This is a genomic window from Mycobacterium sp. NPDC004974 (genome assembly GCF_053600815.1).
Genome location: NZ_JBSGAQ010000001.1, coordinates 743,695 through 858,684, shown reverse-complemented (window position 1 = coordinate 858,684; position 114,990 = coordinate 743,695). Strand labels below are relative to the sequence as shown.

The following is a 114,990-nucleotide window of genomic DNA, read 5'->3' as shown; positions in this document are numbered from 1 at the left end:
TGGCCGAGGCGGCCCAGGCCCACACCGACCTGCAGGGCCGCAAGACCGTCGGCTCGATCGTGCTGGTGCCCTAGGCCGCACCCGGCGACCGCCGATTTCTACATCAGGGCTGCGGATCCGACGGCGGTTTCAAGGGACCGATCGACAGCCCTGATGTAGAAATCAGGCTCGACGCACAGGTCCCCTAAGCCGGCTCGGCGTCGGGGAACGTCCAGGAACCGTCGAGGATCTCGGGCCTCGGCCGGTACAGCCGCACGATGTAGTTCCAGCCCTCGGTGATCGGCAGCAGGTTGGCCGCGTCGCCCCCGCCGAACTGCACCGTGGTGGAGCCGTCGGCGTCCCTGACCGCGGTGACGTTGTTCAGCGAGTAGGCGTTCTGCGGGTTCGCAGTGAAGTAGCCGTCCTTGTTGTAGACCGTCACCGACCAGAACCCGTCCACCGGGACGTCTTTCACGGTCAGGCGGTGCACGGTGGTGCCGTCGTTGCGGGCCGGCACCACTGTGAGATAGAACGCATCGCGTGCGGGATTGCCGCCCCAGGCGAACGCCGAGCCGATCAGATGCCGGACCGGCTCCACTTCGTACTTGGGGCCGAACATTCCCCTGGTGTCGGCCACGGTGGTGGACAACGCGATGAGTGCATCGCGAACCGTCTTCTGACTGACCGGATCCCACTGCGGGATCTCGAAGAATCCCGGCTCGGCCTGCGAGACGGTGATCGCGTCCTGCAACGCATGCACCGCGGCCAGGTCCGCGGTATCGCCCGGATCGACCAGGGTGCGCACCGCCGCGATCGCGTAGCGGGTGTCGACGGAGTCGCGGCTGAACGTCACCTCGCCCGGCGCGTAGGCCACATTGGTGGTGTAGTGGTCCTCGCTGATGATCTGCAGCGACATGAACCGGCCCGCGTTCTCGGGCAGCGTGATGGTGACCGGCCCGCCGTCGAGATCGAACACCGCCGCGGAATAGAGCGTGTCCCGGTTCTGCCGGATGACGAGCTGGTGGTCGATGGGGGTCAGCTCGCGGTTGTGGAAGAACTTTCCGAAACCACCGTCCTTGACGGCATTGGCGAAGTACAGGTCGGATTCGGCACGCGCGAAGTTGTCAGGGCTCACCAGTTCGGTCATGCCCACAACGCTGCCACACCAACGGTGTCGGGGGCAGCTGGACCGGATAAGCGATGGCGCCTAGTGACCGAAGATCGTCGGCAGCGCGAGTGCCGAGTCGATTGCCAGCGCGCAGAACACCACGGCCAGGTAGTTGTTCGACTGAAGGAACAACCGCAGCGGCTTCACCGGCTCGCCGCGCTTCACCCCGGAGTACAGCTGGTGGGCCATCACCAGGAACCAGGCGCCTGCCAGCAGGGCCACGGCTCCGTAGAGCCATCCGGTGGCCAGTGCGAGCACCAGCGTGGTGAGCACCGTCACCCAGGTGTAGATCAAGATCTGGCGGGTGACCTCGCGCTCGGTGGCCACGGCGGGCAGCATGGGCACCCCGGCCGCCTTGTAGTCGTCCTTGTAACGCATCGCCAGCGCCCAGGTGTGCGGCGGTGTCCAGAAGAAGATGATCAGGAACATCACCAATGCGGGCCACTGGATGGTGCCGGTCACCGCGGACCAGCCGATCATCACCGGCATGCACCCGGCTGCCCCGCCCCACACCACGTTTTGTGAGGTGCGGCGTTTGAGCAGCAACGTGTAGACGAAGACATAGAACGCGATCGTGGCGACTGCCAGCACACCGGACAGCAGATTCGATGTCCACGTCAGCCAGCAGAACGCCGTCACCGACAGCACGAGTCCGAAGATCAACGCGTGCCGCGTGGGCACGGACGCCTGGGCCAGCGGCCGGCGCGCGGTCCGCTTCATCACCTTGTCGATGTCGGCGTCGGCCACACAGTTGAGCGTGTTGGCGCCGGCAGCGGCGAGCATGCCACCGATCAGAGTGTTGAGGATCAGCAGCGGGTCAACGGTGCCTCGGTCCGCCAGCAACATCGCCGGAATGGTGGTGACCAGCAACAACTCGATCACACGCGGCTTGGTCAAAGCCAGATACGACAGGAAGGTGGACCGTATTCGGCTAGGCGCCCCATGAATGAGCCGGCGCTCGCGAATGCTCACGCAAATAACTCCTCGGGTGGCGTCACGCGGCTTCTACTACACACGATGGTAGACCGCCGCCCGAGTGGCTCGGCACTGCAGGGTCCGTTCCGGGGCAACAACGGGGTAAACGACCGGGTATCGGTGTGAGAACCAGTCTGCATCCGATGAGTCCGCCCCACTAGGGTGTTTGTCGTAGCAGCATGGCAACTGCGCGCACGTGCCGGCAGATAGATGACGAGGAAGTGAGCTTAGTGACCACCGCCGAAGAGATCACCGCTCTCACCCAGCCCAACCACCCAGATGACTGGACCGAACTCGACAGCGTTGCCGTCGACACCGTCCGGGTGCTCGCGGCTGACGCGGTGCAGAAGGTCGGCAACGGCCACCCGGGAACAGCGATGAGCCTGGCTCCCCTCGCTTACACGCTGTTCCAGCGGCAGCTTCGCCACGATCCCAGCGACACCGAGTGGATCGGCCGCGACCGTTTCGTCCTGTCCTGCGGGCATTCCAGCCTGACCCTGTACCTGCAGCTCTACCTCGGCGGGTTCGGCCTGGAGCTGGCCGACATCGAGGCACTGCGCACGTGGGGTTCGCTGACCCCCGGCCATCCCGAGTACCACCACACCAAGGGTGTGGAGATCACCACCGGTCCGCTCGGCCAGGGGCTGGCGTCGGCGGTCGGAATGGCCATGGCGGCTCGCTACGAGCGCGGCCTGTTCGATCCCGACACCGCGCCGGGCGAGAGCCCGTTCGACCACTACATCTACGTGGTGGCCTCGGACGGTGACATGGAGGAGGGCGTCACCAGCGAAGCGTCGTCACTCGCGGGCACCCAGCAGCTCGGCAATCTCATCGTGTTCTGGGATGACAACAAGATCTCCATCGAGCACAACACCGACATCGCGCTGAGCGAGGATGTGCCCGCGCGCTACCGCGCCTACGGCTGGCACGTCCAGGAGGTCGAGGGCGGCGAGAACGTCGTGGGGATCGAACAGGCGATCGCCGAGGCCAAGAAGGTCACCGACAAGCCCTCGTTCATCGCACTGCGGACCATCATCGGCTACCCCGCCCCCACCAAGATGAACACCGGTGGCGTGCACGGCTCGGCGCTGGGCGCCGACGAGGTGGCAGCCACCAAGAAGATCCTGGGCTTCGACCCTGACAAGAGCTTCGACGTGCGCGACGACGTGATCGCCCACACCCGTGAGCTGGTCACCCGCGGCAAGCAGGCGCACGCCGACTGGCAGCTGACCTTCGATGCCTGGGCCGAGCGTGAGCCCGAGCGCAAGGAGCTGCTGGACCGGCTGCAGGCGCAGAAGCTCCCCGAGGGCTGGGACGCCGACCTGCCGCACTGGGAGCTCGATTCCAAGCCGGTGGCCACCCGCGCCGCTTCCGGGGCCGTGCTGGCCGCCGTCGGGCAGACGCTGCCCGAGCTGTGGGGTGGTTCGGCCGATCTCGCCGGTAGCAACAACACCACGATCAAGGGCGCGAACTCGTTTGGGCCGCCGTCGATCTCGACCGAGGACTGGAATGCGACCTGGTACGGCCGCACCCTGCACTTCGGAATCCGCGAGCACGCGATGGGTGCCATCCTGTCCGGCATCGTGCTGCACGGCCCGACCCGCCCGTACGGTGGAACATTCCTCCAGTTCTCGGATTACATGCGGCCGGCCGTGCGTTTGGCCTCATTGATGAACATCGATCCGATCTACGTGTGGACGCATGATTCGATCGGTCTCGGCGAGGACGGCCCGACGCACCAGCCGATCGAGCACCTGGCGGCGTTGCGCGCGATCCCCAACCTGTCGGTGGTCCGCCCGGGTGATCCGAACGAAACTGCCTACGCGTGGAAGACCGTGCTGGAGCGCACCGCCAGCACCGGCCCGGTGGGGTTGATCCTGACCCGCCAGGGCGTCCCGGTGATCGAGGGAACCAGCGCCGATGGTGTGGCCCGCGGTGGCTACGTGCTCGGTGGAACCCCCGACGAGAACCCTGACGTGGTGATCATCGCCACGGGGTCCGAGCTCCAGCTTGCCGTCGCAGCGCAGAAGCTGTTGGCGGACAAGGAGATCAACGCCAGCGTGGTGTCGATGCCATGTGTCGAGTGGTTCGAATCGCAGCCCAAGGAGTACCGCGATTCAGTGCTGCCGCCGGCGGTTTCGGCCCGGGTGGCGGTCGAGGCCGGGGTGGCGCAGAGTTGGTACAGACTGGTCGGAGACACCGGCGAGATCGTTTCGATCGAGCATTACGGCGCCTCGGCCGACGACAAGACGCTGTTCCGTGAGTTCGGTTTCACCCCCGAGGCTGTGGCGGCCGCGGCGGAACGATCCCTAGACAACTGACAGACGACTGGCAGGAGAAGGCGAATATGACTCAGAACCCGAACCTCGCGGCGCTGAGTGCCGCGGGTGTATCCGTCTGGCTCGACGATCTGTCGCGCGAGCGGCTGCAGACCGGCAATCTGCAGAATCTGATCGATACCCGCAGCGTCGTGGGGGTGACCACCAACCCGTCGATCTTCCAGGCTGCGCTGTCGAAGGGCACCGCCTACGACGCTCAGGTCTCCGAACTCGCCGAGCAGGGCGCCGACGTCGACGACACCATCCGCACCGTCACCACCGACGACGTCCGCAACGCGTGCGACGTCCTGGCCAAGCAGTACGAGGCCTCCAACGGCGTCGACGGCCGGGTGTCGATCGAGGTCGACCCGCGGCTGGCCCACGACACCGACAAGACGATCCTGCAGGCGATCGACCTGTGGAAGATCGTCGACCGGCCCAACCTGTTGATCAAGATCCCCGCGACCCTTGCCGGCCTGCCCGCCATCACCGCGGTGATCGCGGAAGGCATCTCGGTCAACGTCACGCTGATCTTCTCGGTCGAGCGGCACCGCGCTGTCATGGACGCCTACCTGGCCGGCCTGGAGGCAGCCAAGGAAGCCGGCCACGATCTGTCCAAGATCCACTCGGTCGCATCGTTCTTCGTGTCCCGGGTGGACACCGAGATCGACAACCGGCTCGAGAAGATCGGCTCCGACGAGGCTTTGGCCCTGCGGGGCAAGGCCGGGGTGGCCAACTCGCGCCTGGCCTACGCGGCCTATGAGGAAGTCTTCGGCGGTGAGCGCTTCGCGGCGCTCAAGGGCGACGGCGCCCGTGTGCAGCGCGTGCTGTGGGCGTCCACCGGCGTCAAGAACCCGGAGTACTCCGACACGATGTATGTCACCGAGTTGGTCGCACCGCACACCGTGAACACCTTGCCGGAGAAGACGCTGGAAGCGGTCGCCGACCACGGCAAGATCACCGGCGACACCATCAGCGGGACCGCGGCGGCATCACAGGAAACCTTCGACAAACTCAGCGCCGTCGGCATCGACCTGGTCGATGTGTTCAAGGTGCTCGAAGACGAGGGTGTGGACAAGTTCGAAAAGTCGTGGCAGGAACTGCTCGACGCGACACAGGGCCAACTCGACGCCGCCAAGAAATGAGCCCGGCCAGCGGCAGGCCCGAAACCGCCTGGCGTAACCCGTTGCGGGACAAGCGCGACAAGCGCATGCCCCGCATCGCGGGGCCGTGCGCGGTGGTGATCTTCGGCGTCACCGGTGATCTGGCCCGCAAGAAGTTGATGCCGGCCATCTACGATCTGGCCAATCGCGGTTTGCTGCCACCCAGCTTCGCGCTGGTGGGCTTCGCCCGCCGCGATTGGGCGGACGAGGATTTCGGCAAGGTCGTCTACGACGCGGTCAAACAGCACGCCCGAACGCCGTTCCGCCAGGAGGTCTGGGATCGCCTGGCCGAGGGATTCCGGTTCGTACAGGGCACTTTCGACGATGACGCCTCGTTCGAACGACTCAAGGACACCCTGCACAAACTCGATGTCGAACGCGGCACCAGCGGTAATCACGCGTTCTACCTGTCGATCCCGCCGAAGGCGTTCCCCCAGGTCTGCGAACAGCTGTCGAAGTCCGGTTTGGCGGACAAGCCGGAGGGCAGCTGGAGCCGGGTGGTCATCGAAAAGCCGTTCGGTCACGACCTCAAGAGCGCCGAGGAACTCAACGCGGTGGTCAACAGCGTGTTCCCGGAGTCGTCGGTGTTCCGCATCGACCACTATCTGGGCAAGGAGACCGTCCAGAACCTCCTGGCACTGCGCTTCGCCAACGAGATGTTCGAGCCGGTGTTGAACTCGCACTATGTCGACAGCGTGCAGATCACGATGGCTGAGGACATCGGCCTCGGCGGGCGCGGCGGCTACTACGACGGTGTCGGTGCCGCCCGAGACGTCATCCAGAACCATCTGCTGCAGCTGCTGGCGCTGACCGCGATGGAGGAGCCGGTGAGTTTCTCCCCCGCCGAGCTACAGGCCGAGAAGATCAAGGTGCTCTCGGCGACCCGGCTCGCCGAGCCGCTGGACGAGACCACTTCCCGGGGACAGTACGTCGCGGGCTGGCAGGGCGGCGAGAAAGTAGTCGGTCTGCTGGACGAGGAAGGCTTCTCGAAGACATCGACCACTGAGACGTTCGCAGCCATCACCCTGGATGTGGACACTCGCCGCTGGGCCGGCGTGCCGTTCTATCTGCGCACCGGAAAACGCTTGGGCCGCAGAGTCACCGAGATCGCGCTGTTGTTCAAGCGTGCGCCACACCTGCCGTTCGATGCCACGATGACCGATGAGCTCGGCCAGAACGCACTCGTGATACGGGTGCAACCGGACGAAGGAATCACCCTGCGTTTCGGGTCCAAGGTTCCCGGCCACATCATGGAGGTCCGCGATGTCAGCATGGACTTCTCGTATGGCTCGGCCTTCGCCGAGGAGTCACCGGAGGCCTACGAACGCCTGATCCTCGATGTCCTGCTGGGCGAGCCATCGCTGTTCCCGGTCAACGCCGAGGTCGAATTGTGCTGGAAGATTCTGGATCCCGCACTGGAGTACTGGGCTACGCACGGTAAGCCCGATTCGTACGAGTCCGGAACGTGGGGCCCCGATTCGGCGTTCGAGATGTTGCGTCGGTCGGGCCGGGAATGGAGGCGGCCGTAATGATCGTCGATCTGCCCGAGACCAATACCGGGGCGATCAACAAGAAGATCGTCGCTCTGCGTGAGGAGGGCGGTGCGATCACCCTCGGTCGGGTGCTGACGCTGGTCATCGCCCCCGATACCGAATCGGTGCTCGAGGAGTCGATCGAGGCGGCCAACTGGGCCAGCCGTGAGCATCCGTGCCGCGTGATCGTGGTGATTCCCGGAGACCGATTGACCACCGAGGCCCGACTGGATGCTCAGCTGCGGGTGGGCCGCGACGCCGGCGCCAACGAGGTGGTGGTGCTGCGATTGTCTGGTCCACTGGCCAACCACGCCAGCAGTGTGGTGACGCCGTTCCTGCTGCCCGACACCCCGGTGGTGACCTGGTGGCCCGACCTCGCGCCCGCCGTCCCCGCACAGGATCCTCTGGGCAAGTTGGCGATTCGCCGGATCACCGACGCCACCAACGGCAGTGATCCGCTGGCCTGCATCAAGAGCAGGCTCCACGGCTATACCGCCGGTGACACCGATCTGGCCTGGAGCCGCGTCACCTACTGGCGGGCCTTGCTGGCCGCGGCGATCGACCAGCCGCCGCACGAACCCATCACCTCCGCGCTGGTGTCCGGACTCAAAGACGAACCCGCACTTGACATCCTGGCCGGCTGGTTGGCCAACCGGATCGACGGACCCGTGACCCGGACGACCGGCGAACTGAAGGTGGAGCTGACCAGGCCAAGTGAAACCGTCACCCTGGTACGTCCGCAGACCGGCGTCACCGCCGTACTGAGCCGTACCGGCAAGCCGGATGCGTTGGTGCCGCTGGCCCGCCGCGAGGCCAAGGAGTGCCTGGCCGAGGATCTACGCCGCCTCGACGCCGACGAAATCTACTACGACGCCCTCACGGGCATCGACAAGGTGAGTTATGTCTGAACGCATCATCGAGACCTACGCCGACGCAGGAGAATTGGCGAAAGCGGCGGGTGCGAGGCTCGTCGGGGCGATCACCTCGGCCATCGCCACGCGCGGGGCGGCGGACATCGTGTTGACCGGCGGCACCGTCGGTATCGCGTTGCTGCGCCATGTCGCCGGGGCCGAGATCGAATGGTCGAACGTCCAGCTGTACTGGGGCGACGACCGCTACGTGCCGCAGGGCGATGCCGAACGTAACGACCAGCAGGCGCACGATGCGCTGTTGGAGAGCATCAACATTCCGCCGGCGAATGTGCACCGGATGGCCACCAGCGACGGCTTGTTTGGTGACGCCATCGACGATGCCGCCGCCGCATACGAACAGGAGCTGCCGGCCCAGTTCGATGTACACCTGCTGGGTATGGGTGGTGAAGGGCACATCAACTCGTTGTTCCCGGATACCCCGGCGGTGCGCGAGACCACCCGGTTGGTGGTCGCGGTGACGGACTCCCCCAAGCCGCCACCCCGCCGAATCAGCCTGACCCTGCCCGCGATTCGACGGTCTCGCGAGGTCTGGCTGGTGGTGTCCGGCGAGGCGAAGGCCGACGCGGTCGCCGCCGCGGTCGGCGGTGCGGATCCGGTCGATATTCCCGCCGCCGGCGCCATCGGTCAGGAGAAGACCATCTGGCTGCTCGACGAGGCTGCGGCCGGCAAGCTCTGAGCCGACCGCCTAGTCATCCGCGGCACCGCCGTGCCGCTCGCTCGTCGCGTCCGCCAAGGCCTCGGCATAACCGGCCAGATAATCGGCCACCACGCGGTTGGGGGTGACCCGGTCGGCCGCACCGGCCGACCGGGCTCGGTGTTCGCAGAATTGCCGCACAATCATTCAGACGCGGTTCGTCCACGTTTGGTTCCCTACCGGCCATACTTGCTGGCATGGCAGACAAAGGAGACGGCCCTGCCCGCCCGAACTCCGGACGGCAGCGAATACGAACCTTGACGCAGGCCGCGCTCAACGCCGACATGACGGTGGAACAGGTCGACACCCTGCTCACCGATCTGAGCAGCACACTGGTCGACCTCAACAAGACGACCGGGGGCCTGGATGCCACCCTGGACCGGTTCAACGACACCATCACCCGCATCGATGAACTCGCGCCCCGCCTCATCGGCGTCGTCGAACGTCTGGAGTCGATCGTGGACCGCGTCGAAGCCATCGTCGAGATCGGAGAAGCGGTGATGTCGCCGCTGGCAGCGACGGAGAGCGCGGTGCGCGGGATGATCAGCCGGGTCCGCAAGAGCACAGGTCTGTAGGTCCGGCCCGTTCGGCACCTCCGTTACAGTGGTTGCCATGGGTGCCGAATTCGATCGCGCAGACGCACATTCCGTGCGCGTCGCTGCGTCGTTCGCACCTAGTTTGCTGGCGTCGATCTGGAACCGGGCCCGTCTGGCGCCGCTGAAGAGGATCTCGGGTTAGCTCCGCTGCCCATTTGATCCCTGCTATCAGCTTCGAGGCGTCATGAAGCCGTCCCTATACGCCGTTGCGGCGTCGCTCTACCTGACCGAATACACCCTCTACTCCAACTCGTCGTCTGCTGTGCTGTTGAACTCAGCGGTTGCCGACCAGTTCGGCATCCCGTTCTCACAGGCCGCTTACATCGGTGTGGCATTCCTGGCCGGATTCTGTCTGGCGTTGCTGCCCGCGGGCGTGCTCTCGCACCGCTGCCGGCCCAAGCCCGCGTTCTTCGCCAGTTCGGCGGCGCTGGCCGTGCTAGGTATCGCGGCCGGTCTCAGTCCCGAGTTCTGGGTCCTCATCGCGTTGCGGTTCTTGCAGGGCATCGCCTCGGCTGTGCTCGCACCTCAGATCTTTCGGATCATCCGGGCGCAGTTCTATCCGGACCACCATTCGGCCGTCCTGGGCGCCTGGGGCCTGGTGGTGTCGGCATCTGCCTTGTGCTCACCACTGATCACCGCACTGCTCAACGATCTGTGGGGTTGGCGCTCGTTTCCGTACGAGACCGTGGTGACCACCATCGTGGCGATGGTGCTGCTGGGCCTGGCACCGGGGTACCCGGCTTCGCCCGAAGAGGGCGCCACGACTGACCGGGAGACGATCCCGGTCGTCGGCCTCGCCGTGGTGCAGTTGGCGATCTTCCTGGCGATCGGCTGGTCCACCACGCTGAACACCAAGGTGGTCCTGCTCTCGGTGGCGATGCTGCTCGGGCTTGCCGTGATCGTCCTGCGCGGCCGGTCACAGCCGCGCGTGCTGTCGGCAAGCCTGGTCGTGGTCTTCGTGGCCGGCATCGCGACGAACGTGTTCACGCTGTCGGTGGTGTATGTCCTGCAACAGGTGCGAGGGCTGAATTCCTATGGCTCAGCACTGTTTCTGTTGCCGATGGCGTTCTTCGCCGGGCTGATCCCGATGTTGGGGTTCGGCAGGCCCGGGGACAATCGGAAGAGCACCCGTCTCGTGTGTGTCGGCTCGGCATTCCTGATCGTGGCCGGGCTGAGCCTGACCGCACAGCTACTACTGGTCAGTGCGGCGCTGATGGGCGCCGCGATGGGATTCCTGTGGAGTTCGTTGGCCAGTAACGTGCTGACCAATTCGACGCACATCCCGTTCGATTCCAGCCTGTACCACTATCTTCGGGCGTTGGGCGCCGCGATCGGGGTGGCAGCGGGAGCGACGATGGTCGACGGCCTTGGCCCCACACTGTTCGGCGGGACGGCCGTGCTGGTGACGGTGACCGGGCTGGTCGCGACGCTGGCGGCCTTCTCTGCCTGGCGGGCAACACAATTGGCACGGGTGCGATGATGCGCGCCCTCACGTTCGGCTGGCCGACTCACCAGCTCACCGACGATCCGCGACTGGCGTACAACAGCATCTCGAAAACGTACTGCCGGCTGATCTATGAGAGCCTGCTCGACATCGACCCCGGCACCGGGAAACTGTTGCCGTGGCTGGCCACCTCGTGGAACTACCGCGACCCGCTCACCCTCGACCTGAGGATCCGGCCCGATAGGCGTTTCTCCGACGGAACACCGCTCACACCCGAGGCGGTGGCGCAGAGCTTCTCGGGCATCACTGCCCTGAAACAGGTTTCACCGCTGCCCGCTGCCGTCACGATGCTCACCGGACTCGACCGTATCGAGGCCGGGACCGGCACGGTGACATTTCACTTCGTGCGCCACAACGCGGCGTTCCTACGGTCGCTGGCCGGCGTGAACCTGGCGATCCGCAAGGCCCCCGGCTTGGGCACCGGCCGGTGGCGGTCGATCGAGGGTGGGGTGACGGACGGATCTCGCCGGTTGATTTTCCGCAAGGCCGACACCGGTGACCTGCACGCCGGGTTGACCGATGGCTACGTCGTCGCCGAACTCCACAACCCGGGCATCAGTTACGGGTTGTGTCCCAACGCATCCCGCGGCCCGCTCACCGACAACAGGATCCGGCGTGCACTGTCGTTGTTGATCGATCGTCAAGCACTGCGTCCGATCCTGGACGCCGCCGGGTACACGGTCGCGTCCTCGGTACTCACGCCGACGGCTGACTGCTACCGCGACTGCTCGGCCGAACTCGCCTACGACCCGGCGACCGCCCACCGACTACTCGCGACGACAGGCGCGCAGCGGCTGTCGTTCGACGTGGTGTTCAACAGCACCTTCTCCCCCGTCGACGCCGCAATTCTCACCGCGGTCGCCGCACAGTGGAAGCAACACGGCATCGAGCTCACCCTTGCCCATGTCGACTTCCCCGAATTGCGCAGCCGCCAGCAGTCCGGCGACTACGACTTCCGGTTCTTCTATTTCACGGGCAGTGACCCCGATCTGTTGCGATACCAGTTCGCCGTCGGCCAGCGGAACATGAACCGCCGCGCCCGGCCCGACGACCTCGACACACTGCTCGACGCCCAGCTCACCTGCACGGATCCCGACGCCCGACGGGCAATGGTGCACGACATCCAGGGTCGGATCCTCGCGGGCGGCCTGTGGCTGCCGCTCTGCAATGTCCGCACCGTCACCAGCTATCGGCCCGGCGCGCTGTCCGGTGTCCACCTCGACGCCGAGGCCCTGGCCCGAATCCCCTGAACCTGAAAGGCACATCATGGATATCGCCATCGTCGGCGCCGGCCTCGGTGGACTCGCCGCCGCCGTGGCCCTGCAGCACCACGGCCATCGTCCCGTCGTGTTCGACAAGACCCGTGAACTCGGCGAGGTCGGCGGCCCGCTGGGCATCTCACCGCAGACCCTGAGACTGCTGGACCAGTGGAACATCGTCGACGCCTTCAACGAGATTTCCTCGGCCACAAAGTACTTCGAGAACCGCGATCAGCAGGGGCGGGTCGAGAAGATCACCGATTACGCCGCGACACCCGAGGCAGGCGGGGAACACGGCCGATTCGGATACGCCGACGCCGAGGTGTCCCCACGCACCGTGCACCGCGCCGATCTGCACAGTCTGCTGGTGTCGACGGTGGGATCGGAGAATGTCCGGCTCAGCCACGAACTCGCCGGCATCATCGAGCGTGACGATCACGTCGACCTCAGCTTCAGCAACGGTGAGGTGCAGCGGGCCGGTTTGGTGATCGCGGCCGACGGCCTGCGCTCCAGAGTCCGGAAGATGTTCAGCACCGACGACATTCACTACTGCGGTTCGGTGATCTTCCGGGCCGTCAGCCCGGCCGAATGCCTCGATGCCCCCAATGACCGGCTCCGGTCCTGGCATTCCGCGGACTACGCCAAACACGTCATCTCCATGCCGGTGCGGGCCGGCCGACAGGTGGCGGTCGACGCCACGCTCGGCGTGGACGAGCCGCCCCTGCACTTGTGGTCGGCCCAGGCCGATCTGCAGGCACTGGCCCGCCAGTTCGACGAATTCGATCCGGCGATCGGGCGGATGCTGCGTGCCGCGACGAGCCCGGTCTACATGCACCCGGTGTACGACCGAGATCCGATCGACCGGTGGACCAGCGCACGGGTGGCGCTACTCGGGGACGCAGCCCACCCGATGACGCCGTTCGGCGGCCAGGGTGCCAACCAGGCCATCCAGGATGCCGCCGAGCTGGCCGCCCAGGTCGCCACTGCGCGCGACGGCGACTTCGCTCAGGCACTGCGGTGTTATCAGCGCGTCAGAACGGAGCAGACCGCCGAGATCCAGCGTGCCGCACGGAGTTACGCCGACCGCAGGGCCACCGTATCGCTCCGGCTCACCGACATCCTGGTGGGATAGCCACCGTTCAGCCACCGTTGCCGCAGCAACAAGTTCAGCCGCTGTTGCGCAACGCGGTCGCCAGACCGCTCATCGTGAGCAGGATTCCGCGCTGCACCAGTTCGTCGGTGTCCCCCGCGCGGAACCTGCGCAGCAGCTCGACCTGAAGATGATTCAGCGGTTCGAGGTACGGGAACCGGTTGAACACCGAGCGGGCCAACGCCGGGTTGTCGGCCAGCAGGTCGTCCTGACCGGTGATCAGTTTGTACATGGCGATGGTGCGATCATGTTCGGCGACGATCTTGTCGAATACCCGGGCCCGCAGTTCTGCGTCGTCGACCAACTCGGAATACCGTGCCGCCAGGCCCATATCCGACTTGGACAGCACCTGCGCCATGTTCGACAGCACGGTGCGGAAAAACGGCCAACGCTCGTAGAGGTCCTGCAGCACGGCGACTCGGGTCTCGTCGTCGCCGATCCATTGTTCGAACGCCGTGCCGGTGCCGTACCAGCCGGGCAGCATCACCCGGGACTGGCTCCAGGCCAGCACCCACGGGATGGCCCGCAGGTCGGCTATCGAGGTGGTCGGTTTGCGTGAGCTGGGGCGACTGCCGATGTTGAGCGCACCGATCTCGCTGACCGGTGTCGACGCCTTGAAGTACTCTACGAATCCCGGTGTCTCATGGACCAATTCGGCGTACGACCGCTGCGCCAGGGCGGCCAGTTCATCCAGCACCTGATACGCCGGCTCGGCTTTGTCACCCAACCCCTCGACGTCGAGCAAGGTGGATTCCAGCGTCGCGGCCAACAGTGTCTCCAAGTTGCGGTGCGCGATCCGCGGCTCCGCGTACTTCGCCGCGATCACCTCGCCCTGCTCGGTGATCCGCAACGACCCCTTCACCGCGCCGGGCGGCTGAGCCAGAATCGCGTCGTAGCTGGGTCCGCCACCACGGCCCACGGTGCCGCCCCGACCGTGGAACAGGCGCAACCGAATCCCGGTCTTGCGCGCGGCTTCGACGAGGTCCAACTCGGCGCGGTACAGGGCCCAGTTCGCCGCCAGGTAGCCGCCGTCCTTGTTGGAGTCCGAGTACCCCAGCATCACTTCCTGGTGCTGCCCGCGCGCGGAGACGATGCTGCGGTAGACCGGCAGCGCGAGCGCCTCCTGCAGGATGGAGGACCCCCGCTGGAGGTCGTCGATGGTTTCGAACAGCGGCACGATCCCGACCGGCGCGTACACGTCATCGCCATGGGCCGCGCCCGAGACGTCGAGCAGCCCTGCCTCTTTGAGCAAAATTGCGGCTTCGAGCAGATCGGACACCGACTGGCACATCGAGATGATGTAGTTGGGCACGGACTGCGGACCGAACACGCTGACCGCGCGCGCAGCGGCACCGACGATGTCGAGTTCTTTGCGAGCCAACTCGGACAGCTCGGCACCTTCCCCGATCAACGGTCGACGGGTCGAGATTTCCCCCGCGAGCAGTTCCACCCGCTGAGATTCGGGCAGCGAGGCGTAGTCGGGATGCACTCCGGCCCAGGCCAACAACTCGGCGACCACCTGCTCGTGCACCTCGGAGTTCTGCCTCATGTCCAGGCCGCACAGGTGAAAACCGAAGACCCGCACCGCTTCCCGCAGCCGAGCCAGCCGATCGTCGGCCAGCACCGCGCTGCCGTTGACACGCAGCGAGGCGTCCACCGCGTCAAGGTCGGCCAGGAACTCCTCCGGGGTGCGGTAGGGCTGGAGGCCGAGGTCGAGCTCGTGTTCGGGCTGCTCGTCGAGGATTTCGCGGCCGGTGGCGGTCAGGCGGGCATGGATCACCCGAAGTGCCCGTCGGTAGGGCTCGTCGGCGCGGGCCGGCTCGTGGCAGGCATTGGCCAGCGCTGTGAGCCGGTCGCTGACCGTGACCAGCCGCGCCGACATCGACAGCTCTTCTTCCAAAGCGGTGATCTCGGTGAAGTAATGCGCGAACGCCACGTGGGCGGCACGCCCGGTGGCCAGGCGCACCACACCCGCATCGACATTGGGATTGCCGTCCCGGTCTCCGCCGATCCAGCTCCCCGGCCGAAGGATCGGCTGCTCCAACAGGTGCGCCTCGGGCCAGCGGGCCTGCAACGCGGCCCGCACCTCGGCGTTGACCTGCGGGATGACCTCGAAGAACGCGGCCGGGTAGTACCGCAGGCCGGTTTCGATCTCGTCGGAGATCTTGAGTCTGGACAACCGGACGAGGGCGGTCTGCCACAGCGTGAGGATGTGGCGGCGCAACTCGATCTCGATGTCGCGGCCGTCGGCGGTACGGGTCTGTCCGTGCAGGCGCAGCCGCATCAATTCGGTGATCCGATGCTGGGTGTCGAACACGGTCCGTCGCCGGGTTTCGGTCGGGTGTGCAGTGATCACCGGTGCGACCAGTGCGCCGCTCAACGCATGGGCGACGGTGGCGGAATCAAGGCCGACGGACGAGATCGCCTGATCGAGCTTGCGATACGTCGCGGCCAGACTGCTGTCCTGCGGCGGCTCGCCGGCCGCCTCGTGCAGCGCCCGGCGGCGCTCCCGGTGGATGTCCTCGGCGACATTGGCCAGCAGGGCGAAGTGGGTGAACGCCCGGATGACCGGGATGGCCTGGCGTATGTCGATGCCGGTGAACAGATCGGCGAGTTCGGCCCGGTCGATTTCCGAGCGCCGAACGCGGAAGGATTCCACCCGGGCCCGCTCGACCAGGTCGAAGACGTCGGCACCGTTCTGTTCGCGCACGGTGTCACCGAGAATCGCACCGAGCAGCCGGATATCCTCGCGCATCGGCTCGGTGGCCTCGCGACCCACCGGGGTGCGCTGAACCGCACCGATCGGATCGAGCGCTGCGTCCAGGTGTCCACTCTCCGCCATGTGGTCAAGTATCGACGGCGCGGTTTGGCCCCGCATGCCAAGACGACCCCGGGCGCAATCACCCAGCAGTGGATGTCACGATCGCCCCCGGCGCCCGTAACGTCGTTGAAGCCGGGACCGATCCCGACGCACCGGCGTCTACCATGGCCCGGTGCTGGTCAGCCTCATCTCGTTCATCGGGGCGGCAGTCGTCGTGGTGCTGCTGCCCGGGCCGGACACTCTGGTGGTGGTGCGCAGTCTGGTGCGCGGCGGCATCCGGAGCGGGGTGCTGACGTCACTGGGTGTGCTGTGCGGTCTGGTGGTCTGGGTAGGCGCGGCCGCCATCGGACTGGCCGCACTGCTGCGGGCCAGCGAGATCGGCTACGAGGTACTCAAGGTCGCCGGCGCCTGCTACCTGGTGTGGATGGGTGTGCAGTCACTGCGCTCATTGCGGCAGACGGTGACCGAGATGACCGAGCCGGGACCCGAGCGAATTGGCTTGATGCGGTCCGGCTTCACGGCCGGGTTCCTCACCGACATCCTCAACCCCAAGGTCGGGGTGTTCTTCCTGAGCTTCCTGCCGGGATTCGTGCCGCACGGCTATCCGGTGGGCTGGGCCACGCTTGCGCTGGGCGGGATCTTCATCGTGCTGACCGCGTTCTACTGCGCCGGCCTGGTGGCCGCCTCCGGCACCATCGCGGGCTGGATGCAGACGCCGCGGATACGCCGGCGGCTGGACGCCCTAACCGGGCTGGTACTCGTCGGATTCGGAGTGCGTCTCGCGACGGAGGCGTGATCCGCGGCGCCGCGGGCCAGCGGTACCTGCTCTTCAGAAGTGCTCCCCACACTCGCTCGTGCTCATATGAGCAAAGTTATGCGCATATGTTGACGGGCTCACTTCTCCGTTCCTAACGTGATCGTCGTCATGCGCGGCACCAAGTACCGACGCGCACAGCTAGGAGGAACAGTGAGACTCGCAAAAGCCTCGGGAATCGCGCTCGCAGCCGCAATGGCCGTAGCGTTCTCCGCGTGTTCAGTACCGGGTGACAACGCCGCCCAGGGCACGAACGCCGTGGTCGACGGACCGGTCAAGATCGGCTTCAGCCAGGCAACCCAGCAGAGCCCCTTCTACGTCGCGCTCACAGATGCGGCCAAGGCCGAGGCTCAAGCGCAGGGCAACGAGTTCTTCTACGCCGATGCCAACGGCGATGTGACAAAGCAGAACAACGACGTCCAGGATCTGATCACCCGTGGGATCAACGTTCTAGTGATCAATCCGGTCGATCCGAAGGGCGTGACGCCTTCCCTGGCGGCTGCCAAGGCTGCGGGCATCAAGGTCGTCACCGTCGACCGGCCGGTCGAATCGGGCGCCGCGGCGTTTGTCGGCCGCGACAACAAAGCGATGGGCCAGCTCGTCGGCAAGGCAGCCGTTGACTCACTCGGGCCGGCCGGGGGCAAGATCATCCAGATTCAGGGCGACGCGGGTGGCGCGGTGGCGCGCGACCGCGGCGAAGGATTCAAGGCGGCGGTATCGGGCCAGCCCAACATCGCCATCGTCGATGGTCCGTATGCCGACTACACCAGGTCCAAAGCCGTCACCGCCATGCAGGACCTCCTGCAAGCCCATCCCGATCTCAAGGCCGTCTACGCCCAGAACGACGATATGGCGCTGGGCGCCCTGCAGGTGCTCACCGAGAACCACCGCACCGACGTCAAGGTTTTCGGCGTGGACGGCCTGATGGAGGCGGTGCACGCCATCGCAACCGGCGATCAATACATCGCCACCGCACTCAATGACCCCAATGCCGAAGGCCAGCGGGCCATCCAGACCGCGGTCAAGGCCGCCCGTGGAGAGTCGGTTCCCGAATTCGTCGATGCCGGAACGGGTCTGGTGAACAAGTCCAACGCGCAAGCGCTGGAAGGTGGAACAACTTTCGCCGCCGCCAAATAGCGCGTCGAGTTCCAGTCAGTCGTGACAACACACAAGGAGACAACGTCGATGACAATCGAGGCCCCCGCACCGACCAGTCGGTCAGTGTCACCGGCCCTGCCCGAGACGATGACCGCGGCGGTGATGTACGCGCCGGGCGACATCCGGGTCGAGCAGGCGCCGGTACCCAAACCCGGACCCGGTGAAGTGCTGCTCAAAGTGGCGGCCTGCGGAGTGTGCGGGTCCGACATCCCCAGGATGCTGCGCAACGGCGGATATGTCATGCCCATCATCTGCGGGCACGAGTTCTCCGGCTGGGTGGCCGAACTCGGCGAAGGCGTAGACGGATTCGGCGTCGGCGAACTGGTATCGGTCCCCCCACTGATCCCCTGCCGCAGCTGCGACTTCTGCGCCAAGGGCGCGTTCGGGCTCTGCGAGAACTACGACTACTTCGGCAGTAGATCCGATGGCGCCTACGCTCAGTACGTCGTCAGCCCGGTCGGAAACCTCCTGAAACTGCCCGCGGGCATCGATCCCCGCGCAGCCGCCATGCTGGACCCGGCCGCCATCGCGCTGCACGGACTGTGGAAGACCAACCTACGGGCCGGCCACCGCGTCCTCGTCATCGGCGCTGGGCCGATCGGGCTCTTCGCCGTTCAATGGGCAAAGCTGCACGGCGCCAGCCAGATCGTGGCGGTCGACCTCAGCGAGGAGAAGGCAGCCATGGCACGTGAAGCCGGCGCCACTCACGCGGTACAAGGCGTCGAGGAGGCCCGAGCCCTCGGTGGCCGGGGCTTCGACATCGTGCTCGAGTCCGCCGGTGTTCCCGCGACGGCCGATATGGCGGCGAATCTGACCGGCCCGCACGGACACGCGGTCTTCGTCGGCATCCCGCACGCACCCGTCACGCTGGACAAGGACACCTTCAACCGGTTCATGCGGCTGGAGACCAGCCTCCACGGCTCGTGGAACTCCTTCTCGGCGCCATTCCCCGGCGACGAGTGGCGCACCTCGGCTCGGATGCTGGCCGAAGGAAAACTCAAGTGGGAGTTCATGATCACCCACGAACTGCCGCTGTCGGCATTACCGGAGATGATGCAGCAACTGGGCGACCGCTCGGTCTTCTCCTCAAAAGTGCTGTTCCTGCCCAACAAGGACTGAATCATGGGAATCCTTCTGACGATCGATCTCGGCACCGAGGGCGCACGCATCGGCGCATTCACCGAGGACGGCACCCCACTGGGCACGGCGCACCGCCCCTACTCGACCCACCACCCCCGTCCGGGGTGGGCAGAGCAGGATCCGCGAGACTGGTGGGCCGCGATCACCGCCGCGACTCGTCAGCTGCTGGACAGTGAACCGTGCCGGGCGGCCGGCCAGGTCATCTCGATCGCCGCGTCGACCACCGCCTCAACGGTGGCGGTGGTCGACGCGGCGGGAACACCGCTCCGTCCGGCCATCCTGTGGATGGACGCCCGCGGCGCCGCGGAGTCGGAGCGGACCGCGCAACTGAGCGGGCAGTATCCGATCCTCGAGTGGTCCGGAGGATCCGACGCCTCGGAATGGCTACTGCCAAAGGCGATGTGGCTCAAAAAGCACGATCCGGATGCCTACCGGTCTGCCGCACGCATCGTGGAGGCCGTCGACTACCTGACCTTCCGACTCACCGGCCGATGGGTCGGTTCGCAGATGAACGCCGTCTGCAAGTACAACTACGACGCCCTCGCCGGGCGTTTCCCCGCCGAGCTCTATGCCGCGCTGGGAATGGAGGATCTGATCGCCAAACTGCCTGATGAGATCGTCGCCATAGGCGGTGTCGCGGGCACTCTCACCGACAGCGCCGCAGCCGATCTCGCCATCTCGGGCGCACCGGTCGTCGCCGTCGGCGGCATCGATGCGCACGTGTCCCTGCTGGCCTGCGGGGGCAAAACGGATGGACTGGTCTCCATCGTGTCCGGCACATCCTCGGCCATCGTCACCGAAGTGGACCGGCCGACCACCTCCAACGAGGTGTGGGGCCCGTATCCGAATGCGTTGACCCACAATAAGTGGCTGGTCGAGGGCGGCCAGGTGACCAGCGGTTCGGTACTCAAATGGACCGGGGAATCCATCATGGGGGTGCCCCGCGACGACCTGTCGGCATTGATCGACCAGGCCGCCACGGTCGACCCGGCAGCCCACGGTCTGCGGGCCCTCGACTACTTCATGGGCAACCGCACCCCGCACCGCGAGGCCCGGTTGCGCGGGGCCGTGGTCGGGCTGACGCTCGGCACCACGAAGGCCGAACTGTACCGGGCGATGGTCGAGGCGGTCGCCTGTGGCACCCGGAGCGTGATCGAGTCATTCGAACGTTCCGGGGTGCCCTGCGCGCGCCTGGTCTTCTCCGGCGGTATCGAGCGAAACTCGTTGTGGCAGAAGGTCACAATCGATGTGCTCGGACGGCCCGCCGAACTGGTGATCGGCGAGAACCTCACCCTCCGGGCCTGCGCGGTGATCGCGGCGACCGCCGCCGGGATCGTTCCCAGCTTGAGCGCGGGCTCGCAACTGTTCGCCCCCCGAGTACGACTGCTGGAACCCGATCCCAAGCGAATAGCGGTGTACGAGCAGACCTTTGGCGACTATCAGCGGTTGACCGCCGCGCTGCGCCCGTTCATGTGTGACACCGCTGACCGCGATTCCGACCCTACGGCGGGCGCCCGCGGACCCTTCCGGGTGGTGAGGTGATGAGTGCACCCGCCGACCGGAGCCACACCGACCTGCTGCTCTACGTGGCTCAGTGCTACTACGAGCAAGGCCGCACCCAGGAAGACATCGGGTCCGAACTCCACCTGACCCGATGGAAGGTGGGACGGCTGCTCGACGAGGCCCGTGGCGTCGGCCTCGTACAGATCAAGATCGTGCATCCACAGGCGCGCCGGACCGACCTCGAAGTGGAGATGCGTAGCCGATTCGGTCTTCGCGAATGCGTAGTCGTTCCTGGTCCGGACACCGCCGACACGGCAGGCGAGCACATCGCCACGGCCGCAGCCAATTACCTGAAGTCGAACTCCTGGTGGATCACGACCCTGGGAGTTTCTTGGGGCAACACCCTTCAGCAGATCGCGGCGGTGCTGCCCAACGGATGGACAGCCGGAATCGAGGTCATCCAGGTCAACGGTGGGGTGAGCCGGTCGGTACACCCCACGAAGGCCGCCAACATCGTCACCAGTATCGCCCACAGCGGCAACGGGCAGGCCACCCTGCTGCCGGTGCCGGCAATCGTCGAACGAATCGAAACCCGTGATGCGCTCTACGCCGAGGGGTTCGTCGAAGACGTCCTGTCGCGTGCCCGCAAGGCAGACGCCATCCTGTTCTCGCTGGGAGCGCTCGGACCAACATCGGTTCTGGTCGAGTCAGGCGCGATCACGCCTGCCGAACTCGCCCAACTCGAATCGGCCGGGGCCTGCGGGGACGTCCTGGCCCACTACATCACCGCGAGCGGCGAGATCGCCTATGCCGACATCGACAGGCGCACAGTGGGTCTCAGCCTCGACGACGTCAAGAAAGCGAACTGCGCCATTGCCGTGGCGGCGGGAACGCACAAAGTCCCCGTCGTCATCGGCGCCCTGACCAGTGGACTGTGTTCGGTCCTGATCACCGACGAAACCACGGCACAGTCCGTGCTGGAGCAGCGACATGACCACTAGCCACAACGCGGAAGCGACGCTGCCCGCCCGGATCGCCGGCACCGGGCAGGTGCCCGCACTGCGGATGCGGGACATCGTGAAAACGTTCCCGGGAACCAGGGCCTGCGATGGCGCGACGCTCGAGGTCGCCCGGGGTGAGGTGCACTGCCTGCTCGGCGAAAACGGCGCGGGCAAAAGCACTCTGATGAAGATTCTGTCGGGTTCCTACACCCCGGATTCCGGAACAATCGCCCTCGATGGCGAGGACGTCTCGTTCGGCTCCCCCATCGACGGTGTCCGGGCCGGGATCAACACCATCTACCAGGAACTGGATCTCATCCCGGATATGACCGTGGCGCAGAACCTCTTCCTGGGCCACGAGCCGCGGCGCGGCCCATTCATCTCACGCCGAGAACGCGATCGCCAGGCAGCCGAGGCGATCGCCCGAGTCGGCGGCCGGTTCGCACCCTCCGATGCAGTCGCCAAGCTGTCTGTCTCGGATCAGCAACTGACCGCGATCGCGAAGGCGCTCACCACTGATGCCCGCATCGTCATCATGGACGAACCCAGCGCCACGCTCACCGATCACGATCTGGCCGAAGTGTTCCGCGTCATCGGCGAACTCACCGCCGCAGGCAAATCGGTGATCTACATTTCGCACCGGCTCGACGAAGTGAAGGCCATCGGCGACCGTGCCACCGTCATGCGCGACGGGGCGACCGTCGGCGTGTTCGACATCGCCACAGTCAGCAAGGACGAATTGGTCGAGGCGATGATCGGTCGCGGCCTCGAATCCCGCGCGCCCAGGCCGTCCCGTCCAGCCGGCGAGAGAGCCGCGTTACTGGATGTTCGCCGCGCCGTCATCCCAGGAACGATCGACGTATCGGGCATCACCGTCGGCCGTGGCGAGATCGTCGGGCTGGCGGGGTTGGGTGGCGCAGGACGTTCCACGCTGCTGGCCACCCTGTTCGGCGACCGCCGGGCCGCACTCGACATGACATTGAGCGGCTCCCGGATCACCCAGTTGACGCCGCGGGGCGCCGTGCTGGCCGGCATCGGCCTGGTGCCCGAAGACCGCAAGAGCCAAGGGCTGTTCCTGGACCAATCGATCCTGCGCAATGCCGGCATCGCAGCGCTGGCACCATTCGGCATCAACCCAATGAAGACCGCCAGACGAATGGCCACACCGCCGCTTGCGCAGCTGGGCGTCAAGTTCTCGTCCATCGATCAGCCGGTCGGCCAGCTCTCCGGCGGCAATCAGCAGAAGGTGGTGCTGGCCAAGTGGATGGCCCGAGGGGTGGACCTGCTACTGCTCGATGAACCCACCCGCGGATTGGACATCGGGGCGAAAGCCGATCTGTTCGAACAGGTTCACGAGTTGGCCGAAGCCGGCGTCGGGGTGTTGTTGGCGTCCAGCGAGATGAGCGAGCTCACCGAGAACTGCGACCTCATCTGGGTCATGCACGAGGGCAAGAACATCGCTGCATATGACCCGAGAACCACCTCACCGGCGGACATCGCCCGCTGCGTCGTCACAGGAAGAAACGACATTGACTGACCAAATCCAACGGTCCGCTCCTCCGGCGCCGTCCAGCCCGGCGGTCACCACCCGGACACGCCGCCAGAACATCATCGTGCGGTTCAATCTGCTGTTCATCTTCGTCGCGCTGTTCGTCGTCGCGTCCCTCACCGCCCCACAATTCCTCTCTTCGCAGAACCTGGCGAACCTGCTGCAGCAGTCGAGCCTCACCGGCATCGTCGCAATCGGGATGACGGTGGTGATCCTCACCTCTGGCATCGACCTGTCGGTGGGAAGCGTTGCGGCACTGTCAGGAATGCTGGTGGCGATCCTCATCGGAATGGGAATTGCCTGGCCTGTCGCCATGCTGCTGGCCATCATGAGCGGGCTGGCGCTCGGCGGGATCATGGGCGGATTGAGCGCCTACCTGGCCCTCCCGGCGTTCATGGTGACTCTCGCCGGGATGCAGAGCATCCGCGGTCTGACCTTCCTGACCACCAACGGCACCCCCACAACCGCGGAGATTCCCATCGGCCTGCGGTTTCTGGGTGCCGGAAGCGTGGCCGGTATCCCGGTCGTCGGGCTGATCTTCGTGATCACCACCGTGGTCGTCGGCCTGGTTCTGCGCCGCACCACATTTGGCGAACACATCTATGCGGTCGGCAGCAACGCCAAAGCGGCAAGGCTGTCCGGACTACCGGTGCAGCGCATCACCACCGCGGCGTATGTGATCTGCGGCGGTCTGGCCGCGTTGACCGGCGTACTGCTCACCGCACGGCTCACCATCGGCCAGCCCACGGCCCACACCGGACTGGAACTGGATGCCATCGCGGCAGTGGTGCTCGGAGGAACCAGCCTGTTCGGCGGAAAGGGCGGCGTGATGGGCACATTCATCGCCGTGCTGCTGCTGTCTGTGCTGCGCAACCTGTTCAACCTGCTGGGGTTGAGCTCGTTCTTCCAGATGCTCGTGACCGGACTGATCCTGATCGCGGCGCTGATCATGAACTACGTGCTCGACCGGCAGACCAAGACCGCCTGAAATCCGGGCGACAACAGAAGGGATCCCAATCCGATGACGCTCGACACCCGACCGACCGGGACACAGGTCGCCGCAATGATCGACCACACCCTGCTCAAGCCCGAAGCGACCGCATCCGACGTCGAAGCGCTGGTCGCCGAGGCACTGGAGCTGGGTACCTACTCGGTGTGCGTGTCACCATCGATGCTGCCGGTCGACGTACCGTCCGGCGCCACGCTGAAAGTTGCTGCGGTGTGCGGCTTCCCCAGCGGAAAACACAGCTCGCAAACCAAGGCCGCCGAGGCGGCCGAGGCGGTGCAGCAGGGCGCCGACGAGATCGACATGGTGATCGACATCGGTGCGGCCAAGGACGGCGCCTTCGACCGCGTCGAAGCCGACATCGCAGCGGTGCGAGCCGCTGCGCCGGCACCAGCGGTGCTGAAAGTGATCATCGAATCAGCCGCGCTGACCGACGACGAGATCGTCGGAGTGTGCCGCGCCGCGGTGGCGGCACACGCCGACTTCGTCAAGACCTCGACCGGTTTCCATCCCACCGGCGGCGCGACCGTTCACGCGGTCGAGCTGATGTACCGAACCGTCCACGACGCCGGATTGGCGGTAAAGGCATCCGGTGGTGTGCGCACTCTCGAGCAGGCGCAGGCCATGATCGCCGCTGGGGCCACAAGACTTGGGGTGTCAGGCTCGCGGGCTCTGCTGGGTGCGGCCGAATCCGAAGGGGATTCCGGCTACTGAAAGGGGGCGACCTAGTTGGTCTGTGGCGGTGCCTGGGGTTGGAACGGTTCGTACCACCACCAATCGGCGCGCTCACCGGTCGGTCCGGGACACGGTGCGACCGCGGGAGGACGGTTCTTCGGCGGACGGGCCAGCGATCCTGGGTGAAGTTGTTGCTTGCCGGCACTGTCGATCACGACCGGGTGGCTGGCCGGTCCGATGATGGTGATGCCGCCCCGGTGGTGCAACCGGTGGTGGTAGGGGCACAGCAGCACCAGGTTGTCCAGTTCGGTGAGACCGCCGTCCTCCCAGTGTTGGAGGTGATGGGCGTGCAGACCGCGGGTGGCCCCGCAGCCGGGCACCACACAGCAGCGGTCGCGATGCTCGAGCGCGCGGCGCAGCCGGCGGCTGATCTGCCGGGTCGTGCGGCCCGCGCCGATCACCTGGCCGTGCCGTTCGAGCCAGAGTTCGTAGGTGGCCTCACACAGCAGGAACCGACGCTCGTCGTCGGTCAGTACCGGACCCATGTGCAGTGAGGCGACCGGTTTCTCGACGTCAAGATGTACGACCACGGTGGTGTGCTGACCGTGCGGGCGGCGAGCCACGTCGGCGTCCCAGCCGGCCTCGACCAGGCTCATGAACGCATCGACATTGTTCGGAAGCCGGGATGCGTGCTCAGGCACCGGGGCACCGTCGCCGTCACTGTTGTGGTCGCGTTTCCAGTCGGCTATCAACCCGTCGTAGTGAGACTGCAGGCCCGACTCGAATTTCGCTGCTTCCAGGCGCGGCAATCGGATTCGCCAGGTGGTGTAGCCGTCCCCCTCGGTCTTGGTGACCTCCCGTTGCGGTTCGGGCTTCGGATCCGGTTCAGGTCGTGGTTCGAGTTTGACCGCGGTGCGTAATTGCGTGACCGTGGCGCTGGCGGCCAGTTCGGCGTAGTGCTCATCGGATCCGTCGGCCGCGCGCTCGGCGATGATGCCGACCTGATCCAGTGACAGCCTGCCCTCGCGCATCCCTTGGGCGCAGCGGGGGAACTGATCGAGCCGACGCGCCACCGCCACGACAGTTTCGGCGTTGCGTGGTGCCGCGCCCGTCTTCCACGCCACCAGGGCCCCGATCGAGCGGGCGCCGGTGGCACCGCAAAGCTCGTCACGGTCCAGCTCGGCGACAATCTCCACGATCCGTCCATCGATGGCATTCCGTTGACCGGTCAACTCCGCCAGTTCGTCGAACAGCACCGCGAGACGTTCCCCAGGCAGCGCTTCGCCGGTCCCCAAGGTCGCGGTGTCGAACATATGATCGACTATGCCACGGGGGTACGACATCGATGCACCAAACAAAAACCGCCCCGGTGGAAACCGGGGCGGTTTTCTATGTCTCTACGGGGTGGCCGCGATACGTCAGCTGTATTTGATCAGCAGTGCGACGCCGATGATCGACACCAGCCAGATGCCGGTAACGAATAGCGTCAGCCGGTCGAGGTTCTTCTCGACCACAGTGGAGCCGGACAGGCTGGACTGGACACCGCCACCGAACAAGGTGGACAGACCGCCACCTTTGGCACGATGCAGCAGCACCAGGAGCACAACCAGCACGCTGGTCACGACCAGAGTGATCTGCAGAGCCAATTCCATGGTTGTAAGACTACCGGGTGCGGTATCCGGCCCAGGCCCCCGGGGTTACGGAAGCGGTCCGCCCGCGGCGATGGCCGACAGCGTCGCGAACTGCTCGCCGTCCAGCGAGGCACCACCGACCAGTGCACCATCAACGTCGCCCTGCGCCACGATCTCGCCGACGTTCTTGGCATTGACCGACCCGCCGTAGAGCACCCGCACTCCGGCGGCGAGCTGTGGCGAGGACAGGTTGCCCAACTCACCACGGATCGCCTTGCAGACCTCCTGCGCGTCAGCCGCGCTGGCCACCCGACCGGTGCCGATCGCCCACACCGGCTCGTAGGCGATAACCGCCTGGCCGATCTGCTCCTTGCTCAGACCGGCCAGGGAGCCGCGCAACGAGTTCACGTTGTACTCGACGTGGTTGCCCGCCTCACGCACCTCGAGTTGTTCGCCGATGCAGATGATCGGGGTGATGCCGTGCTTGAACGCCGCGGCGGCCTTGGCCGCCACGAGCTCATCGGTTTCGCCGTGGTAGGTGCGCCGCTCGGAGTGCCCCACCACCACGAAGCTGCATCCGAGCTTGGCCAGGAACGCCCCGCTGATCTCACCGGTGTAGGCACCCGAATCGTGCCGGGACACGTCCTGGGCGCCATAGGTGAGCCGCAACTTGTCCCCGTCGACCAGGGTCTGCACACTGCGCAGATCGGTGAACGGCGGAATGACCGTCACATCCACCTTGTCGAAGTACTTGTCCGGCAAGGCGAATGCGATCTTCTGCACAAGCGCGATGGCCTCGAAATGATTGAGGTTCATCTTCCAGTTGCCGGCGATGAGCGGCTTACGGGCCATGTTCTACGACTCCAGTACTTCGATGCCGGGCAGGGTCTTGCCCTCAAGGTATTCCAGCGACGCGCCGCCGCCGGTCGAGATGTGCGAGAAACCGTCCTCGGGCAGACCGAGCTGGCGCACCGCGGCGGCCGAGTCGCCGCCGCCGACGACGCTGAACGCACCCTTTTCCGTGGCACCGATGATCGCCTCGGCCACGCCCTTGGTGCCCGCCGCGAAGGCCGGGAATTCGAAGACACCCATCGGGCCGTTCCAGAACACCGTCTTGGCGTTGGACAGCAATGCGGTGAAGCGCTTGACCGACTCCGGGCCGATGTCCAGCCCCATCCTGCCCTCGGGGATGCGATCGGAGGCCACGGTCTCCGGCTCGGCGTCGGCGGCGAACTTGTCGGCCACCACGATGTCGACCGGAAGGTGGATCACGTCGGCGTAGGTGTCCAGCAGCCGCTTGCAGGTGTCGATCATCTCCTCCTGCAGCAGCGAGGTTCCGACCGAAACCCCTTGAGCAGCAAGGAACGTGAAGCACATACCGCCGCCGATGACAATGCTGTCGGCTTTGGTGGCCAGGTTCTCGATCACCGCGAGCTTGTCGGAGACCTTGGACCCGCCGAGCACCACGGCGTAGGGCCGTTCGGTCGAGTTGGTCAGTTGCTCGAGCACCTGGACCTCGGTGGCCACCAGCGTGCCCGCGTAATGCGGCAGCAGGGTGGCGACGTCGTAGACCGAAGCCTGCTTGCGGTGGACCACGCCGAAGCCGTCGGAGACGAAGGCGCCCGGCGAGCCGTCGGCACCCTCGACCAGCGCGGCCAGCGCCTCGGCCAACGCCAGCCGCTCGGCGTCATCCTTGCTGGTCTCCCGCGGGTCGAAGCGGATGTTCTCCAGCAGCAGGACGTCACCGTCGGTGAGTCCCTCGGCGCGGGCCAGCGCGTCGGTGCCGACCACGTCCCCGGCCAGCTGGACGTGGCGACCGAGCTTCTCCCCCAGCGCCGCGGCGACCGGGGCCAGTGAGAACTTGGGATCCGGGCCACCCTTCGGGCGGCCCAGGTGCGCGGTGACGACGACCTTGGCGCCGGCCTCGGCCAGCGCCGAGAGGGTGGGGACCGAGGCGATGATGCGACCCGGGTCGGTGATGTTGCCCTCGTCATCGAGGGGGACGTTGAGGTCGGAGCGGACCAGAACGCCGCGTCCTTCTACGCCCTCGGCCAACAGGTCAGCGAGTGTCTTAACAGTCATTGGTATTAGAGCGACTTCCCTACGAGTCCGACCAGATCGACGAGGCGGTTGGAATATCCCCACTCGTTGTCGTACCAGGAGACGACCTTGGCCTGGTTGTCGATGACCTTGGTCAGGCCCGAATCGAAGATCGAGCTGTGCGGGTCGGTGACGATGTCGCTGGACACGATCGGCGCGTCGTAGTACTTGAGGATGCCCTTCATCGGGCCCTCGGCGGCGGCCTTCATCGCAGCGTTGATCTCGTCGGCGGACCCCGGCTTGGCCAGCTCGGCGGTCAGGTCGGTGACCGAACCCGTGGGGATCGGCACCCGCAGGGCGTAGCCGTCCAGCTTGCCCTTGAGCTCGGGCAGCACCAGGCCGATGGCCTTGGCGGCACCGGTCGAGGTCGGCACGATGTTCAAGGCAGCAGCGCGGGCGCGACGCAGATCCTTGTGCGGGCCGTCCTGCAGATTCTGGTCCTGGGTGTAGGCGTGGATGGTCGTCATCAGGCCCTTGACGATGCCGAACTCGTCGTTGAGGACCTTGGCCAGCGGGCCGAGGCAGTTGGTGGTGCACGAGGCGTTGGAGATGATGTTCTGGCTGCCGTCGTACTTGTCGTCGTTGACGCCCAGCACGATGGTGATGTCCTCATCGCTGGCCGGCGCGGAGATGATGACCTTCTTGGCGCCGGCATCGAGGTGACCCTGCGCCTTGGCGCGGGCGGTGAAGATACCGGTGGACTCGACGACGACATCGACGCCCAGGTCACCCCAGGGCAACGCGGCCGGGCCTTCCTTCACTTCGAGCGCCTTGATCTTCTTGTCGCCGATGACGATGGTGTCTTCGCCCTCGAGGCTGACGTCTTGCGGCAGGCGACCAAGGATCGAGTCGAACTTGAGCAGGTGAGCCAGGGTGGCGTTGTCGGTGAGGTCGTTGACCGCCACGATCTCGATGTCAGTGTTCTGCCCCTCGGCCTGCTGCGTCGCCAGGGCCCGGTAGAAATTGCGCCCGATGCGGCCGAAGCCGTTAACGCCTACCCGGATAGTCACGTGATTCTCCCTACAGTTGCCGTTAACTGAACTGCCCGCAGCCAGCCTAGTGGGGATACGTCCCGGCCGTGCGGTCTGGTCAGTGCATCAGATGTCGCGCTCGTGCAGGGCGAGTTGATCGAGTTCGTGCGCATCCTGGCCGACCAAATCGGCGATCAACCCCTCGTCCGACAGGTCCATCGGCGCGGAGTGTTTCCAGTCGTGGTGGGCCACCTCGTTCAGCCGCTTGATGATGTGGTGATCGGTCACCTCGATGGCCAATTCGCGACGATGGTCGAAGCTGCCCGGGGAGAAGTTGATCGAGCCGACGATGGCCCGCTCGTGGTCGGCCAGAATCATCTTCGCGTGCAGCTTCATGTGCTTGAGCCGGTGGATCTTGATGCCGACGTCGTCGAGGATGCGCATCCCGCTGACGCCTTCGAGGAGCTTGCCCGACTTGAGGTGGTGGGCCGCGCGGGCCATCACGTGAACCTTGACCCCGCGATGCGCCGCACGGACCAGGCGCTCGATGATCACCGGATCCTGATAGCGCTCGTTCTGGACGAACAACGTGTGTTTGGCGCTGTCGATGAACTCGGCGATGCGATGCCGACCATTGGTAGGGCACCAGATGAGGTGTGCCCCACCGCCGGGATCGAACTCCTCGCGCGCCCAGTCGGCTTCGAAGCAATCGACGATCTCGGCGACTTCATACGCGCTGGGAGTCACGACGGCGTAATCGCGCGTCACCGTGAAGTTCTCCTCGGTCCAGTTCAACGACTCGACAAACGCGTGGTCGTCGTCGACCACCATCGACTTCTCGTGTGTCAGATCGAAGGCCGGGTTGCTGGCCCGGACCTCGATGCCGAACCGCTCCAACGTCTCCCGCGCGACGTCGTTGTCGGTTTCCCCGTCGCGCCGCTCGGGGTTGAGCATGACCTTGACGTCTACGCCGCGCCGGTGGGCGGCCACCACCGCGTCCAGCAGCGGCAGGTGGTTGAAGGCGAACATCTTGATCCGTACCGACCGAGTGGACGCACCGATCGCGTCGAGCACCGGCTGGGCCGAGTCGTCGGGCAGGATGATCAGCGAACGCGTCACGTTGTCTCGTCCTCAAATTGGATGCGGTGCAACTCGGCATATCTGCCGCCTGCGGTCAGGAGTTCGGTGTGTGATCCCTCTTCGACTACACGGCCCTCCTCGAGCACGACGATCTTGTCCGCATCGCGAATCGTGCTGAGGCGGTGGGCGATTGTGATCACCGTGCGTCCGTTCATCAGTCGCTGCAGCGCTGACATCACCAGATGCTCGGACTCCGCGTCCAAAGCGGCGGTCGGTTCGTCGAGGATGAGGATCGGGCTGTCCCGGATGAGGGCGCGGGCGATACCGATGCGCTGACGCTGACCGCCGGAGAGCGTCAGCCCGCGCTCCCCCACCGGGCTGTCATAGCCCTGTGGCATCGCGGAGATGAACTCGTGGGCGTTGGCCAGTTTGGCCATCTCGATGATCTCGTCGTGATCGGCGTCGGGCCGTCCGAAGGCGATGTTGTCGCGGATGGTGCCCCGGAACAGGACCGTGTCCTGCAGGACATAGGCGATCTGGCGGCGGAGTTCGTGAAGTTTGTAGTCGCGCAGGTCAACGCCGTCGATGCGGACGGCGCCCTGACTCGGGTCGTAGAACCGGGGAATCAGGCTGACCAGACTGGATTTTCCGCTTCCGGTGTGCCCGACGACACCCACCAGCTGGCCCGGCTTCACCTCGAAGGTGACATCCCGCAGCACGGGAGTCTCACTGTCGTAACTGAACGCCACCCGCTCGAAGCTGATCGCACCCTTGATCTTCTCCGGTTCGACGGCCTCGGGCTTCTCCTGAACTGACGTCTCGGCGGTCAGCAGCGCGTTGACCCGGTCCACCCCGACCGAGGCCATGGCGATGGTGTTGGTGAGCTTGGCCAGATCCTGCACGGGTTTGAAGAACGACGCGAGGTACGAGATGAACACGGTCAGCGTGCCCGCCGTCATCGCACCGGCGAGGATGAGCGCCGAACCGCGCCACAGCACCACCGCGGTGCAGGCGGCCACCACGACGGTGACGATCGGCGACACCACCGACTTCACCCGCCTGGCGTTGAGCGCGGCATCCACGGCCTGCTGACCGGCCACCTCCAGTTGACGCTCCTGCATCTCCTCGCGGTCGAACGCCTTGACCACACGGATCGACTGCAGACCTTCCTCGGCGACCGCGACGATGTCCGATTCCCGCTTGCGCACTTCGTGTGTCGCTGCCTTGACCGCCTTACGGATACGCGAGACGAACAACAGCAGCAGCGGCGCCACCGCCAGCGCGATGAGCGTGAAATCCCATTGCAGCCACAGCATCATGGCCAACATGCCGACGATGGTCAGCAGGTCGGTCGCGATACCCAGCGTGGAGGCCGACGCGAACCCCTGAATGGTGTCGACGTCATCGGTGAGCGTGCTCAGGATCGGCCCGACCCGGTGGGTGTCGAAATAGTTCAGCGACAACTGCTGAAGGTGATGGTAGGCGCGGGTGCGCAGATCGTTCCCGATGCGCTGACCGACCGTTTCGGTCAGGTAGTTGGCCACGTAGGACGCGATGGCTGCCACCACCGCGATGACGAACACCATGATCGCGGCCAGGCCGGCGATATGCATCTTGCCTTCGCCACCGAGCAGTGGCTGCAGCAGACCGTGCAACCATCCCGGCAGCGGGTGGTGGCCGACGACGCTGTCCAGCACCACCTTCAACGGCCAGGGCGCGGCCAGGCCCGTGGCGATCTGCACCAGCAGGACCGCGAAGATTCCGGCGACCAGCAACCGGTAGGGGCGGATCAGCTCAAGAATCAGTCTCATCGCGACTGCTGCCTCAATCGTGGGGTTGACGTCGAAGTTTGTCGCCACACACTACAACGTGAGGATGACGTCGGGGTGCCTCAAGACCGACGGTCCGGCAAGTGGCGGCGACGACGAACGCCGGCGCGCCTAGCTCATCGTGCTCGGAACCGACAGCATCTGCACCTCACGTTCGACAGTCGCTGCGGTATCGGCGTTTTCGCTCCACCCGGGCGGCCCGAACAGGTAGCCGAACCGGCCGCGCCAGGTCTGTGCCCGCCAGACGTCGGTGACCATGGCGGCGAACTCGTGGTAGTTCACCTTGATCGGGTTGTAGGTGTCGATGTTCTTGGTCAGGCCGTAGCGGACGGGTTCTCCCTCGGCGGCGAAGGTGCCGAGCATCCGGTCCCAGAGAATGAAGATGCCGGCGTAGTTCTTGTCGAGATAGGGATTGTTGGCTCCGTGGTGCACGCGGTGGTGCGACGGCGTGTTGAACACGTACTCGATCGCGCGGGGAAGCCGATCGATGCGCTCGGTGTGGATCGGGAACTGGTAGAGCAGCACGATCGCCTGCGACAGGAAGACCAACCATGCCGGGATGCCGATCAGCGCCAATCCGACGTACCCGATGGTGTTCAGAAACGAGCCGGGAATCAGCCAGGACAATCGCATGGCGGTGGACAGGTTGAAGTACTGGCTCGAGTGGTGCACGTTGTGCGCGGCCCAGAACATCCTGATCCGGTGCGACATCCGGTGCTGCAGGTAGTAGGCCAGGTCGGCCAGCACGATGGCCAGCACCCAGACCCACCAGTGCGATGCCGAGAGGTGCAGCGGCGTCAGCGATGCGGCGATAGCGACCATCGGAACCGCGATGAATCTGTCCAACGGCCGCAGGACGAAGCCCAGTGCGTAGATCGAGAGGTTCGTGGCGCTGTCTCGCCACGAGATCCCGGCCCGCGGCCGCGCTGAGCCGCTGTCGTCTTTGTCTTTGTCTTTGTCTTTGTCTTTGTCTTTGTCGAAGCGATAGCTGAGGAACTCGATCGCCATCAGGACGAAGTAGGCGGGCATGGCGTACAGCCCGATCCGCAGCGGGTCCATGGCGGTTACTTCCCTTCTACCTGTTCTCGGCCGACGCCGACCTGCGGCCCGACGCCTTCGGCATGCCTGCCAGTTGCCAGGCCAGCGCCTGCCCGAAAAGTTCGTCGGGCACCCGGTCGGGGTCGATGCGCCGTTGCCTGATCAATCCCTGGAAGAGCGCGAGAACCACCACCGCGAAGCCCTCCACGGAGACGCTGTCGTCGATGTTGTTGCGCTCCAACGCATCGGCGAGGATCTCGCGCAGCGAGGCCAACGTGCGCGACGACCGATCCTGCAGGATCTGCATGGCCTCGGGATTGCGCACGGCGTGCAACCAGAATTCAGCCTGGATGGCCTCGAACTCGATGTCGTTGTCGGCGATGTCAACGAGGACCCGACCCAGGGCGGTCAGCGGTCCGACTTCTGTGTCCTCGGAAATGGACTGCACCACCTGGTCGATCCGGCCGGAGGCGCGTTCGGTCATCAGCTCGGAGAACAACTGCTCCTTGCTGGAGAAGTTCGAATAGACCGCACCGATTGAATACCCGGCCGTACGGGCGATCTCGTCCACCGATGCCGCGGCATAACCCTTCTGGGCGCAGGTCCGAGCGGCGGCATCCAGAAGCGCGGCGCGGGTCCGTGCCTGATTCTCGGCTCTGGTCAGCCGTACCGGCGCTAGGTCCGTGCCGCTTCGGTCATCGACCATATTTCAGATAGTAGGTGCTATTCGAATAACAGTCACTATTTGAATACTGTGACCGGTCTCACCAGCCGGCGAATGGGCGGCCACGCCGGCATGGCAGTCGTCGCGGCAGTGATCGTCGCCCGCACGCTGGTGGCGATGAGGACAGGAAGGGTCTCGGCCATGTCGGCACGATCCGTGCACTCGCTACGGCCGGTCTGCCCGGAATCGCCACGCCGAGTGAGTCTCCCGGGCTGGCGCCAATCCTGGTCGGCCCGTGCATCTGGTGCACGTTCCTCGACCCGTTCATCCACCAATCGAACTCGATGGCCATTCGACGGAGCGTTTACGCCACGAGACCTTTTGTGGCATTTGACATCCCATTGACCTCGGGGTCCCCGACCACCGCATTCCGCGGCGGATGGGCCCCGCTGCCAGTGTGATGACTTGGAGCGTTTGCGATTTCGCTCGGATCAGGCGTCGTCGAGCAGGTCCGGGGTAACCGCCGACTCGGTGTCGGGAACCCCTTCCTGCTTGGCCTTGCGGTCCGCCATCGACAGCAGGCGCCGGATACGGCCGGCCACAGCATCTTTCGTCATCGGCGGATCGGCGAGCCGGCCCAACTCCTCCAGCGACGCCTGACGGTGTTCGACCCGCAGCTTGCCCGCCGCCGCCAGATGATCGGGCACCCCGTCACCCAGGATGTCCAACGCACGTTCCACCCGGGCAGCCGCAGCCACCGCGGCACGCGCCGACCGGCGCAGGTTGGCATCGTCGAAATTGGCCAGACGATTGGCGGTGGCGCGGACCTCGCGGCGCATCCGCCGTTCCTCCCACGTCAGCCTGGTGTCCTGGGCTCCCATTCGGGTCAACAAGGCACCGATCGCCTCGCCGTCGCGCACCACGACCCGGTCGGCACCGCGTACCTCGCGGGCCTTGGCACTGACTCCGAGCCGCCTGGCCGCACCGACCAGGGCCAGTGCCGCCTCCGGACCGGGGCAGCTGACCTCCAGCGCCGACGACCGTCCCGGCTCGGTCAACGAGCCGTGGGCGAGGAACGCACCACGCCACGCGGCCTCGGCGTCCCCGACGCTGCCGCCGACCACCTGTGCCGGCAGGCCACGTACCGGGCGTCCACGAAGATCGAGCAGGCCCGTCTGCCGGGCCAGCGCTTCCCCGTCGGCGGCCACCCGCACCACATAGCGGGTGTTCTTCCGGATTCCGCTGGCCGAGAGCACGTGCACCACGGCGTTGTAGCCGTACAGGTCGTAGATGTCCTTGCGCAGGCGGCGCGCGATGATCCCGAGATCCACCTCGGCCTCCACCACTACGCGGCCGGCCACGATGTGCAGGCCGCCGGCGAAACGCAACAACGACGCCACCTCCGCGCGGCGAGCGCTCACCGAGTTGACTACGAGACGGCTCAGCTCGTCTTTCACCTCGGCTGTCATCGCCACGGATCGTCCCCTCTCGGTGTGTTCGGCGCCGGTTCCTGGTGCGCCACGTCGACCGACCTCGCAGCGGGCGTGGGAACGGTGGCCTCCTGCACGGCCCCGGGCGCCATCGAGCGCAATCGGACACCCTCCAGCACCGCGGCCAACTTCGCCGGGTCATGTAAAGGTGTACCAGGTCGAGACACGTCAGCAAACTCAACTCGAGCGTTGAGGATGTTGGCAGTGCGGCTGAGTTGCTCCCGTTCACGGTCGCTCGGCACCCGGCTGGCATCGACGATGATGTCATGCACGCTGAAGTCCGGAGCATGCTGGGCCAGAACGTGGATGTGACGCTCCGCCGAGAACCCCGCCGTTTCACCCGGCTCCGCCGCCAGATTCAAGACGAGCGCACGCCGCGCCGTCGTCGCCCGCAATGCCGCCGCCAACTGCGGCACCAACACGTGCGGGATCACACTGGTGAACCACGACCCCGGCCCGAGCACCACGAGATCGGCGCTCATGATGGCCTCGACAGCCTGTCGGGTGGCCGGCGGATCTCCGGGCAGCAACCGCACCCGGCGCACCTTGCCCACCGTGGTGGCGATCGCCACCTGACCGCGGATCACCCGGCTCATCCGCGGATCGGTCTCCAGGCCCGCGACATCGGCCTCGATCTGCAGAGCGATCGGGCACATCGGCAGCACCCGGCCCTTCACACCGAGGATGCGCCCGAGCTCGTCGAGGGCAGCGACCGGATCGGCGAGCACCTCGCTGAGGCCGGCCAAGATCAGATTGCCGATCGGGTGACCGGCGAGCGCGCCGCTGCCACCGAACCGGTGCTGGATGATCGTCGCCCACAACCGACCATGCGGACTGTCAGAGGCCAAGGCCGCCAACGCCATTCGCAGATCACCTGGTGGCACCACATCGAGTTCGCTGCGCAGCCGACCCGACGATCCACCGTCGTCGGCAACCGTCACCACGGCCGTCACGTGCGGGCTGAGCCGGCGCGCCGCGGACAAGGTGGCGTACAAACCGTGCCCTCCACCGAGGGCCACGATGCGCGGGGTCATTCGCGACCCAGATCCCGGTGCAGCACGCGGACGGTGAGCCCGTCACCGCCCTGCAACCGCTCCGCCAGCGCCTCCGCGATCGCCACGCTCCGATGTTTGCCACCCGTGCACCCGATGGCGACGGTCATATAACGCTTCCCCTCCCGGCGGTATCCGGCGATCACCACGTCCAACAGACGATGGTAGGTGTCGAGAAATTCTCTGGCGCCCGGTTGTCCCAGCACGTAGTCCCGCACATCCGGATGCTGGCCGGTATGCGGCCGCAATTCGTCGACCCAGTGCGGGTTCGGCAGGAACCGGACATCCATCACCGTGTCCGCGTCCATCGGCAGGCCGTACTTGTAGCCGAATGACTCCACAGTGACATTCGTGTAGGCGACGGTCTCACCGCCGAACGCACGCTCGATGCTCTCACGCAATGCCGGCACCGGGAGCGCAGACGTGTCGATCACCAGGTCGGCCGCGGCCCGCACCGGCGCCAGCAACGCCCGCTCGGCAGCGATCCCCTCGGCCAGGGTCTGGGTGCCCTGCAGCGGGTGGCTGCGCCGGTTCTGCTCATACCGGCGTACCAGGATGTCGTCGGACGCCTCAAGGAACAACACCCGCGGGGTGATGCTGCGGGCCGCCAATTCGTTGCGCACCCAGTCGAGATCGCCGGTGAAGCCACGCGACCGCACATCCATCACCACGGCAAGCTGGGTGATCCGTGATCCGGCGGCCAACCCCAACTCGACCATGCGCGCTATCAACTCCGGCGGCAGGTTGTCGGCGACATACCAGCCGAGGTCCTCCAACACCTTGGCAGCGGTGCCGCGCCCCGCCCCGGACAAGCCGGTGACCAGCACCACGTCGATTCCCGAATCCGCGTCCGCACCACCTACGATGCCGCCCTCGCGCAGATGTTCATTCATGCGCGAACCGCCTGGCTACTCATGTCCCCGTTACCCGTCATCCCGACACCCTGCGTCGATCATCCTCGATAACCGTTGCGGGCGCCCCTGAATCGCCCAGTCCGGCGCTGTTCTCACTTCGCGGGTCTTCGCCCTCGACCGGTGGCGGCGTGCTCGGCGGCTCACCGCTGTGCTCGATTGGCGGCTCACCGCCGTGCTCGATTGGCGGCTCACCGCCGAGCGCAGCCAGGACGGCCTTCGCCGTCGTCACACCGATCCCCGGCACCGCGGTGATCTCCTCGACCGTGGCCTCCTTGAGTCGCGCCACCGAGCCGAAATGCGTCACCAACGCCTTGCGGCGCTGCTCGCCCAAACCACGCACCGAGTCGAGCGCCGAGGCGGTCATCCGCTTGGACCGCTTGCTGCGGTGATAGCTGATCGCGAACCGGTGTGCCTCGTCGCGCACGCGTTGCAACAAATACAGCCCCTCACTGTTTCGCGGGAAGATCACCGGATCCGGCTCGGAAGGCACCCACACCTCCTCCAGGCGCTTGGCCAGCCCGATCACCGCGACATCGGTGACGCCGAGTTCGTCGAGCACCGCGGCCGCCGCATTGACCTGAGGGGCACCACCGTCCACGACGAACAGGTTTGGCGGATAGGCGAACCGGCGCGGACGCTGCTCGGTGCCTGCCTCGGGCTGCGCATCGCTCACGTGCCGCAGGAAACGACGCCGGGTCACCTCGGCGATCGAGGCGACGTCATCGGAGCGGCCGTCACCGGCAGCCTCACGGATCGCGTAGTGCCGGTAGTCCGACTTTCGCGGCAACCCATCCTCGAACACCACCAGTGAGGCGACCACATCGGTGCCCTGCACATGGCTGATATCCACACATTCGATCCGCAACGGCGCATCGGCCAGACCCAGCGAATCCTGAATGCTCTGTAGCGCTTCCGATCTCGCGTTGAAGTCGCCGGCACGCTTGAGCTTGTGTTGGGCCAGCGCCTCCTGTGCGTTGCGCGCGACAGTCTCGGCCAGTGTGCGTTTGTCGCCGCGCACCGGCACCCGCAGGCTCACGCGCGAGCCACGAAGCCCGGACAACCATGCCGCCAGTTCATCGGCATTCGGCGGCAGCACCGGCACGAGGACCTCCCGCGGCACCGGGTTGGTCGCCTCATCGGCCGCGCCGCCCAATTCGGCCTGTTCGCCGTAGAACTGGGTGAGGAACTGTTCGACGAGGTGCTCCTGCCCGGATTGCTCTGGGTCACCGGACTTCTCGACGATCCAGCCGCGCTGGCCCCGCACCCGCCCCCCGCGCACGTGGAAGACCTGAACGGCCGCCTCGAGGTCATCGTCGGCGAACGCCACCACGTCGGCGTCCGTGCCGTCGCCGAGGACCACTGCCTGTTTCTCCAGCGCACGCTTCAGTGCCGCGATATCGTCGCGCAACCGGGCCGCCCGTTCGAAGTCCAACTCCTCTGCGGCCGCGATCATCTGCTGCTCCATGTCGCGGGCCAGCCGGTCGGTCTTGCCCGACAGGAAATCGCAGAAGTCCAGCACGATGCGCCGGTGTTCCTCGGCGCTGACCCTACCGATGCACGGCGCCGAGCACTTGTCGATGTAGCCGAGCAGACACGGACGGTCGATCTGCCTGTGCCGCTTGAACACTCCCGCAGAACAGGTTCTGGCCGGAAACACCCGGGTCAGCAGATCGAGTGTCTCCCGGATCGCCCACGCATGCGAGTACGGGCCGAAATACCGCACGCCCTTGCGCCGCGGCCCGCGATACACCATCAGCCGCGGGTACTCCTCGTTGAGCGTGACCGCCAACACCGGGTACGTCTTGTCGTCGCGGTAGCGGATGTTGAAGCGTGGATCGAATTCCTTGATCCAGTTGTACTCCAGCTGCAGTGCCTCGACCTCGGTGGTGACCACCGTCCACTCGACACTGCCCGCCGTCATCACCATCTGCCGGGTGCGCGGCGCCAGGCTCGCGATATCGGCGAAGTACGACGTCAGCCGGCTGCGCAGGCTCTTGGCCTTGCCGACATAGATGACCCGACCGTGCGGGTCCCGGAACCGGTACACGCCCGGCTCTACTGGTATCGATCCGGGCGCCGGCCGGTACGTCGCTGGATCGGGCACGGTTTCCAGGTTACTGCCGCGATCCGACGGAACTCCGCTACCGTCGAACTGTGCGGTTGCTGGCGTCCACCCGTTCGGTCATCGCGCTGCTCAGTGTCGTCGCTATGATCCTTGCCGGATGCTCCGACGGCAGTCGGCGCCCCGCGAGGACCGATGCCGGGCCGTGCCAGATCATTTCCAACGGGACCCCGTTGCCCAAACCCCCTCAGGCACCCCCATCGCCGACACCTGCCCAACCATCGGCACCGCCGACGACCCGCAACCTCGCGACCAACCCCGAGATCGGCACCGGCTACCGCAGCGACATGACCGCCGTCCGCACGGCCACCTATGCGGTGGCCACCGCCAATCCACTGGCCACCGAAGCCGCCTGCAAAGTGCTGCGCGACGGTGGTACCGCTGCCGACGCACTGGTGACCGCACAGGCCGTGCTCGGCCTCGTCGAGCCCCAGTCCTCCGGGATCGGCGGCGGCGGCTTCCTGCTTTATTACGACGCGGCAGGCAACGCGGTGCGCGCCTATGACGGACGTGAGACCGCCCCGGCCGCGGCGACCGAGAACTACCTGCGCTGGGTGTCGGAGACAGACCGCTCCATCCCCAAACCCGACGCCCGGGCATCGGGCCGCTCCATCGGGGTGCCGGGGATCGTGCGACTGCTCGACGACGTGCACCATCAGTTCGGCAAGAAGGCCTGGCGCGATCTCTTCGACCCTGCCGTGTCGATGGCCGACAACGGATTCGACGTCAGCCCGCGCCTGGCTGCGGCCATCGACGACGCCGACGCCCAACTTCGGCTGGATCCCGCGTCGGCCGGCTACTTCCTCAACCCCGACGGCAGTCCCAAGCCGGTGGGCACCCGCATGACCAACCCCGCCTACGCGAAAACCTTGGGCGCCATCGCATCCGAGGGTGCTCAGGCCTTCTACACCGGCGACATCGCCCGCGCTGTGGTGGCGGCCGCGACCGATACCAGCGGCGGCCGCACGCCGAGCGCCATGACCGAACAGGATCTCGCCGGCTACACCGTCAAACACCGCGACCCCGTGTGCACCACCTACCGCGGTCGCGAGGTCTGCGGTATGCCACCGCCGTCGTCGGGCGGCATCGCGGTGGCTGCCACCCTCGGCATGCTCGAGCACTTCCCCATGAGCGATTACAAGCCGGTGCGCATCGACCTCAACGGCGGGCATCCCTCGGTGACCGGGGTGCACCTGATCTCGGAGGCCGAACGCCTCGCCTACGCCGACCGCGATCGCTACGTCGCCGACACCGATTTCGTCCCACTACCCGGCGGATCACCCGAGACACTGCTCGGCGGCGCCTACCTCACCGGCCGCGCCGCCCTGATCTCGCGGAACCACACGATGGGCACGGCCGCGCCCGGGGACTTCGCCCCACCGATGACCATTCCGCCGCCGCCTGAGCACGGCACCAGCCAGATCAGCGTGATCGACAGCCACGGCAATGCGGCGTCACTGACCACAACGATCGAGTCCGCCTTCGGTTCGTTCCACATGGTCGACGGCTTCCTGCTCAACAATCAGCTCACCGACTTCTCCGCCGAGCCGACCAGCACCGAAGGCCATCCCGTACCCAACCGGGTTCAGGCCGGCAAGCGCCCACGCAGCACCATGGCGCCGACGCTGGTGTTCGACAAGGCGGGGCCGCAACGGGGTCCCCTGTATGCGGTCGTGGGCTCCCCCGGCGGTGCAGTGATCATCCAGTTCGTCGTGAAAACCCTTGTCGGCATCATGGATTGGAACCTGGACCCGCAGCAGGCGGTATCAATGATCGACTTCGGCGCGGCCAACACACCCGTGACCAACGTCGGCGGGGAGCATCCGTTGGTCGATACGGTCGCCAACGGGGACCGTGATCAACTGGTCGAGGGCCTGCGGGCACTCGGACATCAGGTGTCGCTGGCCGATCAGTCCAGTGGGCTCTCAGCCCTGGTGCGCACACCGTCGGGCTGGATCGGCGGGGCCGATCCGCGCCGTGAAGGGCTGGTGCTCGGCGACGTCGGTTGACCCTGTGGTGTCAGACGAGATTCGAGCGGTAACGGTCGATCAGCTCCCGGACCTCGTCCATGGCCTCGACCGCACGCCCCTTGTCGATGGCCTGGATCGCCATCACCGGAATGTACTCGTCGTCGGGCAGGTCCAGCCGAGCCCAGCGGGCTCCGACCGGGAATGTCACGCCGAGGGCCTCGGACCAGGGAATCACCTTGAAGCTGACCAGATTCCGGACCGCCACGCCGGTCGGGCCGACCTTGAGCCGGGGCCGCGCGAACAACAGCACCACTCCGCCGATGATCGCTCCCAGCAAGGCGATCGCCACCTGATCGGAGGTCTGGAAGACCACACCGGTGGACCCCACCTTCAGCAGCACGCCGACCGCGACGTGCGCCAGAAAGATGATCAGTGCCGCCCCGTAGGCGAAATACGGTGTCCGGTAAGGCCGGATATCAAGGTCCCAGGTTTCTGCAGTCATCGGCCGGTCACGCCTTCGCGCGCAGTTCCCGCAGGGTCAGCGCGGTGGAAAGCGCCGCCGCCGCGGCCTGGGCACCCTTGTCCTCGGCGGAATCCGGCAGGCCGGCGCGATCCAGGGCCTGGGCCTCGTTGTCGGTGGTCAGCACACCGTTGGCGACCGGGGTGGACGCGTCGAGCGACACCCGGGTCAGGCCCTGCGTCACCGCGTCGCACACGTAGTCGAAGTGCGGGGTCTGCCCACGGATGACCACGCCCAACGCCACCACCGCGTCATGGGTGGCCGCCAATGCCTGTGCCACCACCGGGATTTCGATGGCGCCGAGCACGCGGACCACCGTCGGCTCGTCGATGCCGGCGTCGGCGGCGACCTTGCGCGCGCCATCCAGCAGCGCGTCGCAGATCTGGGTGTGCCAGGTGCTGGCCACGATCGCCAGCTTCACATTCGAAGCGTCGATCTGGGGCAGATCAGGGACTCCGTGGCCGCTCACAGGCTCGAGCCCGAGTCGGTCGCACTGGGCGGCCGGCGGTCGCCGAGCAGGTACACCGCCTCGTCGTAGTCGTCCATGCTCACCGCTTCGTCATAGTCTTCGAGTCCGACGAGGTCGTGGCCCATCCGGTCCCGCTTGGTCATCAGGTAGCGGATGTTCTCCGAGTTCGCTCGCACCGGCAGCGGTACCCGCTCGATGATGTGCAGCCCATAACCGTCGAGCCCCACCCGCTTGGCCGGGTTGTTGGTCAGCAGCCGCATGGACCGGATACCCAGGTCCACCAGAATCTGGGCGCCGATGCCGTAATCGCGGGCGTCGGCAGGCAGGCCGAGTTTCAGATTCGCGTCGACGGTGTCCTCGCCGGCGTCCTGCAACTGATAGGCCTGCAGCTTGTGCATCAGACCGATGCCGCGGCCCTCATGACCGCGCATGTACAGCACCACGCCGCGGCCTTCACGGGCCACCATCGCCATCGCGGCGTCCAGCTGCGGGCCGCAGTCACAGCGTCGGGAGCCGAACACGTCACCGGTCAGGCATTCGGAGTGAACCCGGACCAGGACGTCGTGACCGTCGCTGGCCGGCCCGGCGATGTCGCCGCGAACCAGCGCGACATGCTCGACGTCCTCGTAGATGCTCTTGTAGCCGACCGCCACGAACTCGCCGTGCCGGGTCGGGATACGCGCCTCGGCGATCCGCTCGATGTGCTTCTCGTGCTTACGGCGCCACTCGATCAGGTCGGCGATCGAGATCAGCGCCAGATCGTGATCGTCGGCAAAGACGCGCAGCTCATCGGTGCGCGCCATGTCGCCTTCGTCCTTCTGGCTGACGATCTCGCAGATCGCGCCGGCGGGCTGAAGCCCGGCCAGGCGGGCCAGGTCGACGGCTGCCTCGGTGTGTCCGGGGCGGCGCAGCACGCCACCGTCCTTGGCCCGCAGCGGAACTACGTGGCCGGGCTTGGTGAAGTCGTCGGCGATGGTCGCCGGATCGGCCAGCGCCCGCATCGTGGTGGCCCGGTCGGAAGCCGAAATGCCGGTTCCCACATCCTTTTTGGCGTCCACCGTGACGGTGTAGGCGGTGCCGTGCTTGTCCTGGTTGACCGCGTACATCGGCAACAGGCCCAGCCGGTCACAGATCTCACCGTCCAGCGGCACACACAGATAGCCCGAGGTGTAGCGGACCATGAACGCCACGAGTTCGGGAGTCGCCTTCTCGGCGGCGAAGATGAGATCGCCCTCGTTCTCGCGATCCTCGTCGTCGATCACCACCACGGCTTTGCCCGCCGCGATATCGGCAATCGCCCTCTCGACGGAATCGAGCCTGGTCATCTGCGCCACCTTGCCTGTTCTAATGACAGGTCCCCCAATGCGGGACCAATCGCCGACTCCAGTATGAACCACCGAAATCCAGCGGTTATTGCCAGCTCTTACTCACCGGGACCGGCCATCAGCCGTTCCACGTATTTGGCGATGATGTCCACCTCAAGATTCACCGTCGTTCCGACGGCCGCCTGACCCAGCGTGGTGAGCTCACGCGTGGTGGGGATCAGCGACACCTCGAACCAGTCGTCACCCACCGCGGACACCGTCAACGAGACCCCGTCGACGGTGATCGAGCCCTTCTCCACGACGTAGCGCGACAGCGCGGTGGGCAGCCCGATGCGGACGACTTCCCAGTGGTCGAAGGGCGTGCGGGAAATCACAGTGCCGGTGCCGTCGACATGGCCCTGCACGATGTGGCCGCCGAGGCGGCTGTTGACCGCGGCGGCCCGCTCCAGGTTGACCTGGCTGCCCACCCCGACCCCGCCCAGGCTCGACCTGTTCAGCGTCTCCCCCATGACGTCGGCGGTGAACGCGCCGTCGGGCAGTACATCCACCACCGTCAGGCAGACCCCGTTCACCGCGATCGAGTCGCCGTGACCGGCATCGGCGGTGACCACGGGGCCGCGGATGGTGAACCGGGCGGCATCCGTCAGCTCCGCCTTGTCGACCAGGACACCCAGCTCTTCAACGATTCCGGTGAACACGCCGACCAGACTATTCGCCTCGAGCATCAGTTGGAGAAAACGCCCGGGCGTCGCGAGCCTCTACGATGCAGTAATGCAGACGCGCCCACGCTTCGCAGTCCAGTCCTTACTCGCAATTCTCTTCGCAGCGGCCGCCCTCGTCGCCGGCTGCTCGTCCTCTTCGTCCTCGGAGAAGTCGAACGCCCCGCTGCCCGATGCGGCCCAGCTGCTGCAGGATTCCTCGGCCGCCACCAAGGCCCAGCAGAGCGTGCATCTGCTGCTGACCGTGCAGGGCACGATCAAAGGCCTCCCCATCGAGAAGCTCGACGGGGACCTGACCAACACCCCCGAGGTGGCCGCTGAAGGCACCGCCGATCTGTTGTTCGCAGGCCAAAAGCTGGCCGACGCGAAGTTCGTGGTGGCCGGCGGCGACCTGTACGCGGCCCTGACCCCCGGCGATCCGCTTTCCAACTACGGACCCGCCGCCAGCATCTATGACATTTCGGCGATCCTGAACCCCGACAACGGCCTGGCCAACGTGCTCGCGAACTTCAGTGATCCCAAGGCCGACGGCCGCGAATCCGTCAACGGCACCGAGGGAGTCCGGGTGACCGGCACGGTCAGCCCCGACGCGGTCAACAAGATCGCCCCGCAGCTCAAGGCTGAGGGCCCGGTCCCGGGAACCGCTTGGATCACCGAGGACGGGAACCACACCCTGCTGCAGGCCAAGCTCGAACCCACGCCCGGAAACAGCGTCACCATGACCCTGTCTGACTGGGGCAAGCAGGTCACCGTCACCAAGCCCGCTTCCTGATGTCCTCCGCGGAGTCGGTGAGGTCCGGCCGCAGCCGCCACATCGCGATCAGCGCGGGCAGCCTTGCCGTGCTGCTCGGCGCCCTCGACACCTATGTCGTGATCACGGTGATGACCGACATCATGTCCGACGTCGGCATTGCGGTAAACGAGATCCAGAAGGTCACCCCGATCATTACGTGGTACCTGCTGGGGTACATCGCGGCCATGCCGCTTCTGGGCCGCGCCTCTGACCGGTTCGGCCGCAAGATGCTGATCCAGGTCGGTTTGGCCGGTTTCGCGGTCGGCTCGGTCATCACGGCGCTGTCCACCAATCTGGACATGTTGATCGTGGGCCGTGCGATCCAGGGCGTCGCGAGCGGTGCGTTGCTCCCGGTGACCCTGGCGCTGGCCGCCGATCTGTGGGCGGCTCGCAGCCGGGCCGCGGTACTCGGCGGGGTCGGCGCCGCCCAGGAGTTCGGAAGCGTCCTGGGCCCGCTGTACGGCATCGGCGCGGTCGCGGTGTTCCATCACTGGCAGGCCGCGTTCTGGATCAACGTGCCGCTGGCCCTCATCGCCATGGTGATGATCCACTTCAGCCTGCCGGGCAAGGAACCGAGCGACCACCCCGAGAAGGTCGATGTCATCGGCGGCGTCCTGCTGGCGATCGCGTTGGGACTGGCCGTCATGGGCCTGTACAACCCGAAACCGGACGGCAAGCAGGTTTTACCCGACTGGGGTCTTCCGGTCCTGATCGGTGCGCTGGTGGCGGCGATCGCGTTCTTCGCCTGGGAAAGGGTCGCCCGCACCCGGTTGATCGAACCCGCGGGTGTGCGGTTCCGGCCGTTCCTGGCCGCGCTGGCCGCGTCGTTGTGCACGGGTGCCGCCCTGATGGTCACGCTGGTCAATGTCGAGCTGTTCGGCCAGGGCGTGCTCGGTAAGGACAAGTACGACGCCGCATTCCTGCTGTTGCGGTTCCTGGTCGCCCTACCCATCGGCGCGCTGATCGGCGGCTGGATCGCCACCCGCGTCGGGGACCGCATCGTCAGCTTCTTCGGACTGATGATCGCGGCCGGCGGCTTCTGGTTGATCACCAACTGGTCGATCACCGTGCTCGACGAGTACCACGACCTGGTCCTGTTCCGGCTGCCGGTGCTGGATACCGATCTGGCGATCGTCGGATTCGGACTCGGGTTGGTGATCGCCCCGCTCACCTCGGCCACACTGCGAGTGGTACCTGCCGCACAACACGGCATCGCTTCCGCATTCGTCGTGGTGTCCCGGATGATCGGCATGCTGATCGGAATCGCGGCCCTGTCCGCGTGGGGCCTGTACCGCTTCAATCAGCATCTGGCCACGCCGAACCCGGATTGCGCCAGCCTCCCGCCGCTGGACCGGACCCTCTGTCGATACCGGGCTGCCTACGTGGCGCAGTACGCCGAGATCTTCGGGATCACCGCGATCGTCTGTGTGGTGGGTGCGGTGCTCGGTCTGCTGATCGCCGCACGCCACGTCCACGTCGACGAACCTGCCGGTCCTCCCGAGGAACTGCGCGCCGGTGAGAGTGACGACACGTCGACCGGGCAGCTGTACCTGCCGACGCAGGTCCTGCCGGTCCAGTCAGCCGACCCGGCAGTCCAGGGCACCGACCAACCGCCGGGACGTCATCGATCGAGTTGATCGGCTCAGCAGCGTTCGACCCCGGGGCTCAGCAAACGTGGTGCCCGGTCGGCCTCATCCGGCCGGCCGGGCACCACGAGCCGTAACGGGACTCGGACCAACGCCCGGATCGTGCGGGGAGTCCATGGCGTGCTGGGGAGCCAATCCTGCAGTGCAGTCATGCTCGCGTCCTTTGCTCGTGTTCACCCGGCGCACATTCGGCAGCGAACGCGCTTTGGTACGAGTGTACCGATCATGACCGACAATGCCCGGCATTTCACGAGCGTAACTTAGGTCACCCTAACTCAAGCTGGCTACCTCCTGGGAGGCTGCTATCAGTTGGGCACCAGACTCAGGCGAACGTCCGGCCCGATGGCGGTGATGCCGTCGAACCGCCACCGCTGCGCGTGCATGATGCTGGGAACCCCGATGTCGTCGACCGCGGTGATCGGCCCACCCAGCATTATCGGCGCCACATAGGCCAGGATCCGGTTCACCACGCCGGCCCGCAGGAAGGCCCCGGCCAGGGTCGGCCCACCCTCCAGAAGCACGTCGGTCCGGTCTCCCAGCGACCGCATCACCTCAAGCGGATCATGCGTACGGATCAGCATCGTGTGCGAATCGTCGTTGAGCACCTTGGCGTCCGGCGACACCTCGCGCATCCCCACCACGACCCGCAGGGGCTGATGACCGGTCAGCGTGCCGTCGGCCCGGCGCGCCGTCAGCGTCGGATCGTCGAAGAACACCGTTCCGGTACCGACCACGATCGCGTCGGCCGCGGCCCGCTTGCGATGAACGTCCGCGCGGGCGGCCTCACTGGTGATCCACTGGCTGGAACCGTCGGCGGCGGCGCTGCGGCCGTCCACGCTGGTGGCGAATTTCCATGTGACATGCGGCAATCCGGTGCGCTGCTTGTGCAACCACTCGCGCAGTGGCCCGTTCTCGACGTCGTCGGCCAGCAGCCCGGCAGTGACCGTGACACCAGCCTCGGCGAGCCGCTGCGCCCCGCCTTCCGCCGCCGGGTTGGGATCGGCCACCGCGAAGGTGACGGCCGAAATCCCCGATGCCAGAAGCGCATCCACGCACGGCGGGGTCCGCCCGTGGTGATTACACGGCTCAAGGGTGACTACGGCGGTGCCACCCTTGGCCCGGTCCCCTGCCGCCTGCAGCGCCATCACCTCGGCGTGCGGGCCTCCGACGGGCTGCGTCGCGCCGACGCCGGCGATCTGCCCGTCGCTGTCCAGGACCACCGCGCCGACCGGCGGGTTCGGGTAGGTCGAGCCCTTGACCTGTTCGGCCTGCTCGATGGCCAGCCGCATCGCGGCCTCGGGCGTCATAGCGTCAGATGTCTCGAGGCGCTCGCAGCCTGCTGACGCAGGGACTTCACCGCGGCGGCCGGATCGGCCGCGCTGTACACCGCGGAGCCGGCGACGAAGCAGTCCACGCCGGCCTCGGCGGCCTGCTCGATGGTGTCGGCGTTGATGCCGCCGTCGATCTCGACGACGATGGTCAGCTCGCCGGAGTCGACGAGGCGGCGCACGATGCTCACCTTGGAGAGCACCTCCGGCATGAACTTCTGTCCACCGAACCCGGGCTCGACCGACATCACCAGCAGGGTGTCGAACTCCTTGAGGATCTCCAAGTACGGCTCCAGCGGGGTGCCCGGCTTCACCGACAGGCCGGCCTTGGCGCCGGCGGCACGGATATCGCGGGCCACGCCGATCGGGTTGTCGGTGGCCTCGGCGTGGAACGTGACGTTGTAAGCACCCGCCTCGGCATACGGCGGCGCCCAGCGCTCGGGCTGGTCGATCATCAGATGGCAGTCCATCGGGATATCGGTGGCCTTGAGCAGGGACTCCACCACGGGCAGGCCCAGCGTGAGATTGGGCACGAAGTGGTTGTCCATCACGTCGACGTGCAGCCAGTCGGCCCCGGCCACCGCGGCGACCTCATCGGACAGCCGCGCGAAGTCAGCGGACAGGATGGAAGGGGCGATCAGGGGTTCTGCCATGGCGATCACCCTAAGACATGCTCTTCGCGCAAGCGCTCATCGGACCTTCAGGGCGGCCGCGAACATCGCATCGGTCCCGTGCCGGTGCGGCCACAGCTGGACGTGCGGTCCGTCGCCGAGGTCATCGGCCGGGGCAAACAACTCCCGGGTGTCCAGTTGGGTCACCGGATGCCGGCGCACCGCATCGGCCACCACCCCGATCGTTTCGGCCAGGTGCGGCGAACAGGTCGCGTAAAGGACCACGCCGCCCGGGCGGGTCAGCGAGATGGCCGCGGCGAGCAGTTCGCGCTGCAGCTTCGCCAGCCCGGGGACGTCGCCGGGCTGGCGACGCCAACGTGCCTCCGGGCGCCGGCGCAGCGCCCCCAACCCCGTGCAGGGCGCATCGACCAGGACCCGGTCGAAGCCGGGCTCCAGGCCCGATTCCCGCCCGTCCACGCGCTCCACGTCGACGTCGAGCCCCCGGGTGTTCTCCTCGACGAGATCGGCACGGCGCGGCGCGGGTTCGACCGCGGTGACCCGGGCACCCGAGGCCGCACCGATGGCGGCCAGCAGTGCGGTCTTACCGCCGGGACCTGCGCACAGGTCCAGCCAGCGACCGTTGTCCGGACCGTCGAGTTCGGCGAGGGTCAGGGCGCGGGCCACCAGCTGGCTGCCCTCGTCCTGGACCTGGGCGGCACCGTCCCGCACGGCCGCCAGCTGTCCGGGGTCGCCACCGGGCAGGTACACCGCGTACGGCGAGTAGCGGCCCACGGTGCCGTCGGCCTGCGCGGCCAGCTCGGCTGCGGTCATCGCGGTGGGCCGTGCCGCCAGGTGCACCAACGGACGCTCGTCATCGCTGGCCAACAGGGCGTCGAGTTCACCGGCGCGCGCTCCCAGTGCGTCGGTGAAGGCCTGGGCGATCCACCGCGGGTGGGCGTGCAGGAAGGCCGCGTGCCCGACCGGATCGGTGGCCGCCGGCGGCGCCAGCCGCTCCATCCATTCCTGCTCGGTGCTGCGGGAGATCGTCCGCAGTACACCGTTGACGAAACCTGCTCGGGCCGAGTCGAATTCGATGCCGGCCTGTTCCACGGTGGTGGACACCGCGGCATGCGGTTCGACCCGGGTGCGCAGCAGCTGGTAGGTGCCCAACCGCAACAGGTCGAGCAGCACCGGATCGATCCGCTCGGGCGGGCGCCCGGCCGCCGCCTCGATGACCGCGTCGAGCATCCCCCTCGTCCGGCAGGCGCCGTAGGTCAGCTCGGTGGCGAAGGCAGCGTCGCGGCCCTCGATCCCCCGCTCCCGCAGCAGCGGCGGCAGGGCCAGGTTGGCGTAGGAGTCGCGCTCCGACACCGCGCGCAGCACATCGAACGCCGCCCGGCGGGCGGGATCCAGGGGTGTGCGCCGGTGCTGGCGGTTGCGTTGCGGTGCACGGTTGGGTCGGTTCGGCGAGTTACTCATGATGCGCGCACCGATTCCTCCAACCGCGCACCGCGGGCCCAGTCGGCAGCGTTCATGAGTTTCTTGCCGGGGGGTTGGATCTGCCCCAGCCGAACCGGTTGCGAGCCGGTACCGACCAATACGGCATTGCGGTCGACACGGATTTGACCGGGCGCCAACGAATCTTCCGACGGTTCCACCGTGACCGGACCGACCTTGACGCGCAGGTCCCCGATCATCGTCCAGGCACCGGGATTCGGGGTGACCGAACGGATCTGCCGGTCAATGACGTGGGCCGGCAGGTCCCAGCGCACCCGGGCCGACTCCACGGTGATCTTGGGCGCCAGGCTCACGCCGTCGGCCGGCTGGGGCACCGCGGTCAGGGCCCCCTCGGCGACGCCGTCCAACGTGGACTCCAGCAGTGCGGCACCCGAATCAGCAAGCCGCCCAAGCAGATCGCCCGCCGTGTCGGTGTCACGCACCCGCTCGGTGACCACGCCGTAGACCGGTCCGGAGTCGAGTGCCGGCTCGATCAGGAAGGTCGTGGCCCCGGTCACCTCGTCACCGGCCGCCAGGGAGGCCTGCACCGGCGCTGCCCCGCGCCAGGCAGGCAGCAACGAGAAGTGCAGATTGATCCAGCCGTGTCGGGGCACCGCGAGCAGGCGTTCGCTCAGCAGCGCGCCGTAGGCGACGACGGCGCAGCAGTCCGGTGCCAGCTCGGACAGTTCGGCGACGAACTCGTCGGAGTTGGGCCGCGACGGGCGCAGCACCGGTATCTCGTGCTCGAGTGCCAGCTTCGCGACCGGTGACGGTGCGGGCTTGCCGCGGCGCCCGGCGGCGGCGTCGGGCCGGGTCAGCACCGCGACCACATCGTGACGAGGCGAGTCGATCAGCCGCTGCAACGACGGGAGGGCGGGCTCTGGAGTTCCGGCAAAGACGAGGCGCACCGAATCAGTCTAGGTATCCGGCCCGCTGCTTCCCTAATGTGGCGATTGGTAGTACTCCCGCTCGGATACCCCGGCCAACGGGGCCAGATATACCCACGGGATCGTTCCGACCAGCCGGTTGAGGGTGGCGACAGCGTCGTTGTAGTACTGCCGGGCGAACGCCAGCTTGTTCTCGGTGTCGGTCAGGTTCTCCTGCAGGTTCAGGAAGTTGTTCGACGAATTGAGTTGCGGATAGGACGATCCCAGCGCCAGCACCCCGGTCAGGGCCGAGTCGAGATCACGTTCGGCTGCGCTGCGCTGCACCACCGAGGCGCCGCCGGTCGCCGAGGTCAGCGCCGCCTGGGCACTGCTGACCCGGCCGAGGACCGCCGTCTCGTGCTTGGCGAACGTCGCCACGGTCTGCACCAGCGCCGGAATCAGCGCGGCCCGGCGAGTCAGCTCGACGTCGATGCCGCTCAACGCCTCGGCGACGTGCACGTCGGCCACCCGCAGTTTGTTGTAGCCGACGACGAAGCCCACCAACACCGCCACCGCGAGTGCCAGCACCACGACCAACAGCAGCCTCACCACGATCCGCCCCCTCCCCCTCCGCCACCACCGCCGCCTCCACCGGACGACGATGACCCGCCGCTCGACGAAGAGGAGGACGACGACTGCGAGGCGGTGTACGCCCCGATCGATGACGATAGTGCCGATTCGAAACTGTCGAAGTCTGCGCCGCCGGATCCACCGGTGAAGCTGTGGCTGTTGTCCGACGACGACGAGTTGTACCAATCAGGTTGGGGTGCACCGGCACCCATCGTGTCCTGATATTTCTTGGCCCACAGTGCGGCGGCGCCGCCGGCCACTGCGAACGGAATGTAGGCCAGGTAGAGATCCTTGCGGGCGGCGAAGTCGAACCGGGTCTCGGCCGAATCGGTGGACAACAGACGATGGAAACCCTCTGCCCGCGACCACAATTCCCGGCCAGCGGGGGTCCGGCGAGTGCCCACACCGCCAGACCAGACACCCACGGAGAACACGAAGAACGCGGCGAAAGGCAGACCGCACAACGTGACCGGTATCCCGAACCACAGCCAGAACCCGGCCACCGCGGCGAGGAACGCCACCACGTTGGCGACGCATATCCACAGTTCCTTGCGGCGCTTGACCATGAAGCCGCCGTCGAACGCCCATTTGCGCACGGCGACCACCATGTCCGCCTTGGCCTTGCTGAGCTTCTTGCCCGATGTCGCGGTGTTGTTGGCGGAGAACTCGGCACCGCGGGACATCACCTTGAGCGCTGCACCCACGTCGATGCCGACCGGATCGACATCGGCCCACTCGGCCGGCTTGGCGAGACCTTTGATCTTCCAGTGTTGGGCATTGACCTGCCGCAGCTCCACGAGTCCACGCTCGGCGAGGTGGAACAGGGTTGCGCTCAGCCCGTTCTTGGGGACGCTCTCGGTGCGGATGAACTCGGTCTGCACCGGCCCGAGCCCTTCCGGCGGGGCGTACTGCACCGGGAATCCCGGTGAGGGTTCGACGGTGGTCCTCGACCAGAAGTAGGCGAGCAGTCCCATCCCGGCGGTCAGCAACGCGAACCAGACCAGAGCGGTTACCGACCGCCCGAGGATCCGGTCCCACGTGTACGGCCACGGCAACGTCGTCTGCGGCGGTGTGGCCACGTCGACGCCGGCGCGCAGCGTCACCGGGGTGTGGGGCTCGAGGCCGTACGCCTCGAGTCGTACGGTGTTGCCGTCGGTGCGCAGATCCGTGCAGGCGCTGCCGACGCCGAATCCGACACTGCAACCGGCGCCGGTGACCTCGGCCGGCAGCGTGACCGAGATTTCGGCCCGCTCGATCGTGTTGTTCCACGCGGGCGCGACGACGTTCCAGTAGAAGGCGGATCGGGCGTCGGGATTCCCGGTACTCCCGGCGAACTGACGGCCGGCACCGACGCTGCCCGGATCCAGGACACCAGCGATCGTATAGCGGATCTCGAAGACGTGGCTGCCGTAGTCCAGGGTGGTGTCGGGGTCACCGACCTTTGCCACCCGGAACCGCTCACCCTTCTCCCACAGCAGTTGGTAGGGCACCGGCGCGCCGTCCAGCGTGATCGACGTGATCTCGGGTACCTGCCGGAGGCGGGAATTGTTCTGGTTGGCCACGTCCCAGTAGCGGAAGATGCCGTGCCGCCCGCTGGGGAAATTACCGGTGATGGTCTCGACCGCGGTCATCCGTCCGGCGGTGTCAACGGTGAAATCAGCACGGTAATCGGTGATCAACACCGGATCGGCAGGCCCGCCGGCGCCCGACCCTGACCCGCCGGTGAACAGCAGCGGCCACAGCAGGCCAAAGGCGATGAGCCCCAACGTAAACAACCACGACCACACCCGGCGCATCGCAGCCTCCTGGTTCGGCACTCACCGGTACCGGGTGAAGTGTTCGCCCTACCCTATGTGCAATGGATCAATTTGGATACGACATGGTTGCTGATCTTTTCGCGCGCTGAGCACGGCGGTGGCCCGCCGGAGTGCGGCCGCCAATTCCAGGCCCCCGCCCCTCGGCACCCGGACCAGCATTCGGTTCACCTCGGCATCCGACGCAAGGCCGGGTGGGCGGCGTGCGCCGACCGGGAGTTCCACCGGCCCGAGAGTTTCCGCGACATCGGGCAGCTGCGCGGTTTCCAGCAGTGCCTCGACTGCCGTCGTCGTCCCGTCGATCGCCGCCATGTGCACCGCGGGTGGCAGACCCACCTCACCGCGGCCGTCGAGTTCGGCGTCGGCATGCCCCACCGGATCCCATCGGATCAGGGCCTGCACGGTCGAGATCGCCGACTCCGCCACCACCGCCACCACGCCGCCGTCGTCCCGCGGCCGGACCAGGGCCGCCGCGGCCATCCATCGGCGCAGCGTGTCCTCGGCGGCGCGCAGATCCTGCCGGCCCAACAGCGCCCACGCGTCAAGCAACAGGGCCGCGCCGTAACCGCCTTGTGCGACCGGCTCCGCACCGGGCGTGCTGACCACCAGGGCCGGCCCCTCCCCGACCGAACCGAGCACTGCGTCGCCGCCCGAGGTGATCACCGAGGTGCCCGGAAACGCCCGGCCCAACTCCTCCGCGGTCCGGCGAGCCCCCACCACCACCGCCCGCACCGCGTCCGAACCGCAACGTGCACAACGCAATGCGGGCTCGGCCCGGCCGCACCACCGGCATTCCGCGGCCTCGCTGCCCCGGTCCGGCAGGGCCAGCGGACCGGTGCAGTGTCTGCAGCGGGTCACGGCGCGACACCGCGCGCAGGCCAGCGCCGGCACGTAGCCGCGGCGCGGAACCTGGATGAGCACCGGGTGTTCGGCCTGCAGCGCCGAACGCGCTGCCTGCAGCGCCATGGACGGAAGCCGCGCGGTGTGGGCGGCAGGATCGCGCTCCTGCGCGTACCCGCTGTCCTCCAGCGCAATTACCCGCGGCGCGGCAGCGCGGATCACCGGCCGGGCCGCCACCACGTCGTGCGCCCAACGGGTCCGCACCAGGGCCTGCGCCTCGGCGGTCCGCGCGTAACCGCCGATGATCGCGGCACACCGCAGCTGATGGGCGCGCAGCATGGCGACCTCGCGGGCATGCGGATAGGGCGCGCGTGGCTCGGCGAGGTTGTCGTCACCGTCGTCCCACACCAGGACCAACCCGAGGTTTGTCACCGGGGCGAACACCGCACTGCGGGTGCCGATCACCACCTGAGCCTGTCCCCGCAGCGCCGCCAGCCAGCGGCGGTAGCGGGCCGACGGGCCGAGCCCGGCCGACAACGCGACCACCCGCGACGCGGGCACCTGTTCGGTCGCCGCGACATACAGCGCATCAACATCGCGCTGATCGGGCACCACGGCCACCACGCCCAGTCCCGCATTCACCGCCACGGCGGCCGCCTCGGCCAGCCGCTGCGCCCAGTTCTCCCCGGGCAGCGCCTGCCACACCGCCCGTGCCGCGCGGCCCTCACCGACCGCCGTCAGGAATTGTTCGCCGCGGCCGTAGCGAGCCCAGGCGCCGGTGTCGACCGGGGCGGCCGAGACCGCTTCCGGCTCGTCGACAGCCTGTTTCTCGACCCTGGCGTGGCGCGGCGGCACGGCCAGGCGCAGCACATCCGCGCGGGTTCCCGCGTAGCGCGCCGCGACGGCGTCGACGAGCCGGCGTATCTCGGCGGTGAGCACCGGCTCGGGCGAGACCACACGATCGAGCCAACCCAGCTTACCGGTGTGGTCGGTGTCCGACCGCCGCTCCAGGAGATACGCGTCGACCAACCTGCCGTTGAACCGCACCCGGACCCGTACGCCCGGCTGGGCGTCGTCGGACTGCTCCTCCGATACCAGATAGTCGAACTCCCGGTCCAGGTGCGGAACGGTGAGAAGGGGCAGCACCCGCGCGATGGGCTCATGCTCGGCGGCGCGGCGGGTGATGGTCACTGCACAGCTTTAGCAGACTTGTCTGACGCCCGACCGAAGAACATGCCTGCCGTGATCAGCAGCAGCGACGTGGCGTATGCCCACCAGATCGGAACGGCGAGCAACTGGTCGCCGCGGATGAACTGGCTGATGCCGATCATGGAGTCCGACACCGCGAAACACACCGCTCCGGCCGCGGTCCACGGTGTGGGCAGCCGGGCCAGCAGCGCCGTGCACACCATGGCTCCCAGCACCGCGATGTAGGCGACCACCGGAACGGCCATGCCCTGTTCGACGAGCCGGGGCCAGAACCAGGTCAGCAACGCCACGCAGGCCAGGATGGTGAGCGCCACGGCGATCAGCCGCGGCGTCGAGCGCCGTGCCAGGGGCAGCAGCGCGCCGAGGAAGCACAGGTGTGCCACCAGGAATGCCGCCAGCCCCAGCACGAAGGACGGCTGCCACCACGGGATCGCGAGCAGGAAGTCACCGAGCGCCGAGAACACCAGCGCACCGACCAGCCAGCGGCGTTCCCGCACGATCGGATGCGCCCACGCGGCCGCCGCCAACAGCAGTGCAGGCAGCGCTTTGACCGCGGGCTGGGCGAAGAACTGGCCGGTGAGATCGGTGCCTGCCGGTAATCGCAGAGCCACCACGAGCAGAAATACGCCGTAAGCCGCGCCGACGACTGCGGCGGCGCCCCACAACCACACCGTCCGGCGGTGTGCGTACGGTGGCGGAATGTCCGTTGCTGACGAGAAACCAGCTGTCGATGCCATCCTGCAGAAGGTACTGGAGGCGGTGCCGTTCCAACTATCCACCGATATAGGTGTCGAGGAGGCCCGGCGCCAGTTCAGTGAGATTCCGCGGCTGCCGGTCCACCCCGAGGTGCAGGCCGAGGATCGTGTGATCCCGGGACCGGCCGGCCCGATCCCGGTGCGGGTGTACCGGCCGCCGACCGCCGACGGCGCGACGCTGCCGGTCGTGGTGTTCATCCACGGTGGCGGCTGGGCGCTGGGTGACCTGGACAGCTACGACGGCACCGCCCGCCAGCACGCCGTGGGCGCCGACGCGGTGGTGGTGTCGGTGGACTACCGTCTGGCTCCCGAACACCCCTACCCCGCGGCGGTCGACGACGTGTGGGCCGTGACGCAGTGGGTGGCCGCCAATGCCGCAGAACTGGGCGCCGACGCCGACCGGCTGGCCGTGGCCGGGGATTCGGCGGGTGGCAACCTCAGCGCGGTCGTGGCGCTGCTGGCGCGTGACGCCGGCGCTCCATCGCTGCGTTTCCAGTTGCTCTGGTACCCGGCCACCACCTGGGACACGAGCCTGCCGTCGTTCACCGAGAACGCCGAGGCGCCGATCCTCGGACTCGACGCCGTCCAGGGCTTCTCCCGTTGGTATGCCGGACACGTGGATCTGTCCGATCCGCCGGCCACGCTGGTGCCGGCCCGCGCGGCGGACCTGTCCGGCCTCGCACCCGCCTACATCGCCGTGGCCGGACACGACCCGTTGCGTGACGACGGTATCCGCTACGCCGAATTGCTTTCCGCCGCAGGCGTTCCAGTGCAGCTGGACAATGCCGAGACCCTGGTGCACGGCTACCTCGGCTACGTCGGTGTGGTCCCCGCCTCCACCGAATCGTTCGAGAAGGCCATCGCCGCGCTGCGCGAGGCGCTGCACGGCTGACGGTTCACTCCCCTTGGGGTCATGCGCCTTCCAGGCGGGTGACGACGGCGCGGAGGGACGCGAGTGCGTGTTCGTCCTCGATCGCGGGGTCGCCGGTCGAGTCGAAGCGTTCATCCCGCTCGACCAGTAGGCGGAGCTTCTTCACCAGCGCCCTTCTCACGGGAGCATCGGCGGTGGCACAGTGTTCGGCGAGGTTGATACCCGCCGCGCGGGACCACCCGTCTTCCATCGCTCCCGTAACGATCTTCGTGATGCGTGCAGGTGTCGCCGGTAGGGCAAGGCCCAGCTCAAGCATTCCGAGAGCGGCCTGCGCACTGACCTTGTAGTCGGTGCCACTCCAGTTCTTCCGGCCGGTCACCACGAGATCCGCGAGGAGCGATTCCAGGTCGTCGCGGGCGGAAGCGGCCAGGACGTTCGACGCGTGCCAGGTGGCTGCGAGGTTGATCGCGTCGGCGATGGGGCCGCGACCCCCGTCGATGATGCCGCGGAGCACCGGCCAACTCTGCACTGCCTCTTCCACTGAGGAATCGGCGAGGCAGCGAAGCGCCGTGAGCTGTCTCTCACGCCCAGGGTTGCTGGTGGCCGGCTCGCTACCCACGAGGTCCCGACACCAATCGAGGAACCGCGCGTCCGAGCGGTCGCCCCAGTGCGCGAGTACGTCGGACTCCACGTACTCGAGGTCGGCTTCGAGTACCCGGTGGAAGTCGCCGATGTTCTCGGTGAGTCGCGCGAGCGAGAGCAAGACGATCGCGTCGCCACCCTGCGCGGCTTCGCGGAGAAGTTCGATGCTGTCGGTGTCGTTCCATGCGGCGAGAGCCCCCGCAACCGCTCTCGGGTGCTCCGGCAGCAGGGCCCGGACGTCGGGGATCGCGGCGGACGCGATGCGGGCGGGCCATGTGCCGATCCAATCGACGAGACTCGCGGCGCAGTCCGACTTCGATTCGGCTGGCGACGCCTGTCGGAGCGCCTGACGGACACCCTCGACAAGCGGTACTGTGCCTGAACTCCGCTCGCGTGCAAAGGCATAGCCGAGACTCATCAAGCCGTTCGCGGATGCCGCAACCATGACCGCACGTGCCGCGGGATTGGTGATCAGAGCACGCGCAAGCAATGTGGACCAGCGATCATCGCCCGACCGGAGCAGCGCAAGCGCAGCATCCGCTCGCGCATCGGCATCATGGGCGTTCGAACCGATCTGCGCTCGATACCCGCCCTGGACGCGGTCGGCGACAGTGACGAGCGCGTCCCGTACTCCCTCACTCGCGGGCAGCTGGCGGAGGGCCCCGATCATGAGAACAGGGTTGGCGTCCGGCATCGCGGCGAAGGCGAGCAGACGGCGGATTGCGCCCGGTGCGTTCGATCGGGATGTGAGCACAACATCGACCAGCGCATTCACGGTCGACTCGTCCGCCGACGGCAACTCCTCGAACACCCGCATCGCAGCAGTGGGGTTCACGCCGCTCAGCCACTCGGCGACATCCTCGACACCGACCGCTGCAACCGGGGCAACCTCGACCGCGAGCGCCCAGTCAGCGACCAACGCCTCGACAACGGGCTGCTCGGTGCTCCCGCCCTCGATCCGCGCGAGCGTCGCGGCCATCACCATTCCCGGATCCCCGTCGGCGAGGAGGGCGGACACGTCGCAGCCCCAGCGCACGAGCGTCGCCGTGCACGCCCATTCAACGGCCTCCGCCGGACGTCGCGATGCCCGAGCGACAAGCATCGAGACCGCGTCGTCATCCACCGGACCGACGGCGCCCACCAGCAGTGCGGCGGCACCGGCCTCAGGCACATCCAAGGCGACGAGCGGCCGCACCGATTCCGCGATGGTCGCGAGCGACGATTGGGCGTCGCGAACAAGTGCGGTCATGTCGGCCTCGAAATCCTCGACCGCCGCGTACTGCTCCACGGACATGGCGTACATGAGCAACAGCCAGGCCACCAGGTCCGGGTTCGCGGTCAACCGGGCGCCCAGCATCGACGCCAGTGCCTCCATTGCCGGTGGCGTCGAGTCGTAGATCGTGCCCTGGTGCAGCACCGCGGCCCACAACTCTTGAACCGACTCCTCGACGGTCGCCGAGTCCGTCACGCCTTCCAACCAGCCTGGCACGTCCCCGGCATCACCGTAGGCGTGCGAAAGCGATGTCCATTCCGTATCTGTCAACCGTGCACGCCATGAATTCCGGATGAGGTTGTCGCTCATGCTTGCGCTCCGTGGGTCATCATCTGCTGGGCCACAATGATATTCGACGCAGAATTCCGTCGCGCAGAGCCAGGGTGTGGAACAGCACCGCACAGATGTGCGCGGTGAACGTCGCGAACAACACGTAGGCGGCCACAGTGTGTGCCGTGCGCAGCGCCGCGTAGAGGGTGATGTTGTGTGGGGCGATCGCGGGCAGGTGCAACGCCCCCACCATCACGACCGGTGACTGCGCGGCCGACAGCATAGCCCATCCGATCAGGGGCTGCACCAAAAGCAGTGCGTACAAAAGGTATTCGGAATAGCTGGCGACCCGCCGCTCCACCGGTCTCATCGTGGCCAGGAACGGCGGCAGCCGATGGGTCAGCCGGTTGATCAGCCGCACGATCGCGAACACCAGGATCGCGATGCCCAGCGGTCGGTGGATCGCCAGCAGCAGCGGGTAGTAGCTGAGCGCGGCGATCATCGTCACCCCGATGAAGAACTGCGCGATCACCATGACCGCCATGGCCCAGTGCAGCAGTCTGGCCGGCAGGTTGAACCGCGTGATCGGCGGTTTCGTCTCGGTGGTCATTGCTCACCCCCGGGGACGACGACTGCGCTGGGCGACTTGGGTTCTCGGGCCCTCCTGTTGAACGAGCGGGCGTAGACCGCGGATCGCGCACTCAGCAGCGGATCGTCGGACGCGGCCAGACCGTCGGGCAGCACCATCGGATCGAAGTTGATGTCGCGGGCGTTTCCGGGGGCCTCGGTGTGGACGGCGTCGATGGTGATGGTGCCCGCTTCGATCGTGGGGCGGTTCGCCGGCCATGGCAACGTCGGGTCGTTGGTGGGGTCACCGGGTTCGGCGAGCGTGAGGATCAGTTTCCAACTGACCGGGCCGTGGGTCACCTTGTCGATCAGTGCCTCGAAGAGGCGGTTCTTGTCGTTGCTGTCCGGCGGTTCGGCGGGCTGTTCGGGTGACACGGGCTGTTCCGGCATGGCTGTCCATCGGATGAACGTCGTCTCGCCTTTGTCGTTGATGGCACGGAAGGCGTGCAGCCCGCGGTAGGTGCTGTCGGCGAATCCGGCGCTCGGCGGGTTCTGCTTGATGATTTTCATCGCCGCGGCGGTCTCCGGATGGGCGGCCAGGAAATCCGCCATCGCCTGCGGGTCCGGCTTGCCGGTCTGCGGTTGTGGGCGTGACGCGAGCATCCGGTCGTAGAAGCCCTGCGGGGAGTTGTCGGTGAACACCGGAATGTTGACCATCGCAATACGCCACTGTTCGCCGTCGGGAAGCAAGAACATCAGGCCCAGTCCCCGGCCGGTGTCGGGCTTGTCAGGTTGGTCGGGTAGGCCGCCCGACAGTGAGAACCTGCCGACGACGGGCACCGTGCCGGGTTTGAACACCGCCGCCCGACTCACCTGAGCACCTGCACCCGTGCTGGTGAACGTTCCGGTGGCGGCTAGTCCCTTGGCATGGTTGCGCCGGAATCCGTCGTGCCGGCCGGCGATCTGTTCGAAGCGGTCGACGAAGTCGGCCGGCGTCAGCGCATCGGGCCGCAGCCAGCCGGCGGCCTCGGCGAGTCCACCGACACCGACCGCCGCGACACCACCGACCGCGGCCAGGCCGAGCAGCGCTCTCCTGCGGTTGAGCGCCGGGACGTCATTGGATTCCATCGTGGTCGCACTCCTCGTCGCCGCCGGACTTCCTCCAGTGTGAAACGGTATGCGGGCGCGCGCCGTTCAATCGGCCGAACGCGGTGCCGAGTCTGTGTGTCGGCTGCCATGCAACCGCAGAAGTCTGTGAATAAAAGGAAGTCCAGGTGTGCCCGAGGTCGGCCAAATGCCTATACCGTCGTGACGTCCATCGACGATCGACTGAACAGCAAGCGCATGTTTCTTCATGGCCTGCCGCATCCACTGAATCTGATCAAGCAAGCCTGACTCTAGAAACGGGTGGACTCAGAAACCGGAACTCGGCACACTCATGATTCGGTTGTGCATACGTTGTTCAAAGATCCGCGTACTGGGTCCACACTTACTTGAACGGTATGCGCCAGGCTGGATAACCGACTGTGTCACGGGGTGTGCATGCTGCGGATCCGCGGTGACATGAGAGGACTGCATGGGCGGTTTTGTTCGTCTCCAGGACGGTAACTGGTCATGGAAGAGTTCGATGACCAGCTTCTTGTTCGATTTTCTTGAGGACACTATGCCGGAGGGGCCAGCGCGCCAGGAAATTCACGAGCTGAATGAAAACAATGTCCTGATACTTGATTTGCGGGATCAATCGCGTCGCGAGATGGTAGATCTCATTGCCGACCAGCTTCTTTCGTGGGTGGCGACAAACGCCGCGGACCCTGCAGCACTGTCCAAGGGTTACGGTGAGCTGGTTGACCTCGCCAAGATGCAACAGGGTCGCAATCAGGCTGCAGCCGAATTCAGGAAGTGATTGCAATCCTGACTTCTGGTTGACCACTACGGGATGCTCGGGGATCTGCATCCCGAGGCTGATACGTGTCTTTCAGCCGCCACGCGAAGCCCACTGCGGGTCGAGCCCTGACCAGTTACAGCTACCAAGTCGCCCAACGCCACGCCGAAATCGCCGGCCAGCAATGGTCCCTTCTGTTAGCGTCGACTCGCCATCATGGAGTAGATCAGCGGTAGATCGCCCGGCTTCGGACCGGGAGGGCGCGGGTTCGATCCCCGCCTCCATGTCGACGCGACCGTCATGTCGCAACCTGGTGTAGCTCAGCGGCAGAGCATCCGGCTCGTAACCGGGAGGGCGTGAGTTCGAACCTCACCACCAGGCCACCCCTTAATTCTGGAGTCTGTCGTGCCCGACGAGCACTACCCCACCGCGTCCCTGGCGTACGCGACCCAGCAGCTGCAGCGCGCGATGGCCCGGGCAGTTGAGCTGGGCGATGCCGCGGACCGTGAGCGGGTGCGGCAGAAAGTACGACGCTGGGAAGATGTCGTGTTCGGGATCGCCAGCGGCCAGATTTCCGTGGGCAATCGCACACCTGTCGCCGACACTCCGGTTTGGGTGACCTTGGAGGTCACCCACGGGGGCTTCGCCACCGGACGGTATCTGGCGGAGAGCGCACTCGATGACGACGAAATGGCGCTGCTGACAACGCTGCCCGGCGATACCCCGGGTGCGAATGAGCGTGAACGGCTCAATCTATGGTTTCTAAGCGATGCCGGTCAGACGCAGCTGCGCGAGGCCTTGCATAGCGGCCATTACCGCGTGGAGATACCTGAAGAGGCCGCTCTCAGCGTCGTAGTGCTGTTGTTGGACAACGACTTCCCGGAACAAGCGTTGGACCTCGTCGCAGAACTGGGGCCGTTCATGAACCGGCTCAGGTTCACCCCACGGTTCGAGTCGGTGGCCCGCTTGTCGGGGGCTGCGGTGCGGCTGGCCTCTGCCACGCAGACGGCACAGTCATTACGAGCGGTGTCAGTGCCGCCCCAGATCGCTACGATGGGGGCAACGCTGGCCGTATGGAACCCACTGTATGACCGACTCGTAGCGCTGTGGTCCACCACAGTTGAGGGTCAATTGCCTCACCGCGACGGAACTCGGGCCGTGCATGGAGGCTGGCCCTGCCAACAATGGCCGCCAAAGTGGGCGCACGATAGGGCCCGCTGGCTCGCCGACTTCGCGCAAGCATGCAGCAGTGATGAATTCGTTGGTCGCCACGCCCACCCCAAGAGCAATTTCGCCACGCTGCACCGCGCTCTTGAAAGCTGCCCCAACGGGGGTGAAACACTGCCCGCCCATGAGGTCGGCGGGATCCGTCGCGCTCTGGCGAACACGATCACCCGGCACGGAGCCGCCGGCTCTCAGCACCGAGACACACTCCGAGCGACTCAGCTCAGAATCGCCAACGCGCCAACATACGCCGCACTGGCCCGCGTGCTCGCCCGACGCTTGGACCGCTACCCCGCGGACGCAGGTGTGCCTTCGCTAGATTCGATCGCCGCCGACGTCACCGAAGCCGATGAGCCAGTCGACAGCATCCCCACGGGGACACCGATCCCGCAACACTTGCTGCAGAAGGCAACTCGCGCGCTAGAAGCGCCCGTGGATGAGTTGGTGAGCCGTGGTGTCATCAGCTCCAGCGAGGTGCTCGCGATCGTGCTGCCGCAGCTGACGTCACGGCTTACTGCAGCAAGCATCGGCGATCCGGTGCTGGCCGGCCTCTACGAGCAGACCTACACCGCGTTCCGCCGCCGTCGTAGCCTGCTGCTCCTCAACCTCGAACACCAGGTGCGCTTTGAGGAATTGCCGTGGATCGCTGCGCTGCAACCGTGCCGGTCTCGGCGCGCGGACAACGCCCAGGCGGCACGGCAAGCTCTGCGACAAGCCAGCATGCTTGCCCTGACTGCGTTTCCCCACACCATCTTGCCCAACTCACTGATCCGCGAACTCGGCACGCTGGCGACCAAATCCGGGCTGCAACTGCCGCTGGTGGAGGAAGTCGCCGCTGACATCTTCATGGGCACCTTCACCTCAAAATGGCGTAGCGCCGCTGCTATCGCTAGCCGCACCATGGCCGGCACCCTCTACGCCGACTACTACGATCTCCCGCCTGCTTGGTTCTGGGCGGCCCGAAGCGACGCCCCGAAACGATGGGGAAAGCCGACAGCAGAGGACTTCGCTCAGGTATGCGCTAGGCGAGCCGAAGAGGCAGGCGCCACGGAATACCAAGCCCGCAACGGCTCCTGGGTCGCTCGCAACGGCGCCATTCTGGAACAAAGCCAGATACTTACCACCCATAACCTTGCGACACTCGTGTACGAGCTCGACCTCCTTGACCAGTTGCGCGATAGCTCACCCCAATTGGTCCGCAACACATTCACCTGGGTTATCCGACGACTCGCACAACCCACCCATGACTGGCACTCTGCACTGATCCAAATCAAGAACGCCGCATACGCCTGGCGTCAGGCAATCTTCCTGCTCTGCTTCTGCGATCCTGCGGTGCAACAGTCACAGGTGGGGCTGCTGCACGACGAAGCCCTTGCGGCCGGCATCCACAACCAATTCCGGCCAGCGATCGACGGACTGGACCACGTCATCGGCGGAAAGACATTCGCAGCGACCGGCACCGTGCCGGCGGGTACGGGCCGACGTTTCCTCGGATGGGCAGTGGGCCGACACTGGTATCAGCCTCAGCCATAACGCCGGTGAGTCACAGATTGCCATCTCGCGGGTCAGCCAATACGCCTGGCGGACACCAGTTTCGCGGTCAACACGCAGAAGCCGGCCAGCAGGATCGCCGCGCCCGTAGCGGCCGGAATTGCGATGTTCGGCTGGTCCAGCCCGGCCAGGCTATAGGCGGATACCCCCGTCGCGATCACGAACACTGTGGCCGGCAAGTCCCACCGGCGGTGGACGAGCCGCAGAGCGCCGGGCGGAAGCCGTACCGTCTGTTCCCTGTAGATCCATGCAACGCTCGCCGCGGCGGTAATCGCTAGAGCCGCACCGAGGATGGCCGCCATGACCGGGGCCGCGATGGCGGTGAGCACGGGTAACAGAAGCATGCACCAGAAGGCGAAGGTGACCGCCACAAGCACCGAGGTTCTGCGCACGATGCCGCGCGCCAGCTCGTTCGCATCGACCATGCCCCCGTCGATCGCCGCCGCGGCCAGCGTCGAATCGACAGCCCGGATAAACCTAAACCGGAATCGGGCGACCTCAGCGGCGACTGCATGCATACCGGCGTCACCGGGATCCAGCCGCAACGCCTCCAAGAGCAGGGCATCGGCGCGCCGCAGCGGGCCACGCCGCTGGAGGTAGAAGACCAGCCACGCGAGGGCGTAGACAATCAGCGCGACGCCCCTGGTCACCAGCACTGCGAACACCGCCCACCACGGGCGAACCTGGAAAAATCTGGCGCGGTCGATCTCGACGAGCGCTTCCGCGAGTGGTCCCACGGGAGACGCGGGGTCGACAGCGCGGATCGACTGTGCGGTCGACCGCGCGTTTTTGCGTTGCTTGACCTCGAGGTAGGCCTGCGTCAGCGTGAAACGGTAAAAGGGGTTGGTTGGCGCGAGTTGCGTGGCCGCATAGGCGGATTCGATCGCTTCCTGGGGTTCTCCGGCGCCATCGAGGATCGCGCGGGCCCGGGTGTCGAGTACCTGAGCCTGGCGTGGGTTCATGGCCAGGGAACGTTGGGCCCACATCCGGGCATCGCGCGCGTGACCCCCCGCTTGGAGTGCGAACGCCAGGAGCCCCAGCAGCTCGGCGTTGTTCGGATCGCTCTGCAATCCGACGCGCGCTGCCTGTGCCGCGTCCTCGTTGCGGTCGAGATCGAGAAGTACGCGTACTTTCTCCGCCGCACGCTCGGCCGTTGACGTCATCGCCGCTTCTTTCTCCTCACGAGGTAGCGCTCGAGTTCGGTGTAGTCCTCCTTGTTTTCGGCGAACGCGACATAGTTCTGCGCCAGGCTGAACCACGACGCCGTGCTGGCCTGGGTGTCCTTGAGTGCCGCGTCGAGGTGACGTTGGTTGACCGGTTGTGTGGAGCCGCGTCGCACCGAGTCGTGTAGTGCGAACTCGACGGCGCGGCGGCACAGGCCGGCCAGGTCCGCGCCCGAGTACCCGTCGGTGCGCTCGGCCACAGCGGCCAGGTTCAGCCGCTCAGTCGGGCTGGTGCGCAGGTGGTGCGCCAGGATCGCCTCTCGGGCGGGCCGATCGGGCGGCAGCACCAGCACTTTGCGATCGAACCGGCCCGGACGCAGCAGGGCGGGGTCGACGTCCCACACCTGGTTGGTGGCCCCAAGTACCAGTAGCCCCTCGTTGTCGCTGGTCGCCCCGTCGAGTTCGAGCAGCAACTGGTTGACGATGCTGCGGATGAAGCTCGATGTCTGGGCGCGCTTGTGGCCGAGTGCGTCGAGCTCGTCGATGAACAACACGGTCGGGCGCATCTGCCGGGCTTCTTCGAAGACACCCTTGATGTTTCGCTCGCTGTTGCCGAGCCACTTGTCGAGGATGTCGGCGATGCCGACATGGATGAAGAACAGCCCGAGTTCGCCCGCCAGCGACTTGGCCAGGAACGTCTTGCCGCATCCGGGCGGTCCCCACAACAGGAGGCTGGATCGCAGTGCATGCCCGAACGACTTGCGCAGTTCCTCATTGCGCATGGGTTCGAGGAAACTCATCCGCAGCCGCTGTTTGACGTCGTCCATGCCGGCCACGTCATCGAGCGTGAGCTCCGGGCGGACGATCTCCATCAGGTCGCTGACTGGGATGGCGTCGTCATCGTCATCGTCGGCCGTGGCCCATGCTTCGGCCTGCGGCACCTCCGCAGGTGGCGGCGGCGCGGCGGAAACCCGCTCGGGGATGGTCGGTTGCGGTGCGCGAGTGGGCATACCGAAACCATCGAGTGCCGCGCTCTTACGCGCGAGGACCTCGGCGTCCTCAGGGGACTGCTGCAGGAGAAGTTCACAGTGACCGAGCGCGGCGACGTACTGCCCGTCGTCCAGGAGCAGATCTGCCAGGTGCAGGCGCAGTGCGCGGTTGGCCGGGTCGGCGCGCACTGCGCCGTCGATCGCAGCCAGAAGCTGAGGGTCTACAGCCATTCCGTGCCATCCTCCCGCCCACAAACGGTCATCCACCAAGACCGCGCACCGACAGAGTAATCACCTGCTCCGACGTGGACTTCTACTCCACATATATTGCAGGCATTGCTTGACGCAACGGTGTACCGTGCGCGTTAATCTCAGCCGTCAATGGATGGGACAGCGGAGTCCATACGCTCCGCACACAACCGAATATCCGAGCAGAGGAACCAATGACGCGTAACGAGGAAACCTCGTTCAACACGGAGTACCCGTCCGAACCTGTTGGCACGACCGATCCCCGTGACCTCACGCTGCCGCTGTACGGAGCATCATTCGGCCAGGCGGTGTCGCGGTTCTTCCGCAGCTACGCCCGCTTCACCGGCCGCGCGTCGCGCAGTGAGTACTGGTGGGTCCAGCTGGCAGTCGCAGTAGTCGCCTTTTTCTGCGTGGCAATCGTCGCCGTAGCCGGAGACCCCAGCGCGCTCGGACGCATGTCCCTGGTACCCGTGGTCGTATTCGTACTGGTGTGCGCGGTTCCGAGCTGGGCACTCTTGGTCCGCCGGCTCCATGACGCCGACTTGTCCGGATGGCTGTCCCTGCTATTCCTGTTGCCCTACATCGGATCCGTGTTCCCGATCGTCTTCGGTGCGCTGCCCTCCAAGCCGCTTGGTGAACGTTTCGACCACCGTGATGACTACGACGATGATTCGGCTCCATGATTGGGATGCAATCGATGCCGCATCAGCACGGCATCTTGTCACCGACGGGTTCTCCAACGTGTTCGATGCCGAACCTCTGATGAGGACGGCTCCTGGGCAGCCTTGAGCGTGGTCCTCGCCGAATAGCCCAGCAGGGTCTCGATCTCCGATTACCCGCGTGGTAGCTCAGCCACTTGGCCGAGGGCGTCCGCGAACGGCCCTTCGACGAGAAGCGCGATGGATTCGTTGTCCCCGTCAATGCGAGTAATCGGCTGCGCCGAGCCGCCGTACCAGAAGTAAGTGTTGTAGCTGACCACCCCGCCCAGTGGATTGTCGGCCGCACTGACGGTGGCCGAGACGATCCAGGGTGCTGCTTCCAGCGTGGACTGCCCCACTCGGTGCAAGAACAACAGACCGCGGTGGGGCACGCTGAACAACACGCCCATCGGCGCGACACCATCGAGGACCGTCTCGATCAGCCGCGGCATGTTGAGGGCCTTGGACGCAATGAACAACGAGTCCCCCGACAACGCAAACACCTCATGGTCCAGCGCTTGGACATCGACAGGTTCGGCGTCCGTGTTGCGCTGACCGGCCTGGAAAAGCAAGTCGATGTCGCGGCCGGCGATGTCGCTGTCGCTGACGGTCTGCACGGCGGTAGGCAGATCGCGGCGAAGCTCGGCCACGAGTCCGTCGAAAGCCGGTCTGGCATAGTCCAGTGACAGCTCACCGCCGGTATCCGGTGTGATCAGCCGAGTCCGCATCTGAGCGAGGAATTCGGCATCGGACAGCTCCGACATCGGTGGGGCGTCCTGCCCGGCCAAGATCTGCTCGACCTCGAATCGCACTGCGTCCGGCAGCTCCTCGACCGACACGTCACGGCAGCGCGTGTGCATGTTGCTCAGCCACAGCACGGTCCCCGCGTCGGTGGCCAAACGGTCGTCACCTGGCCTATCACCGGGTGCAGGGCTCACCGTCATTCCGCGACGCTGCAGGTCGTCGATCACGAGCTCGCGTACGTAACGGTGGCGGTCAGCTTCCGTTGCCAAGACCGTTGTCTTGCGTCGAGGTTTCCAGGGAAGACGCATCGTCACCTTTCTTTCGGCGAGGCCGACGGGAATCGAATGCAAAGTATGGGTCAAAACTTGCGTGACCGTAGGTGGAATCGCGCCAACTCAAACCCCACCTAGGCCAGGCCTGTGCCGATCCTTCGACACACCGGTAAGCCCCCTCGAGCGAGCCGGCGCTAGTGGGGATCTCGCAGTAACAGACCCAAATTCGCGATGCGCTCCGCGCGACAGTCGACGAACTCGATTCCCGTGATTACTTTTCCGCGCCGTCGATCAGGACGTGGTCCCCAATCTGGATCGTCTGGTCCCCCAGCTGCGCTGGTTCGACCTCCGCAACGAGGCCGCGCCCAGTGATGGTGATCCACCTCAACGCCGTCAGCTCAATCATCTTCACACGCCACTGCGCGCCCGACGAATCATTCCGGCGTGACAGCGCACTGCGAGAGGCGACATCCTCGAAATGTACGGTTCCGACATGATCGTCACACGATGTAGTGCCGACACGATCGAGCGCAATAGCGCGTTGGCGGCCGGGCAACAAGCGTCGATGCGCGTGGGGTGCAACTGATGCCACGCTGGGTGAGCATCCTCGTCGGAGTTGTCCTCAGCCCGATCCTAGGCCTCCTCGCCTACGGCGTCTCCACAAAAATCGTGCTCGCGATGCTGGAGACCTGCCTCCAAGAAGTCGACGCGGGTGACACGTTCGTCGTCGTCATTCTGCTGGGACCAGCCGTGCTCACCATCGCCGCCACCGCGATCACCTACACCGTTGTTCACCTACTCATTGAGCGTGACTGGTCGATATACGTCGCAGTCGCCGCTGCTGTCCTCGTCGCAGCGGTAATGGTCGTCTACTCGATCAACTCCCAATACAACGCCGTCCCAACCGAACTCTGCCCCACGGGCACCCCGTCGTGGTGGCCGTGGCAGGTGGACTAGTTGTTTCTAACATCGAACGTCAGATACCGCGGTCTCAGCATCGGTGACGCTTGATGCTGGACGTGAGTCGCTGATTCCGTTGCCGGACGGACCTTTTGCAGCGGCGGTGTGCAGTCGGTTACTCCTGGAATTCCCAAACGCTATTACTCACCTGGCCGGCATGGCAACGACGGAGATCCACATCACCGCGGGCGACAGCGGTACCGCAAGTAGCCCAACGAGCATGCCCCGACTGGCCTGGCGCAACTGACCCGAAGACCTCGCCAGAATGATTGCCGCCACAAGGGCGGCGATAGCCAGCACGTCATACCCGGACTTTTCCGTTGCGGGAAGCGGGATTTTATGGCCTCTGCGGTGGGTCGTTAGCGTCGGATTCATGGAGTGGAATTTTCGGTCGGCTGAAGAGTTGGCAGTCGCGTTGCGCGCTGGTGAGGTGTCCTCGGTGGAATTGACTGAGGCGGCGATCGCGGGGATCGAGCGGGATGACGACGCGATCAACGCGATCTGTGTGCCGGACTTCGATCGCGCTCGGGAGGCTGCGCGGCATGCCGACCAGGTGCGCGCCCGGGGTGAGGATCGGCCGCTGCTGGGCATTCCGGTGACGGTCAAGGAGTCCTACAACATGGCCGGGCTGCCCACGACCTGGGGCATGCCGCAGCACCGGGATTTTGTGCCGGCCGAGGATGCGGTACAGGTATCGCGGCTCAAGGCCGCCGGTGCCGTGGTGCTCGGCAAGACCAATGTGCCGTTGGGGCTGCAAGATATCCAGAGCTTCAACGAGATCTACGGCACGACCAACAATCCGTGGGATAACGAGCGCACGTCGGGCGGATCCTCCGGCGGATCGGCGGCTGCCCTGGCGTGCGGATTCGGCGCATTGTCCGTCGGCTCCGACCTGGCCGGTTCGCTGCGCACCCCCGCGCATTTCTGCGGTGTCTACGCCCACAAGCCGACAGTCGGGCTGGTGCCGACCCGCGGTATGGTCGCGCCGCCCGCGCCGGCCCTGCCGACCGATCTCGACCTCGCCGTCGCCGGTCCGATGGCGCGCACCGCGCGCGACCTCACCCTCCTGCTCGACGTCATGGTCGGACCGGACCCGCTGACACTCGGCGTCGCGTACGACGTGACGCTGCCGCCCGCGCGCCACGAGCGGCTCGGCGACTTCCGTGTCCTGGTCCTCGACCAGCATCCGCTCATTCCGACCGGGTCCGCGGTGCAGGCAGGCGTGAACCGCGTGGCCGACGCCCTCGTCGACAGCGGTGCCCGCGTCGAACGACACAGTCTGCTGTTTCCTGATCTGACCGAGGCCGCGATGCTCTACACGCAGTTGCTGTTTTCTGGCTCCGTTGCACGTTTTCCCGTCGACGCGTACGAGCAGCTGCAGACCCGCGCCGCCGGACTGAGTACAGACGACCAGAGTCTCGATGCGGCGCGGCTGCGCGGGATGGTGTTGAGCCACCGCGATTGGATCGAGGTGAACAACCGCCGCGAGCTCCACCGCCACGGTTGGCGGCAGTTTTTCGCCGAGTTCGATGCTGTGGTGTGTCCGATCACGCCGACTCCCGCCTTCCCGCACGACCACGACCCCGACCTGTTGGAACGCCGGATCGACATCGACGGCGTCGAGTACCCGTACTTCGACCAGCTCGTCTGGGCTGGCCTGGCTACCATGCCCGGACTGCCCGCCACCGCCATACCGGCGGGCCGATCCCCCGAAGGTCTGCCGGTGGGAGTGCAGCTCATCGGACCGATGTTCGAGGACCGCACCCCGCTGCGGCTGGCCGAACTACTCGAACAGAAGATCGGCGGCTTCCAAGCACCGAGGTAGCGCAATCGAGCAGCGGTCAGGGCTTGAGGAGCGCATCCGGATGTGTAGCAACTCTGGACCCTGGTCGTGCCCGATGTTCAGCGACATCTGGCCCTCGGGCGTTCATTTCGTCAGCGCGTCTGCGAGTACGCGCTGGGCGGCACTCCGTGCCAGCGCTTGAAGGCGTGGCAGAACGTCGAGGTCTCGGTGTACCCGAGGCGCCGCGATACCTCGTCGACGGTCAGCCCGACATTGCACAGCAGATCGCGCGCCAGCGCCGAGCGTGCCTCATTCACCAGTGCCCGGAATGAGGTGCCCTCATCGGCGAGCCGGCGCCGCAGCGTGCGTGGATGCATATCGAGCTCGGCTGCCACCTCGGGCAGGGCCGGGAACCAGCCGGTATCGCGAAAAAGCTTGCTACGCACCACAGCAGTGATACCGCGACGGTGCTCATAACGCTGCATCAGCGCATCACATTGGGCGATACACAGATCGAGGGTATACGGATCGGCTTGCGGCAACGGCTCGTCGAGCATGGCGCGGGGAAAGTGCAACCGGGAGTGGGCACGGCCGAACGCCACATTCGGTAGCGGCATCAAGGTCAGTAGCGGCTGCATCACTTCCTCGTCGATCGACACCTCGGCGGAAATGCGGTCGGCGTACTGCGCCACCACCGGATATGCGAAACTGGTTGTGGTGGCGATTATTCCAGCGATATCCCGTTCGACGAAGAAGCGCTGGACATCACGGGGCAGATGGCCGGCGTTGAGTTCCAGTACACAGTCTTCGGCGCCCTCGAACAGCTGCAGGTCGATCTGCAGGGTGGTCAGGGCGAAGTACCGCATTCCGATGCTGAACAGTTCGCGCAGCGTGGCACACGACATGACCGCGAACCCGAACAGCCCCATGTGCGTCAGGGCCGAGCGACCACCGACATCGATGCCCAGTCCGGGTGCGTCGGGCAACTGGGCCTGCAGGTGCCGGACCGCCAGAATCTCGTCGTGGGCACTGATCACACCATCGGGATCATCGAGATCTGCTTGCGTCACACCAGTCCCGGCCAGGACCTGCGTCGCCGTGACACCTCTCTCCACGGCCACCTCACACAGCACCCGGGTGGCATGAATCGGATGGCACACGTCGGCCGACCACGATGAGCCCGACCTGGCCATGGTCCGCCTCCAGCCGCTGTCCCAAAATCCCAACTCTGTGTCCGATAATCCCATTCCTGATCGGTCTTGTCACTCATACGCTGGATTCATGGCGGCGCCGGCGGCACGACTGAGCACGTGGACGATGACCCGCGAGGCCATCACGGTCGGGTTCAGCACCGACGGCGGCTTCCTGAGCCGGACCCAAGGCCGGGACATCACCCGATTCCGCTGCGCAGGAAGGCGTTTCGTATCGATTACCCATCCCGACTACATCGACCACGTGCTCCACCAGGCGCGCCTTCGCTACGTCAAATCCAACGAGTACGAGCCGATTCGGGCCGCAGCGGGGATCAACCTGCTGACCGACGAAGGCGACTCCTGGGCCGACCACCGAACGGCACTGAATCCGACGTTCGCGCGCCGTCACCTCAACACGATCGTCGACCTGATGATCGACCCGATCGAACGGGCGACGACCGAGCTCACCGAACAGGGCGACGGTGTGCAGTTCGACATGCACACGGCGATGGTCGAGACGACCCTCCGGGTGGTCTCCAACGCCCTGTTCAGCCAGGATTTCGGCCCGATCGTGCACAGCATGCGAGACCTCACGACACGTGGACTCAGACGCACCGAACTGCTGGCCAGACTCGGACTCTTGGGCCTGCTCCCCCGTCCGGTCTACGACGCCATCGCCTCGAGCACATTCTCCGGAATCCGGCTGCCACCACCGCTGCGCGAAGGCCAGCGGATCGCCCTGGCCCTGGACGGCGCGGTGAACACCGTGCTCGACGATCGAATCGCCCATCCCACAGAAGCGGCCGACCTACTCAATGTGTTGTTCGGCGCCGACGACGGAACCTGGCCACGCCGGCGCGTCCGGGACGAGGCACTGACGTTCATGCTCGCCGGGCACGAGACGACAGCCAACGCGATGGCCTGGTTCTGGTATCTGATGGCACGCCATCCCGAGGCCCGGGACCGGATGCTGGCCGAGGTGGACGACGTCGTCGGGGCACGTCGTCCGACGGCCGCTGACCTGACCCGGCTGCCGTGGACAACCGCGTGCCTGCAGGAGTCGCAGCGGTACTACTCCGCGGTGTGGATCATCGCGCGCGAGGCCGTCGAGCCCGACGACATCGACGGTCACCACATCCGTCCGGGTACCACGGTGATCATCCCGATTCACCAGATCCACCACGACCGACGGTGGTGGCCCGATCCGGAAACCTTTGACCCCAGCCGTTTCCTCGGCGATGCGACCAAGAGCCGCCCACGCTCGGCCTATCTCCCCTTCGGCGGTGGACGCCGCATCTGTATCGGACAGAGTTTCGCGCTGATGGAGATGGTGCTGATCGCCGCAATCATGAGCCGACGGTTCGTATTCGATCTCAATCCTGGTCACTCGGTGGAGTTGGAGGCTACGTTGACGTTGCGCCCCAAACACGGCGTCCACATGATCGGACGCAGCCGGGAGGTGGCTTGATGCCCGACTTTCACACCCTCATCGTCGGCGCCGGCTTTTCCGGCATCGGCGCCGCGATCGCCTTGGACAAGGCGGGGCTGCACGACTACCTGATCCTGGAGGCTGGGGACGGAGCCGGCGGCACCTGGTTCTGGAACACCTATCCCGGTGTGGCCGTGGATATCCCGTCGTTCTCCTATCAGTTCTCGTTCGAGCAGTCGCGAAAATGGTCACGCACCTACGCCCCCGGCAGTGAGCTGCGCGCGTACGCCGACAACTGCGTCGACAAGTACGGACTGCGGCCCCGGATCCGGTTCGACACCACTGTCGCCCGCGCGGCCTTCGATGACGACGAGAACCTGTGGCGGCTCGATCTCGACTCGGGCGAGACACTGACGGCTCGGTTCCTGATCAATGCCAGCGGGGTGCTGACCATCCCGAAGCTGCCCGAGATCGACGGTGTGGACTCCTTCGCCGGGGTCACCGTGCACACCGCCCGCTGGGACCACACCCTGGATATGACGGGCAAGCGGGTGGCGATCATCGGCACCGGCGCGTCCGCGGTGCAGGTGATCCCCGAGATCGCCCCGAAGGTCAAGCAGCTCACCGTGTTTCAACGCACGCCCATCTGGTGCTTCCCGAAGTTCGACGTGCCGATCCCGCCGGTCGCCCGCAGGCTGATGCGGCTGCCCGGCGGCCGGACGCTGCACCGGCTGATCAGCCAGGCGTACGTGGAGTTCACGTTCCCGCTGGCCGCGCAGTACTTCACGATCAACCCGTTCGCCAAGCGGGCCGGCGCGGCCGGCCGCGCCTACCTACGCCAGCAGGTGCGCGATCCGGAGGTGCGCGACAAGCTCACACCGCGGTACGCGGTGGGATGTAAGCGACCCGGGTTTCACAACACCTATCTGGCCACATTCAACCGGGACAACGTCCGGCTGGTCACCGAACCGATCGACAAGGTCACCGGTTCGGGTGTCGCCACCACCGACGGTGAGAGCCACGACGTCGACGTGCTCATCCTGGCCACCGGCTTCAAGGTGATGGATGTCGATGCGCTGACCTTCGACATCGTGGGGTCGGGCGGACAGTCGCTGAGCGAGTTCTGGGAGCGGCACCGGATGCAGGCCTACGAAGGCGTCAGCGTTCCCGGTTTCGCGAACTTCTTCTCCGTGATGGGCCCATACGGCTACGTCGGGTCGTCGTACTTCGCGATGATCGAGGCACAGACCCGCCATCTGGTGCGGTGCATCGAGCAGGCCGACCGCCGGACCGCCTGCCGCGTCGAGGTCCGCCAGGAGGCCAACGACCGGTACTTCGCCGAGATGATGCGCAAGCGTCACCGCCAGATCTTCTGGCAGGACAGCTGCAGCCTGGCCAACAGCTACTACTTCGACCGCAACGGGGATGTGCCGCTGCGGCCCGCCACCACATTCGAGGCGTACTGGCGCAGCCGGAGCTTCCCGCTGGACGACTACGCGTTCACCTCGTAGCCATTCAGGACTCGGCGCATGCCTTGATGGCGGTGAGGGTCTGCTCCATTCCGACTTCCAACAAGTCGGTGAACGCCTGCTGTCCGCCGAGGTGCGACTCGGTCAGTTCGAGCGAGAATTCCGATATCCCGTCGGGGGTTTCGCGCCGTTGTATGAGCACGGCGGCGTCGTCGTCAGCGGTGATCGAGAACGACCAGATCGTGTAATTCTCGGCGATTCTGAAGGCGATCTCGTTCTCGGGGGCATACCGCACCACCTCACCATGTGTGATCCACTCGAGCTCGCCGAGGCGGTTGAGGTTGGTGAACGTGGATCCGAGCCGGATGTCATCGTCGGGACCTCGCAACTTCACCGATACCACCTGCGGACTCCACTCCGGCATGCGGCGGACGTCACGGATGACGTCCCAGAGCGCGGAAGGTGTCGTATCGATGGTGATCCGGCGTTCCAGTAGCGCCTTGAAGCCGGTGGCCATTGCTTCTCCAATCTATACGACCGATCGGTCGTGAATAGGTTCGTGCTGACCGTACGCGACCAGGCCGTCCCACGTCCACGGTCTGACTACTGTGAACTGATGACAGCCTTGCCTGCAGCTGACGGGCGCCGGGTGCGCGGTGACGCCACCCGCCGTCTGGTCGCGCGTACCGCAGCGGACGTTGCGACCACGCACGGCCTGGACGGGATCACCGTGGGTGGTCTGGCCGCGTCGACCGGGCTGAGCAAGAGTGGAATCCTCACGGTCTTCGGCAACCGCGAGGCGATTCAGCTGGCCGCGGTGGCTGAGGCGCGCCAGGTCTACATCGACGTCGTCATCCGTCCCGCACTGAGCGCTGCGCCGGGAGTCGCACGGCTCGACGCCCTTCTTGATTCGTGGCTGGCATACCTGCGCGCCGAGGTGTTCCCCGGGGGCTGTTTCGTATCGGCGACTTCGGTCGAGTTCGGGCATCGCACCGGAGCCGTGGCCGACGCGGTGCGGAACCTGAAGCGGGAGTGGCTGGATCTGCTGGAAAACGAGTTCTCCGTGGCGGGTTCACCTGATCCTGCGAAAGACGCCTTCCGGGTCGACGCCTACCTGTGTGCGGGCAACACACGCCGCGAGCTGTTCGGCACCGATACCGGGCTGGAGTGGGCACGTGGACTCGCGGGCGGCCTCGTACAGCGCTACCGACAGGCGTAGCAGACGTCGTACTGGCCGGTTCGCGGTGACCGGCGTCTTAGGATTTGGACATGGGTGCAGGATCCGACGATGAAACCGCCGCCAAGAAGAAATTGTCGAACAAGGTGTACGAAGCCGAGTTGTTCCGGCTGCAAACCGAATTCGTGAAACTGCAGGAGTGGGTCAGACACACCGGCGCCCGCGTCGTGGTGGTGTTCGAGGGTCGCGACGCCGCCGGCAAAGGCGGCACCATCAAGCGGATCACCGAGTATCTCAGCCCCCGCGTCGCCCGGGTGGCGGCACTGCCGGCGCCAACTGAACGCGAGCGGGGCGAGTGGTACTTCCAGCGATACATCGCGCACCTGCCCGCCAAGGGCGAGATCGTGCTGTTCGACCGGTCTTGGTACAACCGCGCGGGTGTCGAACAGGTGATGGGTTTTTGCACGCCGCAGGAGCATCAACTGTTCCTGCGCCAGACGCCGATTTTCGAGCAGATGCTGGTCGAGGACGGGATCCTGTTACGGAAGTACTGGTTCTCGGTATCTGACGATGAACAGTTGCGTCGGTTCCGGTCACGGCTGGACGACCCGGTCCGACAGTGGAAGCTCTCGCCGATGGATCTGGAATCGGTGTATCGCTGGGAGGACTACTCGCGGGCGAAGGACCAGATGATGGTTCACACCGATACCCCGCAAAGCCCTTGGTACATTGTCGAATCCGATGTCAAGAAGCACGCGCGGCTCAACATGATGGCGCATCTGCTGTCCACCATCGACCACCATGACGTAGAGCGGCCGCAGGTGACACTGCCGGAACGGCCCGTGCAGAGCGGTGATTACCGACGCCCGTCGCGCGACCTGGCCCGATATGTCGACGATCACGTGGCAACGCTGATCGGGGACCGAGAGTAGGGCCTACGGCACCAGGGCTCCAGCTCTTGCGGCGGAAGAGTGGCGTGCCCTCGAACGGGTTCCAGCTGGTGCTGCCAGGGGTGACGTGGAGGAAGTAGGCCCAGTTCGCGGTGCTGGAGTAGAGCACGCCGTTGTCGGTCACCGCGTGTATAGCTAGCTGTCGAGTCAGATCCGTGTTTGCTTGCGCCCGTGTGGTTCCGGTCTCTAAACGCAGTCAAGCCGCCACAGTCAGTGGCGGCTTGACATAGGAGCTACTGCTCTGCGAAAGAGGCGGCTAGACCGAAGCCTTCAGTTCGTCGACCTTGTTCAGCTGCTCCCACGGCAGTTCGATGTCGGTACGCCCGAAGTGGCCGTACGCCGCCGTCTGGGCGTAGATCGGCCGCAGCAGGTCCAGGTCGCGGATGATCGCGCCGGGGCGCAGATCGAACACGCTGCTGATGGCCTTCTCGATGCGGGCCGGGTCGACGGTCTCGGTGCCGAAGGTCTCGACGAACAGACCGACCGGGGCGGCCTTACCGATCGCGTAGGCCACCTGCACCTCGACACGTTCCGCCAGCCCGGCGGCGACGATGTTCTTGGCCACCCAGCGCGTCGCGTACGCGGCCGAACGGTCCACCTTTGACGGATCCTTGCCGGAGAAGGCGCCGCCGCCGTGGCGGGCCCAGCCACCGTAGGTGTCGACGATGATCTTGCGGCCGGTCAGACCGGCGTCACCCATCGGGCCGCCGAGCACGAACTTGCCGGTCGGGTTGACCAGCAGGCGGTAGTCCGACGTATCGAGGGTCTCGTGGCCGAGGTCGGCCAGCACGGTGTTGACGACCTTCTCCCGGATGTCCGGGGTCAGCTGACCGTCGAGGTCGATCCCGTCGGCGTGCTGGGTGGACAGCACCACGGTGTCCAGGCGCACCGGTGTCGTGCCGTCGTACTGGATCGTGACCTGGGTCTTGCCGTCCGGGCGCAGGTAATCGAGCACCCCGCCCTTGCGCACCTCGGTCAGCCGGCGCGCCAAGCGGTGGGCCAGCGCGATCGGCAGCGGCATCAGCTCCGGGGTGTCGCTGATCGCGTACCCGAACATCAGGCCCTGATCGCCGGCACCCTGGGCGTCCAGGGGATCCCCCGCGCCCTCGACACGCGCCTCGTGGGCGGTGTCCACACCCTGGGCGATATCGGGCGACTGGGCGCCGATGGCGATGTTCACACCGCACGAGGCACCGTCGAAACCCTTGGTCGACGAGTCGTAGCCGATCTCGAGGATGCGGTCACGCACGATCTTCGGAATGTCGGCGTAGGCGGAGGTGGTGACCTCGCCGGCGACATGCACCTGGCCGGTGGTCACGAGGGTTTCCACCGCGACCCGCGACTTGGGATCCTGCTCCAGCAGCGCGTCGAGCACCGAGTCGCTGATCGCATCACAGATCTTGTCGGGGTGTCCTTCGGTTACCGACTCACTGGTAAACAGGCGACCTTGGCTCACGGTCTGCTTCCTTCCTTGCCGATCTGAAAAGTTCTCAGTCTCAAAACTACTTAGTTAGGCGAATAATATCTATGCCCTGTTGCACCCAAGCGCGTGGGACGCAAATGCGCAACCCTTATCCGCATCTTGGTACGGACGTCGGATCACCCGTCGTGCGTGCCCAGAAACGCCGCGATCGAGTCCACGATACGGGTGGCCATCAGAGTCTTCGAACCGTGCTCGAGTGCGACCTCGGCACCATCGGCGCTCAGCAACCAACCGTCATTGTGGTCGACCTCGAACGCGCGGTTCTCCCCCACTGCGTTGACCACCAACAGGTCGCATCCCTTGCGCTGGAGTTTGGCCCTGGCATGGAACAGCACATCGCCGTTGGCGTCGCCGGTCTCGGCAGCGAAACCGACGATGGCCCGCATGTTCGGCAGCTGCCCATCGGTGCGGGCCCGCACCGCCCCGGCGAGCACGTCGTCGTTGCGGACGAGGTCGATGGAGCTGGGCTCGGACGCGCCGCCCTTCTTGATCTTGCTGGTGGCCACCTGCGCGGGCCGGAAGTCGGCGACGGCCGCGGCCATCACCAGGACGTTGGATTCCGGGGCGTACTTGGTCACCGCGTCACGCAATTGCGCGGCCGAGCCGATGTGCACCACGTCGACACCCGCCGGGTCGATCAGACCTGCGGTGTTACCCGCGACGAGCGTCACGTCGGCGCCGCGCTGGGCCAGGACCCGGGCCACGGCATATCCCTGCTTGCCGGAGCTGCGGTTGCCGATGAACCGCACCGGATCGAGCGGTTCGCGCGTACCGCCGGCCGTCACCAGGGCCTTGACCCCGTTCAGGTCGTAGGGCAGTGCGTCGGCCCGCTCCAGCAGGAGCTGCGCGAAAGTAACGATCTCTTCGGCCTCGGGTAGCCGCCCCGCGCCGCTGTCGGCCCCTGTGAGCCGGCCGGATGCGGGTTCCAGCACCACCGCGCCCCGACGGCGCAAAGTGGCCACGTTGTCGACGGTGGCCGGGTGGAACCACATCTCGGTGTGCATGGCCGGGGCGAACAGCACCGGACATCGCGCCGTCAGGAGCGTTGCGGTCAGCAGGTCGTCAGCCCGGCCGGCCACCGCGCGAGCCAGCAGATCGGCGGTGGCGGGTGCGACGACAACGAGATCGGCCTCCTGGCCGATACGGACGTGCGGAACCTCGTGCACGTCGGTGAACACACCGGTGCGCACGGGATTGCCCGACAGGGCCTCAAACGTGGCGGCTCCGACGAAGCGCAGAGCCGACTCGGTGGGCAGCACACGCACCGAATGACCGGCCTCGGTGAGTTGACGGACCAGGGTGCACGCCTTGTAGGCGGCAATGCCGCCGGCCACACCGACGACGACTCGCTTGCGCGCGCTCACGTGCCCGGCCCTGGCCTGGCTACTCGCCGCCCTCGGTGTGCTCGAGCAGGTCCTCGTGGATCTCCCGCATCGCGATGGAAAGCGGCTTCTCCTGCAGACCGGGCTCGACCAGCGGGCCGACGTACTCAAGGATGCCGTCACCCAGCTGGTTGTAGTAATCGTTGATCTGACGCGCGCGCTTGGCTGCGTAGATCACCAGCGCGTACTTGCTCGACGCGCGGGACAGCAACTCGTCGATGGGCGGGTTGGTGATGCCCAACGGTGTGTCATAGGCGCTGGCGGCGGACGAATCGATACCCAAGTCGTCCGCAGCGGCCAGCTGCGCGTCGGCGTGCGGGGTGCTCACGAAAAAGTCTCCTGGCGGTTAGCGAAAATGCGTTTAGTGGACAGCGTGCAGGTGGCTCGCGGACCCGATCGCGTCGGTCCCGGCACGATGAGTCATCGGCTGTCCACCAGCAAGGATACCAATTCAGCGCATGCGGTATCCAACTGGCGGTTTACGACTACCTGGTCAAAGTCGGATTTCGCGGCCATTTCGGCCCGCGCCGTCTCTAATCGCCTGGCCATCACCTCGGGCGTCTCGGTGCCCCGGCCGGACAATCGGCTGACCAGTTCGTCCCAGCTCGGCGGTGCCAGGAACACCGATATCACCTCGGGCATGGCCCGCTTGACGGCTCGCGCCCCGGCCAGATCTACCTCGATGAGCACCGGGCGCCCGGCCCGGGTGGCGTCGCGCACAGGCTGGGCCGGCGTTCCGGAGCGGTGCAATCCGCCATGGATGTCGGCCCATTCGAGCAGCTCACCGTCATCGATCAGCTGCTGGAATCGTTCCGCGGACACGAATGTGTAGTCGACACCGTCGACCTCTCCCGGCCGTGGTGCCCTGGTCGTGACCGAGACAGAGAAATACAGGTCGGGAAGCCGCTCCCGCAGACAGCGGACCACGGTGGACTTCCCGACGGCGGAGGGACCGGACAACACGACGACCGGAGCCGTCGCTGTGTGTTGTCCAGCCCCTCTACCAGCGGTCAATGCGGGGGCCTCTACTGGTCGAACTTCTCCAGGAGGGCCTTGCGCTGACGATCACCGAGGCCGCGCAGACGGCGGGTCGGGGCGATCTCCAGCTCGGTCATGATCTCCTGCGCCTTGACCTTGCCGACCTTGGGCAGGGCCTCCAGCAGCGCGGAAACCTTCATCTTGCCCAAGACCTCATCGGTCTCGGCGTCGGTGAGCACCTGCTTGAGGTTGGTGCCGCCGCGCTTGAGTCGATCTTTGAGCTCGGCTCGCGCTCGACGTGCGGCGGCAGCCTTCTCCAACGCTGCCGCGCGCTGTTCGTCGGTCAACTGGGGAAGGGCCACGGGTTCCTCCGTCTCCTGGCGATTCTTCTTCGGCCATCTCTTGTTTTTTACGGCTGGAGTGCAAACCAGCCAGCGACGACGAACCTACCCACGCTGGCTGACGAAAGCGAACGCCACCCCCTGGTTACGGCGCTAAAAGCCCAGCGTGTAGTGCGCGCACGCGACACCCCGTTTCCGTCCGAAAACGCCGTCTGGCATCGCCCCGGCCACCACATCGGGCCGGATATTCCTGCAAGTCAATGGTTTTCGAGCGATCGACAGCTAACTACTCAGGCGCCCGGTACCGGTTCCGACACCACCGGACCCGGTTACCGCCGGGTATTCGAGAAAATTTTCGCTGGTCACGGCGTGTCGGGCGTGTCGGAGCCGGTGACGCGCACGTCGGGTGGGTGCATTTCACAACGCCTAGCCCGCGCCTAATTGCCACAAAGCAATTACACAGCTTGGCTAAATAGCCTTCACAGGGTCGGGAATCCATGACCCCCGAAGGGAAGCTGGATATGAACATCAAGCGTCTGACCTGCGCTTCTGCCCTCGTCGTAGCGCTCGGAACCGCCACCTTGGCGGCGGGAGCCGGCGTGGCAGCGGCCCAACCCGGACCGCCGTGCAGTTTCGGCAATTGCCAGGGGCCGGGCGGGCCGGGTGGATCAGGCGGTCCCGGTGGACCGGGTGGACCGGGAGGACCCGATCGTCCCGGCGGCCCAGATGGACCAGGCGGACCTGATCACCCAGGCGGCGGACCCGGCGGCCCGGGTGGACCGGGAGGCCCCGGTGGACCCGGCTGGCCGGGCGGAGCGGGCGGCCACGACCGACCGGGAGGTCCAGGCGGACCCGGTGGGCCTGGCGGGCCGGGCGGACCCGGCTGGCCCGGTGGACCCGGCGGGCCGGGCCCATGGGACAACCCGCCCCCACCTCCGCCGGACATGGCCTGGCGCGGGATCGACCAGGGCCGCTTCGATCACCAGCCGTTCAACTACAACGGCCACTGGGTGTCACCGTTCTTCAACCCGCAGTTCAACAACTGGGGCTTCTGGTTGTTCGGGATCTGGATTCCACTGTGACCCGGTGCGCCGCACCGTATCTGGCAGCGCGCTGACCAAACCGGTTGTATCCGAGCAATTCTCGTCGGAGGGACCGGGCCGCCCAGTGCGGCAAACCGTGCAGTGCTGACGAAAAGGCGGACCGCCACCCACGCGGTCCGCTTTTTCCGTTCTGTTGATGCCTTGCGACCCCATACGATATGACCGTGATCCGGTCTGTCAGTGCGGTCCTCATCCTGTTGTTGATCGGGCTGACAGCGAACGTCGCGGCCCCGGCCTGGGCTTGTGGATGCGGCGCATACATCCCCGACCGTGAGGGCGCCAGCGTCGCCGACGAGCGCGCCCTGGTCGCGTGGGACGGTGTCACCGAGGACATCCTGATGTCGTTCAACGTGCGGGGCAGCTCATCGAAGGCGGCCTGGATCATGCCGGTGCCGTCGGAAGCCGAAGTCACGCTCGGCGAACCGGCGGTCTTCAGCGCATTGTCCGCACTGTCGGCACCACGTATCGAGTACCACGACTCCTGGTGGCCGAGGTTCGGTTGGCTGTCGACGTTGTTCTCCCAGCGCGCCGGCGGCCTTGTCAGCGCTGCCGCTCCCGACGGGGTGACGGTGCGCAGCCAGCAGCGACTCGGGCCGTTCAACGTCACCCGGCTGGCCTCTGACGATCCCCATGCTCTGGCCTCGTGGTTGTCCGAGAAGGGTTTTCCGCAGCCGCCCAGCCTGGCCGACAACCTCACGCCCTACGTCGCCGGAGGTTGGGAGATCGTCGCCATTCAGCTGTTTCCCGACGCCGCCGGCCAGTCCCTCACCGGCGATCTGCAGCCATTACGGTTGTCGTTCGCCTCCGGCACCGTGATCTACCCGATGCGCCTGTCTCGCGCGGCGAAACTTCCGCTCGCCGTCGACCTGTACGTGCTGGCCGACCACCGGATGGATCCGACCGCCCTCCCGGTCTCCGGACGCAACCCCGAGTTGCAGTTCGCCGGACGCATATCGAGCCGGATGCGCGAGCTCGATCCGTATCTCGAAGCGGGTGACTACCTGACCCGGTGGACCGACACGATCGACTCCCCCGCGTCGATCGACGGCGACTACGGCTTCGCCGCTGCCGCGGCGGACGACGACTACCGGGCCGTGATCTACCGCGAACGGGATCGGGGCGACCTCACCGGCCTGGCCCTGCTGGTGGCTGCCGGCATCGGTGCCGTGGCCGTCGTCGTACGGGTGGTGAGGGTCGGCGGCCGCCGTCAGGCGAGATAGGCAACTTCGTCGCGCAGGCGCTCGGCCGCCGCACGCAGATCGGCCACCGCCGGGCCCGCCCGCAGCACCTCGCGCGACACCGTGGGCAGCACCAGCCGGGCCCCGCCGAATCCGCCCAGCGCATCGGCGCGCCCGCCCTGGGCTCCGACGCCGGGCACCAGCACCGGTCCACCGAGCGCGCTGAGATCGGGCAGTTCGGTCACCGTCGCCCCGACCACCACACCCACCGAGCCGATGGGCCGGCCGGCAGCCTGGTTCACCGCGGCCACATCGTCGACGACGGACTGCGCCACGGTGCGTGACCCGGCCATGGCGCGCTGCACGCTCGCCCCCTCCGGATTGGAGGTGGCGGCCAACACGAACACGCCCCGGCCATGGGCCGCGGCGGTGTCCAGCAGCGGCTGCAATGAACCGAAGCCCAGATACGGCGATGCGGTCACCGCGTCGGCCGCCAGCGGCGAGTCACCCGCCCAGGCCGCGGCATAGGCAGCCATGGTCGAGCCGATGTCCCCACGCTTGGCATCGGCCAGCACCAGCACCCCGGCCTCGCGCAGGGCAGCCATCGTGCGCTCCAGCACCGCGAAACCCGCCGAGCCGTAGGCCTCGAAGAACGCCACCTGCGGCTTGACCATCGCGAAGCCGGCGAATGCCGTCACGCAGATGTCGCTGAACGCGGCCAGACCGTCGGCGTCGGCGGACAGCCCCCACGCCTGCAGCAGCCCGGGGTGCGGGTCGATGCCGGGACACAACGGCCCCCGCTCGGACACCGCATCGGCGAGCCGTTGCCCGAAAGCCTCCATGGTCAGCGCGATTCCAGCTCGCTGTGCAGTTCCTGCAGTGACATCACGCCGATATCGCCGCGGATACCCGCCTCGATACCCTGCACCGCGGCCGAGGCGCCCTGCACCGTCGTCACGCAAGGAATGTTCATCGACACTGCGGCCGAACGGATCTCGTACCCGTCGACGCGCGGCCCGGAATTTCCGTACGGCGTGTTGATGACCATGTCGACCTCGCCGGCCTTGATGACGTCGACCGCGGACGGCAGATCGCGGCTTCCACTGGGTGGCTCAGAGTGCTTGCGCACCTCATCGCAGGGAATACCGTTGCGGCGCAGCATCTCTGCGGTGCCCTCGGTGGCCAGCACCCGGAATCCGAGATCGGCCAGGCGCTTCACCGGGAACACCAGCGAACGCTTGTCGCGGTTCGCCACCGAGACGAAGACGGTGCCCTCGGCCGGCAGCGACCCGTAGGCCGCCGTCTGGCTCTTGGCGAAGGCGGTGCCGAAGTCGTGGTCGATGCCCATCACCTCGCCGGTCGACTTCATCTCCGGTCCCAGCAACGAATCGACCTGAGCCCCGTCGGCACGGCGGAACCGGTGGAACGGCAGCACGGCTTCCTTGACCGCCACCGGAGCGTTGCGGGCAATGTTGGCCCCATCGCCGGTCTTGTTCAGCAGCCCTTCCGCACGCAACTCGGCGATGGTGGCACCCAGCATCACCCGGGCACAGGCTTTGGCCAGCGGCACCGCGGTGGCCTTGGACACGAACGGCACGGTACGGCTGGCGCGGGGGTTGGCCTCCAGCACGTAGAGCACGTCGTCCTTGAGCGCGTACTGGACGTTGAGCAGTCCGACCACGCCGATTCCATGGGCGATGGCCTCGGTGGCGCGGCGCACCGCTTCGATGTCGCTGCGGCCCAAGGTGACCGGGGGCAATGCGCAAGCCGAGTCACCGGAGTGGATACCGGCCTCCTCAATGTGCTCCATGATGCCGCCGATGTACACCTCGTTGCCGTCGCACAGCGCGTCGACGTCGATCTCGATCGCGTCCTCCAGGAACCGGTCGACCAGCACCGGGTGTTCCGGGGACAGCTGGGTGGCACGGGCGATGTAGCCCTCCAGGGTCGCCTCGTCGTAGACGATCTCCATGCCGCGCCCACCCAGGACGTAGGAGGGACGCACCAGTACCGGGTAACCGATCTCGGACGCGATCCGCCGGGCCTGCTCGAAGCTCGTGGCGGTGCCGAACCGCGGGGCCGGCAGGCCCGCGTTGACCAGAACCTCACCGAACAGGCCGCGGTCCTCGGCCAGGTCGATCGCTTCGGGTCCGGTGCCCACGATCGGGACTCCGGCGTCCTCCAGGCGCTTGGCCAGGCCGAGCGGGGTCTGTCCGCCGAGCTGCACGATCACACCGACGACACCGGGACCGGTCCCGTCCTCACCCTTACCCGAGGCGTCCTCGGCGTAGTAGACCTCCAGCACGTCCTCGAATGTGAGGGGCTCGAAGTACAGCCTGTCGGCGGTGTCGTAGTCGGTGGAGACCGTCTCGGGGTTGCAGTTGACCATCACGGTCTCGAACCCGACCGAACTCAACGTGGTCGCGGCATGCACGCAGCTGTAGTCGAATTCGATGCCCTGGCCGATCCGGTTCGGGCCGGAACCCAGGATCAGCACCTTGGGCTTCTCGGTCTGCGGGGCGACCTCGGTCTCCGCGGCGGGGTCGAGCTCGTAGCTGCTGTAGTGGTACGGCGTCTTGGCGTCGAACTCGGCAGCGCAGGTGTCGACGGTCTTGTACACCGGGTGGATACCGAGGCGGCGGCGCAGCGCGCGCACGCCCGACTCGCCGGCCAGCTCCGGCCGCAGCGCGGCGATCTGGCGATCCGAGAGCCCGCTGTGCTTGGCCCGCCGCAGCAGGTCCGCGTCGAGCACCGGCGCTTCCAGCAGCTCGACCCGCTGCGCGACCAGACCGGCGATCTGCTCGATGAACCACGGGTCGACACCCGAGGCCTCGGCCACCTGCTCGACACTGGCGCCCAGGCGCAACGCGTGCTCGATGTCGTAGAGCCGGCCGTCCACCGGGGTGCGCAGACCGGTCAGCAACTGCTCGACCGTGACATCGGGGTCCGGGCCGGTCCAGAACCCGGCCCGGCTGGTCTCCAGCGACCGCATCACCTTGCCGAGGGCCTCGATGAAGTTGCGGCCCAACGACATCGCCTCACCGACCGACTTCATCGTGGTGGTCAGCGTGGCGTCGGCGCCGGGGAACTTCTCGAATGCGAACCGCGGTGCCTTGACCACGACGTAGTCCAGCGTGGGTTCGAAGCAGGCCGGAGTTTCCTTGGTGATGTCGTTGATGATCTCGTCGAGCGTGTAGCCGATGGCCAGCTTCGCCGCGATCTTGGCGATCGGGAAGCCCGTGGCCTTCGATGCCAGCGCCGAGGACCGCGACACCCGCGGGTTCATCTCGATGACGATCAGGCGGCCATCGCTGGGGTCGATCGCGAACTGGATGTTGCAACCGCCCGTGTCGACGCCCACCTCGCGCAGGATCGCGATACCCAGGTCGCGCATCTTCTGGTATTCACGGTCGGTCAGTGTCATCGCCGGCGCGACGGTCACCGAATCACCGGTGTGCACGCCCATGGGGTCGAAGTTCTCGATCGAGCAGACCACCACGACGTTGTCGCGGCTGTCGCGCATCAGCTCGAGCTCGAATTCCTTCCACCCATAGATGGATTCCTCGATCAGCACGTTCGCCGAAGGCGAGGCGGCCAGGCCGTCACCGGCCATCCGCTCGACGTCCTCGGCCGAGTACGCCATGCCGGATCCCAGCCCACCCATGGTGAACGACGGGCGGACGACGACGGGCAGTCCAAGCTCGGCGACGGTGTCGCGGACCTCGTCCATGGTGAAACACACACGGCTGCGGGCGGATTCACCACCCACCTTGGCGACGATGTCCTTGAACTTCTGCCGGTCCTCGCCGCGTTGGATGGCCTCGAAGTCGGCGCCGATGAGTTCGACCCCGTACTTCTCGAGCACACCGTTCTCGTGCAGGGCCACCGCGGTGTTCAGCGCGGTCTGCCCGCCGAGGGTGGCCAGCACGGCGTCGATCTTGTTGCCGCGCTCGGCCTGCTGGACGATGACCTTCTCGACGAAGTCCCAGGTGATCGGTTCGACGTAGGTGTTGTCGGCGTACTCGGGGTCGGTCATGATCGTCGCCGGGTTCGAGTTGACCAGGCTGACCTGGATGCCCTCGGAGCGCAGCACCCGGCAGGCCTGGGTGCCCGAGTAGTCGAACTCGCAGGCTTGGCCGATGACGATCGGGCCGGACCCGATCACCAGCACGTGGTTGAGGTCAGAGCGACGTGGCATCTACTTCTCTCCTGCCATCAGGTCGACGAACTGGTCGAACAGGTACTCCGCGTCGTGTGGTCCGGCCGCGGCCTCCGGGTGGTACTGGACTGAGAACGCCCGGCCGTCGGCCAGCCGGATCCCTTCCACCACACCGTCGTTGGCACAGGTGTGGCTGACCTCGGCTGCGCCGAAGGGGGTGTCGAAGGTCTCGCCCGCTTCGCCTTCGAGCGCGAAGCCGTGGTTCTGGGCGGTGATCGCCACCCGGCCGGTGATGTGGTCGATCACCGGGATGTTGATGCCGCGGTGGCCGAACACCATCTTGTAGGTGGACCTGCCCAGCGCACGGCCCAGGATCTGGTTGCCGAAGCAGATGCCGAACAACGGGATTCCGGCACTGAGTACCTCGCGGGTCACCGCGACGATGTGGTCGGCGGTGGCCGGGTCACCGGGGCCGTTGGACAGGAACACCCCGTCGGGTTTGAGGTCGGCGATCTGATCGAAGGTCACCGACGACGGCAGGACGTGGCTGCGGATCCCGCGCCGGGCGAAGTTGCGGGGGGTGTTGGTCTTGATGCCCAGGTCAACCGCGGCGACCGTAAACCGGTGACCGCCTTCGGGTTCCACGATGTAGGAGCTCTCGGTGCTGACCTGACCGGCCAGATCCGCGCCCAGCATCGAGGGCTGGTCGAGAACGCGGGCCACCAGCTCGTCGGTCCCCGCCAAGGCGGCGCCGGAGAACACCCCGGCCTTCATCGACCCGCGCGTGCGCAGGTGGCGCACCACCGCCCGGGTGTCGATCCCGGCGATGCCCACGATGCGCTGCCGAACCAACTCGTCGTCGAGAGTTCCGCTGGCCCGCCAGTTCGACGCACGCGGCGAAGGGTCGCGCACGGCGTAACCGGCCACCCAGATCTTGTCGTCACGGCTTTCGCCGTCCTCGGTGTTCCAGCCCGTGTTGCCGATCTGCGGAGCGGTCGCGACCACGATCTGGCCGTGGTAGCTGGGATCGGTGAGCGTCTCCTGGTAGCCCGACATGCCTGTGGAGAACACCGCCTCGCCGAGGGTCTGCCCGACCGCCCCGAACGTCGTACCGGTGAAGACGCGCCCGTCCTCGAGTACCAGGACCGCCTTTTCGTTGCTCTTGTTGCTCGTCATGCCTCTTCCTCCAGCCAGCGGTCGTACTCTGCGCGATTGTCGGCACGGAACCCGGTATCGATCTCGGTGCCCGAGGGCAGCCGCCACCTGATGGCCAAGATTCCGTCGTAAGTCAGTGCCTTGCCTGCGATTCCGCGTTCAGTCCTGATCGCGGTGACCGACTCGGCAGGGATCCAGATCGGCCCGGCACCGCTGCGCTGCATCATGATTCCCTCGGGATAGCGGGTCAGCACCGCCTTGGTGCGAAAGCCCAGATCCCCCGCGGCGACCTTGTCGTTCCAGTGCGGAACCAGCGTGCTGCCGACGTACATCCCTTTGGTGGCCGCGATCGTCGCCGCACCGACGGTGTCGGGCAGCGTCGGCAGCGTGCCGATCAGCTCGGCCTGGCGCTGCGCACGATGCAACCAGCCGCGCATCATCTGCCGGATCAGGAACGCGATCAGCACGGCCAGCACGGCGGCCAGCACCAGCGACGCGATCAGCGTGGGAGTGTTCAACGCGGACACTTCCCGTCCAGGGCGGTGATCTTTCCGCGCAGCAGCGTGGCGGTCACGGTCGCCGGCAGCATCATCGATTCGAAAGGCGTGTTGTCCGAGCGGCTGGCCAGCTCGTCGCCTTCCACCGTCCAGGTCGCGTCGGGATCGATCACGGTGAGGTTGGCGGGCTCCCCCACCTCCAGCGGCCGGCCCTGATCGGGCAGACCGACGATCGCAGCAGGCGCCTCGCTCATCACCTTGGCGACGCCGCGCCAGGTCAGCAGGCCGGGACGCACCATGGTTTCGGCCACCACGGACAGCGCGGTCTGCAGGCCGAGCATGCCCGGGCGGGCTACCGAGAACTCGCAGCACTTCTCGTGCTCGGCGTGCGGGGCATGGTCGGTGGCCACACAGTCGATGACGCCGTCGGCCAGGGCCTGACGCAACGCCACGGCGTCACTGGATTCCCGCAGCGGCGGGTTGACGCGGTTGCGTCCGTCATAGCTGGCCAACCGGCCGTCATCGAGCAGCAGATGATGCGGGGTGACCTCTGCGGTGATGGAAATGCCTTGTGCCTTGGCCCATTTCAGCAACTCCACGGTGCCGGCGGTGGACGCATGGCAGATGTGCACCCGGGCGCCGGCGTCACGGGCCAGGATCGCGTCCCGGGCCACGATCGACTCTTCGGCCGCGCGTGGCCAACCCGCCAAACCCAGCCGGGCCGCGTTCGGCCCCTCATGGGCGACGGCGCCGACGGTCAGCCGCGGCTCTTCAGCGTGCTGGGCGATGAGCACGCCGAGGCCGGTGGCGTACTCCAGCGCCCGCCGCATCACCAGCGGATCGTCGACGCACAAACCGTCGTCGGAGAACATCCGCACCTGGCCGACACCATCGGCCATCAGGCCCATCTCGGTGAGCTGCTTGCCTTTGAGGCCGACCGTGACCGCACCGACCGGGTGCACATCGACCAGGCCCACCTGCTGGCCGCGGTTCCACACGTGGTCGGTGACCACCGCGGAATCGGCGACCGGATCGGTGTTGGCCATCGCGAACACCGCGGTGTAGCCACCCAGAGCCGCTGCGGCGGAACCTGTTTCGATGTCCTCGGCGTATTCGCGGCCGGGCTCGCGCAGATGGGTGTGCAGATCGACGAAGCCCGGCAGCAGCACCTGGCCGGCAGCTTCGATCACCTCGGCATCCCCGGGAGCCTTGAGGGCCGAACCGATCTCGGCGATCTGCCCATCGGCGATCAACACGTCGAGCGCGTCACCCTCACCGTAGAGACGGACCCCGCGGATGAGGACCGGCGGATTCGAGCCTGCGATGTGTTTCGTCATACGCTGATCGCCTCCCGATCCGCGCCCACCAGCAGATGGAACAGCACCGCCATCCGCACGTGGACACCATTTGAAACCTGTTGCAGAACAGCCGATTGCGAGGAATCGGCGACCGGGAACGCGATCTCCATGCCGCGCAGCATCGGTCCCGGGTGCAGCACCACGGCGTTGCCGGGCAGCATGGCCTGACGCTTCTCCGACAGCCCGTAGCGCACCGAATACTCACGTGCGGACGGGAAGAACGCACCGTTCATCCGCTCGGCCTGGACCCGCAGCATCAACACCGCGTCGGCGGCGGGCAGTTCGGCATCGAGGTCGTGCGACACCGTGACCGGCCACCCGGACACCCCGACCGGCAGCAGCGTCGGCGGCGCGACCAGCACCACCTCGGCACCCAGGGTCGCCAGCAGCGACACGTTCGACCGGGCCACCCTGCTGTGCAGCACGTCGCCGACGATCACCACACGCTTGCCCTCGATGGAGCCCAGGCGTTGGCGGATGGTCAAGGCGTCGAGCAGCGCCTGGGTCGGATGCTCGTGCGTACCGTCGCCGGCGTTGATCACGCTGGGTCCGCCGCCGCCCTCCTCGGCGGTCCATTCGGCGAGCTGCTGAGCGGCACCCGAGGCCGGGTGGCGGATGATCAGGGCATCGGCCCCGGCCGCACGCAGGGTCAGCGCGGTGTCGCGCAGCGACTCCCCTTTGGCCACAGAGGATCCCGAGGAGCTGACGTTGATCACGTCGGCGCTCATCCACTTGCCCGCGACCTCGAACGACACCCGGGTCCGGGTGGAGTTCTCGTAGAACATCGTGATGACGGTCCGGCCGCGCAATGTCGGCAGCTTCTTGACCTCACGGCCCAGCAGCGCCTCACGGAAGCGGTCGGCGTCATCGAGGATCGCCGTCGCGTCATCCCGGGTGAGGTCCTGCGCCGATAGGAGATGACGTGTCGTCATTTCGAAATCACCACCCCATCACGGTCATCATCCTCGGACAGCAGCACATGGACACTCTCGGTGCGGGACGTCGGCACGTTCTTGCCGACGTAATCGGCGCGGATCGGCAGCTCCCGGTGGCCGCGGTCGACCAGTACCGCGAGCTGCACCACCCGCGGACGGCCGATGTCGCGCAAGGCATCCAGCGCCGAGCGCACCGACCGCCCTGAGTACAGGACGTCGTCGACGAGGATCACCACGGCGTCATCGATGCCGCCGGGCGGGATGGACGTTGCCGCCAATGGCCGCGGCGGCTTGAAGTTGAGGTCGTCGCGGTAGAGCGTGATGTCCAAGGCACCGACCGGCAACGCCACATCGGCGAACTCATTGATCTTGGCGGCCAGGCGCGTGGCCAGCGTCACGCCCCGCGTGGGGATGCCGAGGAGAACGACCCGCTCACGTTCGGCGGGATCGTCAAGAGCGGTCTTTTCGATGATCTGATGGGCGATCCGGGAAATGGTGCGGCCGACGTCCGCCGCAGACAACAATTCCCGGTCGGCACTTGAAGAGCCCATAAGGTGACCCTGACCTCCTTCTCCGCCTCTCGGGACGGATCGTTAAAGGACGTCGAACTGCGGGGTAGCTTAGCAGGCCGCAAACACCCGGCCCGCCACGGTCACCTCGCAGAGTCACTCGGTACGGCGTCCAGTTCGGTTCCCTTTGTCTCGGGCAGCAGCACGGTCGAGACGATGCTGACGACGACGAAAGCCGCCATCATCGCCCCGACAGCCCAGCTACCCAGCGTGGCCACCAGCACTCCGGCGACCAACGGTGGAATTGCCCCGCCGACGATGCCGGCCAGGTTGAACGAGAGACCCGCGCCGGTGTAGCGGTAACGCGTGGCGAAGATCTCAGGCAGGAACGACCCGATCGGCCCGTAGGACAGGCCGAAGATGCAGAAGATGCCGGCGATCGCCACCGCGAAGCCCACCGGTGAACCGGAGTCGATCAGCGGCATCACCACGAACGCCCATGGCAGGGCCAGCCCGAAGCCGGCGAGAATGACGCGCCGGCGGCCGTACCGGTCGCACAGCACCGCCGAAATCGCCGAGAAGATCATCAGCGCGACGCCGGCGAGCACGCCGACGCCGAGGATGAGGCTGCGCGGGTGCCCGATGCGGGTGCTGGCGTAGCTCATCAGGTAGGTGCCGCCCAGGAAGCTCATGGTGAAGATGCCGACCATGCAGCCCGCCGCGAGCGCCACCTGTCGGCTCTGAGTCCGGAACAGTTCGCTCAGCGGCGCCTTGGGCACACCGCCGGTCACCTGCTCGCGGGCGAAGACCGGCGTCTCGTCGATGCTCAGCCGCACGTACAGCGCCACGATCAGCAATACTGCGCTGAACAGGAACGGCAGCCGCCAGCCCCAGTCCAGGAACACCGCGCTCTTCTCGCCGACGGTCAGGCTGACGATGAAGACCACCAGGTTGCTCACCGCGAGCCCGGCGCCCGCACCGAGTTGGGTGAACATCCCGTACATGCCGCGCTTTCCGACCGGCGCGTACTCGGCGCTCAGCAGCGCCGACCCGGCCCATTCTCCGCCGACGGCGAAGCCCTGCATCAGTCGCAGCACCAGCAGGATGATCGGCGCGGCGACGCCGATCGTCGCCGCGCTGGGCACCAACCCGACGCAGATGGTCGACAGACCCATGATCAACAGCGTCGCGATCAGAGTCTTCTTGCGGCCCAGTCGATCTCCGAAATGGCCGAACACCGCGGCACCGATCGGGCGGGACAGGAACGCGACCGCGAACGTGCCGAGTGAGGAGATGGTCGCCATCGTGGGTCCCATGTTCGGGAAGAACACGTGAGGAAAGATCAGCGCCGCGGCGGTGCCGTAGATGTAGAAGTCGTAGAACTCGATCGCGGTGCCGACAAAGCTGGCGAATGCCACCCGCTTCATGGGGTGGGGCTCGGGTGTGGAGCCCGAACTCGGGTCGCCGTCGATCTGGTCCTGCTGGGTCATCAGCCTCTTCTCACGCCATATCCGCCAGGGAAGTATCGCCCAAGCCGCGGCGATTCTTGAGGGGAATGCCCGGCAGGGCCCGGAGACTGGACTGCCGAGCCTTCCAGGGGGCCGCTAACGTGGCCCGGGTGAACCTCGACGGCAACCAATCGTCCATCCGTGAGGCCATCGACGCCGGACTGCTGGCCGGCGCGGTAACGCTGGTGTGGCAGGCAGGCAAGGTCCTGCAGGTCAACGCCCTGGGGCACCGCGACGTCGACGCAGGGCTGCCGATGCAGCGCGACACCGTCTTCCGGATCGCCTCGATGACAAAGCCCGTGACGGTGGCCGCGGCGATGGCGTTGGTCGAGGAGGGCAAGCTGGCCCTGAACGAGCCGGTGACCAAATGGCTGCCCGAACTGGCGGACATGCGTGTGCTGCGTGACCCGCGCGGTCCGCTGGACCGCACCGAGCCCGCGCGCCGGCCCATCACCTTCGATGACCTGATGACCCACCGCAGCGGCCTGGCCTATGTGTTCTCGGTGCAGGGTCCGCTGGCGTCGGCATACGGCAAGTTGTCGCTGCGCCAGGACCAGGACCGCTGGCTGGCCGAGGTGGCCAAGCTGCCACTGGCGCATCAGCCCGGTGACCGGCTCACCTACAGTCACTCCACCGATGTGCTGGGAATCGCGCTGTCCCGGATCGAGGGCAAGCCATTGGCCCAGGTGCTGTCCGAGCGCATCTTCGCCCCGCTCGGCATGGTCGACACTGGCTTCTCTGTCGACGCGGCCGGCCGGCGGCGGGCGGCGACGATGTACCAACTGACCGCCGACAACACCCTGACCCACGATGTGATGGGTCCGGCACCGATCACCGATCCCCCGTTCTGCACGGGCGGGGCGGGGTTGTTCTCCACAGCCGACGACTATTTGAAGTTCGCCCGGATGTTGTTGGGCGGCGGCACAGTCGACGGCGTACGCGTGCTGTCCGAGGAGTCGGTACGGGTGATGCGCACCGACCGGTTGACCGCCGAACAGAAGCAGTTCCAGTTCCTCGGGGCGCCGTTCTGGGTCGGCCGGGGCTTCGGCCTGAACCTCTCGGTGGTGACCGACACGGCGAAGTCGCGCCAATTGTTCGGGCCGGGCGGACCGGGCACATTCAGCTGGCCCGGCGCCTATGGAACCTGGTGGCAGGCCGACCCTTCGGCAGATCTGATCCTGATCTATCTGGTTCAGAACCATCCGAATCTGTCGGTGGACGCCGCCGCTGTCAGCGGCAACACCTCGACGGCCAAACTGCAGACCGCACAACCCCGATTCGTCCGCCGCACGTATCAGGCGCTCGATCTCTGAGCGACTGATCGGCTCACCGTCACAGCGGCGCATACGCTGTGGCGCATGGAGCAGCCCACCATCCTTGTCAGCGGCGCCGGAATCGCCGGACCTGCATTGGCCCACTGGCTGAGCGATTTCGGATACCGGGTGATCGTGGTGGAATCCGCGCCAGGGATCCGGCCAGGCGGACAGACTGTCGACCTGCGTGGTGCCGGTCGCGACGTGGTGACCCGGATGGGTCTGATGGCCGAACTGCAGCGCCGGTTGATCGACCAGCAAGGGATAGCCTGGGTACGCGCCGACGGCAGCCGCCGCGCGGAGATGCCGGTGACGGCGTTTCACGGCAACGGCGTGGTGTCGAAGCTGGAGATCCTGCGCGGTGATCTGGTGGACACACTGTACGAGTCCACCAGGGCGCGCGCCGAATACCGATTCGGCACCCGCATCACCGTGCTGCATCAAAGCCCCGGCGGTATGGAGGCGGTATTGAGCGACGGCACCACGGTGACTGCGGATCTGGTGGTGGGGGCCGACGGGCCACACTCCTCGGTTCGCCGGTTGGCGTTCGGTCCCGAGGAGCAATTCGTCAAACTGCTCGGCGGCTATAACGCCTGGTTCACCGGCCCGGACACCGCCGGACTGGACGGCTGGTATCTCATGTATCAGAAGCCCGGGCTCAACGCGTCGATGCGCCCAGCACACGACTCGGCGCTCTGCAAAGCCGGATTGGCGTTCCGATCTGAGCCGCTGTCGTTCGACCGCCGCGACCCTGATGAGCAACGGGCGTTGCTGGCAAGGTATTTCGCTGACGCCGGCTGGCACTGCGAGGCGTTGCTGGCGGCGGCAGAACATGCAGACGACTTCTATTTCGATGCCTTCCTGCAGGTGCACATGCCGACGATCTCGAACGGTCGGGTGACGCTCGTCGGCGACGCCGGCTACTGCGCCTCACCGCTGTCGGGTATGGGCACCAGCCTGGCGCTGGTCGGCGCTTACGTCCTGGCCTGCGAACTCGGCCCGGCTGAATCCCTTGATGCCAAACGGATCCCAGGCGCGCTGATGCGCTATGAGGCGGTGATGAGGCCTTACATCGACCGGTGCCAGACCCTGGCGCAGGGTATCGACGGCTACCTCCCCAGGTCGTCCAGCGACGTAGCGGTAATGGCTCAGATGATGAAATGGATGCAGCGCTGGCCTTTTCGTCAGTATGCCGAGCGAAAATGGTTCACCACCGCCGACTCGATCAACCTGCCGGACTACCCGTTGCCGGTGGGCTGAGGTCCCGCCAAGCACCTCGGCGAGCAGACGCTGCCGCCAGCTTCGCCTCGGCGATCCGGTAGAGGCCGTCGAGTGCGGACTCCTCGATACTGAGGTATTCACAGACGACCTCGCGGGCAACCCCGGCGTCGCGCAACCGCAATGCCAGCGAGTACGGCAATGGCAGTTGGCGTAGCGCCTGCTCGCGTTTCTCGCCCTCGTCGGCCATGCGATCCAGGATGCGATGGATCAGCCGAGCCGAAGCGAGTAACCCCATACTCGAATCAGCGGTGCCGTCGGGGTAGCAGCGCGACCAGTTCGGCCCGGGTGGACACCCCGGTTTTCGCCATCGCGCGGTAGATATGTCCCTCGACGGTGCGCACCGACAGCCGCAGCCGGTCGGCGATCACCCGGCTCGACACCCCGGTGCCGAGCAGCATGGCGATCTCGCGCTCCCGGTCGGTCAGGGGCAGACGTTCGGCGGTGGCGACCAATGCCGGGGTGGTTGCACCGCCGCACGCCTCGGCCAGCGCCGTGGCCCGGGTCACGGACGCCATCGCCGATCCGCGCATGCCTTTGCGCCGGTACGCCACCGCTGCCAGAGCAGCAGCGTCGGCGGCCGCCACCAGGTCGCCGAACTCCTCGAATGCGGTTGAGACCTTTGCCAACCCGTCACCGTCGTCGCGGGCAAGGGCCAGGGACAGTGCGGCGGCGGCACCGACCCGCGGTCCCTCGACCATCCCGGTCAACTCGTCGAGCCGGCGCGTACGGGAATGGTCGCCGAACTGTGCCGCGGTCTGCAGGCACCACACCTCGGCCGCCAACTGCCCGTTGGCCCCGGCGGTGTCGGCGGCCTCGAGCGCGATGTCGACGGCCTCCGATACCGCGCCCTGGGTCGCAGCGACCCAGGCCCGCACCAAGGCATGTTCGTAGGCGAGATAGCGCCAGCTGGCATGACGGTATTCGTCGAGTTCAGCCAGGGTGCCGTCGTCGGCCATACCCCGGATGGCCAGCGCCGTGACCCGAGGCAGGTGGAAACGGTAGCCGAATCCGTTCCTCTCCCCCGCGGCGCGCATCATCTCGACCACCGGATCCAACAGTTCGGCCACGACGCCGAGCTGACCCGCCGCGGCACGACCTGTCAGCGCGGCGCCGAACAACTGGGCTGCGCCGGGCAGGTTCGCGGCGTGCCGGCTCAACTGATCGGCCTCCTCGCGCGCCTCACGGATCCTTCCGGCCAGCAACAGCGCACCGATGTGTGCGTCGGCGATGACGAACCGCGTGTGCGCGGCATCGAAGGAACCGTCCGTGATGCGGTAACCGACATGGGCGGCTGCGACGGCCTCGTCCGCCCGGCCGGCATCGCCGCACGATGCGGCCACCGCCCACGTGGTCACCGCGCCCACGATGGCGGGCAGAGCGTCCAGATCGAGGCCGCCGAACGCGGCCCTGGCCCGCTCTGGATCGCCCATCGCGGCCCAGTACACCGTGTAGAACGCGTCGATCGCGGCCCGGGCTTCCGCGGGGATGCCCGCCGCGGCCTCGTCGACATGCCGCTTGGCGCCGACCGGATCGGCAAGCGACCACAGCATGTTGGAAGCACGCAGGAAGGCGAGCCGGGCCCGCCCGTCGTCGGTGAGATCGGCGGTCTCGATGGCGTCGAGCACGACGTCTGATTCCTCGCCCCGGCTGAGCCACGACAAGGCATGCGCGCGAATGAATTTCGCCTCCGCGTCAGCTCCGGCCTCGATCGCCCCGTGGGCCAACCGGTCGGCCAGCGACAGATCGGACATCCACACCGCGCCCTGTGCGGCCCGGGTCAACAACTCGGGATCGTGCGCCAGATCCGAATCGAGCATCAGCGCGGCCCGCCGCACCACCACCCGCATGGCGTCGCGGTCCTCCCGGTCACCGAGCGCCGTGGCCACCATCCCGCGCAGCCGGCGCAAGCGTGAACCCGGCACCCGGTTGCGTCGCACCTCGGCGTAGAGCGGGTGGGCGACGCGGACCTCGCGGTCGGTGGCATCGATCGTGATCAGGCCACGTGTCTCGGCAGCAGCCACCGAATCGGCATCGGTGATCGCGGTCAGCCGGTCCAGCTGGATGGGCTCGGCCACCGCCAGGACATCGACGACCTCACTCACCGCCGGCGGTAGCGCGCCGATCCTCGTCTCGATCAGTTCGACCAGCCCGGGCGGCATCACCGGATCTCCGGTCCACCGCCAGCGGCCCTCCTCGCAGGCGAGCCGGCCCTGGGTGACTTCCTGTTCGACGATGTTGCGCAGGTAGAGCACGTTTCCGCGGGTGAGCCGCCATAACCGTTGTGCCGCTTCTGGATCGAGGGGGCCGCCGAGCGAGGCGGTCAGCAACCGGGTCGACTCGTCCCGGGACAGCGGCTGCAGGTCCAGTCGCTCGAACCGGCCACGGTCACACGCCGTCAGAACCTCGGCGGGTACCGGTGCACCGGTACGCACGGTCAGCAGTAGCTTGGCGGCACCGCGTTGCACGATCTGTTGCAACACGAAACCCGACAACCCGTCGAGCAGGTGCGCGTCATCGACGCACACCAGCACCGGCCGGCGGTTCGAGGCGGCGGTCAGACCGTCGATCACCCGGGCGACCAGCGCCACGCTGTCGGCGTCAGAGGTTCCCACCCATCGCGCGAACGTCCCGAGCGGTAGCGCTCGAGCAGCTGATGTGCCCACCGCCCAGCGGGTTTCGTGACCGTTGGCGCCCACCGTCGAGAGTGCTTCACGGGCGATACGGCTCTTGCCGACTCCGGCAGCTCCATAGATCACGATCCCGGACAGTTCGGTGGAGGCCAGTGCGGCGTCGATCAGTCGCGTCTCCTCCAAACGCCCCGTCAGCGGCCAGGCCAGTCGCACGCAACGAGACTAAGCCGAGGCAAGGTCGTTAGCACGGGTAACGACAAACTTCGATGCCTTCAGAAATCCGGACCGGCCCGAGCGTGGTCACCGACCGGTCGTGCCGTCGATCAGCTCACGCAGAATGTCGGCGTGACCTGCATGGCGGCCGGTCTCTTCGATCATGTGGGTGAGGCACCAGCGGACGCTGGCCGCAGGCCTGCCCGGCCGCGACCGAGGTAACGGCGCCCCGAGATCCGTGCAGTCGTCGAGCACCTCGTTGGCGCGCCCGACGGCATTTCGGTAGCGGGCCACCACATCGGCGATGCTGTCCGACGGTTCGACAGTGAACGTCGCCTGCCAGTTGGAGACGTCTTCCCCGAGAAAAATCCACCGTTCGACGTGGGTCAGGTGATTCAGCAGGCCGAGCAGCGTGGTGCCCGACGGCACCGAGAACGTCCGCGCCATCGGTTCGGGCGCGCCGTCGACCTTCGCGGCGATCGAGGTACGGAGGTATTCGAGGAATCCCCGCAGGACCTCGGCTTCGCTGTTCGCGGTCCGCGGCGGCGGGTTGTCGTGCTTTCGTTGCCGGCTTGTGTGCACGGTGCCCAGTATCAGCGCTTTGGCGCGCTGGGGCACGGAACTTGCTGTTCGGGCAAAGGTGCCGCTCGACCAGCCCCAGCAGCGGTTACCCAGCAGGTAATTGCCCGCTCACGGTTGTCACGCGATCCTCGACAACGTGTTTACAGAACCGCGACGGACGCCGGCCGTCCACCACCTGACCGATCCTAAGATCGATTCGCCGCTGGCCGGGAAGGTGGCTGTCGTGACCGGCGCTACCGGCGGCTTAGGCGCCGCGGCGGCGGAGGTCTTCGCGACTCACGGCGCACGTGTGCTCATCAGCGGGCGTCAGGTGGATCGCGGCGAATCGCTGGCTGCCCGGCTCGGGTCCTCGGTAGCGTTTCACCGCGCCGACGTCGCCGACGAATCGCAAATGCGCGGGTTGATCGAACATGCGCTGGAGCGATTCGGCCGGCTCGACGTGTTGATCAACAACGCGGGTAACTCAGGCACTCTGGGCCCGATCGAGGAACTCGACCTGAACGCCTTCGCGGACACCCTGCGGGTGCACGTGCTGGCGATGGCCGCCGGGATCAAGTACGCAGCCAGACCTATGAGCGCTCAAGGGACGGGCAGCATTGTCAATGTGGCCAGCGTCGGCGGACATGTTGCCGGGTGGACCCCGGTGGACTACTCGGTGGCCAAAGCCGCAGTGCTGCAGCTGACGCGATGCGCCGCTGTCGAGTTGGGCGAGCGGGGCGTGCGGGTCAACAGCATCTCCCCTGGCCCCATCCCCACCGGCATCCAGCTCAAGACCACTGGTCTCGACTCTGACGCGGCCGAACAGGCGGCCCCGGCGCTGCAAGCCGCGTTCGCCGCGGCCTTGCCTAGGTGGCAGCCGATGAAACGGGTCGGCCAGCCCGACGACGTCGCCGCCGCCTTGCTCTGGTTGGCCGGCGATGCCTCCAGTTTCGTCAATGGCCAAGACATTGCCATCGACGGTGGGATATGCGCCGGACGGCCGGCCTCGATCGCGGCCGACGAATACATCCAGCTTTCCCAGTTACTCAAGCAGTGACGCTTCCTCGGCGAGTCGCCGGCCACAGCGACGGTGGCGCTCAACCGGCGAGGGCCTGACGCGCATGGGCCCGCACGTCGGCATCCCCGTCCAGTGCCAAGGTGAGGACTACCTGCCGAATCAGAGAACGACATCGCGATGACCAGCCGTCCATAAAAATGGACGGCTGGTCAGACTCAACGCCGGGCGTCAGTCCAGAGAACGTTCAATAGCCGCCTGAGCCTCCAGCGCCGCTTCCGCGTACTCAATTAGCCGATCGGCGGTCATCCGTGCCGATGGCCCCGAAATACTGAAACAAGCACAGGCTCGATGATCGCGTAGCCACGCTCCCGCGTGGCCCGTACCTCGTCCCATAGCCATTCCGGGTCAGTGATCGTGTTGGCGGCGACCTTGGCCGGCGCGTCGGCGAGGTAGCCGGCGATCCGGTCGTCGTCCAGCGTCGCCAGATACGCCTTACCGGTCGCGGCAGCATGCAACGGCAGCCGGGTCCCCAATGGTAGGAACGCCCGTAGCTGGTGCGAACTGTCGAGTCGTTCGACAAGCACGAGTTCATCACCGTCGGGAACGGCAAGATGGATCGTCTCCCCGGTAATCGACTGCAACGCCGCCAATTCGGGCAGGGCCGTCTCGCGAAGGTTGCGCTTTGTGGCCACCGAGCTACCCAGCCGGTACGCCAAGCCTGTCATCTCCCAACGCCCACTGTCGGCCGCCGGCCTGATCCAGCCGGCGTGGTGCAGGGTCTTTAGGTTGCGTTGCACGGTCGCCTTCGGAATACCGAGCCGCCGGGCCAGTTCGCTCAGCGCGACCGGTTGCGCAGTGGCGACCTCCTCAAACACCCGCAGGGCGGTCAGCACACTGTTCATCGCTGCCCGTTCCACTTCCTTACCTCACTTGACGGCATAAAACGCACGCCCTACAGCGGTCCGCAATATAGTCCATCGGTTCACAATATGGACCGATATTCAGAAGGCGTTGGTCATGTCGGCCCCGCGGGAGATCCGCTTCGTGGATGCGCTGCCGCGCAACGCGATGGGCAAGACGCAGAAGAAGGCCCTGCTGGCCGACTACGAGTAGTTCGGCCCGACAATCCGGTTACGGCTCGGCGGTGCCATGCGCCGACGAGCCGGAACCGTCCGACGGAAACATGACGGCCGGATTGATGGTCGCCAGGTCTCGGCTCGCGGCCGCGTACAGACCGGTCAGCACGTGCATTGAGCGCACCGCGTGTTGCAGTTTCGCGGTGACGTCGGCCAGCTCGGTCAGGTTGGACGTCAGCATCTGACGCCGGAGGGCCGCATAGCGATCGGTGATCTCACGGCCCTTCTCGGTCACCCGGAATACCGCCGACGTCCCAGACTTGGTGCGCTCAAGCAAGCCCATCGTCACCAGCTTGCGCAGGTTGTACTGCAGATTGGGCAGATCCTCGCGGTTGGTCAACTGGGCGATCGTGGCGGTGTCCTTGGGCCGTTCCTGCATCCGCACCACGTGCATCGCGACGACCTCGTTGACGGTCAGGTCGAGGTCGCCGGCCACCTGCATGGCGTGAACGGCGAACCGCTGAAACTCGCCGTCAACCTGCAATAGGGCGAATTCGAAAGCCGTCAGGGCCTCTTCGTAGCCATCCTGGGCCAGATGCCAACGCCGTTCCGGCTCAAGCGGCAGCGGTTGACCGGCGCTTGCCCCCGTATCCGCCTGTGCGTCACTAGCGCTCATCGGCCTCCACTCAACACGTCGCCGCACCGGACCGCAACGTGGACCATTGTTAATTTATGGATTCTCAATTGATTTTCCATCAAATATCGGTACTGTGACCGCAGACACGTAAGCGTGTTTCACCCCTGGGCCCTCCGGACAGCGTCTTTCGGCGATCCGGTTGCCTCACCAACCTCGGCCGCGCCGACGGCGCCGAGCCATACCCCATGGAGGTCATTGATGTCCGTCGATAGTCACAGCGGAAACTCGTCCGCGGTAACCAGGCATTACGCCCCCTACGTCCAGGCGAACTGGGGCTACGCGAACCATTGGTACCCCGCGTTGTTCTCGCACGAGCTTGCTGACGGAGGTCTCAAGGGCATCACCATCGGTGGTCACGACATCGCGTTGCGTCGCTCGGCCGGCAAGGTCTACGCCCTGTCGGACCGGTGTATCCATCGCGGCGTGAAACTGTCCGCGAAACCGATGTGTCTGTCCGAGGGGACCGTCAGCTGTTGGTACCACGGCTATACCTATGACGTTTCCGACGGCAAACTGACGACAATCGTTGGCAATCCGGAGGATTCGCTCATCGGGCGGGTGGGTGTACGCACCTATCCGGTCGAAGAGGTCAACGGAATGATCTTCGTCTTCGTCGGCGACGCCGACTACGGAACCCCTCCTCCGCTGGCCTCGGACCTGCCGGCGCATGTCACCAACGACCCCAATGACAAGCCGGTGCCCCACCTGGCCGACGAGGGCATCATCATCCGCGGGATCCACCGAAAGCTGGTCGGCAACTGGCGGCTGGCAGCCGAGAACGGCTTGGACCCCGGCCATCTGCTGGTGCACTGGGACAACCAGATCCTGGTGGCGCTCGATCGCGCACTGCCACTTGGCGTCAACGCGCTGTCCAATGAGGCCACCGAGGAGATCGATGTCCCGGACGGCCCGAAGGGCGTGATGAATCGGTACGACCGGCCGGATCTCTACCAGCCGGTGCTGGAGAACCCCAAGGTCGACATCAAGGCACGCGGGTCGGTGCCGCACTACTTCCGCACGTCGCTGTGGGTTCCGGGCACGCTGATGGTCGAGCACTGGCCGATCACCGATCACGTCCAGTACGAGTTCTACGTCCCGATCGACGACCACCATCACGAGTACTGGGAGGTGGTGGCGACCCGCGTCACCGACGACGCCGACCGGCGCGAATTCGAGTTCAAGTACGAAAACTTCTTCAAACCGCTTGCACTCGAGGGATTCAACAACAGCGATGTGTTCGCTCGTGAGGCGACGGAAGAGCACTACACCCGCTTCGACGGCTGGAACAACGAGGTGCTCTGCGACATGGATTACTCGATCATCGCCTGGCGCAAGGTAGCAGCCCGCCATCTACGGGGCTTCTTCGAGTCGCCCTACCAGGACGAGGACTAGGTCATGACCATCGTCGCAAGCGATCGTCAGCCCGACTCCGGCGCCGTTGCGCGCACCCACTGTGTGCGACTGCAGTACACCGACACCACCAAGGAAGTCCTGGTTCCCGAAGGACAGTCGGTGCTCGATGCGGCATCCGCCGCAGGCGTCCGGCTGGCAAGCCAGTGCGGCATCGGCACCTGCGGCACCTGTGTCGGGCGGGTCCGGGACGGGGCGCTCGTCATGCCGGACGACCGGATCTACCCACTGAGCGAAGACGAGATCGCCGACGGCAATCGTCTGCTCTGCCAGGCACATGCGGTGGCCGATACCGAGGTCGAGTTGGATTATCCGGCTTCGGTATTCGACGACTACCCGCGGCGGCAGGCCACGGCCAAGGTCACCGGCCTGCAGCAGCTCGCCGAGACCGTCGTCGAACTCACCGTACGACTGCCCAAGCAGGTGTCATTCGCGTTCCGCCCGGGACAGTACGCGCGGCTGCGCGTCCCGGGAACCGAAGAGTGGCGTTCGTATTCGATGGCATCCGGGGAACGGCAGAAGCGTCAGCTCACCTTCACCATCAGGCTGCTGCCTACCGGGGCGATGTCGGACTACCTGCGCAACCGCGCCACGATCGGTGAGCAGATCGACGTGGAAGGTCCGCTGGGGTCATTCGGGTTGGTCTCCGACGCCGGCCCGGTGTTGATGCTGGCCGGCGGAACCGGCCTGGCGCCGATGCTGTCGATGCTCGACAAGCTGCAGTCCGCCCGGGGCAAGGAGCCGATCCGGCTGGTCTTCGGATGTACCCGCACCAGCGACCTCTTTCACCTCGATGAGCTCGAGGGCCGGGCCAGCTTCATGACGAACCTGTCGGTGCGGGTGACCGCCGACGAGCCGCATCAGCAGCCCGGCGTGCTGGTCGGCAATCCGGTCAGCGTCCTGACCGCCGACGATGTCAGCGACCCTGCGACGTCGGCGTATCTGTGCGGGCCGCCCGCCATGATCGACGCCGCCTTCGCCCGGTTACAGGAGCTCGGCCTGCCGCGCGAAAACATCCACACCGAGCAGTTTCTTCCCAGCTGAAAAATCCCTTTTCACAAAGTGATTGGAAACAAAATTGAGCATTTCGAGGCTTGGCGCCTTCGCCGCCACCGTCGCTGATATCGACGCCTGGCAACATCTGCTCGTCGACCTGCTCGAGCTGGACGTGCGCCCACGCACGGCCCCACAGGACCCGCTGCTGGTCCGACTCGACGATCGGCACCACCGGATCGCGCTGTATCCCGGCTCGACCGACGAGATCCGTCGGGTCACCTGGGAGGTCGACACACCCGCCGAACTGCAGCGGCTCGCCGAGACGGTTTCTGCGGAGAACATCGCGGTCAACTGGGTCGACGAGGACACCCCGGAACCCCCTAAAGCGCAGTCGGCCTTTCGATTCGACGACCCCGACGGCTTCCCGACCGAGGTGGTGGTGGGGGCGGTCTCCGAGCTCTCGCCCGTCACCCAGGGCGGGGTGATCAGCGGCTTCGTCACCGGCGACCTGGGCCTGGGCCATGTCGTCTACATGTGCAAGGACTATCCGGCCTCGGTGGACTTCTACACCCGGGTACTGGGCTTCAGCCTGACCGACTACATCGTCTGGGACGGCGCGGACGCCACCTTCCTACATTGCAATCCGCGGCACCACAGCGTGGCGTTGATGAACGAGTGCTTCGGATTCCGCGGCGGCGACTTCAACCACCTCATGATCGAAACCGCGACCCTCGATGACGTCGGGCGTGCCTACGACCGGATCTGTGGTGCGGGCATCGACCTCAAGATGACGCTGGGTCGACACACCAATGACGGCGTCACCTCGTTCTACCTGGCCACGCCGTCCGGGTTCGGGATCGAGATCGGCTGGGGCGGTGCCGTCGTCGGTGATGACTGGGTGGTGAAGACCTACGATGCCCCGGCCCGCTGGGGCCACGTTGTGCAGAAGGCAGGCTGATGCTGAGCGCACCCGACGACTCCCCGCCGACCGCAGCTGCCACCCTGCAGCGATACCTGGCCCGGATCAGCCTGCGCGACAACCTGATCCGCGCCTGGGCGCACCTGGATCCCGAGCTGGCGCGCGCGCAGGCTCGTGCGCGTGACACGGAGTCACCACGCACCGCCCTGCATGGTGTTCCGATCGGGGTCAAGGACATCATCGACACCGGTGATCAGCCCACCGGGTACGGCAGCGAGTTGTGGGCGGGTCATCGCCCGGTGCGCGACGCCGATGTCATCACACGGCTACGTGATGCCGGAGCGGTGATCCTGGGCAAGACCGCCACCACCGAGTTCGCCACCTACCGGCCGTGTGCAACCCGCAATCCGCACAATCCCGGCCACACGCCTGGCGGCTCGTCGAGCGGATCCGCAGCGGCCGTGGCCGACGGGCAGGTTCCGATCGCACTCGGTACACAGACGGCCGGCTCGGTGCTGCGACCGGGGTCCTTTTGCGGTGTGTTCACCCTCAAGCCGACGTATGGCCGCTGGCCGTTCGACGGTGTGCTACCGGTGGCGTTGAGCTTCGACACCGTGGGTGCATTCGCGCGCCACCCGGCGTGGCTCGGCGAGTTGGACGCGGTCCTGACCCGCCGTCCCGATGCGGCAGCCCTGCCGGCCACCGAAGGGCTCCGGATCGGGGTACTGCGGCCGCCGTGGCGCGACCGGGCCACGCCATCGGCAACCGCGGCCCTGGATCGCTTCGTCTCCGGGCTCGCAGGGTTGGGCGCGCAGGTCATCGACATCGAAGTCCCGAGTGAACTCGCCGATCTCGACGACGGTCACACGCTGATCATGGCCGCCGAGGCGGCGACCGCGCTCGAACCACGCCTGCACCGCGAAGGTCGCGGCCAGGTCAGCGACCAGCTGACCGAGTTCCTGGCCACCGGCCGGACGGCGACTCCCAACGATCTTCAGCAGGCGCGCGCGGTGGTACAGGCCTGCACCCGGTTCGTGTCGGCGGCGCTACACCACGTCGACGTGCTCGTCACGCTGGCGGCGACCGGGGAAGCCCCGGAAGGTCTCACCAGCACCGGCGATCCGGTGTTCAACAAGCTCGCCAGCGTGACCGGGCTGCCGGCGGTCGGCCTGCCGGTCGGCGTCGGGGCAGCCGGACTGCCGCTGGGCGTGCAGATCGTCGGGCCCCCGCAGGCCGACCACGCACTGGTCCGCATCGCCACCTGCCTAACCGACCGCGCCGGCCTGACCGCGCGCTGCGCACTACCCGAGGAGCCATGATGGGCACAACCGAAACCGATACCCGGCGCGCCATGTACGAAGCGGTATGCGATCGGTTGGATCCGGACCGATTTCGCGACCTCCTGGTCAATCTGATCAACATTCACAGCCCGACCGGGTTGGAGCGCCCGGCGTCGGAATTCATGGCCGGTTATCTGCGCGACACCGTGGGCATCGAAGCCGGCTACCAGCCGATGAACGAACACAGCGGCAACGCATTCGGTGAACGGCTCGGCAGCGGCGGCGGCAGCAGGCTGTTGTTGTACGCCCCCATCGACACTCACATCGATCCCGAGTCCGATGTGCCCTGGGTCGGCCCCCGGCTACGCCCGGACATGCTGCCACAGGCCCAGATCGACGGCGATCTGGTGATCGGCTTGGGCGCCTCGAACCCCAAATGCATGGTGGCCGGGCTGACCGAGGTTGCCCATGCGGTCATCGAGTCGGGAATACCGTTAATCGGCGATCTGGCAATCGGTTTCGCCGGCGGCGGCATGCCAGTCAGCATGAGCGGTCGAGGTCAGGCCGGAATGAGCAACGGGATCTTCCATCTGCTGACCCACGGCGCCATGCCCGATCACGCGATCGTGTTCAAACCCTGGTGGGCGGTCTTCCCCGAAGAGCCGGGCATGTGCTGGTTCAAGGTGTCGGTGCGGGGCACCTATGGCTATGCCGGAATCGCCCGGGGCACACCGGGTTTCCGGTCATCTATCGTGCCGGCCGCAACGGTGATCCAGCACATCGAGGCGTGGCTGCCGCAGTACACCGCGCGCAACACCGCGGGAACCACCATCCCCGAAGGCTGGATTTCGGCGGTCCGCTCGGGCTCCCCCGACAAACCGGCCTTCCCATCGGCCACCACTGAGATCTACCTGGACGTCCGGGTCAACCCCCGAACCACCCCAGGCGAGGTCCGCCACCAGTTCGCCGAGATGATCGCCGGAATCCGGGCTGCAGAACCGGACATCGAGCTGGACTGGGAGATGTACGGTTCGCTGCCCGGCGGCATGACCGACCCGGACAACTGGATCATCCAATCCTGCAGGCGCGGTTGGGAAGAAGTCGAGGGTCGGCCCTATGAGTCGACCCCGATGCTGGGTGGCCAGACCGACGGCACCCTCATCCGCCGCCTCGGGGTGCCCACCGCCCGGATCGGATACCCGTGGCCACCGGCCACCGCCCCCGCGGAACTCAACGAGGGACTCGGCGGAATGGGTGTCGCATCGGTCACCGATGTAATGACCGCCGCCCGCGCGGTGGCCTACGCGGTCGTAGACACCCTGACCCGCACCCGAGAGGAACTCGACCTGTGACACGGCACCGCAAGATCCTCAACATCGTGCCGGTGCCGGTGCCGCAACCGGCACTCGACGCGTTCGCGGCCCAGATTCCGGCCGCAGCAGTGTTCCCCGGCTTCGAGAACGTTTTCGTGTCCGCCCGCGCCGGTGGCACCACCCTCGACAGCGCGTATGAGACCACCCTCGCCGACGCCTTCGTGCTCGACGCCGGATGCCGCGCCGAGGAACAGGGGTATGCCGCGGTCTGTGTCAATTCGATGAGTGATTCGGCACTGGCGGCACTGCGTTCCCGGCTGCGCATTCCGGTGGTCGCGCCGAATCAGGCGTCGATGTTGGCGGCCGCATTGTTGGGCAAGAAGTTCTCCGTCATCACCATGTGGCCGCAATGGCACGAGCTCTACCACAAGGCCGCGCGCGAGCACGGCCTCACCGCCCGGCTGGCCTCGGTCCGTGATGTCGGCGTCTCGCCCAACGCCAGCGAATTACTCGCCGGCAAGGAGGATTTCATCTTCGAGGCGCTGGAGGCCCAAGCCAGGGCTGCCATCGCGGAAGACGGTGCGGACGTGATCATTCTCGGGTCCACCACCATGCATCAATCCCACGCCTACCTGGAGAAGACCCTCGATGTCCCGGTGATCAACCCTGGTGTCATCGCTTACAAGATGTGCGAGCTGCTTGTGCTGACCGGGCTGACCCACAGCAAGCGGGCCTACCCGCCGCCGACGCTCGTCCAGGACGACCTGTTCAGCGCCGTCACCCCAGCCCTGCCGTAACACCGACCAATCAGGAGACCACCATGTCGACAGACAATCCCGAGATCGGCCGCACCCAGAACACCTGCGGCTACGACACCAACTACCACGATGTGGGCGACGGCGCGCCCGTGCTGCTGCTGCACGGATCCGGCGCCGGGGTGTCCGCATGGGCCAACTGGCGCGGCCTCATCCCGGTGCTCTCGCAGGACTTCCGGGTGATCGCACCGGATCTGGTGGGATTCGGATACACCGAGGTTCCGGATTCCCTGCAGTTCACCATCTTTGACACCTGGATCGACCAGATCCTGGCGCTGTTGGACGGTTTGGGCATCGAGAAGGCCCACATCGTGGGTAACTCCTTCGGCGGTGGGCTGGCGCTGCATTTGGCGACCAGGCACCCCGACCGGCTCGACCGGATCGCCCTGATGGGCCCCGGCGGGGTGGCGATGCCGCTCAGCGACGAGCTCAACCAGCTGTGGGGCTATACCCCGTCAGTCGCCAACATGAAGAAGGTCATGGACATCATGGCCTTCGACCGGTCGCTGGTGACCGACGAACTCGCCGAGCTGCGGTATCGGGCCACCATTCGCCCCGGCGCGCAAGAGGTTTTCGAGAAGGTCTTCCCGCCGCCGCGGCAGCGCTGGTTGGATGCGCAGATCGTGCCGGATGAGGCACTGGCCCGCATCGAACACGAGGTCTTGATCCTGCACGGCCGCGAGGACCGGGTGGTTCCCGTGCGGGCATCCCAGCACATGTTCGAACAGATCCCCAATGCCCAGCTGCATGTGTTCGGTCGGTGCGGGCACTGGACCCAGATCGAGCACGCGCAACGGTTCCAGCAGCTGGTGGCGCAGTTCCTCCGCGAAGCCACGAGCGCATGACAGCGCACACCGAGCTGGCCGACCAGCTGTTGGCCGCCTACACCGACGGAACGCCGATCGGCCGGATCACCGCCGAGAAACCCGACCTCACCATCGACGATGCGTATGCGATTCAACAGCACCAGGTTTCGGCTTGGATGCAGGCCGGGGACCCCGTCCGTGGCCACAAGGTCGGTCTGACATCCAAGGCCATGCAGTCCCAGCTCGGCGTCGACTGCCCCGACTACGGGCGGCTCACCGCATCGATGTTCCTGCCCGAAGGCACTCCGATCCCCGTCGACCGATTCCTGCAGCCCCGGGTGGAACCGGAGATCGCCTTCGTGATGGGCCGCCGCCTGGCCGGACCGGGTGTGACGGTGGCCGACGCGGCGCGTGCGGTCGACGTCGTGTTGCCCGCAGTGGAGATCATCGATTCCCGAATCCGGGACTGGGATATCCGCCTGATCGACACGATCGCCGACAACGCGTCCTCGGGTGGCGTGGTACTCGGCGGCACGGCACGGCGGCTCGACGAGCTGGACCTGCGCCTGATGGGCGTGCTGGTGCACCGCAACGGTGAACTGGTCGCCACCGGCGCCGGTGCTGCGGTGTTGGGTTCTCCGCTCAACGCGCTGGCCTGGCTGGCCAACGTCCTCGGCGCCCGCGGCGTCGCGATCGAAGAGGGCGAGACGGTCATCCCCGGCTCCATGACCGCGGCACTGCCGGTTCGGGCGGGTGACAGCTTCCACGTCGAATTCGCCGCACTCGGCAGCGTCACAGCCCATTTCGCCGCCGAGTGAGCACTCCGACACCCAGAGGAGAGACAATGTCCACAATTTCTGCCGCCATCGTCGGGCCGGGCAACATCGGCACCGATCTGCTGGCCAAACTGGCGAACAGTGACCGGATAACCGTGCGTTACATGGTCGGCGTCGACGCCGCATCGGACGGGCTGGCGCGCGCCGCGGCCCGCGGGGTCACCACTTCGGCCGGTGGCGTCGACTGGTTGCTCGCCCAGGATGATCTGCCCGACATCGTGTTCGAGGCCACCTCGGCGAAGGCGCACACCGCCAACGCCCCCCGGTACGCCGAGGCGGGGATCCGCGCCGTCGACCTCACCCCCGCCGCGATCGGGCCGTTCGTCTGCCCAGCGGTGAATCTCGACATCAACACCACGGCGCCCAACGTCAACATGATCACCTGCGGCGGCCAGGCCACCATCCCCATCGTGCACGCGGTGAACCGGGTAACCCCGGTGAGTTACGCCGAGATCGTCGCGTCGATCTCTTCGCGGTCGGCCGGCCCGGGAACCCGAGCCAACATCGACGAATTCACCGAAACCACCGCCAAGGCCATCGAGGATGTCGGAGGGTCGGCCCGTGGCCGAGCGATCATCATCATCAACCCGGTCGATCCGCCGATGATCATGCGCGACACCGTTTTCTGCGCCATCGATCCCGATACCGATCGCGACCGGATCGCCGAATCGATCCACGACATGGTCCGCACGGTCTCCGCCTACGTACCCGGTTACGCGCTCAAGGCCGACCCGCAGTTCGACGACCCCCGCCCGGACTGGAACGGAAAGGCGCGTGTGACAACGCTTCTGGAAGTACATGGAGCGGGGGATTACCTGCCGCCCTACGCGGGCAACCTCGACATCATGACGGCAGCCGCCGCCGAGGCCGGCGAACGGATCGCCGCGTCACTGCTGGCCGCACAAGATCAGGTGGTAGCACGATGAACAATTGGGACACCGGGGCACGCGATGTACGCCTCGTCGACACCACGCTGCGCGACGGCAGCCACGCGATGGCGCACCGCTTCACCATCGCCCAGGTCCGTGACACCGTGGCCGCCCTCGATGCGGCCGGGGTGTCGATGATCGAAGTCACCCATGGCGACGGACTCGGCGGATCGACCTTCAACTACGGCTTTTCGCTGGTCGACGAAACCGAACTCATCTCGGCAGCGGTGGCCCAGGCCCGCCAGGCCAAGATCGCGGTGCTGTTGCTGCCCGGCCTAGGCACCGTCAGGGACCTCAAGGTCGCCCATGATCTGGGGGCCGGCGCGGTGCGGATCGCCACCCATTGCACCGAGGCCGACATCGCCATTCAGCACTTCGGAGCTGCTCGTGAGCTGGGTATGGAGACCGTCGGATTCCTGATGCTCTCGCACATGTCGAGCCCGGAGGATCTGGCCCGCCAGGCCCGGATCATGGCCGACGCCGGATGCCAATGCGTGTATGTGGTGGACTCGGCCGGAGCGCTTATCCTCGACGACGTCACCGACCGAGTCTCGGCCCTGGTCGCGGAGTTGGGCAACGACGCCGAGGTCGGCTACCACGGCCACCAGAATCTCAGCCTCGGCGTTGCCAACTCGGTTCTCGCCTATCGCGCCGGCGCACGCCAGATCGACGGTTCGCTGGTAGCGCTCGGCGCCGGGGCAGGCAATTCGCCCACCGAGGTCCTGGCCACCGTGTTCCATCGGCTGGGCATCGCCACCGGAGTCGACAAAGACCAGCTCCTGGCGGCCGCCGAAGATGTTGTCAAACCCTATATTTCCCGGCTCCCGGTGATGGACCGGTCGTCTATCGTGCAGGGCTTCGCCGGGGTCTATTCCAGCTTCCTGCTGCATGCCGAACGGGCCGCGCAACGCTACGGAGTACCCGCTCACGAAATCCTCTACCGCGTCGGCGAACGACGTTACGTGGGTGGCCAGGAAGACATGATCATCGACATCGCCATCGACCTCCAGCGCGAACGCAGCCAATCCCACACCGCCACTTAAGAACTCAGCCCCGTCTAGAACACGATCGAAGGACCACCCAGATGAAGATCGCCATCATCGGCGCTGGCGTCGCCGGCCTGTGCTCCGCCAAACTGCTGACGGAATTCGGTTTCGACGTAACTATTTTCGACAAAGTTCCCGACGTCGGCGGCGTGTGGAGCCACACCCGCCTGTACCCGGGAGTGACCACGCAGAACGGCAAGGACACCTATGCCTTTTCGGACTTCCCGATGCCGAAGGCGTATCCGGAGTGGCCGACCGGCGCGCAGGTGCAGCAGTACCTCGCCGCGTACGCCCGCCACTTCAACCTGGAGCGCCTGGTCCGGTTGAACACCGAGGTGGTCTCGGCCGAACTCGACGAGGTAGCAGGGTGCTGGACCTTGACCACCCGTGACCTCATCACCGGGACGGTCGAGCAGACCGAATTCGATCAGCTGATCGTGGCCACCGGAATCTTCTGCGACCCGTTCATTCCGGATTACCCGGGCATCGAGGATTTCACTCGGGCGGGCGGGCGCATCTGCGCCGCTTCGGAATTCAACGACCTGCAGGACGCCGCCGACAAGGACATCGTCGTCATCGGTTACGGCAAGTCGTCATGCGATATCGCCGAGGCACTCAGCGACGTGGCGCGGTCCACCACCGTCGCGGCCCGCGAGGTCACCTGGAAGATGCCCCGCAAGGTCGGTGGGGTGATCAACTACAAGTACGTGTTGCTGACCCGACTCTCTGAGGGACTGTTCGACCACCTCGACCAGCGCGGCATCGCCCGCATGATCACCGGCCCCGGTCGGTTCGCCCGCAATGCCATGCTCGGCATGGTGGGACGGGTCGCTCGGCGCCAGTTGATGTTCGACCGGCTCGGCCTGGTGCCGGAGGGTCCGTTCGAACGGATCGTGCGGCATGCGGTCAGTCTGGCCACCGAGGGCTTCTACGAGAAGATTCGCGACGGCGTCATCGACATTCGTCGCGGCGTGTCGATCATCGGGCTCTACGACAAGGATGGCGCCCCGACGGTCGAGTTCTCCGACGGCACCACCCGTCGCGTCGACGCCGTGGTTTGTGCGACCGGCTACCAGCAGCGGACACCGT

At 66.4% G+C, this 114,990-nt stretch carries 103 protein-coding genes and 2 tRNA genes (2 of these 105 cut by a window edge); 49 read left to right on the top strand and 56 right to left on the bottom strand.

Translation table 11 applies throughout. The features are described 5' to 3' along the window. Positions 1-74: the 3' portion of a quinone oxidoreductase family protein gene (locus ACWEFV_RS04155; protein ID WP_135460018.1), read on the top strand. 901 nt of this gene lie to the left of the window's left edge; only the last 74 of its 975 coding nucleotides appear in the window; the start codon falls outside the window, past its left edge; its stop codon occupies positions 72-74. A 110-nt stretch (positions 75-184) separates the two neighbouring features. Here ACWEFV_RS04155 and ACWEFV_RS04150 read toward each other — a convergent pair whose 3' ends face one another. Further along, positions 185-1,114, bottom strand: a complete 930-nt coding sequence (locus tag ACWEFV_RS04150; RefSeq protein ID WP_210115653.1) for a DUF1254 domain-containing protein — start codon at positions 1,112-1,114, stop codon at positions 185-187. A 72-nt stretch (positions 1,115-1,186) separates the two neighbouring features. Then, positions 1,187-2,119 (bottom strand): heme o synthase, encoded by a 933-nt coding sequence (locus tag ACWEFV_RS04145; protein ID WP_450069151.1) that lies wholly within the window; start codon positions 2,117-2,119, stop codon positions 1,187-1,189. Between the two features lie 233 nt (positions 2,120-2,352). Here ACWEFV_RS04145 and tkt point away from each other — a divergent pair, with 233 nt between their 5' ends. The 5 genes from tkt to pgl are packed head-to-tail and all read left to right on the top strand — an operon-like array spanning position 2,353 to position 8,743. Next, the gene (gene tkt / locus ACWEFV_RS04140) at positions 2,353-4,443 is read left to right on the top strand and encodes a transketolase (protein WP_135460017.1); all 2,091 of its coding nucleotides are present in this window, start codon (positions 2,353-2,355) and stop codon (positions 4,441-4,443) included. Positions 4,444-4,469: 26 nt separating this feature from the next. Further along, positions 4,470-5,585 (top strand): transaldolase, encoded by a 1,116-nt coding sequence (gene tal, locus ACWEFV_RS04135; protein ID WP_135454280.1) that lies wholly within the window; start codon positions 4,470-4,472, stop codon positions 5,583-5,585. Beyond that, the gene (gene zwf / locus ACWEFV_RS04130; protein ID WP_450069150.1) at positions 5,582-7,132 is read left to right on the top strand and encodes a glucose-6-phosphate dehydrogenase; all 1,551 of its coding nucleotides are present in this window, start codon (positions 5,582-5,584) and stop codon (positions 7,130-7,132) included. The genes tal and zwf overlap by 4 nt, the downstream gene beginning before the upstream one ends. Next, positions 7,132-8,043: a glucose-6-phosphate dehydrogenase assembly protein OpcA gene (gene opcA, locus ACWEFV_RS04125; protein WP_450069149.1), complete on the top strand. Its 912-nt coding sequence runs from the start codon at positions 7,132-7,134 to the stop codon at positions 8,041-8,043. Before zwf ends, opcA begins: the two co-directional genes overlap by 1 nt. Next, positions 8,036-8,743, top strand: coding sequence for a 6-phosphogluconolactonase (gene pgl / locus ACWEFV_RS04120; protein ID WP_450069148.1), 708 nt, complete (start codon positions 8,036-8,038; stop codon positions 8,741-8,743). Before opcA ends, pgl begins: the two co-directional genes overlap by 8 nt. Before the next feature lie 9 nt (positions 8,744-8,752). Here pgl and ACWEFV_RS04115 read toward each other — a convergent pair whose 3' ends face one another. Then, a complete protein-coding gene (locus ACWEFV_RS04115; protein WP_167857837.1) occupies positions 8,753-8,908 on the bottom strand; it encodes a hypothetical protein in 156 nt (51 codons plus the stop codon). A gap of 50 nt (positions 8,909-8,958) precedes the next feature. Between ACWEFV_RS04115 and ACWEFV_RS04110 the strand changes: the two genes are divergently transcribed. From ACWEFV_RS04110 to ACWEFV_RS04095, 4 genes are all read left to right on the top strand, one after another. Then, a complete protein-coding gene (locus tag ACWEFV_RS04110; protein WP_135454272.1) occupies positions 8,959-9,336 on the top strand; it encodes an ATPase in 378 nt (125 codons plus the stop codon). 205 nt (positions 9,337-9,541) lie between these two features. Then, positions 9,542-10,837 carry an MFS transporter gene (locus ACWEFV_RS04105; RefSeq protein ID WP_135454270.1) on the top strand — a complete coding sequence of 432 codons (1,296 nt, stop codon included), beginning with the start codon at positions 9,542-9,544 and terminating at the stop codon, positions 10,835-10,837. Further along, positions 10,837-12,111: an ABC transporter substrate-binding protein gene (locus tag ACWEFV_RS04100; RefSeq protein WP_450069147.1), complete on the top strand. Its 1,275-nt coding sequence runs from the start codon at positions 10,837-10,839 to the stop codon at positions 12,109-12,111. The genes ACWEFV_RS04105 and ACWEFV_RS04100 overlap by 1 nt, the downstream gene beginning before the upstream one ends. A gap of 16 nt (positions 12,112-12,127) precedes the next feature. Next, positions 12,128-13,252 (top strand): FAD-dependent oxidoreductase, encoded by a 1,125-nt coding sequence (locus ACWEFV_RS04095; RefSeq protein ID WP_450069146.1) that lies wholly within the window; start codon positions 12,128-12,130, stop codon positions 13,250-13,252. 34 nt (positions 13,253-13,286) lie between these two features. Here the strand turns inward: ACWEFV_RS04095 and ppc are convergent, their stop codons facing one another. Then, positions 13,287-16,112 (bottom strand): phosphoenolpyruvate carboxylase, encoded by a 2,826-nt coding sequence (gene ppc, locus ACWEFV_RS04090; RefSeq protein ID WP_450069145.1) that lies wholly within the window; start codon positions 16,110-16,112, stop codon positions 13,287-13,289. A gap of 151 nt (positions 16,113-16,263) precedes the next feature. Between ppc and ACWEFV_RS04085 the strand changes: the two genes are divergently transcribed. The 8 genes from ACWEFV_RS04085 (at position 16,264) to deoC (ending at position 24,976) form a co-directional block, all read left to right on the top strand. Continuing rightward, positions 16,264-16,887: a LysE family translocator gene (locus tag ACWEFV_RS04085; protein WP_450069144.1), complete on the top strand. Its 624-nt coding sequence runs from the start codon at positions 16,264-16,266 to the stop codon at positions 16,885-16,887. A gap of 171 nt (positions 16,888-17,058) precedes the next feature. After that, positions 17,059-18,042 (top strand): substrate-binding domain-containing protein, encoded by a 984-nt coding sequence (locus ACWEFV_RS04080; protein WP_450069143.1) that lies wholly within the window; start codon positions 17,059-17,061, stop codon positions 18,040-18,042. Positions 18,043-18,090: 48 nt separating this feature from the next. Next, a complete protein-coding gene (locus tag ACWEFV_RS04075; protein ID WP_135454260.1) occupies positions 18,091-19,182 on the top strand; it encodes a galactitol-1-phosphate 5-dehydrogenase in 1,092 nt (363 codons plus the stop codon). A 3-nt stretch (positions 19,183-19,185) separates the two neighbouring features. Next, the gene (locus tag ACWEFV_RS04070) at positions 19,186-20,745 is read left to right on the top strand and encodes an FGGY-family carbohydrate kinase (protein WP_450069142.1); all 1,560 of its coding nucleotides are present in this window, start codon (positions 19,186-19,188) and stop codon (positions 20,743-20,745) included. After that, complete coding sequence (locus ACWEFV_RS04065; RefSeq protein WP_450069141.1) at positions 20,745-21,707, top strand: sugar-binding transcriptional regulator; 963 nt, start codon at positions 20,745-20,747, stop codon at positions 21,705-21,707. The genes ACWEFV_RS04070 and ACWEFV_RS04065 overlap by 1 nt, the downstream gene beginning before the upstream one ends. Continuing rightward, on the top strand, positions 21,697-23,244 hold the full coding sequence (locus tag ACWEFV_RS04060) for a sugar ABC transporter ATP-binding protein (RefSeq protein ID WP_450069140.1): 1,548 nt from the start codon (positions 21,697-21,699) through the stop codon (positions 23,242-23,244). Before ACWEFV_RS04065 ends, ACWEFV_RS04060 begins: the two co-directional genes overlap by 11 nt. Continuing rightward, positions 23,237-24,244, top strand: a complete 1,008-nt coding sequence (locus ACWEFV_RS04055; protein WP_450069139.1) for an ABC transporter permease — start codon at positions 23,237-23,239, stop codon at positions 24,242-24,244. Before ACWEFV_RS04060 ends, ACWEFV_RS04055 begins: the two co-directional genes overlap by 8 nt. Before the next feature lie 33 nt (positions 24,245-24,277). Continuing rightward, on the top strand, positions 24,278-24,976 hold the full coding sequence (gene deoC, locus ACWEFV_RS04050) for a deoxyribose-phosphate aldolase (protein WP_450069138.1): 699 nt from the start codon (positions 24,278-24,280) through the stop codon (positions 24,974-24,976). An 11-nt stretch (positions 24,977-24,987) separates the two neighbouring features. On the opposite strand, the gene ACWEFV_RS04045 is transcribed toward deoC, so the two are convergent. The 13 genes from ACWEFV_RS04045 to uvrC form a co-directional block, all read right to left on the bottom strand. After that, a complete protein-coding gene (locus tag ACWEFV_RS04045; protein ID WP_450069137.1) occupies positions 24,988-26,250 on the bottom strand; it encodes an HNH endonuclease signature motif containing protein in 1,263 nt (420 codons plus the stop codon). Positions 26,251-26,355: 105 nt separating this feature from the next. Beyond that, the gene (gene secG, locus ACWEFV_RS04040) at positions 26,356-26,589 is read right to left on the bottom strand and encodes a preprotein translocase subunit SecG (RefSeq protein ID WP_059164073.1); all 234 of its coding nucleotides are present in this window, start codon (positions 26,587-26,589) and stop codon (positions 26,356-26,358) included. Positions 26,590-26,634: 45 nt separating this feature from the next. Beyond that, complete coding sequence (gene tpiA, locus ACWEFV_RS04035) at positions 26,635-27,420, bottom strand: triose-phosphate isomerase (protein ID WP_135454246.1); 786 nt, start codon at positions 27,418-27,420, stop codon at positions 26,635-26,637. A 3-nt stretch (positions 27,421-27,423) separates the two neighbouring features. Continuing rightward, on the bottom strand, positions 27,424-28,650 hold the full coding sequence (locus ACWEFV_RS04030; protein ID WP_135454244.1) for a phosphoglycerate kinase: 1,227 nt from the start codon (positions 28,648-28,650) through the stop codon (positions 27,424-27,426). Positions 28,651-28,655: 5 nt separating this feature from the next. Continuing rightward, positions 28,656-29,678, bottom strand: coding sequence for a type I glyceraldehyde-3-phosphate dehydrogenase (gene gap, locus ACWEFV_RS04025; protein WP_135454242.1), 1,023 nt, complete (start codon positions 29,676-29,678; stop codon positions 28,656-28,658). 87 nt (positions 29,679-29,765) lie between these two features. Next, positions 29,766-30,758, bottom strand: coding sequence for a phospholipase D-like domain-containing protein (locus tag ACWEFV_RS04020; RefSeq protein ID WP_450069136.1), 993 nt, complete (start codon positions 30,756-30,758; stop codon positions 29,766-29,768). Next, on the bottom strand, positions 30,755-32,530 hold the full coding sequence (locus tag ACWEFV_RS04015) for an ABC transporter ATP-binding protein (protein ID WP_450069135.1): 1,776 nt from the start codon (positions 32,528-32,530) through the stop codon (positions 30,755-30,757). The genes ACWEFV_RS04020 and ACWEFV_RS04015 overlap by 4 nt, the downstream gene beginning before the upstream one ends. 129 nt (positions 32,531-32,659) lie before the next feature. Beyond that, positions 32,660-33,607 (bottom strand): sterol desaturase family protein, encoded by a 948-nt coding sequence (locus tag ACWEFV_RS04010; protein ID WP_450069134.1) that lies wholly within the window; start codon positions 33,605-33,607, stop codon positions 32,660-32,662. A gap of 16 nt (positions 33,608-33,623) precedes the next feature. Then, positions 33,624-34,292: a TetR/AcrR family transcriptional regulator gene (locus ACWEFV_RS04005; protein ID WP_450069133.1), complete on the bottom strand. Its 669-nt coding sequence runs from the start codon at positions 34,290-34,292 to the stop codon at positions 33,624-33,626. A 449-nt stretch (positions 34,293-34,741) separates the two neighbouring features. Further along, the gene (whiA, locus tag ACWEFV_RS04000) at positions 34,742-35,719 is read right to left on the bottom strand and encodes a DNA-binding protein WhiA (protein WP_077741723.1); all 978 of its coding nucleotides are present in this window, start codon (positions 35,717-35,719) and stop codon (positions 34,742-34,744) included. Beyond that, positions 35,716-36,774: a uridine diphosphate-N-acetylglucosamine-binding protein YvcK gene (yvcK, locus tag ACWEFV_RS03995; RefSeq protein WP_135454231.1), complete on the bottom strand. Its 1,059-nt coding sequence runs from the start codon at positions 36,772-36,774 to the stop codon at positions 35,716-35,718. Before yvcK ends, whiA begins: the two co-directional genes overlap by 4 nt. Next, on the bottom strand, positions 36,771-37,685 hold the full coding sequence (rapZ, locus tag ACWEFV_RS03990; RefSeq protein ID WP_135454228.1) for an RNase adapter RapZ: 915 nt from the start codon (positions 37,683-37,685) through the stop codon (positions 36,771-36,773). Before rapZ ends, yvcK begins: the two co-directional genes overlap by 4 nt. Before the next feature lie 37 nt (positions 37,686-37,722). Next, entirely contained in the window at positions 37,723-39,810 is a 2,088-nt protein-coding gene (gene uvrC / locus ACWEFV_RS03985) for an excinuclease ABC subunit UvrC (RefSeq protein ID WP_135454226.1), read from the bottom strand. Positions 39,811-39,914: 104 nt separating this feature from the next. Here uvrC and ggt point away from each other — a divergent pair, with 104 nt between their 5' ends. Then, on the top strand, positions 39,915-41,837 hold the full coding sequence (gene ggt, locus ACWEFV_RS03980; RefSeq protein ID WP_450069267.1) for a gamma-glutamyltransferase: 1,923 nt from the start codon (positions 39,915-39,917) through the stop codon (positions 41,835-41,837). A 10-nt stretch (positions 41,838-41,847) separates the two neighbouring features. Here the strand turns inward: ggt and ACWEFV_RS03975 are convergent, their stop codons facing one another. The 4 genes from ACWEFV_RS03975 to ACWEFV_RS03960 all read right to left on the bottom strand — a co-directional run bounded on the left by ACWEFV_RS03975 (position 41,848) and on the right by ACWEFV_RS03960 (position 44,810). Further along, complete coding sequence (locus ACWEFV_RS03975) at positions 41,848-42,300, bottom strand: PH domain-containing protein (protein ID WP_135454222.1); 453 nt, start codon at positions 42,298-42,300, stop codon at positions 41,848-41,850. 7 nt (positions 42,301-42,307) lie between these two features. Then, positions 42,308-42,787 carry a 6,7-dimethyl-8-ribityllumazine synthase gene (gene ribH, locus ACWEFV_RS03970; RefSeq protein ID WP_135454219.1) on the bottom strand — a complete coding sequence of 160 codons (480 nt, stop codon included), beginning with the start codon at positions 42,785-42,787 and terminating at the stop codon, positions 42,308-42,310. Continuing rightward, entirely contained in the window at positions 42,784-44,112 is a 1,329-nt protein-coding gene (locus ACWEFV_RS03965) for a bifunctional 3,4-dihydroxy-2-butanone-4-phosphate synthase/GTP cyclohydrolase II (RefSeq protein WP_450069132.1), read from the bottom strand. The genes ribH and ACWEFV_RS03965 overlap by 4 nt, the downstream gene beginning before the upstream one ends. Before the next feature lie 98 nt (positions 44,113-44,210). After that, entirely contained in the window at positions 44,211-44,810 is a 600-nt protein-coding gene (locus tag ACWEFV_RS03960; RefSeq protein ID WP_135460014.1) for a riboflavin synthase, read from the bottom strand. A gap of 73 nt (positions 44,811-44,883) precedes the next feature. Here ACWEFV_RS03960 and ACWEFV_RS03955 point away from each other — a divergent pair, with 73 nt between their 5' ends. Further along, positions 44,884-45,603, top strand: a complete 720-nt coding sequence (locus ACWEFV_RS03955; RefSeq protein WP_450069131.1) for an LppX_LprAFG lipoprotein — start codon at positions 44,884-44,886, stop codon at positions 45,601-45,603. Beyond that, positions 45,603-47,261 carry an MFS transporter gene (locus ACWEFV_RS03950; RefSeq protein ID WP_450069130.1) on the top strand — a complete coding sequence of 553 codons (1,659 nt, stop codon included), beginning with the start codon at positions 45,603-45,605 and terminating at the stop codon, positions 47,259-47,261. Before ACWEFV_RS03955 ends, ACWEFV_RS03950 begins: the two co-directional genes overlap by 1 nt. 5 nt (positions 47,262-47,266) lie before the next feature. Here the strand turns inward: ACWEFV_RS03950 and ACWEFV_RS03945 are convergent, their stop codons facing one another. The 9 genes from ACWEFV_RS03945 to ACWEFV_RS03905 all read right to left on the bottom strand — a co-directional run bounded on the left by ACWEFV_RS03945 (position 47,267) and on the right by ACWEFV_RS03905 (position 56,802). Beyond that, positions 47,267-47,422: a hypothetical protein gene (locus ACWEFV_RS03945; protein WP_450069129.1), complete on the bottom strand. Its 156-nt coding sequence runs from the start codon at positions 47,420-47,422 to the stop codon at positions 47,267-47,269. 153 nt (positions 47,423-47,575) lie between these two features. Next, the gene (gene ribD, locus ACWEFV_RS03940) at positions 47,576-48,577 is read right to left on the bottom strand and encodes a bifunctional diaminohydroxyphosphoribosylaminopyrimidine deaminase/5-amino-6-(5-phosphoribosylamino)uracil reductase RibD (RefSeq protein ID WP_450069128.1); all 1,002 of its coding nucleotides are present in this window, start codon (positions 48,575-48,577) and stop codon (positions 47,576-47,578) included. Beyond that, on the bottom strand, positions 48,574-49,251 hold the full coding sequence (rpe, locus tag ACWEFV_RS03935; RefSeq protein WP_135454209.1) for a ribulose-phosphate 3-epimerase: 678 nt from the start codon (positions 49,249-49,251) through the stop codon (positions 48,574-48,576). Before rpe ends, ribD begins: the two co-directional genes overlap by 4 nt. A 36-nt stretch (positions 49,252-49,287) precedes the next feature. Continuing rightward, entirely contained in the window at positions 49,288-50,688 is a 1,401-nt protein-coding gene (locus ACWEFV_RS03930) for an RsmB/NOP family class I SAM-dependent RNA methyltransferase (RefSeq protein ID WP_450069127.1), read from the bottom strand. Next, positions 50,685-51,614, bottom strand: a complete 930-nt coding sequence (fmt, locus tag ACWEFV_RS03925; RefSeq protein ID WP_450069126.1) for a methionyl-tRNA formyltransferase — start codon at positions 51,612-51,614, stop codon at positions 50,685-50,687. The genes ACWEFV_RS03930 and fmt overlap by 4 nt, the downstream gene beginning before the upstream one ends. Positions 51,615-51,647: 33 nt before the next feature. Beyond that, positions 51,648-52,184: a LemA family protein gene (locus tag ACWEFV_RS03920; protein WP_450069125.1), complete on the bottom strand. Its 537-nt coding sequence runs from the start codon at positions 52,182-52,184 to the stop codon at positions 51,648-51,650. After that, on the bottom strand, positions 52,178-53,998 hold the full coding sequence (locus tag ACWEFV_RS03915; RefSeq protein WP_450069124.1) for a DUF2207 domain-containing protein: 1,821 nt from the start codon (positions 53,996-53,998) through the stop codon (positions 52,178-52,180). The genes ACWEFV_RS03920 and ACWEFV_RS03915 overlap by 7 nt, the downstream gene beginning before the upstream one ends. Positions 53,999-54,046: 48 nt before the next feature. After that, positions 54,047-56,047, bottom strand: a complete 2,001-nt coding sequence (locus tag ACWEFV_RS03910) for a primosomal protein N' (protein ID WP_450069123.1) — start codon at positions 56,045-56,047, stop codon at positions 54,047-54,049. Next, the gene (locus ACWEFV_RS03905) at positions 56,044-56,802 is read right to left on the bottom strand and encodes a lysoplasmalogenase (RefSeq protein ID WP_450069122.1); all 759 of its coding nucleotides are present in this window, start codon (positions 56,800-56,802) and stop codon (positions 56,044-56,046) included. Before ACWEFV_RS03905 ends, ACWEFV_RS03910 begins: the two co-directional genes overlap by 4 nt. Between ACWEFV_RS03905 and ACWEFV_RS03900 the strand changes: the two genes are divergently transcribed. Then, a complete protein-coding gene (locus tag ACWEFV_RS03900; protein WP_450069121.1) occupies positions 56,765-57,712 on the top strand; it encodes an alpha/beta hydrolase in 948 nt (315 codons plus the stop codon). The genes ACWEFV_RS03905 and ACWEFV_RS03900 overlap by 38 nt on opposite strands. A 19-nt stretch (positions 57,713-57,731) precedes the next feature. Here ACWEFV_RS03900 and ACWEFV_RS03895 read toward each other — a convergent pair whose 3' ends face one another. The 3 genes from ACWEFV_RS03895 to ACWEFV_RS03885 all read right to left on the bottom strand — a co-directional run bounded on the left by ACWEFV_RS03895 (position 57,732) and on the right by ACWEFV_RS03885 (position 61,571). Further along, positions 57,732-59,708 (bottom strand): hypothetical protein, encoded by a 1,977-nt coding sequence (locus ACWEFV_RS03895; RefSeq protein WP_450069120.1) that lies wholly within the window; start codon positions 59,706-59,708, stop codon positions 57,732-57,734. 226 nt (positions 59,709-59,934) lie between these two features. Continuing rightward, the gene (locus ACWEFV_RS03890) at positions 59,935-60,486 is read right to left on the bottom strand and encodes a cytochrome b (RefSeq protein ID WP_450069119.1); all 552 of its coding nucleotides are present in this window, start codon (positions 60,484-60,486) and stop codon (positions 59,935-59,937) included. Continuing rightward, positions 60,483-61,571, bottom strand: coding sequence for a catalase family peroxidase (locus ACWEFV_RS03885; RefSeq protein ID WP_450069118.1), 1,089 nt, complete (start codon positions 61,569-61,571; stop codon positions 60,483-60,485). Before ACWEFV_RS03885 ends, ACWEFV_RS03890 begins: the two co-directional genes overlap by 4 nt. Positions 61,572-62,070: 499 nt before the next feature. Here ACWEFV_RS03885 and ACWEFV_RS03880 point away from each other — a divergent pair, with 499 nt between their 5' ends. From ACWEFV_RS03880 to ACWEFV_RS03865, 4 genes are all read left to right on the top strand, one after another. Beyond that, on the top strand, positions 62,071-62,346 hold the full coding sequence (locus ACWEFV_RS03880; RefSeq protein ID WP_450069117.1) for a hypothetical protein: 276 nt from the start codon (positions 62,071-62,073) through the stop codon (positions 62,344-62,346). 194 nt (positions 62,347-62,540) lie between these two features. Further along, a tRNA-Arg gene (locus tag ACWEFV_RS03875) sits at positions 62,541-62,612 on the top strand. A 22-nt stretch (positions 62,613-62,634) separates the two neighbouring features. Continuing rightward, a tRNA-Thr gene (locus ACWEFV_RS03870) sits at positions 62,635-62,706 on the top strand. A 24-nt stretch (positions 62,707-62,730) separates the two neighbouring features. Continuing rightward, a complete protein-coding gene (locus tag ACWEFV_RS03865) occupies positions 62,731-65,082 on the top strand; it encodes a hypothetical protein (protein WP_450069116.1) in 2,352 nt (783 codons plus the stop codon). A gap of 32 nt (positions 65,083-65,114) precedes the next feature. On the opposite strand, the gene ACWEFV_RS03860 is transcribed toward ACWEFV_RS03865, so the two are convergent. Both ACWEFV_RS03860 and ACWEFV_RS03855 read right to left on the bottom strand, forming a co-directional pair. Then, complete coding sequence (locus ACWEFV_RS03860; protein WP_450069115.1) at positions 65,115-66,263, bottom strand: tetratricopeptide repeat protein; 1,149 nt, start codon at positions 66,261-66,263, stop codon at positions 65,115-65,117. Further along, complete coding sequence (locus ACWEFV_RS03855) at positions 66,260-67,483, bottom strand: ATP-binding protein (protein ID WP_450069114.1); 1,224 nt, start codon at positions 67,481-67,483, stop codon at positions 66,260-66,262. Before ACWEFV_RS03855 ends, ACWEFV_RS03860 begins: the two co-directional genes overlap by 4 nt. 212 nt (positions 67,484-67,695) lie before the next feature. On the opposite strand from ACWEFV_RS03855, the gene ACWEFV_RS03850 reads away from it, so the two are divergent. After that, positions 67,696-68,184: a DUF805 domain-containing protein gene (locus ACWEFV_RS03850; protein WP_450069113.1), complete on the top strand. Its 489-nt coding sequence runs from the start codon at positions 67,696-67,698 to the stop codon at positions 68,182-68,184. Between the two features lie 149 nt (positions 68,185-68,333). Here ACWEFV_RS03850 and ACWEFV_RS03845 read toward each other — a convergent pair whose 3' ends face one another. Continuing rightward, complete coding sequence (locus ACWEFV_RS03845) at positions 68,334-69,212, bottom strand: hypothetical protein (RefSeq protein ID WP_450069112.1); 879 nt, start codon at positions 69,210-69,212, stop codon at positions 68,334-68,336. A gap of 588 nt (positions 69,213-69,800) precedes the next feature. On the opposite strand from ACWEFV_RS03845, the gene ACWEFV_RS03840 reads away from it, so the two are divergent. After that, positions 69,801-70,172, top strand: a complete 372-nt coding sequence (locus ACWEFV_RS03840; protein WP_450069111.1) for a hypothetical protein — start codon at positions 69,801-69,803, stop codon at positions 70,170-70,172. A 376-nt stretch (positions 70,173-70,548) separates the two neighbouring features. Then, positions 70,549-72,000: an amidase gene (locus ACWEFV_RS03835; RefSeq protein WP_450069110.1), complete on the top strand. Its 1,452-nt coding sequence runs from the start codon at positions 70,549-70,551 to the stop codon at positions 71,998-72,000. Between the two features lie 110 nt (positions 72,001-72,110). On the opposite strand, the gene ACWEFV_RS03830 is transcribed toward ACWEFV_RS03835, so the two are convergent. Further along, positions 72,111-73,151: an AraC family transcriptional regulator ligand-binding domain-containing protein gene (locus ACWEFV_RS03830; protein WP_450069109.1), complete on the bottom strand. Its 1,041-nt coding sequence runs from the start codon at positions 73,149-73,151 to the stop codon at positions 72,111-72,113. Positions 73,152-73,239: 88 nt separating this feature from the next. Between ACWEFV_RS03830 and ACWEFV_RS03825 the strand changes: the two genes are divergently transcribed. Together ACWEFV_RS03825 and ACWEFV_RS03820 are read left to right on the top strand one after the other, a co-directional pair. Beyond that, positions 73,240-74,619, top strand: coding sequence for a cytochrome P450 (locus ACWEFV_RS03825; protein ID WP_450069108.1), 1,380 nt, complete (start codon positions 73,240-73,242; stop codon positions 74,617-74,619). Beyond that, positions 74,619-76,091, top strand: coding sequence for a flavin-containing monooxygenase (locus tag ACWEFV_RS03820; protein ID WP_450069107.1), 1,473 nt, complete (start codon positions 74,619-74,621; stop codon positions 76,089-76,091). Before ACWEFV_RS03825 ends, ACWEFV_RS03820 begins: the two co-directional genes overlap by 1 nt. Before the next feature lie 4 nt (positions 76,092-76,095). Here the strand turns inward: ACWEFV_RS03820 and ACWEFV_RS03815 are convergent, their stop codons facing one another. Next, on the bottom strand, positions 76,096-76,566 hold the full coding sequence (locus ACWEFV_RS03815; RefSeq protein ID WP_135454167.1) for an SRPBCC family protein: 471 nt from the start codon (positions 76,564-76,566) through the stop codon (positions 76,096-76,098). A gap of 99 nt (positions 76,567-76,665) precedes the next feature. Between ACWEFV_RS03815 and ACWEFV_RS03810 the strand changes: the two genes are divergently transcribed. Both ACWEFV_RS03810 and ppk2 read left to right on the top strand, forming a co-directional pair. Continuing rightward, a complete protein-coding gene (locus ACWEFV_RS03810) occupies positions 76,666-77,268 on the top strand; it encodes a TetR/AcrR family transcriptional regulator (RefSeq protein WP_450069106.1) in 603 nt (200 codons plus the stop codon). A gap of 50 nt (positions 77,269-77,318) precedes the next feature. Beyond that, positions 77,319-78,158 (top strand): polyphosphate kinase 2, encoded by an 840-nt coding sequence (ppk2, locus tag ACWEFV_RS03805; RefSeq protein WP_135454163.1) that lies wholly within the window; start codon positions 77,319-77,321, stop codon positions 78,156-78,158. Positions 78,159-78,432: 274 nt separating this feature from the next. Here the strand turns inward: ppk2 and metK are convergent, their stop codons facing one another. The 5 genes from metK to mihF all read right to left on the bottom strand — a co-directional run bounded on the left by metK (position 78,433) and on the right by mihF (position 82,381). After that, on the bottom strand, positions 78,433-79,632 hold the full coding sequence (gene metK, locus ACWEFV_RS03800; RefSeq protein ID WP_450069105.1) for a methionine adenosyltransferase: 1,200 nt from the start codon (positions 79,630-79,632) through the stop codon (positions 78,433-78,435). 143 nt (positions 79,633-79,775) lie between these two features. After that, the gene (coaBC, locus tag ACWEFV_RS03795; protein ID WP_450069104.1) at positions 79,776-81,023 is read right to left on the bottom strand and encodes a bifunctional phosphopantothenoylcysteine decarboxylase/phosphopantothenate--cysteine ligase CoaBC; all 1,248 of its coding nucleotides are present in this window, start codon (positions 81,021-81,023) and stop codon (positions 79,776-79,778) included. A 19-nt stretch (positions 81,024-81,042) separates the two neighbouring features. Then, positions 81,043-81,369, bottom strand: coding sequence for a DNA-directed RNA polymerase subunit omega (rpoZ, locus tag ACWEFV_RS03790; protein WP_135454156.1), 327 nt, complete (start codon positions 81,367-81,369; stop codon positions 81,043-81,045). A gap of 92 nt (positions 81,370-81,461) precedes the next feature. Further along, entirely contained in the window at positions 81,462-82,055 is a 594-nt protein-coding gene (gene gmk / locus ACWEFV_RS03785) for a guanylate kinase (protein WP_450069103.1), read from the bottom strand. Positions 82,056-82,066: 11 nt separating this feature from the next. Beyond that, positions 82,067-82,381, bottom strand: coding sequence for an integration host factor, actinobacterial type (mihF, locus tag ACWEFV_RS03780; RefSeq protein WP_003880790.1), 315 nt, complete (start codon positions 82,379-82,381; stop codon positions 82,067-82,069). A gap of 500 nt (positions 82,382-82,881) precedes the next feature. Here mihF and ACWEFV_RS03775 point away from each other — a divergent pair, with 500 nt between their 5' ends. Further along, the gene (locus ACWEFV_RS03775; RefSeq protein ID WP_450069266.1) at positions 82,882-83,442 is read left to right on the top strand and encodes a hypothetical protein; all 561 of its coding nucleotides are present in this window, start codon (positions 82,882-82,884) and stop codon (positions 83,440-83,442) included. Between the two features lie 179 nt (positions 83,443-83,621). Continuing rightward, entirely contained in the window at positions 83,622-84,683 is a 1,062-nt protein-coding gene (locus ACWEFV_RS03770; RefSeq protein ID WP_450069102.1) for a DUF2330 domain-containing protein, read from the top strand. Here the strand turns inward: ACWEFV_RS03770 and pyrF are convergent. The 8 genes from pyrF to ACWEFV_RS03730 all read right to left on the bottom strand — a co-directional run bounded on the left by pyrF (position 84,671) and on the right by ACWEFV_RS03730 (position 94,681). Then, entirely contained in the window at positions 84,671-85,483 is an 813-nt protein-coding gene (gene pyrF, locus ACWEFV_RS03765) for an orotidine-5'-phosphate decarboxylase (RefSeq protein WP_450069101.1), read from the bottom strand. The two genes, ACWEFV_RS03770 and pyrF, sit on opposite strands and share 13 nt — an antisense overlap. A 2-nt stretch (positions 85,484-85,485) precedes the next feature. Continuing rightward, complete coding sequence (gene carB / locus ACWEFV_RS03760; RefSeq protein ID WP_135454148.1) at positions 85,486-88,839, bottom strand: carbamoyl-phosphate synthase large subunit; 3,354 nt, start codon at positions 88,837-88,839, stop codon at positions 85,486-85,488. Then, complete coding sequence (gene carA, locus ACWEFV_RS03755) at positions 88,840-89,976, bottom strand: glutamine-hydrolyzing carbamoyl-phosphate synthase small subunit (protein ID WP_450069100.1); 1,137 nt, start codon at positions 89,974-89,976, stop codon at positions 88,840-88,842. Then, entirely contained in the window at positions 89,973-90,473 is a 501-nt protein-coding gene (locus ACWEFV_RS03750) for a PH-like domain-containing protein (protein WP_135454144.1), read from the bottom strand. The genes carA and ACWEFV_RS03750 overlap by 4 nt, the downstream gene beginning before the upstream one ends. Further along, positions 90,470-91,789, bottom strand: a complete 1,320-nt coding sequence (locus ACWEFV_RS03745) for a dihydroorotase (RefSeq protein WP_450069099.1) — start codon at positions 91,787-91,789, stop codon at positions 90,470-90,472. Before ACWEFV_RS03745 ends, ACWEFV_RS03750 begins: the two co-directional genes overlap by 4 nt. Next, positions 91,786-92,742: an aspartate carbamoyltransferase catalytic subunit gene (locus ACWEFV_RS03740; RefSeq protein ID WP_135454140.1), complete on the bottom strand. Its 957-nt coding sequence runs from the start codon at positions 92,740-92,742 to the stop codon at positions 91,786-91,788. The genes ACWEFV_RS03745 and ACWEFV_RS03740 overlap by 4 nt, the downstream gene beginning before the upstream one ends. Further along, entirely contained in the window at positions 92,739-93,296 is a 558-nt protein-coding gene (gene pyrR / locus ACWEFV_RS03735) for a bifunctional pyr operon transcriptional regulator/uracil phosphoribosyltransferase PyrR (protein WP_029107510.1), read from the bottom strand. Before pyrR ends, ACWEFV_RS03740 begins: the two co-directional genes overlap by 4 nt. A gap of 101 nt (positions 93,297-93,397) precedes the next feature. After that, the gene (locus ACWEFV_RS03730) at positions 93,398-94,681 is read right to left on the bottom strand and encodes an MFS transporter (RefSeq protein ID WP_450069265.1); all 1,284 of its coding nucleotides are present in this window, start codon (positions 94,679-94,681) and stop codon (positions 93,398-93,400) included. 191 nt (positions 94,682-94,872) lie between these two features. On the opposite strand from ACWEFV_RS03730, the gene ACWEFV_RS03725 reads away from it, so the two are divergent. Next, positions 94,873-96,075: a serine hydrolase domain-containing protein gene (locus ACWEFV_RS03725; protein WP_450069098.1), complete on the top strand. Its 1,203-nt coding sequence runs from the start codon at positions 94,873-94,875 to the stop codon at positions 96,073-96,075. Positions 96,076-96,120: 45 nt separating this feature from the next. Next, positions 96,121-97,335 (top strand): FAD-dependent monooxygenase, encoded by a 1,215-nt coding sequence (locus ACWEFV_RS03720; protein WP_450069097.1) that lies wholly within the window; start codon positions 96,121-96,123, stop codon positions 97,333-97,335. Here the strand turns inward: ACWEFV_RS03720 and ACWEFV_RS03715 are convergent. From ACWEFV_RS03715 to ACWEFV_RS03705, 3 genes are all read right to left on the bottom strand, one after another. Further along, complete coding sequence (locus ACWEFV_RS03715; RefSeq protein WP_286174906.1) at positions 97,301-97,543, bottom strand: hypothetical protein; 243 nt, start codon at positions 97,541-97,543, stop codon at positions 97,301-97,303. The genes ACWEFV_RS03720 and ACWEFV_RS03715 overlap by 35 nt on opposite strands. A gap of 55 nt (positions 97,544-97,598) precedes the next feature. Further along, complete coding sequence (locus ACWEFV_RS03710) at positions 97,599-100,199, bottom strand: LuxR C-terminal-related transcriptional regulator (protein WP_450069096.1); 2,601 nt, start codon at positions 100,197-100,199, stop codon at positions 97,599-97,601. An 87-nt stretch (positions 100,200-100,286) separates the two neighbouring features. Beyond that, positions 100,287-100,781 (bottom strand): DinB family protein, encoded by a 495-nt coding sequence (locus ACWEFV_RS03705; RefSeq protein ID WP_450069095.1) that lies wholly within the window; start codon positions 100,779-100,781, stop codon positions 100,287-100,289. 223 nt (positions 100,782-101,004) lie between these two features. Here ACWEFV_RS03705 and ACWEFV_RS03700 point away from each other — a divergent pair, with 223 nt between their 5' ends. Further along, the gene (locus ACWEFV_RS03700; protein WP_450069094.1) at positions 101,005-101,817 is read left to right on the top strand and encodes an SDR family NAD(P)-dependent oxidoreductase; all 813 of its coding nucleotides are present in this window, start codon (positions 101,005-101,007) and stop codon (positions 101,815-101,817) included. A 263-nt stretch (positions 101,818-102,080) separates the two neighbouring features. Here the strand turns inward: ACWEFV_RS03700 and ACWEFV_RS03695 are convergent, their stop codons facing one another. Together ACWEFV_RS03695 and ACWEFV_RS03690 are read right to left on the bottom strand one after the other, a co-directional pair. Further along, entirely contained in the window at positions 102,081-102,695 is a 615-nt protein-coding gene (locus ACWEFV_RS03695; protein WP_450069093.1) for an IclR family transcriptional regulator, read from the bottom strand. A 214-nt stretch (positions 102,696-102,909) separates the two neighbouring features. Next, entirely contained in the window at positions 102,910-103,530 is a 621-nt protein-coding gene (locus ACWEFV_RS03690; protein ID WP_450069092.1) for a winged helix DNA-binding protein, read from the bottom strand. 219 nt (positions 103,531-103,749) lie between these two features. Between ACWEFV_RS03690 and ACWEFV_RS03685 the strand changes: the two genes are divergently transcribed. The 11 genes in view from ACWEFV_RS03685 to ACWEFV_RS03635 are tightly spaced (at most 41 nt apart) and all read left to right on the top strand, a layout consistent with a single transcriptional unit that may run on beyond the window. Beyond that, positions 103,750-104,943 carry a Rieske 2Fe-2S domain-containing protein gene (locus ACWEFV_RS03685; protein WP_450069091.1) on the top strand — a complete coding sequence of 398 codons (1,194 nt, stop codon included), beginning with the start codon at positions 103,750-103,752 and terminating at the stop codon, positions 104,941-104,943. Positions 104,944-104,946: 3 nt separating this feature from the next. Continuing rightward, positions 104,947-106,005, top strand: coding sequence for an FAD-binding oxidoreductase (locus tag ACWEFV_RS03680; protein WP_450069090.1), 1,059 nt, complete (start codon positions 104,947-104,949; stop codon positions 106,003-106,005). A 34-nt stretch (positions 106,006-106,039) separates the two neighbouring features. Next, a complete protein-coding gene (locus ACWEFV_RS03675) occupies positions 106,040-106,915 on the top strand; it encodes a VOC family protein (protein ID WP_450069089.1) in 876 nt (291 codons plus the stop codon). Then, the gene (locus ACWEFV_RS03670; RefSeq protein ID WP_450069088.1) at positions 106,915-108,195 is read left to right on the top strand and encodes an amidase; all 1,281 of its coding nucleotides are present in this window, start codon (positions 106,915-106,917) and stop codon (positions 108,193-108,195) included. Before ACWEFV_RS03675 ends, ACWEFV_RS03670 begins: the two co-directional genes overlap by 1 nt. Then, positions 108,195-109,508: a M20 family metallopeptidase gene (locus ACWEFV_RS03665; RefSeq protein ID WP_450069087.1), complete on the top strand. Its 1,314-nt coding sequence runs from the start codon at positions 108,195-108,197 to the stop codon at positions 109,506-109,508. Before ACWEFV_RS03670 ends, ACWEFV_RS03665 begins: the two co-directional genes overlap by 1 nt. Continuing rightward, complete coding sequence (locus ACWEFV_RS03660; protein ID WP_450069086.1) at positions 109,505-110,266, top strand: aspartate/glutamate racemase family protein; 762 nt, start codon at positions 109,505-109,507, stop codon at positions 110,264-110,266. The genes ACWEFV_RS03665 and ACWEFV_RS03660 overlap by 4 nt, the downstream gene beginning before the upstream one ends. 23 nt (positions 110,267-110,289) lie before the next feature. Continuing rightward, entirely contained in the window at positions 110,290-111,129 is an 840-nt protein-coding gene (locus tag ACWEFV_RS03655) for an alpha/beta fold hydrolase (RefSeq protein WP_450069085.1), read from the top strand. Further along, a complete protein-coding gene (locus tag ACWEFV_RS03650) occupies positions 111,126-111,908 on the top strand; it encodes a 2-keto-4-pentenoate hydratase (protein WP_450069084.1) in 783 nt (260 codons plus the stop codon). Before ACWEFV_RS03655 ends, ACWEFV_RS03650 begins: the two co-directional genes overlap by 4 nt. A gap of 26 nt (positions 111,909-111,934) precedes the next feature. Then, positions 111,935-112,852 carry an acetaldehyde dehydrogenase (acetylating) gene (locus ACWEFV_RS03645; protein ID WP_450069083.1) on the top strand — a complete coding sequence of 306 codons (918 nt, stop codon included), beginning with the start codon at positions 111,935-111,937 and terminating at the stop codon, positions 112,850-112,852. After that, a complete protein-coding gene (gene dmpG / locus ACWEFV_RS03640) occupies positions 112,849-113,898 on the top strand; it encodes a 4-hydroxy-2-oxovalerate aldolase (RefSeq protein ID WP_450069082.1) in 1,050 nt (349 codons plus the stop codon). The genes ACWEFV_RS03645 and dmpG overlap by 4 nt, the downstream gene beginning before the upstream one ends. Positions 113,899-113,939: 41 nt before the next feature. Next, positions 113,940-114,990 carry the 5' portion of a flavin-containing monooxygenase gene (locus tag ACWEFV_RS03635; RefSeq protein WP_450069081.1) on the top strand. Its footprint extends 482 nt past the window's final position, so the window shows 1,051 of its 1,533 coding nt (coding positions 1-1,051); it begins with the start codon at positions 113,940-113,942; its stop codon lies off the right edge, out of view.

What these genes read in the sequence shown, in the direction of transcription:
- ACWEFV_RS03820 (WP_450069107.1), top strand. Translation starts at nt 74,619, where the DNA reads ATGCCCGACTTTCACACCCTCATCGTCGGCGCCGGCTTTTCCGGCATC.
- rapZ (WP_135454228.1), bottom strand. Translation starts at nt 37,685, where the DNA reads ATGAATGAACATCTGCGCGAGGGCGGCATCGTAGGTGGTGCGGACGCG.
- ACWEFV_RS03955 (WP_450069131.1), top strand. Translation starts at nt 44,884, where the DNA reads ATGCAGACGCGCCCACGCTTCGCAGTCCAGTCCTTACTCGCAATTCTC.
- ACWEFV_RS03715 (WP_286174906.1), bottom strand. Translation starts at nt 97,543, where the DNA reads ATGGCCGACGAGGGCGAGAAACGCGAGCAGGCGCTACGCCAACTGCCA.
- ribD (WP_450069128.1), bottom strand. Translation starts at nt 48,577, where the DNA reads ATGACGCCCGAGGCCGCGATGCGGCTGGCCATCGAGCAGGCCGAACAG.
- ACWEFV_RS03730 (WP_450069265.1), bottom strand. Translation starts at nt 94,681, where the DNA reads ATGAAGCGGGTGGCATTCGCCAGCTTTGTCGGCACCGCGATCGAGTTC.
- ACWEFV_RS03860 (WP_450069115.1), bottom strand. Translation starts at nt 66,263, where the DNA reads ATGACGTCAACGGCCGAGCGTGCGGCGGAGAAAGTACGCGTACTTCTC.
- ACWEFV_RS03880 (WP_450069117.1), top strand. Translation starts at nt 62,071, where the DNA reads ATGACCAGCTTCTTGTTCGATTTTCTTGAGGACACTATGCCGGAGGGG.
- whiA (WP_077741723.1), bottom strand. Translation starts at nt 35,719, where the DNA reads ATGACAGCCGAGGTGAAAGACGAGCTGAGCCGTCTCGTAGTCAACTCG.
- carB (WP_135454148.1), bottom strand. Translation starts at nt 88,839, where the DNA reads ATGCCACGTCGCTCTGACCTCAACCACGTGCTGGTGATCGGGTCCGGC.
- ACWEFV_RS03745 (WP_450069099.1), bottom strand. Translation starts at nt 91,789, where the DNA reads ATGACGAAACACATCGCAGGCTCGAATCCGCCGGTCCTCATCCGCGGG.
- ACWEFV_RS03815 (WP_135454167.1), bottom strand. Translation starts at nt 76,566, where the DNA reads ATGGCCACCGGCTTCAAGGCGCTACTGGAACGCCGGATCACCATCGAT.
- ACWEFV_RS03670 (WP_450069088.1), top strand. Translation starts at nt 106,915, where the DNA reads ATGCTGAGCGCACCCGACGACTCCCCGCCGACCGCAGCTGCCACCCTG.
- secG (WP_059164073.1), bottom strand. Translation starts at nt 26,589, where the DNA reads ATGGAATTGGCTCTGCAGATCACTCTGGTCGTGACCAGCGTGCTGGTT.
- ACWEFV_RS03835 (WP_450069110.1), top strand. Translation starts at nt 70,549, where the DNA reads ATGGAGTGGAATTTTCGGTCGGCTGAAGAGTTGGCAGTCGCGTTGCGC.
- yvcK (WP_135454231.1), bottom strand. Translation starts at nt 36,774, where the DNA reads ATGACCCCGCGCATCGTGGCCCTCGGTGGAGGGCACGGTTTGTACGCC.
- ACWEFV_RS03665 (WP_450069087.1), top strand. Translation starts at nt 108,195, where the DNA reads ATGGGCACAACCGAAACCGATACCCGGCGCGCCATGTACGAAGCGGTA.
- ACWEFV_RS04045 (WP_450069137.1), bottom strand. Translation starts at nt 26,250, where the DNA reads ATGTTCGACACCGCGACCTTGGGGACCGGCGAAGCGCTGCCTGGGGAA.
- ACWEFV_RS03965 (WP_450069132.1), bottom strand. Translation starts at nt 44,112, where the DNA reads ATGACCAGGCTCGATTCCGTCGAGAGGGCGATTGCCGATATCGCGGCG.
- ACWEFV_RS04070 (WP_450069142.1), top strand. Translation starts at nt 19,186, where the DNA reads ATGGGAATCCTTCTGACGATCGATCTCGGCACCGAGGGCGCACGCATC.
- ACWEFV_RS03885 (WP_450069118.1), bottom strand. Translation starts at nt 61,571, where the DNA reads ATGGAATCCAATGACGTCCCGGCGCTCAACCGCAGGAGAGCGCTGCTC.
- ppc (WP_450069145.1), bottom strand. Translation starts at nt 16,112, where the DNA reads ATGGCGGAGAGTGGACACCTGGACGCAGCGCTCGATCCGATCGGTGCG.
- dmpG (WP_450069082.1), top strand. Translation starts at nt 112,849, where the DNA reads ATGAACAATTGGGACACCGGGGCACGCGATGTACGCCTCGTCGACACC.
- ACWEFV_RS03650 (WP_450069084.1), top strand. Translation starts at nt 111,126, where the DNA reads ATGACAGCGCACACCGAGCTGGCCGACCAGCTGTTGGCCGCCTACACC.
- pgl (WP_450069148.1), top strand. Translation starts at nt 8,036, where the DNA reads ATGTCTGAACGCATCATCGAGACCTACGCCGACGCAGGAGAATTGGCG.
- ACWEFV_RS03930 (WP_450069127.1), bottom strand. Translation starts at nt 50,688, where the DNA reads ATGAGTAACTCGCCGAACCGACCCAACCGTGCACCGCAACGCAACCGC.
- ACWEFV_RS03645 (WP_450069083.1), top strand. Translation starts at nt 111,935, where the DNA reads ATGTCCACAATTTCTGCCGCCATCGTCGGGCCGGGCAACATCGGCACC.
- ACWEFV_RS03895 (WP_450069120.1), bottom strand. Translation starts at nt 59,708, where the DNA reads ATGGAGGCACTGGCGTCGATGCTGGGCGCCCGGTTGACCGCGAACCCG.
- ACWEFV_RS03690 (WP_450069092.1), bottom strand. Translation starts at nt 103,530, where the DNA reads ATGAGCGCTAGTGACGCACAGGCGGATACGGGGGCAAGCGCCGGTCAA.
- opcA (WP_450069149.1), top strand. Translation starts at nt 7,132, where the DNA reads ATGATCGTCGATCTGCCCGAGACCAATACCGGGGCGATCAACAAGAAG.
- ACWEFV_RS04095 (WP_450069146.1), top strand. Translation starts at nt 12,128, where the DNA reads ATGGATATCGCCATCGTCGGCGCCGGCCTCGGTGGACTCGCCGCCGCC.
- ACWEFV_RS04005 (WP_450069133.1), bottom strand. Translation starts at nt 34,292, where the DNA reads ATGGTCGATGACCGAAGCGGCACGGACCTAGCGCCGGTACGGCTGACC.
- ACWEFV_RS04100 (WP_450069147.1), top strand. Translation starts at nt 10,837, where the DNA reads ATGCGCGCCCTCACGTTCGGCTGGCCGACTCACCAGCTCACCGACGAT.
- ACWEFV_RS03720 (WP_450069097.1), top strand. Translation starts at nt 96,121, where the DNA reads ATGGAGCAGCCCACCATCCTTGTCAGCGGCGCCGGAATCGCCGGACCT.
- pyrF (WP_450069101.1), bottom strand. Translation starts at nt 85,483, where the DNA reads ATGGAGGCTTTCGGGCAACGGCTCGCCGATGCGGTGTCCGAGCGGGGG.
- ACWEFV_RS03840 (WP_450069111.1), top strand. Translation starts at nt 69,801, where the DNA reads ATGCCACGCTGGGTGAGCATCCTCGTCGGAGTTGTCCTCAGCCCGATC.
- zwf (WP_450069150.1), top strand. Translation starts at nt 5,582, where the DNA reads ATGAGCCCGGCCAGCGGCAGGCCCGAAACCGCCTGGCGTAACCCGTTG.
- ACWEFV_RS04030 (WP_135454244.1), bottom strand. Translation starts at nt 28,650, where the DNA reads ATGACTGTTAAGACACTCGCTGACCTGTTGGCCGAGGGCGTAGAAGGA.
- ACWEFV_RS04105 (WP_135454270.1), top strand. Translation starts at nt 9,542, where the DNA reads ATGAAGCCGTCCCTATACGCCGTTGCGGCGTCGCTCTACCTGACCGAA.
- ACWEFV_RS03655 (WP_450069085.1), top strand. Translation starts at nt 110,290, where the DNA reads ATGTCGACAGACAATCCCGAGATCGGCCGCACCCAGAACACCTGCGGC.
- tal (WP_135454280.1), top strand. Translation starts at nt 4,470, where the DNA reads ATGACTCAGAACCCGAACCTCGCGGCGCTGAGTGCCGCGGGTGTATCC.
- ACWEFV_RS03915 (WP_450069124.1), bottom strand. Translation starts at nt 53,998, where the DNA reads ATGCGCCGGGTGTGGTCGTGGTTGTTTACGTTGGGGCTCATCGCCTTT.
- ACWEFV_RS03905 (WP_450069122.1), bottom strand. Translation starts at nt 56,802, where the DNA reads ATGGCATCGACAGCTGGTTTCTCGTCAGCAACGGACATTCCGCCACCG.
- rpe (WP_135454209.1), bottom strand. Translation starts at nt 49,251, where the DNA reads ATGGCAGAACCCCTGATCGCCCCTTCCATCCTGTCCGCTGACTTCGCG.
- ACWEFV_RS04075 (WP_135454260.1), top strand. Translation starts at nt 18,091, where the DNA reads ATGACAATCGAGGCCCCCGCACCGACCAGTCGGTCAGTGTCACCGGCC.
- ACWEFV_RS03945 (WP_450069129.1), bottom strand. Translation starts at nt 47,422, where the DNA reads ATGACTGCACTGCAGGATTGGCTCCCCAGCACGCCATGGACTCCCCGC.
- ACWEFV_RS03890 (WP_450069119.1), bottom strand. Translation starts at nt 60,486, where the DNA reads ATGACCACCGAGACGAAACCGCCGATCACGCGGTTCAACCTGCCGGCC.
- ACWEFV_RS04065 (WP_450069141.1), top strand. Translation starts at nt 20,745, where the DNA reads ATGAGTGCACCCGCCGACCGGAGCCACACCGACCTGCTGCTCTACGTG.
- ACWEFV_RS03810 (WP_450069106.1), top strand. Translation starts at nt 76,666, where the DNA reads ATGACAGCCTTGCCTGCAGCTGACGGGCGCCGGGTGCGCGGTGACGCC.
- ppk2 (WP_135454163.1), top strand. Translation starts at nt 77,319, where the DNA reads ATGGGTGCAGGATCCGACGATGAAACCGCCGCCAAGAAGAAATTGTCG.
- ACWEFV_RS04010 (WP_450069134.1), bottom strand. Translation starts at nt 33,607, where the DNA reads ATGGACCCGCTGCGGATCGGGCTGTACGCCATGCCCGCCTACTTCGTC.
- ACWEFV_RS03740 (WP_135454140.1), bottom strand. Translation starts at nt 92,742, where the DNA reads ATGACGACACGTCATCTCCTATCGGCGCAGGACCTCACCCGGGATGAC.
- ggt (WP_450069267.1), top strand. Translation starts at nt 39,915, where the DNA reads ATGATCCTTGCCGGATGCTCCGACGGCAGTCGGCGCCCCGCGAGGACC.
- ACWEFV_RS04110 (WP_135454272.1), top strand. Translation starts at nt 8,959, where the DNA reads ATGGCAGACAAAGGAGACGGCCCTGCCCGCCCGAACTCCGGACGGCAG.
- pyrR (WP_029107510.1), bottom strand. Translation starts at nt 93,296, where the DNA reads ATGGGCTCTTCAAGTGCCGACCGGGAATTGTTGTCTGCGGCGGACGTC.
- ACWEFV_RS03680 (WP_450069090.1), top strand. Translation starts at nt 104,947, where the DNA reads ATGACCATCGTCGCAAGCGATCGTCAGCCCGACTCCGGCGCCGTTGCG.
- deoC (WP_450069138.1), top strand. Translation starts at nt 24,278, where the DNA reads ATGACGCTCGACACCCGACCGACCGGGACACAGGTCGCCGCAATGATC.
- ACWEFV_RS03825 (WP_450069108.1), top strand. Translation starts at nt 73,240, where the DNA reads ATGGCGGCGCCGGCGGCACGACTGAGCACGTGGACGATGACCCGCGAG.
- ACWEFV_RS03775 (WP_450069266.1), top strand. Translation starts at nt 82,882, where the DNA reads ATGAACATCAAGCGTCTGACCTGCGCTTCTGCCCTCGTCGTAGCGCTC.
- ACWEFV_RS03770 (WP_450069102.1), top strand. Translation starts at nt 83,622, where the DNA reads ATGACCGTGATCCGGTCTGTCAGTGCGGTCCTCATCCTGTTGTTGATC.
- tpiA (WP_135454246.1), bottom strand. Translation starts at nt 27,420, where the DNA reads ATGGCCCGTAAGCCGCTCATCGCCGGCAACTGGAAGATGAACCTCAAT.
- ACWEFV_RS04115 (WP_167857837.1), bottom strand. Translation starts at nt 8,908, where the DNA reads ATGATTGTGCGGCAATTCTGCGAACACCGAGCCCGGTCGGCCGGTGCG.
- ACWEFV_RS03855 (WP_450069114.1), bottom strand. Translation starts at nt 67,483, where the DNA reads ATGGCTGTAGACCCTCAGCTTCTGGCTGCGATCGACGGCGCAGTGCGC.
- ACWEFV_RS03850 (WP_450069113.1), top strand. Translation starts at nt 67,696, where the DNA reads ATGACGCGTAACGAGGAAACCTCGTTCAACACGGAGTACCCGTCCGAA.
- ACWEFV_RS03830 (WP_450069109.1), bottom strand. Translation starts at nt 73,151, where the DNA reads ATGGCCAGGTCGGGCTCATCGTGGTCGGCCGACGTGTGCCATCCGATT.
- carA (WP_450069100.1), bottom strand. Translation starts at nt 89,976, where the DNA reads ATGACGAGCAACAAGAGCAACGAAAAGGCGGTCCTGGTACTCGAGGAC.
- ACWEFV_RS04015 (WP_450069135.1), bottom strand. Translation starts at nt 32,530, where the DNA reads ATGAGACTGATTCTTGAGCTGATCCGCCCCTACCGGTTGCTGGTCGCC.
- ACWEFV_RS04060 (WP_450069140.1), top strand. Translation starts at nt 21,697, where the DNA reads ATGACCACTAGCCACAACGCGGAAGCGACGCTGCCCGCCCGGATCGCC.
- ACWEFV_RS03685 (WP_450069091.1), top strand. Translation starts at nt 103,750, where the DNA reads ATGTCCGTCGATAGTCACAGCGGAAACTCGTCCGCGGTAACCAGGCAT.
- ACWEFV_RS03975 (WP_135454222.1), bottom strand. Translation starts at nt 42,300, where the DNA reads ATGACTGCAGAAACCTGGGACCTTGATATCCGGCCTTACCGGACACCG.
- ACWEFV_RS03950 (WP_450069130.1), top strand. Translation starts at nt 45,603, where the DNA reads ATGTCCTCCGCGGAGTCGGTGAGGTCCGGCCGCAGCCGCCACATCGCG.
- ACWEFV_RS03900 (WP_450069121.1), top strand. Translation starts at nt 56,765, where the DNA reads ATGTCCGTTGCTGACGAGAAACCAGCTGTCGATGCCATCCTGCAGAAG.